Genomic DNA, 115,343 nt, shown 5'->3' on the forward strand with positions numbered 1-115,343 from the left:
CGGTTATCTGCATTAGGGGATGCTTGGCAGGGGAAAGCAAGAGATTCGTTCGACCAGGATTTCGAGGAAACGAAAGCGGCCTACGATCAATTCGAACTGGAACTGCTTGAAACAAGCCAAGAACTTAAAGCAGCCGCCGTCAAAATAGAAGAACGAAAAGCAGAGATTGCCAGAATGGAAGAAATGGAACGTAAAGCCAGAGAGGAAAGACATAAACTCAGGGGGTGAACAGTGTGTCAGGAAACATTGCAGTTGATCCGGATAAGCTCGAACAGCTGGCAAATGATGTTGTCACTGAATTAACCGATATGGAAAACAAATATAAGGACCTGCATGTGGAGCTGGGGCAGATGATTTTGCAATGCGATCCCCGCTACAGCAGCTGTTTTTCCGGAGTCGGCGATGCGTGGAGTTCAGGAAAAGCGCTTGTCACCAAGCTGAGTGACAATGACATTTTCATCAGGAAAACGGGCGATAAATTTGTTGAACAGGATGATATGTTACGAAAGCTTTATCATGCTTATGACAAATATGGGACAATGACAAGCTTAACCGCTCTTATGCTGACGCAGGGAAAATACTACGGGCTCGGGCTTACGAAATTCGAAAAACAGCCAAGCGGATTACATACCGCCCGTCATTCCAAGCTTCTCTTGGATATTTCCGGAGCCGTCGACAGGTCACGTTATCAAAAAGCCGCCAGAGTGCTTTTGAATCCTAAATATTTGTTTAAAAAGACAAACCGGCCATTTTCAGATTTGGTACATAAAAAGTTTACAAAGTACTTCCCTCAGGATACGGTGGATTTTTCAAACAGTGTCAGAAGCTACACAAGAGGATTTCTTAATGAAGCCGGCGTACGCTCGACTTTGAAGGATGTCGGAAAAACAGGCTTGAAGTTCGCCAAAGGAAATGCCATTACCGCCACACTGATCACCGGAGCGACTGAAACGTTCGGAGCAGGCTTGAAAATTGCTGAAAATTACGCGAAATACCAAGACAAACCGGACGTTCTCAAGCGTGAAAACGCCAAGGCTGTCGGGAATGCTGTGAATAACACCGTATTTATTGCCGGTGGAGCGACAGCAGGCGCTGTCATCGGCGGTGCGCTCGGAAGCTTTGCAGGACCTGTGGGTACTGTTCTTCTTGGGGCAGCCGGTGCATATGTTGGCGGAGTCGTCGGAGAACAAATCGCCAAATATACAGCCGGTTTCGCAGAAAAAGCAGCCTTAACGCTGAAGGAACCCATTCATGCTGTCGTTGATAAAGCCAAAAAAGGGCTGGAATCGGCCGGTAAAGTCGTCAAATCCGTGAATGACGGCATAGATGCTGCGAATGAAACGATACATAAAGGGATAGACAGCGCGAAAAAAGGCATGGAAAAAGCAAAGAAAACAGCGGATTCGCTTATACATGGCGCAACCCATTTCCTTAAAGGGAAATTTTCATTTGGATAGGAGAATAATCAATGAAGCAGTTTACAATCAGCATAGAAGAGCTTTTATTTTGTTTTTACAGTGAAGGTTTTTTTGAACAAGGCATGGCCTTGAAGCAAGCCTATTTTCCGGAGATAGAAGATGAACAGCTGGGCGCTTTATTTGAAGCTGCATGCCGTTCACTCTTAGCTAAGGATGCGGCGGAATATCGGAATCATCAATATCGGCTGAAGGACGAGTATTGTCCGTTTATCCATGTATTAAACGACGCTGACTATACAGTGAAGCTTTCTAAATTTGACGGACAAGGCGCCGAACTGAATGTTTCCTGCCATGTATCAAAGTTCGGTACCTACTCTCACGAACTCCTTTTTGACGAACAAGTGCATCGCATCACAAAAATGGAATCAAGTGAAGGACTAATTGATAAGACTGATGAGTTTTTACGTATAATAGATACAGAGGATAAAAGAGACTCGATTGTGTCATTGACATCAAATGAATTTGAAAAACTCTTGGAGGGCGCTTCGGACAACCCTTCATACCTAAAAGAATTCCTTGAAAAACATGACCACCAAGAGGACGTTACCCGATTTGTAAATGATCTGGCTTTACGAAAAGGGAAAATGGATACACTGATGCGCCTGGCGTATGACAAAGATAACGCTCCTGAAGTAGCTGACATGGCATTTGTTCTGCCCGGAACCCGTCATACTTGGCTTGTTACAGGCATCACCCAGAATGAATTTTCTGTCCTCCCTGCTCATAAGGATGTTGTAAATCAAATCATTTCAAAAAGTGAATAAGAATCTGAATGGACAAAAGGAGAAAAGCATTGAAAAACCAAGAAATTGTTGAAGTCAAAAGCAGAATGTTCCTAAGAATATGGGCTTTTGTCGGATCTGCCGGTATGGGATTAGCATGTTTGTGGCTCTTTTATATGGGTATTACCTTTCAAACGAAATATTACCTTTTAGCCATTCCTGCCGGCTTTCTGTTCACCTTGTTTTGTTTATATTTATTTATCATCTTCTTTCCGGCGTTCACCCCGCGGGGAAATACCATCTTCCGCATCAAAACAGGAAAAGATGGAGAGTTGTTCACTGACAAAGTGTCTGTGAAATTTATCGATATAAAGAAAATTGAGATGAGCCGGCATAAATCTAGCCTAAAAGGGCTTTTTCAGGAAGATGTAATGATTCGGACTGTTGACCGGAAAACTATTCGCATTCCCACTTGGAACATTGTTCCGAACCCTCTGTTTTTTGAAGCGGTTGAACGCTATATCCTCCCCCATCTGAATGAAGAGGCGAAAAGCAACTGGATCAGCCAGTTTACGGAGATTCAGAGAAACGCGTATTTGAAGGAATTTGAGGATCATCCGAAGCTTTAGGAGCAGTACATTGATTGAAGTAAAAAGCATGATGTTTCTAAGAGCTTGGCTGTTCCTCGCCACAGGGGGCGCCTTTATTGCGGGAGTGTGGCTGGTGTCTGAAGCACTCACATTTGAATCTAAGTATGCCCTGCTTTATTTGGGCGGAGGATTAATGGCGATTGTTTATGGATTAATCACATTTTTTATGGCTTTTCCGGCGTTCACAAGCCGGGGAAATATTATTTTCAGCGTAAAAACAGGTCCTGATGGCGAGATTTTCTCGCGAAATCGCAGTGCGCGTTTTTCAGAAATCAAACAGATTTATATGGGACGGCATCATAACAGTTTGAAAGGGATCTTTTTTGAGGATATCATCATCGAGAAAACAGATGGCAAGGCCGTTCGCATCCCTACCTGGAACATTATCGCGAACCCTCTGTTTTTTGAAGCGGTTGAACGCTATATCCTCCCCCATCTGAATGAAGAGGCGAAAAGCAACTGGATCAGCCAGTTTACGGAGATTCAGAGAAACGCTTATTTGAAGGAATTTGAGGATCATCCGAATCTTTAACAGCATTCCTCCTTTATAATGAAAGAGAAAAGCAAGTTGAGGAGTGCGCGTGATGCTGATGACCATTCTTTTATTTCTCGCGGCGGGGCTTGCCGAAATTGGCGGCGGGTATTTGGTTTGGCTGTGGCTGAGAGAGGCAAAGCCAGTCGGCTACGGGATCGCGGGAGCGCTGATCCTGATTGTCTACGGCATTCTTCCGACGTTTCAGTCCTTCCCTTCCTTCGGCCGTGTATACGCCGCTTATGGCGGGGTATTCATCGTGCTTGCGGTCCTGTGGGGATGGCTTGTCGACCGGAAAACACCTGATCTGTATGACTGGGTCGGCGCATTGATTTGTCTCCTCGGCGTCTGTGTCATTTTATTCGCGCCGCGCGGATAACAAAATGGCCTGCTTATAAAGCGGGCCATTTTTGATTAATCCTCTTTTAAGTTGGTCAGCTGCACTTCATGCTCCTCTTGCGGCTCATCGAGCGGATAAATTCTCGCTGTTCCGTCTTCTTCATTCACGTGCTGAATGTAAATAGGAACTCCGTTATATGTTACTTTCTTCATGTCGGGAGATTCTACAATTTCTTTCGCCCTTTGAATATTCATTCTAACACCCTCCTTCATACATAACGTTTCCATTTCTTGAAAGAAGTATGCTTTATGATTCAGCGGCCAAGTTGAATTTTTTCAGCCGTTTGTAGAAAGTGCTTCGGGGGATCCCGCTGATTTTGGCGGCTTGAGAGACGTTACCTTTTGCGGATTCAAGCGCTTTGATCATCATATCTTTTTGGATTTGCTCACGAAGGGTCAGCGCGCCGGCCGCATCCGGCTTTTTTTCTGCCGGGCTGATCGGCAGTCCGGCAGCTTCCAGTAAAGCGGTGAGCGGCTCATCCTTCAGCCGGCCGTCCGGAAATCTGATGGAAAGACGTTCAAACACATTAAACAGCTCGCGAATATTCCCCGGCCACCTCCATTGTTTCAGCACATCCAACAAAGCAAGGGGAAGTTCGCCAGGCCAATGATTTTTCTGTTTGTAGTACTGAAAGAGGTCCGGAATATCTTCGGGGCGGTCGCGTAAAGGAGGAAGATCGATTGGATAGACATGAAGGCGGTAAAACAAGTCCTCTCTGATTATCCCGCTTTCAGCAAGCTCGCGCAAATCACAATGTGTGGCGGCAATGACTCTAATATCAACCGGAATTTCTTTCGCTCCGCCGACCGGCGTAATCTTGCGTTCCTGAAGCACCCTTAAAAGCGCAACCTGCATTGAATGGGAGATTTCTCCGATCTCATCTAAAAATAAGGTCCCATGATTCGCTTTTTGAAAGGCGCCTTTGTAGCCGTTTCGTTTCGCTCCCGTAAAAGCGCCCTCCGCATAGCCGAAAAGCTCGCTTTCAATCAAGTCAGACGGGATCGCTCCGCAATTGACAGCAACAAACGGGCCGTGCCGCCGCTCGCTGTTCTCATGAAGCGCGCGTGCCGCGACTTCCTTCCCCGTACCCGTTTCGCCCGACAGACAGACCGTTGCATCCGCCGCAGCCGCTCGTTCAAGGTTCTTCAGCATTCCTTGCGATCGGCCGCTTTGCCCGATAACTCCATTGAAACGAAATGCCGGCTTTTTCTTTTGTTCCGAGAGATAAAAACACATGCCTCCATCTCCCATGGTGACTGCTTTTTCGATTGAAAAGCCCCGTTCTTTCAACTCATACAGGTGTCGGCCCTGCCAATCCGGTATTGAGGTTCGAATCGGCATGCTCGCGCTGATAATGTGCTGTTTGGTATTGCAGAGAACCATTGGCACACGGGATGCAGCCCTATCTCCAAAACGGCTGATCAGCTCCAGCTCTTTCTCGCGGCTTTTAGCTGCCAGTTCCCGTTCCGCGGCATAAGCGATCGCAGTGGCTATACCGAGCATGTGGGGATGCGCGCCTGCCGTTGGACACGATATGTCAATCACACCCGCAAGGCTGCCATCCTCATGGTGAATCGGAGCGGCTGAACAATTCCAGTGATGGGAAGCGATGGAGTAATGTTCTGATCCTTGTATCGCAACCGGCTCAATCACGTGGAGCGCCGTGCCAATCGCATTTGTTCCGACAGCCGTTTCCGTCCAGCACGCGCCCTTGACGAAGTTGATGCGTTTGGCTTCATAGAGCGCGCGGGGATGGCCGTCGAGTGACTGAACAACACCCTCTGAATCAATTAACAGCGCCATCATTTCCATTTCTTTTATGGCAGGCAGCAGTTTTTCGAGGTAAGGCTGTGCGGTCTTCAGGAAAAATGAATGCTTTTTTGACTGCTGATCCAGCTCCGTTTGCTGTAAAACCTTTGGGCCTTTTTCTAAATATGGGTTGACCTCAGCTTTTTTGCAGCGATGCCATGACTCGGCGATCCGTTTTCTTAACCGGGCTTCATCAAGTACACCGTCTTTCACAAAACGTTTCCAGGTTTGCAAATCGTTTGGGATCGAATTCATTTCCTTGATCGCTCCTCCCTTACACGCCGTTTTCATCTATTGTAGGGGAAAAATTAAGCGCTTTCAACAATAAAAAAGCAGGCGCCTTGTATCCCCCGCGCCTGCTTTTTTCCGTGTTATGCATGCACTGCAAGCCCAATTGTGCTTAACAGCGCCTCGTGTAATGTTTCCGACAGTGTCGGATGGGCGGCGATAAAATGCTCCGCCATATCAGTGGTCATCTCACCATTCATGATCGCAGCCGCCTGGCCGATGAGCTCGGTGACATCAGGACCAATCATCGAGACACCGACGATTTCGCCGAATTCAGGTTCCGCCACGATTTTGACCTTTCCTTCCGCTTGCTGTTTAATGAGCGCTTTGCCGTTTGCGGAAAAAGGAAATTCACCAATCTTCACATCCCCGTATTCGCTTCTTGCCTGTTGTTCTGTCATTCCGATACACGCGATTTCCGGTGATGTGTAAATGCAGCGGGGCACATGTTTCTCATTGATTTGGACATCCCTGCCGGAAGCATGAGAAGCAGCGATGATGCCCTCATGGAAAGCCGCATGCGCCAGCTGAATGCCTCCAATTGCGTCTCCGCACGCATAAATATGAGGCACGTTCGTCTGCATGTGCCCGTTCACCGGAATGCCTTTTGGAGAAAAATCTACTCCGGCCTGCTCCAGCTGCAATCCGTCAAGACGGGGTTTTCTGCCGATCGCCACCAGTACATAATCGGCCTTCGTTTTAAACTCTCGCTGCCCGCTTTTCCATATTGCCGTTTTGGCCGCTTGATCCACCCGCTCTAACCTGGATGCAGTGTGCACTTCAACACCGTCTTTTTCGAGCTTCTCCTGAAAGAGACGGGCAATATCTTCATCCTCAGCCGGGATCAGCTGGCCGGCTGTTTCAATGATGGTCACCTTCGATCCCAGTCTGGCAAACAGCCCGGCATACTCGCAGCCGATAACACCGCCGCCGACAATGACAAGTGAAGACGGAATCTCAGATAGAGAAAGCGCGTCCTTGCTGTCGATAATCCATTCGCCGTCAAACGGGGCGAATGGCAGCGCAATTGGCTCTGATCCCGATGCAATCAATACTTGGTCCGCCTCTCTGATTTCTTTTCCGTTCTCTCTTTCGATCAAGAGCTTTCTGTCAGAAAGAAAGGAGGCCGTCCCCTTCACAACCTGTATTTGATTTTTCTTCATCAAGTATTGAACGCCTTGGACAAGCTGACTGACAACCTGTTGTTTTCGGTTCTGCATTTTGCTCCAATCAACCGATATCGCACCGGGCGGAAGTTCGATTCCAAAGTGTCCGGCATGCTTGATTTTATCAAGAACGTTTGCGTTTTCTAATAAAGACTTTGTCGGGATGCAGCCTTCATTCAGGCAGGTTCCCCCAAGCGGGCCTTTGTCAATCAGCAGCACGGTTCTGCCCTGCTGTGCCGCGGAGACTGCAGCCGCATAGCCTGCAGGTCCGCCGCCGATAATGGCTAGTGTCATGTCGTTTTCACCTGCTTTTCCTATAAAATTAATACTGCCGGTTCTTCTAAATATGTTTTAATCGCCTTCAGAAATGCAGCCGCAGGAGCACCGTCACAGGCTCTGTGATCAAATGTCAGGCTAAGCGGCAGGATCGTGCTTCTCACAATCTCTTCCCCTTGATACACGGGCGTGTCATAGCTTGCTCCGATGCCGAGAATGCCTGTTTCCGGCGGATTTAATATCGGTGTGAAATGCTCGATTCCGAAAGCGCCAAGGTTTGTAATGGAGAAGGTTGAGCCTTGCAGTTCTTCGCTTCCCGCACGTCCCTCGCGCGCTTTTTTGGCATGTTCTGAGATGGATTGGGCCAGTTCGACCAGCGATTGCTTTTCAGCGTGGCGAATCACAGGCACAACTAATCCATTTTCCAAGGCCACAGCCATTCCGAGGTGCACATAAGGATGGGTGATGATGCGCTCATTTTGATAAAAACTGTTCAGCATAGGATGAGCTTGCAGGGCGAGAACGGCGGCTCTCGACACAAAATGAGTCATCGTCAGCTTTGTGCCGTACCTCTCTTCCGCTGTTGGAGAAAGCTGTTTTTGAAGGGCTGCCAGCTTGGTGATATCAGCCTTCATCGTAATCGTCAGCTGCGCGCTGTTTGCCAGGCTTTCCTGCATTCGGGCCGCGATGACTTTTCTCATCCCTGTCACCGGCGTTTCTTGCGCCTTCTGCTCAGAAACCGGCTCTGGCCGATCTTTTTTCTGTTCAGCAAGCGCCTTTGTTACGTCGTCTTTTACGATTCGCCCGCCTGGCCCTGTGCCTTTCAGCTGTTGCAGGTCTAATCCCGCTTTTTCCGCTATTTTTCTGGCGACTGGAGATATTTTGATTCGTTCTTTTTTCGCTACGGGTTTGTTTTCTTGTTTTTCGGGCTGGACGGCTAGCGGTTCGTTATCTTCTGCAACAGGTGCTTTCGCCTCTTCCGGCACCGATTCATTGGCGTCCCCGATGTAGCAGATCGCTGTGCCGGGCGGAACCTCTTCACCCTCTTTTACTTTGATATCGATCAGCGTTCCTTTTTCAGGCGCCTCAACATCCATTTCAATTTTCTCCGATTGAATGCTGGCAATGCTTTCTCCTTTTTCAACCGGATCGCCTACTTTTTTATTCCATATCGATACTTCCCCTTGTTTCATGGCCATTCCCAATTTTGGCATCACTACTTTTACCGCCATTTGTGTCCCCCCCATTAATTCATTGCCGGCTCGCCAAGCAATTCTAGCGTGACGCTGACAATTTGATCTGCTGTCGGCAAATATTGATCTTCAAGCACTGGTGAAAACGGCACCGGTGTATGCGGCGCTGTAATTCGTTTAATCGGCGCATCAAGCAAGTCAAAGCCCTTGTCGGCGACAATCGCAGCAATATCTGTGGCAATGCTGCAGCGCGGATTGGCTTCGTCAATGATGATCAGCCGGTTTGTTTTTTCCAACGATGTGAAAATCGCTTCCTCATCCAGAGGAGACAAACTGCGGGGATCAAGCACCTCGGCTTCGATGCCTTTCTCTGAAAGCTGTGCAGCCGCACTAAGCGCGGTATTGACCTGCTTGCCGACCGCAAACAGCGTGATATCGCCGCCTTCGCGTTTGATGTCCGCCTTTCCGAGCGGGATTGTATAATAATCTTCCGGCACCTCGCCCTTCATGTTGTAGGACGTTTTGTCTTCAAAAAAGAACACCGGATCATTGTCTTCGATTGCTGCAAGCAGCAGTCCTTTAGCGTCATACGGATTGGACGGAACAACCGTCTTCAGTCCCGGAATGCTGGTGAAAAGGCCATACAGCGCCTGTGAATGCTGGGCAGCGGCCCGGAACCCCGCTCCATATGTGGTGCGGACGGTAATCGGCACTTGCGCTTTTCCGCCGAACATATAGCGGAATTTCGCGCCTTGGTTGATCACCTGGTCAAAGCACGTGCCGATAAAATCGTTAAACATCAGCTCGGCAATCGGTCTCAGCCCTGTTGATGCCGCAGCCATGGCCGCACCCATGTAGCCCGCCTCAGAAATCGGTGTGTCCAGCACTCTTGTGCGCCCGAATTCCTGTACGAGCCCCTTTGTGACCCCTAATACACCGCCCCAAGCTTCATCATCCTGCAAATGATCGACCGCCGCTCCCCCGGCGACATCCTCGCCGATCAAAAGCACATTTTCGTCTCTTCTCATCGCAAGCTTCATTGCTTCATTGATCGCGTCTGACATGCTTATGACTCTCGCCATCTCACATTCCCCCTTTTTCATATGACACGTAGACGTCTGTCAGCAGTTCTGATTCTTTTGGATAAGGACTGTCTTCACTGAACGAGACGGCTTTTTCAATTGATTCATTGACACGCTCTTCAATGTCTGACAGTTTATTGGCATCAGTTTCTTTTAAAAGGTAGTTTTTAAAGCCTTGAATGGCATCCTTTTCTTCAAGATGCTCAGCTCTTTCATTCTTCGTTTTATACGTTTGGGCATCCCCTTCGAAATGGCCGTAATTTCTGTAGGTCATACATTCAATCAAAGACGGGCCTCCGCCGTTTCTTGCTCTTTCTATCGCTTCCTCGGCTGCCTGGTAAACTGCTAAAATATCTTTTCCGTCCACCGTGACCCCAGGCATATTATAGGCAGCCGCCCGATCAGCGATTGAATCGCAGGCCGACGCGTATTCAAATGGGGTGGCTTCGCCGTAGCCGTTGTTTTCATTGATAAACACGACAGGAAGGTTCCATACTGCCGCTAAGTTCAGCCCTTCATGGAAGGTGCCTTGGTTGTTTGCTCCGTCTCCAAAAAAGCAAACGCTTACATTTTTAGTCTGTTTATATTTAGCGGTGAGCGCTGATCCGCATGCGAGCGTAAATCCGCCCCCGACGATTCCATTTGCCCCTAACATGCCTTTATCGAGATCCGCAATGTGCATAGAACCGCCCTTGCCTTTGCACAGTCCGGTCGCTTTCCCGAAAATTTCCGCCATCATGCCGTCCAGATCACAGCCTTTAGCGATACAATGTCCATGTCCCCTGTGCGTGCTTGTAATGCTGTCGCCATTATCTAAATGAGCGCACACGCCTACCGCTACCGCTTCTTCACCGGCATACAAATGGACGAATCCGGGAAGCACTCCCTGTGCGAACAGTTCATGCACTTTGTCTTCAAAGCCCCTGATTTCCAGCATCTTTTGGTACATCCACAACGCTTTCTCCTCAGTTAATGACAAGCCTTCACGTTTTAACAATTCCATTTTGTGCGCCTCCTTCTATTTAGGGTTCACATTTATCAATGCAAGAAGTGTGCCAGTCTTTGATGCCCGTAAAATCAGTCTTTTCATTTTTACACTAGAGACAGTTTGAGACAGGTGTCTCATTTTGTCTCGATCTGATCCATTTGTCTCGTTTTATGGCATGCAAAAAAGACCGGGCATCACCCAGTCTTTGACAATGATCGACGTATTTATTTCCTCGGAAATCTTTTAACTCCCTAATTCCTCTGCATCGTTTGGCTGAATGGCTGTTTTCGGAAGAAAATCAATTGAATATTTGACATATCCGAAACCGCCGTCCCCGTCCTTCTGCATACAGTCTACCGTGCCGTTTGAGTATGTATATCCCTTTTCATTAAGTGTTTTTCTTACTGTTTCCGCCATCTTTGCGGCTTCTGTTTTTGATAACCCGCTCGCGTCTAACTGAATCGCCATGTTCATAGGCGCTTTTTCAGCCAGCTGTTTGTTCCATTTTGTATCTAATGTGAACTGGCCGTTTTCAATGATCAAAGCAGCGTCAGCTTTTATGATTTGCGGCACCTCTTTTTTCAGATCTGCTTTGATTTCCTTCGATGCTTCTTCATTTAAGTGTTTTGCTACTGATTCGGTATACGCTTCTTCAATTCCATCGCACGTGACTTTCGGATGGAGAAATCCCTTCGTGCACATTGGATAGCGATGAGATTGGATGTTTGCTTGGAACACATATTCAGTGGTTTTAGCGCTATATACCCCATTCGTGATGTTGATTTCTTTTTTAGGATAGGTCTGTTTCATATATGATGTGAGCTTTTGCTCTGCGGCATTTTTCGAAAAAGGATCACCGAATAAAACATGATAGATATACAAGCCACATCCAAATACAGCAATGGCAAGGAAGCCGAACACAATTCTTTTCATTTTCACACTCTTTTCCGAAAATATATTTTTACAGTTCATGCTTTTCTTCAACCGCTCTGTTCAGTGCCTGAAGCATGTAGCCAATGCCTTTGTACGGTGTTAGCGGCCAGCTGATGTGCTGGTGTTCACTGATGACGGCGTTAAGGACACTGCGATATTTTTTCCCGCCGAGCATGACGACCTCTTCTTTTTCGAAAAAGTCCTTTTCGCGAAATTGGCGGCTCAGCTCCTCCGCTGTCATGATCTCCGGATGACCGGTTCCAAAAGCCACATCGTAATTTTCGGGTACGATATCATCTGGGCGAAGGAATCCGTGCTTTGCAGACAAAGTGACCCACTCGTCAAAAAACGCTTTTGCATACCGCTCGCACGCCTGATGAAACGGGCTGAGATAAGCGTCTTCCGCCCTTGTTGGACCCGCGTCAGGCCGGACGTCCCATATTTTTTTCTTGCCGCAGGGGATGATGCATAGTCGTTTCATTTTTCTCTTCCCCCTATTTCTGTTTCATATAATAGTTGAAATAACAAGTGTCCCCTGTTTCATTTTTCATATCCCGGGCAGTTAGTTCCTCACATTATTGTGAAAGAGGCATTAGTTAAAATTCATTTTCCCAAACCAGATGTAAAATCTTCTTTGATCATTGAATACATATATAAATCTTCAAATTTACCACAAGCAAATTCATAGTGTCTCAGCAAGCCCTCTCTGCTAAAACCTTGTTTTTCCACTAGTTTTATCGATGAAATATTAGAAGGTTCAATAAGAGCTTCAATTCTTTCCAACTGCAAGTGGTTATATCCATATTTGACAACAGCCTCTAGTGCTTCACTGACGATTCCTTTTCGCCAGTAATCTTTGCTTAATTCATACCCAACTTCAGCTCGATAATGTTTTGCAAGTCTATTAAGAAATCCACAGCTTCCTATGACGATGCCAGAATCTTTAAGTGTAATGCCCCATCTGATACCTGTACCTTTTTCATATATGGATTTATACCACCTAATCTCTTCCCAAACATCACTAGTTGTTTCAAAGGGTTCTAACCCCATCGACTTAACAACATCTTGATCCGAAAGATATGTTAGCATATCTTTAGCATCTTCAACGTTTACTTCTCTTAACAATAATCTTTTTGTTTCAATTATAGGAAATTCTTTCACCATAAACTCCCCCTTCTTTGTATCCGCACCATCTCCTGTTATTACCACATTTTATCTGATCCTTTTCGATAAAAAAAGATAGCAAGGACAATTATCCCTGCTATCTTGATTCTTATCATACTTCAACAGCTTCTCGGCAGAATGTCTTCCCGCATATCAAATTTTTCGCAGGAAAAATCGGATTAAATACCGCTTCCACCAGTTTAACGTCCCACTTCGCTTTACCCTTGAATTGGGATCCTTATGCTATTGCTCCGCCCCATTAAGATACTTTCGCTCAAATTCATCGAGCAATGCACGCACTTCATCTGTTGAATTTGTGTTCATGCATTGGTTTCTTAATTCACTTGCCCCGCGGAATCCACGGAGATATATCTTGAAAAAGCGAGGAAGCGGTTTATATGCTCGAGCTTCTGTTTTTGAATATTCATCATGGAGATCCAGATGCAGTCTCAAAAGATCAATCAATTCCTTACTGCTATGCTCTTTCGGCTCTTTTTCAAAAGCAAAAGGATTTGTAAAAATACCGCGTCCGATCATTATCCCGTCAACGCCGTATTGTTCAGCAAGTTTCAAGCCAGTTTCACGGTTAGGTATGTCACCATTGATCGTCAAAAGTGTATCTGGTGCCACCTCGTCACGAAGTTTCTTAATTTCCGGAATCAGTTCCCAATGCGCATCTACTTTGCTCATTTCCGCTCTTGTACGCAGATGGATGGAAAGATTCGCAATGTCTTGTTTCAGTACGTGTGTCAGCCAGTCGCGCCATTCGTCCACATCCGTGTAACCAAGCCTTGTCTTCACACTCACAGGCAATCCTCCTGCTTTTGCTGCTCGTATTAATTCTGCCGCAACTTCAGGACGGCAAATAAGGCCGCTTCCCTTTCCATTCCCCGTCACATTAGGTACAGGACAGCCCATATTGATATCTAGACCCTTAAACCCTAATTCCGCCATGCCAATACTCATTTGCCGGAAGTTTTCAGGCTTATCTCCCCATATATGCGCCACCATTGGCTGTTCATCCTCAGTAAAGGTCAAACGGCCTCGCACACTATCCTTTCCATCTGGATGACAATAGCTCTCCGAGTTTGTAAACTCCGTAAAGAACACATCAGGTCTGCCTGCTTCACTCACAACATGGCGAAAAACAACATCAGTCACATCTTCCATTGGTGCCAGTACAAAAAATGGTCGTGGCAATTCACGCCAGAAATTATCTATCATCACACATTCAAATCCTTTCATTATGGATACCAGGCCAAACGTAATGAAGCAAAAATGTTCTTTTACACTTATAGCATGCTGAAGCGCTTCTTATCAAACGATAGTAAATTTTGAACATTTAAACGTTTACCCATAACACATAAATAGCGATAAAGTACACCGATCACAGGGTTAGGCACATGACTCGGGTTTCTGCCTCTATGGCTCTGACATTATTCTTATCAATAGCTGGGGGCTTATTACATATTGTTTCTTTGGCCCTAGTTACATAAAAGACAGCAGGGCAACGTTGGCGCATGAAAAAGACCCGGAAATCGGCAATATTCTTCTGCCGAAATCCAGATCTGATTAGGAATCGTTTCTTTTAATTAGACGATTTTAATACAAGCTTCGCCACGGCTTCAACATGAGCCGTCTGCGGAAACATATCCACAGGCTGAATATATTCTACACGATAGTCTTTTGACAGCGCCTGCAAATCCTTCGCAAGCGTGGATGGATTGCAGGAAACGTAGACAAATCGTTTCGGTTTGACTTTTTTGATCGTGTCCAGGAACGTGCTGTCACAGCCGGTTCTTGGCGGGTCGACGATGACGACGTCCGGGCGGAAGCCTTCTTTCGTCCATTTTGGGAGCCAGTGCTCGGCTGTTCCAGTTACGTATGTGGCATTTGCCATACCGTGTTTTTTGGCGTTTTTCTTGGCGTCATCAATCGATTCCTTGATGACGTCCATGCCGCGGACTTCCTTCGCTCCGTCCGCTACCCACATGCCGATGGTGCCGACGCCGCAATACGCGTCAACGACTTTTTCTTTTCCGGTCAGCTGCGCCGCTTTTTTCACTTCGCCGTACAGCTTGACGGTTTGCTCCGGATTGAGCTGGAAGAAAGCGCGGGCGCTCAGTTCAAATGACACATCGCCGAGCACCTCTTGGATCACTGTATGTCCGGCGAGCGGTTTTGTTTTCTCACCGAAAATGACAGAGGTTTTCGCTCCGTTTACATTTTGGATAATGGATTTGACCTCAGACAGGCGCTTTTGGATCGCTTTGACGATTTCTTCCTTGTGCGGAAGCGTTTCTTTTGCTGTCACAAGCACGACCTGCACCTCGCCTGTTTCAAAACCAACTCGCGTCACAATGGTGCGAACGTCGCCTTTTCGTTTCCGTTCATTATAAACAGACACATTGAAGTCCTCTAAAATGCGGCGGACGATGCCTGTTGTTTTGTTGGTTGCCGGATGCTGAACGATGCAATCTTTGATCGGCACGATGTCATGAGAATCGAGGCCGTATAAGCCGGCGATGATGCTCCCGCTTTGCGAGCGCCCGATCTGGAATTGGCTTTTGTTGCGGTAATTCCACGGGTTGTCCATGCCGATCGTTTCTTTGATTTCCATGTTTTCTACTTTAAACTTCGTATGGCGTTCAAGAGACTGAATGACGATGTCGCGTTTTTCCCGAAGCTGTTGGCTGTATGCAAGGTGCTGAAGCTGACAGCCGCCGCACTCTTCGTATACAGGGCAAGGCGGTGCCACGCGGTGCTCCGACGCCTTGCGGATCTTCTTCACGCGGCCCTCGGAAAACTTCGGCTGAACCTTTGTGGCCTGCACGACAACCTCTTCACCGGGAAGCGCGCCGGGCACGAAGACGACTTTTTTCTTAAAGTAGCCGACGCCTTCTCCGTTAATGCCAAGACGCTTAATCGTCAGGGGAAAGGTTTGTCCGACTTTCAGTTCAACGGGCGCCTGTTTTTTTTGTTGGTTCACATTGTTCTCTCCGTTTCTATATAGAGCTTTCTGCAAAATCGCAGAAAGTGAAATGTTTTTTTCACATCTTTCTAGTATAACACGCTTGCCTAGATTCCTTCATATTTTCCAAAAACTTTTCCAATTTTACTCAATCATCTAGCAAGACAGCCGATACAAGTTATGACTATTACATAAAAGAGGGATAAAATGAAGAAATTTCTAACCGCTGCCTGCGCATTAGGGTTACTATTCAGCGCAGCAGGATGCGGAAACGACAGCACCGCGACTTCTGCGAAAACAGAAAAAACAGCAGAAGACGAAAGCAAAAATCTGGATTTGCTAAAAAAAGACTTTAACAGTATTACCAAAGAAGATTGGGATAAAATCCATATTTCCAAAAAGGATTTAAACGGCGCATTTGAGAAAATGACAGAAGCCAATTCCGATGGAGAAAAAGTGGTTAAAAAAGTGGAAATCAAAAACAATACGGTTGTTGTCACCTTCAACAACTCAGACGGAAAATCGATGGAAAACGGTCTCTTGGCCATAGTCTTTGATCAGTTTCTTCGCGCATTGTATAAGCATTCGTCTTATTATGACAGCAGCGAACCAACCATTCGATTTGTCGATCTTGACAATCATCTGATTCAAGAAAGCGATAAGCCGCTGGATACCGACAATGAAACAGATGATTCAAGCCAAGACAGCGAGCATAAAATTCTTTCCAAGCCCGGTGAAACATCCACCGAGGACAATGGAGAAATCGTTACATTAGATAAAATAGCTGATATCGAGAAACAAACAACGATGAAGCCGTTAAAGATTACTGTCGATCAAGTCAAATTGCTGTCGCGTACCAATATCAGCCCTTTACAGCTGAAACTCTTTAAAAAAATGACAGACCAAAAAGTGTCTGAGCCGCTTCGATACATTCAAATCACTTATAAAGCCGAGAATACCGGAGACACACAAATGGATTGGAACGGCATTGAATCTGTTGAAACAGATGACGGACAAAAGCTGACCGTTGCAGATAATAATATCCTAAAAGGCAATGAACATCAGATTGCGCCGCATACAGAAAACGAAGGTGTGATAGGAGCGGTATACAGCGGAAAAGCGGAAGATCTTCACCAATTAAAAATCACGTTTTCCCCTGTTAACAGTGCCGACTCAGGCCAAAGCGTGACAGTGAAGCTTGATTAATCTCAGAGGCTGCCGAAAAGGCAGCCGTTTTTCATTCAATACTTCTCCACAAATACAAAGACGCATAACTTAAATAAGGCTCCCACTCCTTGCTCATCGCCTGCATGACATCCTTTGCCGGTTTGTCGTCCAGCTGAAAATGGCGTTTGAGCGCATTTTGGAGTCCAATATCGGCAAGCGGGAACAAATTTGGGCGCCCAAGCCCGAACATGAGAACGTTTTGCACGGTCCACGGGCCGATGCCTCTGATTTTGACCAGCTTCTTCATGATGTCTTCATCTGTCATCTCCGGCAGCTTCGACAAGTCGAGTGTGCCTTCAGCGATCATCCTTGACGTATCAATGGCGTATTCCGCTTTCCTCATGCTGAATTGCAGATCGCGCAGATCCTGATAATCGAGTTCCGCAATCGTTTCCGGCGTTGGATAGCACCACACGCCGTCCTTCTGTTCACCAAACGCATGAACAAACCGTTCGGTTAACGTATAAGCGAAGGAGAGGTTGAGCTGCTGGTGGATGATGCATTTCATGATGCAATTGTACACGCTATAGTCCAGTACAAGCGGCGTGCCTGCATGCGCTTCAAAAATGGCGGACAGACTCGTTTTTGAAAAATGATCGAGAACGTGCTGCAGATCATGTTCCCATTGAAAAATCCGCTTGATTTCCTTCATCATCTCTTCCTGATCCGTTTCCCCGCTGACGAGAAACTCAGGCTCATCAGCATGGCCCAACGCCTGTACCTTTACAATGCACACGTCTCCCCCTTGGTTTCTGATCGGCACGCGTATTTCCCGCGCTTCTTTATCTGCCGCATTGAGAGGGTCTAAAGACAGTCTGTCCAACACGCGGTCAAAATGGTACGGAGGCGTGACAGATACGTTTTCCTTCCACATGCAATCCACCCTTTTTCCGTTTTTTGTCCAGTATAACACGCCGCTGGAAATAGGCAGAACACCGTATACTTTTCTCATAAAGGCAGCATGATATAATGGCAGGTGGAGGGTTGTTTATGATCAACATTACCGCAATGACAACAGAGCATCAGCTGCTGAAAAATATACCGATCGAACGAGTGGAACAACCTGATATTGCGTGGTACTGGGTTGATTTATACGGCCCGGAGGATACGGAAACGGCATTATTGAGAGATTTTTTTCATTTTCATCCGCTTGCCATTGAAGATTGCTTCCAGCATATGCAGCGGCCGAAGCTTGACCATTATGACGGCTATCGTTTTTACGTGATTCATGCGCTGAATAAGGAGACGCTGGAGACTGAGGAAGTGGATATCTTTCAAGGCGAAAGATTTGTCGTCACCTTTCATTTACACGAAACGCCCGGGATCGCCAAAGTCCGGGAGCGTTTGTATGCTTCACCGGACCTATTCAAAAAAGGGCCTGGGCATATCTCTTATATGATCATGGATCAGCTTGTTGATGAATATTTTCCTCTCGTGTACAAAATTGAAGACCGGCTGAACGAAATTGAAGAAAGCCGGCCCCACAAAACATATGGAACACTGATGAATGAGGTGTTTGATCTGAGGACAGATCTATTGCATCTGAGACGGACGGTTATTCCGATGCGTGATTTGCTCTATCGGATTTTAACCCTTGATCATGTGAAAGAGCATCAGGAAACGAAAGCCTATTTCAGCGACATATACGATCATTTGTTAAAATTATCTGAAATTGTGGAATCCAACCGTGACATGACGTCCGACTTGCGCGACAGCTATGTGACACTGAATACAAACCGGATGAATGCGATTATGATGACACTGACGATCGTGTCGACCATTTTTATCCCGCTCACCTTTATTGCCGGTGTGTACGGGATGAACTTCGACTACATGCCCGAGCTTCATTGGGATTACGGATATTTCGCCGTACTCGGCCTGATGGCTGCGCTTGTGATCGGGATGCTGATATGGTTTGTACATAAAGGATGGTTCAACATATTTAAATGAGGACAGCGTAAAGCTGTTCTTTTTTATATTGGCAAGCCGCTTTTCATGCATATGATGTTCAATTTGTTTATAATGGAAAAAATGTTCAGGGAGTGATCAGTTTGAAAATTGCTGTTATCGGACTCGGCAATATGGGACAGCCCATTGCCCGAAACGTGCTTCAGGAAGGCTATGAATTGACTGTTTATAATCGGACTAAACAAAAGACGAAGGAATTTGTAACAGAAGGTGCACAGGCAGCTGACACGCCGCGACAGGCCGCAGAGTCCGCTGATATTGTCATAACGATGCTTTCAGATGACGATTCTGTCAGCGCCGTGACATTCGGAGAAGACGGGCTGATTGAAGGATTAGCCAAGAACGGCATCCACATTTCAATGAGCACAATCAGTGTCGAGTCCTCTGAAAAGCTCGCAGCGGCCCATGCGGAAAAAGGACAATCCTTCCTCGCCGCTCCAGTACTCGGAAGACCGGATGCGGCCGCCAAAGCCGCGCTCCGCATCATAACAGCCGGGCCGGCTGAAGCGAAGCAAACCGCCAAGCCTCTGCTTGACAGCCTGAGCCAGCAGGTATTTGACGTTGGCGAAGAAAGCAAGACGGCAAACGCGGCCAAAATCAGCATCAATTTCTTGCTCGTGTCTATGCTGGAGGCGTTATCTGAATCATTCTTAATGATGGAGAAGTACGGCTTAGAACAAAAACAATTTTTAGAAATCGCCAGCGCTCTCTTTGGCTCTCCTGTCTATCAAAATTACGGAACCATCATGGCTGAGCAGAAATTTGAGCCTGCCGGTTTCAAAATGTCTTTAGGACTGAAGGATACCAACCTGGCACTTGCCGCCGCTGAACAAGTGTCTGCACACCTCCCTCTTGCCGAGCTGGCCAAGAGCCATTTTGAAAGCGGGATTGAAAAAGGCTTCGGAGATCTGGATTGGGCCGCACTCATTCAATGTATGAAATAAGAAGAAAGCCTCTCCGTTTATGGAGAGGCTTTCAGATTGTAGACAAAGTCCTAAAACGGTTTTCGTTTTGGGACTTTGTCATCTTTTCAGCGTGATTGAAAACCCTTGAAGTCTAGGAAGGGCGAGCATTGGAGCGGAGGGAATGTTATCATTCGTGAGCACCAACGCGCAGGACTGACAACGAATGCGAGGGTTTGTCGACACGCTGAGCCTCTACGTTCATGGAGAGGCTTTCTCGTTACAAGGAAGGCAGCTTCATTTCTTTCTCAAACATCAAATCATCAATGCTTTTAAATGTGTAACCTTGTTTTTTCAGGTCTGTAATCGCATCATCCAGTGCTTCGGCATTGTCCTTCGATACGGTGTGAAGCAGGTAAATGGCTCCTGGGTGCGCCTGCTTGATCATATGATCGTAGGCATATTTCTTCCCCTTTTGGTTTTTGATTTTCCAATCAACAAAAGCGACCGACCAGAAAATGGTTTGATAGCCTAAGCGTTTCGTTTCTTTCAGCACGTATTCACTGAACACGCCGCGCGGCGGGCGCAGATACAGGTTGTCCTGCTTTCCCGTAATTTTATAGACCTCTTCGTTGACTGAATCGAGTTCGTCCTGAATCTGGTCCGCTGTTTTTTTCGTCAGATCCGGATGGTGAAAGGAATGGTTGCCGATAATATGCCCTTCATCTGACATGCGCTTAATCAGCTTAGGCTGGTCCTTCACGAAATGCCCGGTGACAAAAAAGGTTCCTGTTACGCGATGTTTTTTTAAGACATCAAGCACTTTTGGCGTATAGCCATTTTCATAGCCGTTATCAAACGTTAAGTAAATCGTTTTTTCCTTTGTATTGCCTAAATAAAACGCCTCATATTTTTCAATTAAACTGTTCAGTTGCTCCCCGGCATCAGGCGGCTGATGATTGACACTTCGTTTAAAGCCCCAGTTAATCGGGTCATTCGGCACCGCTCTCGCCTGTACTGCTCCCCCGGCAAGCAAGACGGCGGCACAGCATATTGAACACATCCACTTCATGGCCAGCGCTCCTTCTGCATTTTTTTATATTTTACAGAAAGGCGCTTCGTTTTATACTGACGCTTTATGTCAAAATAAAAAACCGCAGCGTGCGCGCGGTTTTATTCCCAGTCTTTTTTAAAGCGTTCGTATTTCGCTTCCAGATCATCAAGCATGCTGATGAGTCTGTCTATATCTTCAACGTCAGTTGCTTCAGGGTCTAATGAATCAACGACGTTCATAAACATGTCGAGTCTGTTCTTTAAATAATCAAGCTGCTGATCCTTATTATTTACGGCGTTTCCCATTCTGTTCCTCCATTCATTTTTTATTATGGTAGCTCATTTTTTGCCGTTTTTCAATCGCTGCGCTACTTGCGATCTTGACAAATCAGGTCTAAAATTAACTGTTGGCAGCATTAGTATGCCCCATTTATAAAGGAGTTAGATAGTCATGACACAAAACACGAAGCTGCATCCCATCACACCCGAGTTTGATCCTTGGGAAGCCTATATGGATGTTGAACAGTATGGAGACATGCAGCTGACAAACGTTGAATTCACAACAACGACACTGTGCAATATGAGATGCGAGCATTGCGCTGTAGGCTATACATTGCAGCCTAAAGACCCGAATGCTCTGCCAATAGACCTTCTGTTAAAACGGCTGGAGGAAATCCCGCGTCTGAGATCCATCAGCATTACAGGCGGAGAGCCGATGCTTTCATTAAAATCAGTAAAGGAATATGTCGTTCCGTTATTAAAATACGCCCATGAACGGAGCGTGCGGACGCAGATCAATTCCAACCTGACCCTTGATATTGATCGATACGAATGGATTATTCCGTATCTTGATGTCCTGCATATTTCGCATAACTGGGGTACAGTTGAAGATTTTGCAGAGATCGGCTTTGCCATGATGGACAGAAAACCGACTTTCGAACAGCGCGCGCGTTATTTTGAAAAAATGATCGAAAACAGCCGCACGCTCGTGGATGCCGGGGTGATGGTTTCTGCGGAAACGATGCTGAACAAACGGACACTTCCGCATATTGAGCATATTCACCGCCAAATCACAGAAGATATGAAATGTCAGCGTCACGAAGTCCATCCGATGTACCCGAGCGATTTCGCAAGCGCTCTTGAATCTCTCAGCCTGAAAGAGATGAGACAGTCCATTCACCGTTTGCTGGACATTCGTGATGAAAATACATGGATGCTGTTCGGGACACTCCCGTTTTATGCCTGCAGTTCGAACGAAGAGGATCAAAAGCTGCTTCACCGGCTTCGCGCCGCGAAAAACGTCACGGTGAGAAACGACCCTGACGGCCGTTCCCGCCTGAATGTGAACATTTTCGACGGAAACATTATCGTAACAGATTTCGGCGATACACCGCCGCTTGGCAATATCCAGACGGACAGCCTCCCTTCCGCCTATGAAAAATGGAGAGAGACAAAGCTTGCCAAAGAGCTGAATTGCCACTGCCCGAATGTCCGATGCCTCGGGCCGAATGTTCTCGTCAAAAACAGTTATTATCAGGATGCAGATTTCACAAAACGTCAAGCCAGGAGTTAGATGCGAATGGAAGAAAAACTTACAGAGATTTTCCAGAATAAAATCGTCGATATTCTTCTCGTTGCTGTCATTCTGTGGATCGGTGTTTTTATCATCAACCGGCTGGTCCAGCTATTTTTTAAACGGACGGACTTCATTGAAGAAAGAAAAGAAAAAACAATTGAAAGCCTTATCCGTTCTGTCACCCAGTACACAGCGACAATCGCTTTTATCTTTTATGTTATGTCTTTATTTGTTCATGATTTCGGCAAAATTTTAGCCGGGGCGGGTGTAGCCGGTATCGTCATCGGTTTTGGCGCCCAATCACTGATTAAAGATGTGCTGGCAGGTGTGTTTTTGATTTATGAACGCCAGCTGCACAAAGGCGATTATGTCACCGTTAACAATTTGTTTAACGGAACTGTTGAGGAAATCGGCCTTCGCTCGCTGCAAATCCGGGAATGGAGCGGGAAGCTGCTCACCATCAGCAACGGCGAAGTCAGGCAGATAGAGAACTATAATATTGATTTTATGCGGATTACCGAATCCTTTGTCATCAGCTTTAAGGAAGATCCGGACCGCGTGTACAGTGTATTAGAAGAGGCATGCGACACGCTGAATGAAGAGCTTCGGGATTCATTGAAGCTGAATGAATTCGGCAATCCGGCAGAACCCTTTCAAATACACGGGATCACCGCATTGAATCATATCAATCGCGGCGTCGAATTTACGGTAAAAGGCATGGTCAAAGATGACGATTATTTCAGCGCCAGCCTTGCAGCCAGAAGGATTCTCGTTCGCCAGCTGTACCAAAACAATGTGCAAATGCTTGAAGAAGCGGTCAGAATCGAGAGAACACAATAAACAAAAAAACTGATTCCGCCTGAATGGAATCAGTTTTTTATTTATCTTGGCTGCGAGGAAAGCTGAAAGCCAAATGTGACATGGTCTTGAACCGGAATCCAAGCACCGATACCCTGTGATGTGACATTTTTCACGACAAGTTTTCGTTTATTCCCTTTCAGCACTAAGTATACTTCTCCGTAAGTCACTTTTCCTTTTTCATTCACAGCCGGCGCATATGCGTTTAGATAACCAAGTTTCTTAGGAGCGACTTTATAAATTTGATCCCGCTTTGTACCCGCTCCGACGACCGTATCAAATGCCAGCGGAAGGTTCGTTTTCTTCATTGCTTTCAGCATCATCATGCTTTTAACATCTTCAGCATTTGGAACCTTAGCTGTCAGGCCGCCCTTCACTTTGTATTGCTGTTCCTGGGCATAGTGCATTTCAGCCGTTTCTTTTCCGCCGCGGTTATCCGCACGGTTTGTATTGATTTTTTTATATTCCCAATTTGCGACTGTTTCGTTTGATTCATAGCCGAGCGCCCATTTCCCGAGAAAGATTGTCGCCCGGTAGCCGACCGCAAGCGGTGTGCCGGATATGTTGGATTCATTCAGCATTTTGATGAGGTGCGGGTTTTCAATCTTCACATCAGAATGATCGAGCAATTCCTTTGCAAGCTTGCTCGGCTGAAGCATCGGCTGATCCTGTGAAGCATTCGGATACGTGTTTTCCTTCGAGATGCTTGCGACAGAGTCAGGAACCTTAAACTGCTTTTTCGCGTGGATGGGCTGAACGCCGAAAAAACTAAAGAATAACAGCACAATAAGTGTGGAATGAAATAACTTTTTCATCATATCACTCTTTCTATGGCATTTTCCCTTAGTCTTTTCAACCCGCTTTGTTGTTATCCATCATTTTTTCAAGTTAAAGAAGGAAAAAGCCGATCGCCATAATGACATAGGCGGCAAGCAGTGTCGCTCCTTCAAACCAGTTGGAATCGCCGTCATTCGAAATCGCGATCATCAAGAGAACCGATGATACCATCGCAACGAGCTCCGGCAATGTAAACACAAGCGGCATACTTACCGGGAAAAAGATGGAACAAATCACAAGAACCGGCGCAACAAACATAGCAATCTGCAGCGTCGAACCAACCGCGATTTCAACCGCAACGTCCATTTTATTTTTATAGGCCATGATAATGGCTGATGCGTGCTCCGCGGCATTACCGACTATTGCCACGATGATAACCCCGATAAACAGCTCGCTCCAGCCGAACTGCTCAGCTACCGAGTGGAACGTGTGCACCAGGTTTTCGGATATGTATGCCACAGCAATCGTTGCCGCAAACAAGACAATTGTGGCAATTTTGCCCGACCATTCCGGCTCTTCCTCTTCCACGTGCTGGGTGGAATTGTTCTTCGGCTGATAAACACCGCGGTGTGTGACAAGTTTAAAGTAAAGAGCCGCCACATATAACAGCATCAAAATGATGCTGATGCCTATGCTTAAATTGAGCTTGCCCACGTTACCCATACCAACGGAAAATACCTCCGGAATCACAAAAGCGACAATAATGGCAAAAATCAAAAGACCGGAGTTATGGCGCGCATCATGGATATTAAACTCCTGCCGCTTATATTTTAAACCGCCGACAAAAAACGATAGCCCCGCCACCAGCAGCAAATTCCCCAGCACTGAACCGGTTAAAGAGGCAAGCACGATTCCGGTCAGGCCCTCCTTTAGTGCAAATAAAGAGATGATTAACTCAACCGCGTTCCCAAAGGTGGCGTTCAACAAACCGCCGATCCGCGGGCCTGCGATGATGGACAATGATTCTGTCGCCCTTCCCATATAGCTTGCAAGCGCGATAATCGTTACGCAATACAAGGCAAAGAGAATGACAGAAGGCCAATGCATCAAACTGCCGATCACAGAAAGCGGAACACCCGCCGCCACTAAAATAAAAAAAATACGATTCATGGTGAATTGGCTCCTTTTATATGACTTGTTTTATTTTTATTCTTCACAAAAATCATCATGCTTACACGAGGTCGCATGTTCACATGTGATATAGGCTTTTTTCAGGTTGCCCGCTTTTGGAAAACATTGTACGATCAACATAGATTCCACGTAAGGAGAACAGACAAAATGTCACGATTTCATTTCTTTATCCTTGTCTTGCTCGTTTCCATTTCTGGGTTTTCGCAAGGCATGCTGCTGCCTGTTATCTCGATCATCTTTGAAACAAATGGTGAATCGGCCGCTATCAACGGCCTGCACGCGACGGGACTGTACATCGGCGTGCTTTTGGCTTCTCCGTTTATGGAAGCGCCGCTTAGAAAGCTCGGATTTAAGCCGCTGATCGTCATTGGCGGAAGCATTGTCATTTTAAGCTTATTTGGATTTATTTGGCTTCAGTCGGTTTGGATCTGGTTCCTGCTTCGCCTGTTTATCGGAATCGGCGACCACATGCTTCACTTTTCTACGCAAACGTGGGTGACTTCCATGTCATCAAAACAAAATCGTGGAAGAAACCTGTCTGTTTACGGGCTTTCCTTCGGCCTTGGCTTTGCCGCGGGTCCGTTCATGGTTCCGCTTGTCAAGCTGAACCCGGCGCTGCCTTTTATCGTGTCCGGCTGCTTCAGCCTGTTTGCGTGGCTTTTTGTTTTCTTTCTACAAAACGCATACCCGCAAACCAGTCCTCACGAAACCAAATCAGACAATAGTTTCAGACGGTTTTATCAAGCGATACTGTTTGGATGGGTTGCCTTTATGCCCACATTCGGTTATGGCTTTCTCGAGACGGCGCTAAACGGAAGCTTTCCGGTGTACGCGCTCCGGCTGGGGATCTCTGTGGACGCAGTGGCGCTGATCCTGCCCGCATTTGCGATCGGAAGCATTATTTTTCAGTTTCCACTCGGCATCCTCAGCGATACATACGGGCGGCGGAATGTCCTGCTTGTGATTTTGCTGACAGGGGCGCTTTGCTTTTTGATCGCCGGCGTATTCCCTTTGCCTTACGTGATCGGATGCTGCTTTTTTATGGCGGGAATGGCAGTCGGCTCAACCTTTACACTTGGCATCAGCTATATGACGGATCTTCTTCCGCCCCACCTGCTGCCGGCGGGGAACCTGCTTTGCGGCATTACATTCAGCCTCGGCAGCATCCTCGGCCCGATTGCCGGCGGCTGGTATATGCAGACATTTGATAGCGCAAACTTGTTTTATTTTATTACCCTCACGCTTAGCGGTGTCTGGCTTGCTCTTGTGCTGGGCAAACCGAAAAGCTGGTCGCCAGCCGAAACCTATTCTTCATCTTCTTAAACCAAAAAGCCTCCTGACATGGTGTCAGGAGGCTTTTATACTAATGATAGCCGTTTTGCCCGTTGGCGCTTCCGCTTGTTTTATGGCTCGGTTTGCTTTTCGAATTTTGTTTATTATGGCTTCCGCCTTTTTGCTTACTCATCACGTTGGCCCCCCTATATCTTTTTGAACCGAAGTTCATTTATAGGGTGCGCTAAAGATAGGGATTTTCATCAGGAAGCTTTTTACGTTTATGTAAAAGAGCGTTGATTTCTCCCCCTAAGATAATTAAAATGCCGCTCAAGTAAAACCAAATCATCAGGACGATGATTCCCCCGATACTCCCATACGTGGCGCTGAAGTTCGCAAACGTGCTGACGTAAAATGAAAACAGGGTGCTGACAACTATCCAGCCAAAGGCCGCAAACACCGCACCCGGCATGACAAACCGGAGGGACAGTTTTTTGTTCGGCGCGATGAAATACAGTGCGGAAAAAACGATCAGCAGCACAAGCGGACTGACACCCCAGCGCACTGCTGCCCAAACGGATAAAAACAGATCCGACGCGCCGACGAAGTCTGAAGCGAGCACCCCGATCTGCCGGCCGAATACCGGCAGAAGCAAGGCCACTAAAATCGTAAATACCATGGCAATCGTCAAAAAAATTGAGGTTAGACGAACGATGATAAAAGAGCGGTTTTCATCCACTTCATACGCGTGGTTTAGCGATCGGACGATGGCGTTCATTCCATTAGACGCAGACCACAAAGCCGCGATAATCCCGAATGACAGCAAACCGCCATTTCGGTTGTTTAAGGTTTGTTGTGTAATGGATTCAACGAGGGACATCGCACTGGCGGGCGCGTATTGTTTGACAACTCCCAGAACATCATCGGTAGAAATCGGAAGATACGCGGTGAGCGTCAGCATAAAAATCAAAAACGGAAACAATGACAAAAGAAAAAAATACGCCAGCTCCGCTGATTTGCTCGGCCCTTCATGAAGGGTGTATCTGCTGAAAAGCTCTTTCAAAAAATTCATGTCGCCTCACCTCGCATATTTGATCATTTTTTTGAAAAATGCTCTTTCGTTTCTTGCACAAGCTCCATCACTTGCGGCGTTGTTTTCTTCAGCTCTTTCACCTGCTGATTGACAAACCCGACTTCATTTGACAAGGATTGGGCCAGCTTTTTGGCCTCATCCATCTTTGTGCTGACCGTGTTTTTCAACAGCTCCGGATTGCTTTTGTACAGTGAAAGTTTATGCTTGCATGTCAGCCATCTCATGCCGCATGCCTGTCTTGTCGGCTTATGGAGCAGCGATAACGCCGCGCCTGCCGCAGCTCCAAGAAAAATACCTTTCAGCATTAAACGTTCGTTGTTCATGCAAATTCTCCTTTCACTCACAATTGTTTTTCTTTTTGAATGGATGCAAGCAGCTGCTCACAGCCCGACTTGATTAATTGGCAGACCTCTTCAAAATTTCCTGTGTAGTAAGGATCAGGAACATCGGCAAGATCTGAATCTTCAACATAGTCCAAGAGCCTTTTGATATGCGAGGTATTCTTAAAACCCGCCATGCTTCTGAGGCTCCCGATATTTTCTGCGTCCATCGCAATGATGTAATCAAAATCGGCCAGATCCTGTTCGCTGACTTGACGTGCAAGCATACCCTCAAAGTTGATTCCTTCTCTCTGCAAGATCTCCTGTGTTCCTTCATGCGGCGGATTGCCGATGTGCCAGCCGCCGATACCTGCTGAGTCTGTCTTGATTTTCCCCTCTAATCCTTTTTTGGCTGCCAGGTCCCGAAAAATCGCTTCTGCCATCGGAGACCGGCAAATATTTCCTAAACAAACAAATAACACGCTTATCATGTTGTGCAACCTCCCTATTCTTTGCCCATATTTCTCTAAAAAAAAACCTTCATGAATATCTTAGTAGGATGTTCATTTTCTTTTCAACTGATGACTCCACTTTTTTGAAATCAAAAGCTTGCTCTTAGAAGAGGGTTTTTTTCTGATTGAATTCTGTTAGAATAAAACATACCGAATATCGCATAAAGAAAGGATGGAACCATTTGTCCAGCCCAAATACAGAGACATTGACTCAAATGATTGAAGAGATTTCCCAAAAACTGAACATGCTGAACGTCGGCGTGATCAAAGCGGAGGATTTCAGTGATGAAAAGATAGAAGACCTCACGTACCTTCACAGCATGGTGATGAAAAAAGAATCATTCAGCCCTAGTGAAATGCAGGCGATAGCTCAAGAGCTCGCCTCGCTTCGTAAATAATTGAGACTGGCCGGAAACCCGGCGAGTCTTTTTTATCATTGGAGAACACAGCTGATCGGATGATTGCAGCACTGAGCGGTTATAAAGCAGGTTATAAGGGCTTGGGCCTGATCAAAGCGGGTGAAGAAGGCTTCACATGATGAACACACCCGGCATGCCGGCTGTTCGCTTTCCTCGGTAAAGAAATCCATATTAATGAAAATGTTCGAATAAGATTTGAAGGAGTACAAGCCATGAAAACGACATCTATCAAAACAGCCTCCGGAATGTATATCAACTACTTCTTTCTGGGAATGGTCAACATTATTCTCGCATCCAATATGTCCTCCTTAACAAAACAGTGGAATACCGACCCGACCGGCATTAGTTATGTCATTGCCGCTATCGGGTTCGGCAAGCTGCTGACCTACGGCATTTCCGGCGTGTTATCAGATAAAATCGGCAGAAAACCGCTTGTTGTCGCTTCCGCGGGGATCATGGCCGTCTTTTTAGTCGGTATTCCTTTATCACCGAGCTATGAACTGGCGTTTGTGTTCGCCTTATTAGCCGGAGTCGCAAATTCAGCGATGGATGCCGGAACATATCCGGCCCTGACCGAGCTCTTCCCGGCTGCGCCCGGCTCGGCAAATGTTCTGGTCAAAGCCTTTATGTCTCTGGGGGCCGCACTTTTGCCGCTTTTGATCACATTTTTAGCAGACCACCGCATGTCTTACGGATTTACTTTTTATCTCCCGGCTGCCGTCTATGTACTGAATATCGTTTATTTATCAACGCTTTCGTTTCCTAAGAAACAGAAGAAACCAAATAACAGCGGCCAACAGGAAGCTCCCGCTTTCTTGTCTGAACCCGTTTTTCGGAAAGAAGGCACCGCCCTGATTATGATCGGTTTTACATCAACAGCTTTATTTACGGTTTCTCAAATCTGGCTTCCGAGCTACGCGCAAAAAGCAGCCGGTTTAGCTGAATCAGCTTCCGTGCAATTGCTGAGCTATTATAGTGTTGGATCTCTGGCATCCGTTTTATTATTAGCCCTTTTGCTGAACAGATGGGTAAAGCCAGTGATGATTACGCTCTTGTATCCGGTTATTACTTTATGTACGCTTGCGGTCATGCTGACGGTTCATGTGCCGGTTGTGCTGGACATCACCGCCTTTTTCTTAGGCTTTTCAACCGCGGGTGTGTTTCAAATCACCATTACATTAATGACAGAGCTTTTCTGGAAGCGAAAAGGAACCGTTACCGGAATTGTAGCGACCGCTTCAAGCCTCGCGTCGATTTTGCTGCCGATTGCCACAGGGCTTATCGCAAAAGCGGGAGGCATCGCCCATATCTTTATGTTCGACTTCTGTATTGCGGTTATCGGAACAGCTGCAGCCGCCTTCTTGTATTACAGATACAAGAAACTGACGGGTGCTCAGGCCGATGTCAAACTGTAATCAACCGAAAACGGACGCCCCGCCAGGCGTCCGTTTTTCTTATTTCTCAAGCAATGCCAACGATTCACGATTAAATGCCGGAATATCATCCGGTGTGCGGCTAGTGACCAATTGCCCTTGGCAAACAACCACTTCCTTGTCCACAACGTCGGCACCCGCGTTTTCCATGTCAACACGAATGGACGTATAGCCTGTCGCTTTTCGGCCATCGAGCGCTTTCGCGTTGATTAAGAGCTGCGGACCGTGGCAAATGGCGAATACCGGTTTTTTGTCAGTCATAAACGCTTTTGTAAATTGGACGAAACGGTCATCAGCGCGAAGCTGGTCTGGTGAAAATCCTCCGGGAATTAAAAGCGCATCAAAGTCTGAAGGGTTTACATCATCAATGGACGCGTCTACTGTCACTTCCGCGTTCCCCTGCTTGCCTTTTACTGTTTTGCCTTTTTCATTTTCGATGACAGTCAGTTCATGTCCCGCTTCTTTAAAGGCTTTCGCAGGTTCAGTGTACTCGCTATCCTCAAAATAATCTGTCAAAACAACTGCTATTTTTTTCCCCATTTTTCATAACCTCCCGATTAATCTGTCTACATAAAACACTCTTCCCCAGCCACACTAAAATAAACATTTTCGCAGACCTGACAAACAATAAGCATAAATACCCGGCATTTGTCGTTTGACGATATTACATAATACTCATTTTTTTCCCTTTTACAATAATCATAAAGAAATACCTACAAATGATTACAAAATATTCTTACAATAGTAGTTGTAACACAAATTTCGTTGAAAGGTGGAGAACTGGTGAGAATACAGAAAAGACGAACATACGTCGGTAACATTCTCCGTATTCTTTTGCCCCCTATTATGATACTTAGCCTAATCCTTCCAACACCACCCATTCATGCAGAAGAAAGCGCGGCTCCTCAGGTGCATCTGAGTATTTTGGCCACGACTGATATTCATGCCAACATGATGGATTACGATTACTATAGCGACAAAGAAACGACGGATTTCGGGCTGGCAAGAACGGCACAGCTGATCCAAAAGCACCGCCAACAAAACCCCAATACCCTGCTTGTGGATAACGGGGACTTGATTCAAGGGAATCCGCTTGGAGAATACGCGGTGAAGTATGAAAAAGACGACATTATTTCCGGCGCGAAAACCCACCCGATTATCAGTGTCATGAATGCGCTGAAATATGACGCCGGCACACTGGGCAATCATGAATTCAACTACGGGCTCGACTTTCTCGACGGCACGATTAGAGGAGCCGATTTCCCGCTTGTAAATGCAAATGTCAAAACAACAAGCGGTGAAAACCGGTATACGCCGTATGTCATTACAGATAAAACCGTCACTGACGAAAACGGCCATGAGCAAAAAATAAAGGTCGGCTACATAGGCTTCGTTCCGCCGCAAATTATGACATGGGACAAAAAGCATCTCGAAGGTCAGGTGCAGGTGCAGGATATCGTAGAATCCGCCAATGAAACGATCCCGAAAATGAAGGCGGAAGGCGCTGATGTCATTATCGCCCTCGCCCACAGCGGCATTGAAAAGCAAGCCCAATCGCCAGGCGCGGAAAACGCTGTATTTGACCTAGCCACCAAAACAAAAGGCATTGACGCGATCATCTCTGGCCATCAGCATGGACTTTTCCCTTCCGCCGAGTATGCAGGCGCTGCCCAATTCGATGTTGAAAAAGGCACAATCAACGGCATTCCAGTCGTCATGCCAAGCAGCTGGGGCAAATACTTGGGCATGATTGACCTTAAACTCAAAAAGACGGACGGCTCATGGAAGGTAGCAGATTCGAAGGCCAGTGTTGAATCTATCGCAGGCACCGTCACATCCGGAAATGAAACCGTCACAAACACCATCAAGCAAACGCATCAAAACACACTGGAGTATGTTAGAAAACCAGTCGGCAACACAGAAGCCGATATTAACAGCTTCTTCGCTCAGGTCAAAGATGACCCTTCCATTCAGATCGTGACAGACGCGCAAAAATGGTATGCGGAAAAGGAAATGAAGGATACCGAGTACAAAGACCTCCCGATTTTGTCCGCTGGGGCGCCGTTTAAAGCAGGCGGCAGAAACGGAGCCAATTACTATACGAATATTCCAGCCGGAGATCTCGCCATTAAAAACGTCGGTGACTTGTATCTTTACGATAATACCGTTCAGATCGTCAAGCTGACTGGAAGCGAGGTCAAGGACTGGCTTGAGATGTCAGCAGGCCAATTCAATCAAATTGATCCGTCAAAAGGCGGCGATCAAGCCTTACTGAATGAGAATTTTCGCTCCTATAATTTTGACGTGATTGACGGCGTCACATATCAGGTCGATGTCACAAAACCGACGAAATACGATGAGAACGGAAAAGTGATCAACGCGGGCTCGTCCCGGATCATCAACCTTTCCTATGAAGGCAAGCCCATCAGCACAAACCAGGAATTTCTCGTCGTCACCAATAATTATCGTGCGTCCGGAGGCGGCGGTTTCCCTCACCTGACAAGCGATAAAATCGTCCACGGCTCCGCGGTTGAAAACAGGCAGGTGCTGATGGATTACATTATTGAACAGAAAACAGTCAATCCAAAAGCGGACAACAATTGGTCAATCGCGGCTGTTTCCGGCACGAATTTGACGTTTGAGTCCTCACTTTTGGCCAAGCCATTTGCGGATAAAGCAGACGATGTCGCTTATGTAGGCGAGTCTGCGAATGAAGGCTATGGTGTATACAAGCTGCAATTCGACGATGATTCAAATCCCGAGCCCCCTAAGGACGGACTGTGGGATCTGACTGTCATGCACACCAATGATACGCATGCCCACCTCGATGACGCGGCGAGACGAATGACGAAAATCAACGAAGTGCGAAACGAAACAGACCGCAACATTCTACTTGATGCGGGAGATGTGTTTTCCGGCGATCTGTATTTCACAAAATGGAACGGTTTAGCCGATTTGAAATTGATGAATATGATGGGCTATGACGCCATGACCTTTGGAAACCATGAATTTGATAAAGGCCCGACAGTGCTTTCTGATTTTCTCAGCGGAAACAGCGCAACAGTCGATCCGGCGAACCGCTATCACTTTGAAGCGCCTGAATTTCCGTTCGTCAGCGCAAACGTAGATGTGTCAAACGAACCTAAGCTGACTTCCTATGTCAAAAAGCCGCAAACCTTTACGGCAGGTGAAAAGAAAGAGCCCGGCATCCACCCTTACATTCTGTTAGATGTTGACGGTGAGAAAGTCGCTGTATTCGGACTGACAACGGAAGATACAGCCACTACGTCAAGCCCGGGCAAAAGCATCGTATTTCATGACGCGTTTGAAACAGCGCAAAACACTGTCAAAACGATTCAGGAAGAAGAAAAAGCAAATAAAATTATCGCTTTAACCCATATCGGGCATAACCGTGATCTTGAGCTGGCCAAAAAAGTAAAAGGCATTGACTTGATCATCGGCGGACACACCCACACCCTCGTAGACAAAATGGAAGTCGTGAACAATGAAGAGCCGACGATCGTGGCGCAGGCAAAAGAATACGGCGAATATTTGGGACGCGTCGATGTCGTGTTTGATGAAAACGGCGTTGTGCAAACAGACAAATCAAATCTGAGCGTGCTGCCAATTGATGAACATACAGAAGAAAACGCAGAGGCAAAAAAAGAGCTTGATCAGTTCAAACATGAATTAGAGGACATCAAAAAGGAAAAAGTCGGCTACACGGATGTAGCGCTTGACGGCCAGCGTGAGCATGTGCGCACGAAGGAAACGAACCTCGGAAACTTCATCGCGGACGGCATGCTGGCAAAAGCGAAAGAAGCAGCTGGCGCCAGAATAGCGATCACAAATGGCGGCGGCATCAGAGCCGGCATTGACAAAGGCGATATCACACTCGGCGAGGTGCTGAACGTCATGCCGTTCGGCAACACGCTTTACGTGGCCGACTTAACCGGAAAACAAATTAAAGAAGCCCTTGAACAAGGATTGAGCAATGTGGAAAACGGAGGCGGCGCCTTCCCTCAGGTGGCCGGAATCCAATATACGTTTACATTAAACAAGGAACCCGGACACCGAGTTCTTGAAGTCAAACTCGAATCACCTAACGGAGACATGGTTCATCTCGATTCCGATAAGACCTACCGCGTGGCAACGAATAACTTTGTCGGCGCCGGAGGAGACGGATACTCTGTCTTTACGAAAGCATCCCATGGTGAGGACCTTGGTTACGTAGATTATGAGATTTTCACTGAACAGCTGAAAAAACTAGGAAACAAGGTATCTCCTAAAATCGAAGGACGAATCAAAGAAGTATTCCTGCCGACAAAGCAGAAGGATGGCAGCTGGACACTCGATGAAGACAAATTTTCGATATATGCCAAAAATGCCAACACGCCGTTTGTCTATTATGAAACATCAGAAGGATCTCACGAGAAGCCTATCAATCTTAAAGTAAAAGAAGATCAGGTCAAACTTTTGAAAGAAAGAGAGTCAGATCCTTCATTGACGGTATTCAACTATTGGTACAGCATGAAGCTGCCAATGGCGAACCTCAAAACCGCAGACACTGCAATCGGCATCAAGTCAACGGGAGAATTGAATGTTTCACTTGCAGATGTATATGACTTTACAGTGAAACAAAAAGGAAAAGAAATAAAATCATTCAAGGAACCTGTTCAGCTTTCGCTTCGCATGTTTGATATTGAAGAAGCCCATAACCCTGCTATTTACCACGTTGACCGGAAAAAGAAAACTTTCACAAAGACTGAAAAGGGTTCAGTCGACGATGATATCGTGACAGGATATACAACCCATTTCAGCGAATACACGATCTTAAATTCCGGTGCGAACAACAAACCGCCGGCATTCCCGTCCGATCAGCCGACAAGCGGTGATAACGGCAGCAATGGCGGAGGTTCTGACAAACCAGGCGGAAAACAGCCGACTGACGGAAACGGAGGACATGATACACCTCCCGGCACTGACCCGACAAACGGATCAGGAGGAAACGGATCAGGTACGGACGGCCCGGCTGGCGGCCTGCTTCCGGACACAGCCACATCCATGTACTCGATCCTCTTGGCCGGATTTCTGATCAGCGCGCTCGGAACGGCATTGTACTTGCATCAGAGGAGAAAACAAAATAAAGCGAATCAAGCATAAAAAAGAGCTGCTCGTCATCGAGCAGCTTTCTTTATTACACCCACTTCACAACATCTTCAACAGCCGCTCTTGTTTTCGGGCGAGGGTCTCTCACGCGGTAGCCGAACGCCACCATCACAGAAATGTCGAAGCTTCCGTTTTCCAGAAGGCCTTCTTCTTCAAGAATACGGTGAATGTGATCATATTGGAAGCCTTCCACAGGGCAGGAATCAACACCGATTTGCGCAGCGGCAGTCATCATGTTGCCAAGCGCAATATAAGTTTGTTTTGAAGCCCAGTCAAACAATGTTCTGTCACTTTCAAGCAAATGCAGATCGTGTTTCTGGAACTCTTCCGTTTTGCTGAGATAGCCTTCGCAAACGTCCTGAGGCATTTGTTTCACTTCTTTTAAATGACGTTTGATGTAGTCCGCATCGTATTTGATATCCTTCGCTGTACGCGCAAGAATCAGAACGAAATGGCTTGCGGTTGGAAGCTGCTTTTGAGCGCCCCATGTGTATTCGCGAAGCTTCTCGCGAAATTCCGGATTTTGAACGACAACGAATTTCCAAGGCTCAAGGCCGAGTGAGCTCGGAGACAGTCTTCCTGTTTCTAAAATAAATTCAAAATCGCTGTCTGATACTTTTTTATTCGGGTCAAATTCCTTTGTCGCATGTCTGAAATGGTACGCATCCAGAATTTGTTTCTTTAGATCTGCCATGTAAAACACCTCTCCTTTTGGTTACTCTCAACTCTATTGTAGCCGTTATCGCAAAAAGTAAAAGTACGCACATTTTTGTTGGATAGTATCAATTTTGATACCAAACAAAAAAAGCGCGCTGCCGCAGGCAGGCGCCTTTCTCATTTTCCCCGCCGCGCAAAATCGACAAACCGGAATTTGTCCAGGCGGTGTCTGCTTTCCGTATATTGAAAGAGACTCGTATCCTCCAAAAAGACGTAGTTTCTCACCACGACCATATGGTCATAACCTCGTAAATCAAGCAGCTCCCTGTCCTCATCCGTACACGGCTCGGCTACAATTTCTTTTTGCGCATAACTGATCGAAAGACCGAGCTCTCCTTCTATATATTCATATATAGAGTTCTCACAAATTTCTTTCGTCAGGTGGGGCACATGCTTTCTGAAAAAGTAATCCTTGTCCAAAATCACATGTTCTCCGTCAATCTTTCTTGACCTGATGACTTCCCAGATGTCCTCATCCGAGTTAGCACGGAGCTGTTTTTGGATCAGCTCTGACGGAGGCCCGAGCCCGAATTTGTGTACAGTTGTTTTCGTTTCTTTGCCAAGTGTTTGCGCGAGCTCCTTGAAACTGACAAGGCCCGAGACAGGAAACTGCATTTTTTCACGGTTGAGAACGACGGAGCCCTTCCCTCTGATTTTCTGGATATAGCCGTTTTGCGCAAGCATGTGAAGCGCCTTTCGGACCGTTTCTCTCGATGTACCGTACTGTGCGGTCAACTCATGTTCAGACGGAAGAATCTCCTCCGCTTTCCACCGGCCGCCTTCAATTTGCTGTGCGATGTCTTTATAAATTGTAATAAATTTATTCGCCTTCATTATGGACCACCCAGCTTAGTTTAACACGGTTTCGTTAAACGATAAACAATGGACTCATACGGACGGAGCGTCATGTTCTGCAGCCCTTCCCTCACATCATCGTTGGTCAACAGCACCACTGCCTTCCACTCGCCAGGCGCTAAAGAGTCCGGCATTGTAAAGGCTGCCTCAATCCCGTAAAAGTTATTGATCACGAGCAGCTTTTCATTGTTGCCGTGTCTGAGATATGCAAAAATGTTCGGATCATCCTTTGCGATTAACTCATACGTCCCCTCTGTCACAATGTCATACGTTTTTCGAATCTGGATCAGTTTTTGATAATGATAGAACACTGAGTTCTGATCCTTCAGCGCCGCTTCGGCATTGATTTCATGATAGTTTCCGGCGACCGGTATCCATGGCGCGCCCGTTGTAAAACCGCCATTCTGCGTATCATCCCACTGGACAGGCGTTCTGGAGTTGTCTCGGGATTTCGCCTGTAAAATCGCTGTGATCTCTTGATCAGCCATCCCTTTTTCCTTAAAAGCGTGATACATGTTCAGTGATTCGACATCCCGATAGGAGCTGATGTCGGTAAACTTCGGATTCGTCATTCCCAGCTCCTCGCCCTGATAAATATAAGGCGTGCCCTGCATCATATGAATGGCGGCAGCGAGCATTTTCGCCGATTTCACCCTGTACGCGCCGTCATCTCCATATCTGGATACAACGCGCGGCTGATCGTGATTGCACCAGAACAGAGCGTTCCATCCCCCTCCAACGTGCATCCCCATCTGCCACTCGGATAAGATCTTCTTCAGCTTCAAAAAGTCAAACGGCGCCAAGGCCCATTTTTCACCGTTTGGATAGTCGACCTTGAGATGATGGAAGCTGAACGTCATATCAAGTTCTTTATTGGCGGGATTTGTATACCGGATACAATGGTCTACGGTCGTTGAAGACATCTCGCCGACCGTCATACTGTCGTAATGCGAAAACACCTTTTCGTTCATTTCATGCAGATATTCGTGCACCCGCGGCCCATCAGTGTAAAAGGAACGGCCATCGCCTCCGCCTTCCGCATTCGGAAAGCGCTGATCTTTAGAGATCAGGTTAATGACATCAAGCCTGAAGCCGTCTATTCCCTTTTCAAACCAAAAATGCATCATGTCATAGATATGCTTTCTAACCTCTTCATTTTCCCAATTCAAATCAGCCTGCGTCACATCAAACAGGTGCAAATAGTATTGGCCCGATGCTTCATCAAGCTCCCATGCGGAGCCGCCGAATTTCGATTCCCAGTTTGTCGGAACAGAACCGTTTTCCTGCGGGGTTTTCCATATATAAAAATCACGGTATGGGCTGTCTTTTGACGAAATCGCCTCTTGAAACCATTTGTGCTCTGTTGACGTATGATTGACGACAAGATCCATGACGACTTTCAGGCCTCTTTTATGCGCTTCGGACAGTAACCGCTCAAAATCGTCCATCGTCCCATATTCAGGATAAATCGAGTAATAATCACGAATATCGTACCCATTATCATGCTGCGGGGAATCATAAATCGGTGTCAGCCAAAGCACATCCACCTGAAGTGTTTTTAAGTAATCAAGCTTTTCAATAATGCCGTTCAGATCGCCGACACCGTTCCCCGTCGTATCGTTAAAGCTTTTCGGATAAATTTGATAGACCACAGCTTTTTTCCACCATGGTGTTTGTTCTGTTTTCATCTGTCTCCACCACCGTTTTATAAAATAAAAACGGGAAAAGGGAACGTTAAAACACGTCCCGCTCCCATTCGTTATTTATGTTTGAATCTTGCATACGCGTATGTTCCGGCAAACGGCACGATCAACACAATTGCCATCCCGATTGCAAACGCGCCCCAGTACGGGCTCATGATTGAGAAAATCCCCGGCACGCCGCCGACACCGACGGAGCTTGCCAGCACCCCTTGAGTAGAAATATACATTCCGGCAATCCCGGAGCTGACCATCGCAATGATAAACGGGAATCTGTATCGCAGATTCACCCCGAAGATGGCAGGTTCTGTAATGCCGAGATAAGCAGAAATCCCTGACGTGAGGGAAAGGCCTTTTTGTTTCTCATCCTTCACGATAAACATCATGGCCAGCGCTGCCGAACCTTGTGCGATATTCGAAAGCGCCAGCATCGGCCATAAAAATGTGCCGCCGAGCTTTGAGCCGATGAGCTGCAGGTCGACTGCAAGAAACGTGTGATGCATGCCGGTAATCACAAGCGCCGAGTAGAAACCGCCATATAACAAACCGCCCACTGCGGCAAAAGAGCCGAACACCGAGATAAGCCCTGAAGTCAGCACGTTTCCGATCGCAAATGTAACCGGGCCGATGATGATAAAAGAGGCAAAACCTGTTACGAGAAGCGTAATCGGCGCGACAACGAGCAGCTGTATGCCTTCAGGTGTCCTTTTTGTTAAAAACACCTCGATTTTCGCCAGCATATAAGAAGCAAGCAAAATCGGGAGCACCTGTCCCTGATATCCGACTTTCTGCACCTCAAGGCCGAACAAATTCCATACCGGAATCTTTCCGCTTTGTTCTGCAGCGCCATATCCCCACGCATTCAACAAATCAGGATGCACGAGCATCACGCCGAGCACAATGCCAAGCAGCGGGTTGCCGCCGAACCGTTTGACCGCTGACCAGCCGATTAACGCAGGCAGAAACGTAAAGGCCGTTCCCGCAATCAGGTTAATCATATTAGCAAGATCCGCCCACTGCGGATAGACCTGCACAATCGATTTTGTGCTGAAGAAAATGCCTTGCGCCGTTAAAATGTTATTGATCCCCATCAAGAGACCCGCCGTGACAATCGCAGGCAATATCGGAATAAAAATATCTGCAAGCGTTTTCACAGCACGCTGCAAAGGATTCATATTGTTTTCTGAAGCTTTCTTCACTTCGTCCTTTGTTGACTCGCCAATCCCCGTTTCCTTGACCAATTCTGCATATACTTTGTTGACCGTTCCTTGGCCGATCACGACTTGAAATTGCCCGTTTGTTGAAAACGATCCCTTTACAATGTCAATTTGATCAAGCACTTCTTGGTCAACTTTGCTTTCATCTATCAATGCAAAACGCAAACGTGTAACACAATGAGTTGCCGCTGCAATATTTTCGGCGCCGCCGACTGCTTCGACAATCTGCCGTGCCGATGTGTTCAGTTCCTCCATGCCAACCCCTCCGTATCCGTTTTTTATAACTTGTATATACAAATCATGATTACATTGTATTCCTGTATATACATGTAGTCAACAACTTTTTATAGCGCTTTCATCCCAGACTGAGAATATCTGAAGCAGACAAGGTTACCCTAAAAGTCACAAGCACTTGTTGAATAAGACATTGAAATAGCAGGATCAACCACTTGGGATAAACGCGAAAAAGCGCTTCAGTTCATCAAAGAACTTGAAGACAATCAGGACAGACCGATCTCTCCCGATTTAAGGAAAACCTCGATCATCTGACCTTATGAACAGAAGGCTGCTCAGACATCGTATTTAAGCAATTTGACTTCGAAAACGGGCTGTGCGGGTTTATTGTTTATATTGAAGTTGAACAAATACAGGACAACGCCTTCCGTCCTTTCTTGAGGCATCTGACAGATCAAATTGATGAACATGAGGAAGCGCTGCAAAACACTCTATCGATATCAAACGTAGCGGCAGAAACGAGTGTAAGCAAAGTGGCTGAATCCATCATTGAGGGAAACGCGGTTTTGTTTGCAGACGGGCATTCAAAATGCCTGATCCTTAAAATAAAAGGTGGGCAAAGAAGAAGCATTGAGGAACCGATCACAGAATCGATCATCAGAGGATTAAGAGAGGGGTACCGCTCTTGTGCGCTTTCGCGTCAAAACGCTTCAGCTAAAAATGATCTCTTTTAAAATCGGTACATTGCCTTGGCCTATATTGACGGGATTGCTGATCCAAAGGTCATTGACAAAGTGAAAAAAGAAGCAAAAACATCAAGATTGATGCCGTGTTAGAAAGCGGATATATTGAAGAGTTTATCGAAGACGACACGTACTCGCCTTTCCCCAGCTGCAATACACGGAAAGACCCGATACCGTCGCCGCCCAGCTTCTAGAAGGCCGATTTATCATTTTTCTGTTTTCTTTCTATTTCCTGTTAATCAACGCTCATGATATAGGTTTTTTCATCAATCTGATTCATATTTTATTTCTCCCGAACACCAATGGCCGTTCTTGGCGGCGTCATTATTTCTGCAGTGATCTGTATTGCCAGAGAAGGAAAAGAAACGTTGAACAGAATGGCGCGGCTCTTTTTAGTTCCATTCGGCACCTTGGCCTTGTTCCTTCCGTTTACACTTGCCGAACAAATTGAGCTGCAAAATGTAACACCGGTCTTTGAAGGACCGATCCAATACCTCCAATCAGTTTTGATGCCTTTGGGACGATGGAGGTATTGATCATCCTTCCGCTTCTCTTCTCAAGCTGGAGCATCCCGCTGAAACACACCATTATCGCGATACTGCTAGGAGCTTTATTGCTAGCGGTGATGTCCCAACCTGACATCTACTTTTTTTGATCCGGCCTATATGGTGATCAGGCATATCCGAATTACTGATTTTTTAGACCGTTCAGATCGCAGCCTTGCGGATCCCCGTCATTATGGTGAAAATCGCAGGTGGTATACGGGCTTTCCTTCTTACATTCAACAATTGAGGTAAAAGCTATGTACACACCGACCGGCATGTTTTCTCTAGTATGCAGCTTTTGGTTTTTCCAAAACACAAACCATCTGATCGACTTTAACAGAGTCAAACCGGTCATCAATGTGTTCATTTCCTTTTTGCTGCCTTTGCTCATTTATCTATTTGTCAAAACGAAATCGCTAGCCGGTGCGAGGGCAAAACACTAAGAGTTTTTGGTTTCTTTTGTCTGATAAACAGCATTCTGTTTGGTTTTTCCTCTGTCTTTCAGGTAGTACTGTTCAGATGTGAAAAACTCGGTATATAGTGCTTTTACCTTTCTGCTCAATAACAGCAGCGCAATCACATTCGGAACGACAATAAAAACTAATGCTAAGTCCAGAAATCCCCAGATGGCTTTTGCTCCGCCTGCGGCCCCTATGATAATAGCCGCTAAATATACGATTTTGATCACATGTCCTGCCAGCCGTCCGAACAGAAATTCAGCTTGCTTAACGCCGTAAAAAATAACAACCATAATGGTCGATATCACAAAGAAGACAAGGGCAATCGAGACGAAGTACCCTCCGCCGGAACCGAAATAGTGCTGAAACGCAGCCGTTGTCAGTGCTGCCGGGTCATTTGAGGCATTTCCTCCTGTCCAAACACCGGATGTAATGACGATAAAAGCCGTGGTAGTGCAGATGATCAAGGTGTCAATGACAATGCCGATCACAGACCAGAACCCTTGCCTCACAGGGTGATCAGTCATGGCCGCCGCATGTGCAATCGGCGCTGTTCCCATTCCGGCTTCATTAGAATACAGCCCGCGGGCAAAGCCCCAGCGAACGGTTTCAGCCAGCGCAGCACCTGCGAACCCTCCAACTGCTGAAGTTGAGGTAAACGCATTCGAAAAGATAAGAGAGAAAAACGCCGGCACCGCTGAAAGATTCGTGAGAAAAATCAAGAGACCGGCCCCAACATATGCCCCTGCCATAAGAGGCACGATGAACTCTGTTACTTTTCCAATCCGCTTTACCCCTCCTATCACCACTAATCCAATCAAAAACGCAATGCCGATTCCCGCATATATTTTATTGAAAGAAAACGTTTGGGCAAGAGAGACTGAAACCGAATTCCCCTGAACCATAATGCTCGGGATCAGCTCCACGATCAGCGCTACAGAGAAAAATACGCCGAGCCATTTCATGCGTAGCCCTTTTGTTATGTAATACATCGGTCCCCCGACAAATTCCCCCTGCTCATTTTTTTCTCTGTAATGAACAGCAAGCACACTTTCAGAAAACTTAATCGCCATGGCAAATAAGGCAATAAACCACATCCAAAAAACCGCTCCGGGACCGCCAAACATAATAGCGGCAGGCACACCTACAATATTCGCCGCACCGATTGTTGAGCTGAGGGCTGACGTCAATGCCTGAAGCGGTGTGACTGTGCCCTCTCCCTTCGGCTTCTTTCCTACGCTGCCGATCGTTTGCTTGAAAATGTATAAAGGATAGCGAAATTGAAAACATTTCAGCAAAATGGTGAAATACAATCCCGTACCCGTCAGCAAGATGATTAGCGGCGGCCCCCACAGCCAATCAGATATACGTTCTACCCATTCTAATAGTCGTTCCATCCCATCACCCTTTTTTCGTTTATGAGTCATTTCCCCCACGACGGATAAACATAAACATTTTAGACAGAGACCATTGGAACATAAAGAGGATGGCTTTTATCAATCACCATCCTTTTAGACAAGACAAATCAGCTGGAAGAAGGTCTGTTTCGTCCAAGCCGGTCATATACTTTATTCTTATAAAAAGCGGATGCTGGCTTTGAAAACATGCCTTTTTTGCCGACAAGCTTATCAAGCATCATCTGCTTTTCAGTTTTTTTTCTGATTAATTGTTCCCGTTCTTTTTCGTCAAGACACTTTGCGATTAAATGGTCGATGGTCATGAGTTCTTTTTTGAGCGCGCCCTCGTCCTCTGCCATCCCCGCATTTTTTAACATACGGTAGCTCATGCGGAGCGATTCCGGCAAGTGTGCCGCGTCATCCTTCGGCAGCGGTTTTCCCATTCCCGGCAGGTTTTCAAATTCTCCGTCTTTGATGGCGCGCTTTATTTTATCTTCAGACACAATATGGGAAAAATCCATCCTTTCACCTCTTTTCAGCCATTTCCTCTATTTTACCATACAGTAGCCATCGTTCCATTTTATTCCTTCGTTTCCACAAAGAAACCTTTTTTATATTAGGGCACTATGTAAAGAAAAACATTGATTCGACGGCGTTTTTCGCCACTTTTTCCACCAGACGATTTTCACTTTTCTAATCTGCTGATTCGTGTTATATTTGATACGTTCGTTTTTTCTATCGTTTCGCTCGAACTGTGATCGGAAAAAAGGAGTGTAACAATGAAAACATTTATAAAAGAAAGAGGACTGGCCTTCTTCTTAATCGCGGTCGTCCTATTATGGATCAAAACGTATGTCGGTTATGTCCTGAATTTCAACTTAGGAATAGACAACACGATACAAAAAATATTGCTTTTTGTGAATCCTCTCAGCTCAAGCTTGTTCTTTCTTGGCTTTGGACTTTTGTTCAAGAAAAAATTACAGCAGACAGCCATCATAGTGATTCATTTTTTAATGTCTTTTTTACTGTACGCAAACATTGTGTACTACAGATTTTTCAATGATTTTATTACAATTCCGGTCCTTATGCAGGCTAAAACAAACGGCGGCCAACTCGGCGACAGCGCATTTTCGCTGATGAGCCCGGCTGACGTCTTTTACTTTATCGATACGATCATTCTGATCATCTTGGCGATCAAAGTGAACAAGCCTGTAGAAACGTCGAGCAAAAAATCGTTCCGAATCGTTCTTGCGTCTTCGATTCTTGTTTTCCTCATCAACCTGGCAGTTGCGGAATCAGACCGCCCTGAATTGCTGACAAGATCATTCGACCGAAACTATCTGGTGAAATACTTAGGCACATACAATTTCACGATTTATGACGCTGTCCAGAATATCAAGTCCAACAGTCAGCGCGCGCTTGCCGATTCCAGCGACGTGACGGAAGTGGAAAACTACATGAAAGCCAATTACGACGTGCCGAATAACGTGTATTTCGGCAAAGCGGAAGGAAAAAACGTCATTTATGTTTCACTTGAATCTCTGCAGTCCTTTATCATCGACTATAAAATTGACGGCAAAGAAGTCACACCGTTCTTAAATAAACTGGCACATGATAACGAAACGTTCTACTTTGATAACTTTTTCCACCAAACGGGACAGGGTAAAACATCCGATGCGGAATTTATGATGGAAAACTCTCTGTACCCGCTGGCTCAAGGTTCCGTTTTCGTAAACAAAGCGCAAAACACGCTTCAATCCGTTCCGGCGATTCTGAAGTCTAAGGATTACACATCTGCTTCGTTCCACGGAAACACGCAGACGTTCTGGAACCGTAACGAAATGTACAAAGCGGAAGGCATTGATAAGTTCTTCGATTCTGCCTACTATGACATGAACGAAGAAAACACGAAAAACTACGGCATGAAAGACAAACCGTTCTTTAAAGAATCAATGCCGCTGTTAGAAAGCCTGCCGCAGCCATTCTATACGAAGTTTATTACCCTGTCTAACCACTTCCCATTCGGAATGGATGAGGGGGATACAGACTTCCCGGCTGGAGACTTTGGTGACTCTGTCGTCAACAACTACTTCCAGTCAGCCCATTACCTTGATCAGTCTATTGAACAATTTTTCAATGACCTGAAAAAAGACGGGCTATATGACCAATCGATTATCGTGATGTACGGAGACCATTACGGCATCTCTGAAAACCACAATAAAGCGATGGCCAAAGTGCTTGACAAAGATGAAATTACCGATTATGACAACGCCCAGCTTCAACGGGTTCCGCTCTTTATCCACGCTGCCGGCGTGAAGGGCGAGAGAGTTCATAAATATGCCGGAGACGTCGATGTGGCTCCTACCATTCTGCATTTGCTCGGAGTGGATACGAAAGACTATCTGATGTCCGGTTCTGATATTTTATCTAAAGAACACCGTGAAGTGATTCCGTTCCGTAACGGAGATTTTGTTTCACCGAAGTACACGAAAGTATCCGGAAAGTATTACGATACAAAAACCGGAAAAGAGCTTGAGGAATCTGAAGTCGACAAGTCAGAAGACTCCCTCGTCAAGAAAGAACTTGAAATGTCCGATAAAATCATAAACGGAGACCTGCTGCGTTTCTACGAGCCGAAAGGTTTTACGAAGGTGAATCCTTCTGATTATGATTACACAAAACGTGACGAAGATTCTTCCGAAACGTCAACGGAAGATGCAGATCAATAAGAAAAAGCGGAGAGGATGCCCTCTCCGCTTCATATTGTTGACAAAATCCTAAAACGGTTAAGTTTTAGGATTTTGTCATCTTTTCAGCGTGATTGAAAACCCTTGAATTCTAGGAAGGACGAGCATCGAAGCACAGCGAATGTCGGAATTCGTGAGCATCGACGCGCAGGACTGACAACGAATGCGAAGGTTTGTCGACACGCTGAAGCGGAGAGGATGCCCTCTCCGCTTTTTTATTTTACCGCAGCTCTCAATTCCTCCGCCGCAAATTCCACATTTGGGCCAATGATGACTTGAACCGATTGTCCGCCTGATTTGACAACCCCTTTTGCGCCTGCTTTCTTTAGCAGCGCTTCATCCACTAAAGCGGTATTCTTCACAGTCAGCCGCAGCCTTGTGGCGCAATGATCAATGGTTTGAAGGTTTTCTTTTCCGCCGAGCCCTTTGAGCATGATGTTTTCATTCACATCCTGAACGGTATTTTCATCCAGCACTTCATCCACATCATCATCTTCCCGTCCCGGCGTTTTTAAATTCAATGCCTTAATCAGCACATAAAACACAATAAAGTATACAGCCGCATAGCATATGCCTACCAGAAGCAGAAGCAGCGGCTTTTCTGCAATTCCGTAGCTGAGCACATAATCGATGGCTCCTGCTGAAAAAGAGAAGCCTGAGCGGATGCCGAGCAAGTTGACGATAAATAAAGACAGCCCGGTTAAGACCGCGTGAACAGCGTATAATAGCGGAGACAAAAACATAAACGCAAACTCAATCGGCTCCGTAATCCCTGTGATAAACGCAGTCAAGGCAAATCCGATCATCATTCCCGCCGTTGCTTTCCGTTTTGACGGCTTTGCAGTCACAACCATAGCCAGACACGCCGCCGGAAGACCGAACATCATGATTGGGAAGAAACCGGTCATATATGTGCCCGCAGTCGGATCTTTCGCGAAAAAGCGCGCCAGGTCTCCCGTCACTCCGTTATATTCTCCGAATTGGAACCAGAAAATATTGTTCAACACGTGGTGAAGACCAAGCGGTATTAACAGCCTGTTGAACAGGCCGAATATGCCAGCCCCGATGCCGCCGAGCCCCAGCATCCATTCTCCAAACGTATTAATCCCTGATTGAATCGGCGGCCAGACGGTTCCGAAGATGCCGGCTAAAATAATCGTAATAATGGCTGTTACAATCGGCACAAGCCGCCTGCCGCTGAAGAATCCCAGATATTCAGGCAGCTTTGTATCCTTGAAGCGGTTATAGGTGTAACCGGCAATTAAACCGGCAATGATTCCCCCAAACACCGCCATGTTGTTTGTTTTATCAATTGTCTTTGTCGCTGCGTCCAGCATCAGATATGAAATCGCGCCTGATAAACCCGCGGCCCCATTGCTGTCCTTTGAAATGCCGATGGCAATTCCGATCGCGAAAATGAGCGGCAGATGATCAAAAATCGCCGCCCCCGCTTGATAGACAAACGGGATATTCAATAAATCCTCTCTGCCAAGCGCAAGGATAATTCCAACCGCAGGAAGAACCGCAATCGGAAGCATAAATGACTTCCCGAGTTTTTGTAAAAATGAAAGCATACCCATCCCCCTCATACCCTTTTTTTTCAAATATACCATATAGGATATCTAGTGATCTATACCAATTTTCCCGGGGTGTTTCTTTTTTCCCAGGTCCGTGTGTTTCCTATTTTTAAGGCAGTTGTGGTAAGCTTAAAATAGATTATTTAAAAAGAAAGCGGGAATGACAGATGATTGTAACAAACGATCAAGAATTAGAAGGCCTGAAAAAAATCGGAAGAATCGTAGCGCTGGCGCGTGAAGAAATGAAACGGAAAGCAGAGCCCGGCATGAGCACAAAAGACCTTGACCTTATCGGAAAAGCGGTTCTTGATGAGCACGGTGCAGTTTCAGCTCCTGAGAAGGAATACGATTTTCCGGGTGTGACATGCATCAGCGTAAATGATGAAGTGGCTCACGGCATACCAAGCACTTCCAAAATTTTAAAAGCGGGAGATCTTGTGAACATTGACATCTCCGCTGAATTCGGCGGTTTTTATTCCGACACAGGCATCTCATTTGTGCTCGGCGAAGGAGAAGAACGCCTTCATAAGCTTTGCCAATGCGCGGAAGACGCTTTCCAAAAAGGGCTGCAGCAGGCAAAAGCAGGCAAGCGCCAAAACCAAATCGGAAGAGCCGTTTATCATGAAGCACGCTCTAAAGGCTTTACCGTCATCAAAACCCTGACCGGACACGGAATCGGCAGAAGCCTGCATGAAGCGCCGAACCACATCATGAATTATTATGATCCGTTTGATAACGCGCTTTTCAAAAACGGCACAGTTATCGCGCTTGAACCGTTTATTTCAACGAAAGCGGAAACGATTGTTGAAGCTGGAGACGGCTGGACGTTCAAGACGCCTGATCAAAGCATGGTTGCCCAAGTTGAACACACCATCGTTATCACAAAAGATGAACCGATTATCCTGACAAAACTGTAAAACACATCCCGGGCTGCCGGAAGGTTTAACCTCCTCCAATTGCAGGTAAATCATCACTATTCTGCAGGAGGAGGTATTGCAATGAACAGAGATCCAGAAAAAATCAAAATTGAAAATGAAATGAATGCGATGCATGGCGCAACAAAAGAAGACATTTTAAAAGACTTTGAGGAATTTAAAGGCTACCTGAGTAAACAAGTGAACCGAGGCAAAAAGCTGGGATTGGATGACGGCAAGCTTGTGAAAAGCGCCGCGATCCTGGGAGACTACCTCGCGAAGCATGAAGAGCCGCACAACAGTGAAGAAATGCTCCTGCAAGAGCTTTGGAGTGTTGCGGACGAAGACGAGAAAAAACATTTGGCACAGCTGCTGGTCAAATTGGTTGATAAGCAATAAAAAACAAGAGCCGGGCGCATATGCTGCCCGGCTTTCTTGATATTGTCACAGCCCGGCTCTTCCAGATATGCTACACTACTATTATGTCTGCGAAAGGAGCCTTTATCTGCATGTGGTTTATTATTTTCGGCATCATTTTTTTCATTGAAGGTATTATTATGACCGTTTATGGCGTGAAGAAAAAAAACGGGATGCTCACATATATCGGCATTGTTTTCAGCATTATGACATTGGGCGTTGTCATCATCAAACTGACCGGCCATTAAATCATACTCAGCCTTTTCTCCGCATATACATACAGAAGAAGATTCTTACAGCTAGTGCAAAAGGCTCAGTTTTTCCCGCACCTCTTTTCAGCATCTTTCCATAGATGTTACAATGCCAATCGCTTGGTAAAATCCTCTCCAGCGGGAGAGATAGGGAAAGGAGTTTTCTGACATGCATTACGGCAGTAAAGGCTGGTATGTGGCAGAATTAAAAAAGCAGGGGATCACGCACTATGAAGGAAGAAAGCTTCAAAGCTATAAAACCTATTTTCTTGCCAACCTGCTTGAAACAAAGAAAAATTGATCTTAAGAATAGTAAAGCCGCGCACGTTGTATGCGCGGCTTTTTTTCTATTCAGCCGGCTGCAGCCTGTCCCTTTTTTTCATAAAGGACGCTCTCCAGCTTTCCGACAGTGTGTCTTCACTTAAAATCCGTTCAATGGCGGCGAGGTTTTTCGCATCATGGTATTTGATACGGTTTGCGAATTGAACGGATATGTCTTTCTCGCCTCTGGACAGCAATTCAAGTTTGGCGCCGGGAGACACTCTGCCCGCTTCCAGCACGCGAAAATAAAATCCGGTATAGCCGGTTTCTTGAACCTTCATCACCATATCCTTTACGCCAAACTTTTTCGCCAGCTTTACACACGGCTGGCGCGGCTGGCTGACCTGGACAACAGCTTCATCAAGCTTGTACACATCCCCGATGCAAACGTTCTCCTCGGTCAGGCCCTTGACGGTCAGATTTTCACCAAACGCAGCGCTTGGCAGCGGTCTTGAGAGGAACTCTTCCCAAAACGGATAGTGCTCTGCCGGATAGACACAGACCGCCTTATCAGGTCCCCCATGATTGATGAGATCCGCCTGTCCGTCTCCATCAAAATTCTCCCGATACAGCATGACAGCGGAATCAGCCGGCTGCTTCATGATGCCGGTTTCGATTTTCTTTCCGTCATATTCAAGCGTCTGCGGCTTCCCGAGATTAAGAGAAAGAACTGAATAGTGCGGTGGTTTCATACGAACACATCCCCTTTACAGGTTGTAAAATGATTGATTATCATAAAAAGAAAAGGTGGTTTTTCCATGCTTCAATATCGAATCGTTGCAGACGGCCGGGTTCAAGGTGTGGGCTTTCGCTATTTTGTTCAAATGGAAGCTGACAAGCGAAAACTGGCAGGCTGGGTCAAAAACCGTGATGACGGCCGTGTCGAGATTTTGGCGGAAGGCCCGGAAAACACGTTACAATCGTTTCTTGAGGCTGTAAAAAAAGGCAGTCCTTTCTCAAAGGTTACCGACCTCTCAGTCACTGAATCCAGCAGCCTTGAAGGCCATCAACGATTTTCCATTGTTTATTCGTAAGGCTTATCCTGATAAAAGTAATTCGGCTTAACGATTGCGTTGTCATAGGAACGGTGGAAGATATGAGTGGCAGCGGATGAAATCGGCGGAATCAGCCACGTCCAGTCTCCCGTCAGCTCTCTGCCCGCTTCTTCCTCCTGTTCTTCAAACCGTTTAAACTGGCTTGCTGCCGTATGATGGTCAACGATGCTGACACCTTGCTTTTTATACGAGTGCAGCACAGCTTTATTCAATTCAACAAGCGCTTGATCCTTCCATAAATCCGTATTGTAATCAGAGGAAATGCCAATAACGGACGCCACTTTTTTGAGCTTGTTGTACCGCTTTTCATCTGCCAGGTTTCTTGCCCCGATCTCCGTGCCCATATACCAGCCGTTAAACGGCGCGGCATTATAATGAATCCCCCCGACCTCAAGCTTCATATCAGAAATAATTGGCACGCCGTACCATTTCAGATCCAGATCAGAAAACGCTTCGATGTCCGGATGTGTGATTGGAACCTCGATGACAAGTGAACGCGGCAGTTCATACCAGACCGGCTGTTCATCGCCTTTCATGCGAAAAATGAGCGGCAGCAAGTCAAAATCGGTTTGCTCTCCGCGCCAGCCAAGCTGCTCGCAGGCTGCGGTAAGGGAACGGGAAGCCGGGTCGCCGATTCTTTCTCCGCCTGACTCATAACCAGCATACCGTATCAGCTGATGATTCCAAATCTCGACTTGCTTTTCACCCTTCTCTTCCGGAGGAAAAATCGTAATGGTCGGCCTGATTTTCCCGTTATTTGTGGCGGTTTCAATGTGATGAAAAAGGGCGCCCCGCACATCCTCCTTCGTACGGACGTCACGCCTGTCGATGACATTCAGAGAATTCCAGAACAATCTGCCGATGCAGCGATTGCTGTTTCTCCAAGCCATTTTCGCTCCGTGAGCAAGCTCTTCCTTCGTATGTGTATAGCTCCCGGTCCGGTCAATTTCACTTTTTATGCTATCGAGACGGTCTTTCACTTCCTCTTCCTTTCCCAACTCCTGATAGCATGCTGCAATAAACGCTTTCGCTTCGTTCCAGAGTATTTCTTTTTCTTTCAACAAACTCTCTCCTTCAAATCGCATTCATGCTTCTCATTGTATCGTTTTTAAGCGGGAAGACAAATGGTTTCCCTGCATCTTCTTGGAAAAACAATAAAAACACCCGCGTGTGCGGGTGTCAAAGAGACGATAGGCGATTTGCCAATTCAGTTAAGTCGCTGCGAAAGTTTTTGCCGGTCATCGGTATGCCGTGCCCGGTCAGCAGCGCTTCCGGTTCAAGGCCGGCAAGCTTCTGAATGGATTCTGCTGCCGTCTCTGTATCAGGCGTAAAATAAGCCGGCGGCCCATGAAGCTCCTGTTTTTGAATCAAGACGTCCGCCATTTTCTCCTGTTCCACTGTAATGACAGCATCTCCTGCCACAAGCACGCGTCCATCCTCGCGGAATAACGAAATATGGCCGGGTGTGTGACCCGGGGTCGCGATCCACACCCACTCCTCAAGAAACGGAACAGAGCCGTCTTCCGGCAGTGCCTGTACTTGTGACGAAATATCGATAGAGTGCCGCGGAAACAGCGGCGAAAGCTTGGCAACCAGCCCGCTTTTGCTGTCAGGACGAGCCTGAGGATAATCCTCTTTACCTGTTACATAAGGCATTTCCCGAGAATGGACATAAACAGGAACATCCCAATGCTCAAGAAGCTCTTCGATTGCCCCGATATGATCAAAGTGCCCGTGTGTAAGGATAATCGCCTTGAGCTGAAAATCATCGCCAAATCGTTGTTTAGCTTCATTGACTATCATGTCGGCTGATTGAGGCATGCCGGCATCAATTAAAACAAATGAGTGAGGTTCAGAAGGCAGCTGAATAAAATAAACATTCGCAATTTGCACAGTTACGCCGTGCACTCCTTTTGCCGCTTCAAACCCCGTTCCGCTTCTGACTGAAGTCAGCGGCATATAAGGATCACTCATGAAGACACCTCCGGTATGTTGATGCCGTTAGTGTATGTCATTACGCCTGAATTATCATACGGAAATAGAGATGGTGCCTATCAATAGAGCAACAGCCGTCATGACGATGACTGCGAGAACCGCCCACTTCAATGCAAATTTTTGATGATCGTCAATAGAAACCCCGACAAGTCCGACAAGCAAATGAGTGGACGGGACAAGCGGGCTCAGCATATGAATGGGCTGGCCGATGATAGAAGCTCTGGCAATTTCCACTTTATCCACACCGTATGCGACAGCCGTTTCTGATAAAATCGGCAACACCCCGTAGAAATACGCGTCATTCGGCATCAGGAATGTGAAAATGCCGCTTGTTAAGGCCACAATCGCCGGGATCAGCCCGCCCATTTGTTCTGGAATCATAGACACGAGCGAAATCGCCATTTCATCAACCATTTTGGTGCCTGTCAAAATCCCCGTAAAAACCCCCGCAGCAAAAATCATCGAGCCAATCGCAAGCACGTTGGCGGAATGCGCCGAAATGCGCTGTCTCTGGTGCTCAAGGTTTGGATAATTCACAATCAGTGCGATGCAGAACGCAATGACAAACAGTACGGTTAAACTGACTTTCCCCGATACTAAACATCCTATCAAAGAAAGCGTTAACAATAAATTGAACCACCATAGCTTCGGCCGCTTCCACTCATCTTCAACCGCAGCTGCCGGTTCATTGGCATTGGCCGGCTGTTTCAGTTCAATGACGCCAAGGCGTTTTCGTTCTGCTTTTCCAAGCACATACGCAACCGCAACCATACAAAGCATCCCGCTTGCGATGACAGGAATCATCGGCCCTGTTAGCTCAGCCGGATCAACCCCCAGCGCACTCGCCGCCCGCGGCGTCGCGCCTCCCCACGGAATCGTGTTCATGATCCCCATGCCGACACCCGCGATGCCCGCCAGGATAATCGGCCGGATGCCGAGCAGCAGATAGAGAGGAAGCATCGCGCTTGTCGTAATCATATAAGTGGTCGAACCATCCCCGTCCAAGGCGACGAGCATCGTGAGAACCGCGGTCCCGACAACAATTTTTAACGGGTCGCCTTTGACCATGCTTAAGATTTTCCCAACCACAGGATCAAACAGTCCTGTATCAATCATAATTCCAAAATATAAAATCGCAAACATTATCATGACCGCAGTCGGCGCTACCTGCTGAATCCCAGAAATCATCATGTCCCCGACTTCAGTAAATCCAAATCCGGCGATGAGCGCAAACACAATCGGCGTCAAAACTAACGCTGTCAGTACAGAGAGCCGTTTTGTCATGATCAATGCCATAAACACGAGCATCATGAGAAAGCCTAAGATTGCTAACACATCCATTCCCCCTTAAATGAATCCGCTTACATTTCTTCTCCCTTACTCCCCTTTTTGTCTTGCCTTTTTGCCATCGTATGGGAAAACCAATCACAAGTAAATAATTTGGTTTTTTTGTATTTTTAAATTTTAAAAACCGTTATGTTCTTTTTGATCATTTCTGGGCACATAAAAAGATAGCGTGATTGATACCCTTTGAAGTCTAGGAAAGGCGAGCATTGGAGCAGACTTTCACAGGATGTGATGACGGTGGCGTTTATGCAGGACGCCCGAGCGATTAGCCGCCGTTCCTTTCATAACTGGTGAGCACCGACGCGCAGACTTGACAATGAATGCGAGGGTTTTTCGACACGAAAAAAATCCCGGACATGCCGGGATCTTAATTTCCTGTCATAATGCTTTGATAAAAAGCGGATTGCTGTTCAAGAAACCGTTTCGTTTCCCTGCTGTTCAAATAAAAGCTTTCCCAGTCCTGTTCGTTTATTTTCCGCTTCCACTCGGGCGAAGATGTGACCTTCTTTAGCGCTTGATCCCAGTAAGAAATCTCTTCCTCCGACATGTTTTTCGGGCCCAAAATCCCTCTCCAATGAGAAAACACAAATGGGATCCCCTGCTCCTTCCACGTCGGTACGTCTGGGAAACCGGAAAGTCTTTTATCAGACGTTACAGCAGCTAACGTGATATCTCCGTGCCGCTCATATGGTTTCGCTTCAGAAAGTGTCATTGAAGCCGCTTCTATCTCATGTCTGATCAGCGCCTGAATGAGCTGTTCACTGCTTTCATACTGCAAAAATTGAATATTAAAAGGGTCAATGCCGTACATATCTGCCGCTCTGACGAACGAAAGCTGATCATCATTTCCAAACCCCGGCGCAAAGCCGATTTTTACCTTACCGGGATTCATCTTAATCTTATTCAGCAAATCCTTGCCGTTTGCTATCGCCGATCCTTTTGGCAATGCAACCGTATGCCATTCCTTAGAGAGAATGGCAAGCAGAGTAAAATCGCCCGTTTTTAATTTGCTCTGCCCGAGAAGATCATTGCTCAGGATTAAACTGGACGTCATGCTGATGGTCTGTTTACTGCTTTTGTTGACATACTTCCAGCCTTTATCTCCCCCGCCGCCCGGTTTATAGACGATATGAACTTCACCCTTTACGATCTGCTTCTGCCGCAGAACGGATTGGATCGCCTGCGCTGTGACATCCCAGCCGCCAGAAGGCTCGGCGGGGACGACAATTTCAACCGGCCCGTCCGGCAGGCGCGGCGCAGCCGCCTGCCGGATGTCACCCTGCATAAAAAGCAATAGCGCAATCAATAGAATCATACATTTTTTCATATCTAATCCGCCGCCAAATAATATTTTCTCTCCGGCCTGCCGATAATCCCGTACTCAAGCTCGGCTCGTGCTTCTTCCTTTGACACAAGGTACTCTGCATAACGGCGGGCAGTCGTTCGTGACGCCCCCATTTTTTCCCCAAGCTCTTCCGCTGTCAATCCTTCTAACGCATTCCGAAGCGCTTCCTTAATTTTTCGCAGTGTAATCGAATTAATGCCTGTCGGCAACTCCTCTGCCGGCAAAGATGTCTTCACACCGTTCCCGAATATATGATCGATTAAAGATTGGCTGACCTCCGGCTGAGACAAAAGTAGCTTCCTTTTTTCTTTATACTGAAGCAGCACCTGTCTGAACTTGTCAGCCGTTACGGGTTTGATCAAATAGTGGGCTATCCCGGCCCGGAGTGCTTCTTGTAAATGCCGGGTTTCTGTTGCCGCTGTGATAATCATAATATCCACTTCGGGAAAACGCCTTCGTATCTCAGGTATCAATGTGGTCCCAAGCTCGTCCGGCATATAAATATCCAGCAGAAGCAAATCAGCCCTTTGTTTCTCCAAAAGCGCCATTGTTTCTTTAGCGTTTGCCGCCTTGCCGATAACCTTGAATCCATCAAGCTGTTCAATCAATCTCTCATGGATTTGCGCAACCCGAAAATCATCCTCCGCAATCGCGATGTGAATCAAATGGATTCCCCCTTTGTTTCTCCTTCGGTATAAATACAGTGAATACCGCACCGCCAGTTTTTTGATTCGCCAGTTCAATCCAGCCGCCCAGTTCATGCACTGAGTCTTTGACATTGGCCAGACCGTAGCCTCTCTTCATCCCCTTTGAAGAAAAGCCTCTTTGAAACACAGCTTCCATCTTATCGGGCGGCACACCGGGCCCTGTGTCCGATACTTCGATGACAATGTCATGCCCTATATCCGTGATGAAAAACAATACCTCCTTCACGCTTTGATCGACTACAGCTTCGAAAGCGTTATCAATTAGGTTCCCGATAATCGTAATGAGATGGGATAAGCCGATATGTGCAGGAAGAGGCGCGAGCGAGCTGTTATCATCGATAGCCAGCTTGACCTTTTTTTCCGAAGCTTTGCCCATTTTCCCCAGCAAAATCGCCTGTACCTGCTGTGAATCGATGTTCTGGAATAATATATCATGCTGTTCATTTTGTATCGTGTATTCTTCTTTAATCAGATCAACGGCTTCATCATACTCCCCAAGCTCAAGCAGCCCTAAGATCGCGTAAAGCTTATTTGAAAATTCATGGGTCTGAGCCCTAAGATCCTCTGAATATTTGCGGACCTCTGTCAGTTTGTCGATCAGTTTTTTCAGCTCTGTTTTCTCCCGGAAACTGACGACAATCCCATACGCCTGCCCGCCTTGAGTCATCACTTTCGTATTGATAATAAAGACTTGATCGTTGACACTTACCTCCTGGTTCGGCAGCATCTCTCCTTGCTCAAGCACATTCTTCAGCCCGGCGCCCGGCATGACATCATCAATAGGAAGATGGATCACAGGCTCGGGAAGCTTCAGCATCTCAGCAGCCGACACGTTCATCATCGTGACGACGCCTTCCCGATTGGTAGCAATAACCCCTTCTCGAATCGCGAAAAGCATTGCATTCCTCTCCCGATAAAGAGACGCGATCTCATGCGGCTCAAGGCCAAGCGTATCCTTCCTGATGCTTTTCGCCAGCGCGGCGGCACCGGCAAATCCAAGCAGCAGCACAAGCACAGCGATCACACTCAAATTTCTCAAATGTTTTTTGATGCTTTGCTCTGTCTCCGTTTGCAGAAAATCAACAGATACGCTGCCGATCACTTGGCTGTATCCCTTCTGTTCTTTCATAATCGGGGCGCTCCCTCTGATCACCCGCCGTTCATCCGCTTTTGTTTCAGAAACGTGTGAGCCGCCAAACAAAATTTCTCTGCTGCGCTCCAGCTTCTTTTGGCCGTTTTTGCCCGAGGCGCTCCGAATGCCTCCTTTTTCATCTAAAATATAAATAGCATAAGCGCCAGTCTGTTCTTTCATTTGTTCAATGACCTCTTGCGCCTCTGCCGCATGTCCGCCTTTTCTCTCAATAAGCTCTTTAGCCGGCGGCATATAGGAAATGGTTCTCGCCGTCTGAACCGCAAGCTGCTCAGCCTGTCTTCGTTCTTCCTGTGTATGCTGAACGGCTAACGTAATGGTCAGCACACCAATGACAAAAACCAGCAGAGCCGCAATCAGCCCCATTATTTTTGTTTGCAGAGAAAAATGGAACCGCTTTTTCACCACAGCACCAGCCGTCCTTTCTACCTAGATCATACCATTTTTCATAGCTAATTTTCTTATTTTTCAAAATCCATTATCTTGAAAAGGGCAAAATATTGGAGGAATGTAGATTCGTTGAATGGAGTGAATATAAAAAAGACAGACCGCGTCTGCCTTTTCTTTCTACCATATTCCTAGTACTTTCCACCATAATCCACCGATAACAAGCCATACGACAATATGGACGATTGACAGGATAAATCCGATGGACCACCATTTGCTTTGCGGAACATAGCCTGCTCCGAAGAAAACCGGAGCCGCTCCAGCGCCGTAGTGAGTCGTTGAACCGAACAGGTTGCTGAAGAACGCGAGGCTCAATGCTGCCAAAAGCGGCGGTGCGCCCGCTGCCACGATCACAGCCAAAAATGCTGAATACATCGCGCTGATGTGGGCTGTCGCGCTTGCAAAGAAATAGTGTGAATAGAAATACACAACAATTAAGATTAAGAATGCCACAATCCAAGAGAACCCTGATACAGATGATTTCATGGCATTACTGAACCAAGACACCATGCCTAACTCATTCAGGAAGTTGGCCAGCATGACAAGCGCCGCAAACCAAGTCAGCGTATCCCAAGCGCCCTGTTCTTTCTTAATGTCATCCCAAGTCAGAACCTGTGATAATAATAGAACAGCCAAACCGATCAATGCGGTTGTGGTTGCGTCGATGTTGAAGCTGCCGCCAAAAATCCACAGCACAAGCACTAAAAGAAATACGATAACCATGGAAAGCTCTGATTTTTTGAACGGTCCCATTTCTTTCAGTTTTTCTGTTGCGATTTTCGCAGCATCCGGTGTTTCTTTGATCTCCGGCGGATACAGTTTGTAAATCACAAGCGGTGTGATGATCAAGCTTACAAGCCCCGGTACAATCGCGGCAATTGCCCAGCTTGTCCATGTTAAGTCCACTCCTGCGACATCATGGGCCAGCTTGGCAATCAGCGGGTTCGCTGCCATCGCCGTTAAGAACATGGCAGATGTAATCAGGTTCCCCTGAAAACCGGTTTTTAATAAGAAGGCGCCGATTTTTCTCTCTGTTCCATTTGCCGGGCTTGATCCGAATGTTTCGGATAATGATCTGATAATAGGAAAGATAATGCCTCCTGCACGCGCCGTATTACTTGGAATGGCAGGTGAAAGTATTAAATCACTGAACAGCAGTGAATAAGAAAGCCCAAGGGTTTTTTTTCCGAATTTCTGAACGAATACATACGAAATCCTCGCACCGAGTCCGGTTTTGATAAATCCCCGGGAAATAAAGAATGCGATGACGATCAGCCAGATGGTCTTATTCCCGAATCCGCTTAATGTATCCTCAATTGATAGTGTTCCAGTTAGTGCAGTAACCGCCAATGCAAAAATGGAAATTGCACCCATTGGCAAGGGCTTGGAGATAAAGCCGATAATTGTCGCGACAAAGATCGCAAACAAATGCCAAGCTTTAGGTTCAAGTCCGGACGGAGCGGGAATAAACCAGATGATCAATCCCACAGCGACAGTAATAAGCAATGGTACAAGTTTTACTGCTGACTGTTTTCCTGCGTCTTTTTCTGAAGCCATAAATAGGTCTCCTCCTATATACTTGTTTTCTAATCCCCTTTCCCATTCTACTCCTTAACTAAATTAATAAATAATTTAATTAATTAAAAAAACACAAAGGTGAGCAGCCCTTTGTGTTTTTCATTTCTTAATTTACTTTACCCGCACCCGCTTGAGATATAACATTCGATTTCACATTCGCGGAATCATCGATTGTGCCGTGGAGAGATGGTTTCCAGCCGACAGAAGAGCTCAGCCCGTTTGCAGCTGATGCGCTGATCTGCGTGCCATTCAGCAATGTGCCTGAGTCATATAAAGCCGTTCCACCCTTAAATACGCTGATTGTTTTCTCAGCTGACAGTCCCGGTACGTCAATGACATTGTTTTGAGCATAGATTTTAGATGACTTTCCGATTCCCCATGCATAACTGAAAGCATAGCCGGAGGAGCTTTTGCTGCCTTCATAATAGTTGTTGTATACGTGCACTTGCCCGAAGCGGACTCTCGGTGCGCGCTGAACGATATTTTTGTAGCGGTTATGGTGAAGCGTAATTTTTAATTTGCCATCATCGGAGGTTTTGCTGTCGCTTGATCCAAAAATGGAGCTTTTATCGTGATCGTGATAATAGTTGTAAGACATCGTGATATAGTTGGCGCCGTTAGAAGCATCTGTTTGGCCGTCATGATGCTGATATTCTCTTCCATAATACTTTGGTGATGTACTGTCAGGACGGGATCCGTCATTAAATGTGCAATGGTCAATCCATATATGCGTGCCGCCGTTTATTGTGATGTTGTCATATTGTGAGTTCCAGTTTCCTGAGCTCCCGTCAGTCGGGTCCCATTGCGGAAAATAGTCATAAGCATCCTGGAATTCGATGTTGCGGATGATGACATTATCACTCTTGATTTGGAAGTTTCCGCCCACGATTTTGGCATTTGTCCCTGAACCGACAATCGTTGTATTCGCAGGAATGTCAATCATCACTCGTGCTTTTTGGTTTTTTTGAGAACGTTCTCTGGCTTCTTCCTGTGTGCCGGAAGGCTCTTTTTTGCCCCATGTGCTTGGATCATAAGCTTTTAAATATTTGTTGAAATCGTACTCTGGGTCAGCATAATCATCTGCGTCAAGCGGCTTCAGATTGTCATCGACATTCATGTCAATCGTACCCTTGATGTAAATGATTTTAGGCGTCGTATCCGTTTTCTTGCCTAATGCAGAGACAAGTTGGTTTCTGTTGCTGACGGTATACACGTTCGAGGACGATGCTTTTGATCCGCCTGTCGTGCCGGTCGAGTACGCGCCCCAGCCATCATTTGACCCTAACGTCTGATGGCCTAAATCCGCCGCGTTCGCGCCAGCTGGAGTCAACCCTAAGAATAGAGCCGTAGCTAACATCACTTTTTTCATTCTCTATGAACCCCCAATTTCTATTTTGTGAGATTATATCCCAATTTCTCACAAAGATTATGATAGCAAATTGAGGGGCATGCAGAACCGAAAATGTTCCGCTATCTTATTGCGGCATTCTGCAAACCATACACCGCAAAGACCGCAAAAAACCCAAAAGGTCAAAGTTTGCCTTTTGGGTTATATCCCTGCTTTAAGCCCAGGATTTCACTTTTTCATTATCTGTCACAAAAAGAAGCACTTTCCCTTCATCTAAACGTTTTTCGAATTGAGCGGCCTCATCTTCAGAAAAGCCGATTTCATGAATTTGATTGCGGAGCTCGTCACCTTTTTTATTAAACATGTTCCCTACCGCGTGCTTGAGACCCGTTTCTTTGGCTCCGATCGTGTTGGCATTCGTGTTGTCTGCAAGCCGTTCCGTTCTATCATCGTCGTGAGCTAAGACGTATACATCCTCTTTCGCAACACCCATTTGCTGTAATTCTTCCACATCCTTCATGAGCTGTTCGTCGTTTGTATACTCTTTTACAACTGGTTTCATCTCAACATTCCTCCTTCATGTTTTCTATATTTTTTTATACCCGATCGCATATTGATAAAACAGATTCCAGAACATTGAGGAGAAAAACAGGAAGAATGGTAGTAGCCATTTATTTTCCGCCCATGGTAAAGTGATAGGAACGACAGATATTTTCAGAAAAGTCAAAATCGAAGAGAAACCGCTGCACGGAGCAAACGATCATGAATGGCTGTCTTTATCCGTACAAGCAGGAGGTATGTCTAATGCAATACTTTTCACCAGAACAGCAATACAATGCATGGATTGTGAGTGATTTAGTCAAACAGATTTTCCATCAGCGGACCGGCTGTTCACCCGGAATTCACGAGCTGGCGGTCTTTGCTGAGGAAAAATATCAAATCGATATCGACTTTGTTTTCTCGATTATCATGAATATTGGCGACATTGAATTCGCGCTCTCAGAGGAAATAGAAAAGAAATTGTCCGGCTATCTCGGCGCTCTCCTTCCATATGTCAACGCTGACATGCTTGAAACCTCTAAAGCCAATGCCAATGCGTTTTTATCCCGCAGACACGGCAATGCTGTATACCATTTATTTGTGTCTGATGATGCTTTCATGAAAAAGCAGTAAGCCCGCATCTTTCTTTATTTAAAAAATATTGACATGATGAGCCATGTTATTATAGTGTTTACATGTGATAATGATTCTCATTACTAAATCTAAAAAAAGGAAGAATGACATGCGCACCTATTCTAACAAGTTGATTGCCATCATGAGTGTTTTATTAATCGCCTGCTTCATTATATCGGGCTGTTCATCCAGCCAGAATAACAGCGGAAGCAGCGAAAGCAAGTCTAAGGATTCCAGAGTGATCCAGCACGAAGAAGAAAAAACAACAGTAAGCGGCACACCTAAACGAGTGGTTGTCCTTGAGCTTTCATTCTTGGATGCTGTATACAATCTCGGCATTACGCCGACGGGCATCGCCGATGACAACAAAAAAGATATGATTAAAAAGCTTGTCGGCAGCTCAATTGATTATACATCTGTAGGTACACGCAGCGAACCGAATCTTGAGGTCATCAGTTCCTTGAAGCCTGATTTAATCATCGCTGATGCTGAGCGCCATAAAAACATTTATAAACAGCTGAAACAAATCGCCCCAACGATTGAATTAAAAAGCCGGGAAGCGACATATGACGAGACGATCGACAGCTTTACAACCATTGCTAAAGCATTAAATAAAGAAGATGAAGGAAAAGAAAAGCTTGCCGAGCACAAAAAAGTCATCAACCATCTAAAAGGGGAACTTCCGAAAGATGAAAACCGCAGCATCGTCCTCGGGGTTGCAAGAGCAGATTCATTCCAGCTTCATACGTCATCATCTTATGACGGAGAAATCTTTAAAATGCTCGGTTTTACACACGCTGTCAAATCGGATAACGCCTATCAAGAGGTCAGCCTCGAGCAACTAAGCAAAATCGACCCGGATATTTTGTTCATTTCAGCCAATGAAGGCAAGACCATTGTAGATGAATGGAAAACGAATCCGCTCTGGAAAAATCTCAAAGCGGTGAAAAACGGACAAGTCTATGATGCGGACCGTGACACTTGGACAAGATTCAGAGGCATCAAGTCTAGTGAAACAAGCGCCAAAGACGTGCTTAAAAAAGTGTATAATAAGTAGGACAATGAGAAGCGAGGGGAGATCCTTGCTTCTTCGTTTTTGCAACCAGACGCAGTAAGGAAGTGAGACTGTTGTATCATTCAGCCAAACGGCGTTCATCATCAAGACTGATGATGTTCCTCATCGCACTAATCATTTTGATATTCGGGCTTGGGCTGAATCTTTCAGTAGGAGCCTCAGATATCAGCATCATAGATTCATTGAAATACCTTTTTGTATGGGACGGTTCAAAGGAACAGCTCATCATCTCTACTCTTCGCCTTCCCCGCACATTAATCGGCGTTTTCGTCGGCGCCAGCCTGGCCGTAGCAGGGGCGCTGATGCAGGCCATGACCAGAAACCCTTTGGCTTCGCCTCAAATTTTCGGTGTGAATGCGGGTGCGTCTCTTTTTGTTGTTGCCGCTCTCGTCATTCTGCCGGCATCGCCCTATTCCTCCGTTGTATTCGCTTTTGCGGGTGCGGCCGCAGGAGGCGCGATTGTGTATACGATTGCCTCATCCGGCGGAATGACACCTGTCAAGCTGGCGCTGTCGGGAATGGCGGTGCATTTGTTCCTCTCCTCCATGACACAGGCCATCATTATTTTAAATGAGTCGGGAGAGGATGTTCTGTACTGGATGACAGGCGCGATAGACGGCAGCAATTGGCAGGACGTCATGACCATCGCTCCGTTTTCTGTCATCGGCATCGGGCTTGCCCTCATGTTTTCCGGTTCTATTTCTGTTCTCGGTCTCGGTGACGAAACGGCAAAAGGGCTTGGGCAAAATATGAACGGCATCCGGATTCTGATTAGTTTTGTCATTTTAATTCTTTCCGGCGCTTCCGTAGCCGTCGCCGGGCCGATCGGCTTTGTCGGACTGCTCGTTCCGCATATTGTCCGCAAGCTGATCGGAGAACATTATCAATATGTGCTTCCGTTTTCAGCGCTGTTCGGTGCTATTTTGCTGGTGTACGCAGATGTTCTGGCCAGATGGATTGCCTTTCCTTATGAATCACCGGTCGGCATTGTCACCGCGATTATCGGAACACCATTCTTCTTATATTTGGCAAGGAAAGGGCGAAATCTGAAATGAAGAAAACAACCAGAAAGCAAAAACGCCCCTTGCTGGCGATACTCATATTGGCTGTGCTTCTGATCGTTCTGTCTATCATCAGCATCGGCTTCGGTGCATTATACATTTCCCCGGATGCGGTGGTGACGAATTTGCTGGGCCTGGATCAATCCTTTGAATTCATCATCCAGCAATACCGCCTTCCACGGATACTATTAGCGATTTTGGCCGGTGCTGGACTGGCCGCGGCCGGAGCGATTTTGCAGGGCGTCATCCGAAATCCCCTTGCGTCTCCGGACGTTGTCGGCATTTCAAAAGGGTCCGGACTCGCGGCGATGACAGTGATTCTAATGTTTCCTGAATCGCCGGTGTACGTGCTTCCGTTCTCCGCATTTGCCGGAGCAGCCATTATTGCTGTACTATTGTTAATGATCGCCCGAAAAAAAGGCATTCAGCCCTCTTCATTGGCTTTATCAGGCATCGCATTAGGCGCGGTCTGCCATGCCGGGATGCAATATATGATGGTCAAGTTTCCGGGCGACGTCAATGCAGCGCTCATTTGGCTGACAGGCAGCCTCTGGGGAAGAAACTGGGAAGAAGTCAAGCTCCTTGCGCCATGGCTTCTTGTCCTTTTGCCGATTGTCTGCATCCTCATTCCGAAGCTGGATCTGATGTCACTCGGAGATGAGCTAGCACAGGGTCTCGGCGAAAACGCAAACAGGCTGAGATTCATCCTGATTTTCACCGCAGTTGCACTGGCGGGGAGCTGTGTAGCCGTCGTCGGATCAATCGGTTTTATCGGGCTGCTTGCGCCGCATATCGCCAGAAGGCTTGCCGGAGAAAAAGCTAAATATTTACTGCCTGCATCGGCATTGATTGGTGCTATTATCTTATTAATTGCAGATACGTTAGGGCGCAGCATCATGCCTCCGGTTGAAATACCTGCCGGAATATTAACAGCCGTGATCGGAGCGCCTTATTTCTTATATTTATTGAAATTCGAAGCGAGGAAACAGTAGGGAGAGGATACCATGGGAAAACTGGCTGCAGACCAGCTCACTCTTTCATATGACAGCACGGTGATTATTGACGGAGTCGACTTAAAGATAGAAGAAGGAAAAATCACTGCGCTCATCGGTGCCAATGGCTGCGGGAAATCAACAATCCTCAAATCGCTCGCCAGGCTGATGGCTCCAAAAAGCGGTACGGTCCTATTGGAAGGAAAAGATATACACCGCCAGCCGTCAAAAGAAGTCGCCAAAAAGCTGGCCATTCTTCCTCAATCGCCTCAGGCGCCTGAAGGATTGACAGTGGAGGAATTATGCTATTTTGGCAGACATCCTCATAAAAAGCTATTATCCAAGCATACCCAAGAGGATCACGATATGGTAGAGTGGGCGCTAGAAGCAACGGGAATGATTGAGCTGAAAGAACGGACACTGGATGCCCTCTCAGGCGGCCAAAGACAAAGAGCATGGATTTCCATGGCGCTTGCTCAAGGCACTGATTTACTTTTGCTTGATGAACCGACCACGTATTTAGACATTTCACACCAGATTGAAGTGCTTGAACTGCTGAAAAAGCTGAACCGCGATCACGGCCGCACCGTTGTGATGGTGCTCCATGATTTAAACCAGGCCGCTCAATATGCCGACTATCTGATCAGTGTGCTGGACGGAAAAATATACAATGCCGGTACACCGGAAGATGTGTTTACCCAGCCGTTTTTCCGTGAAGTCTTCGGCTTGGAATGCTGCATCATGAGAAGCCCGATCGACCAGAAGCCCATGTGCCTGCCGACGGGGCTGTGCCCGAAATTACGGGCGACATAAAAAGGAGAGGAAACCCCTCTCCTTTTTTGTATGCCAGCTTACCTTTTGTATTTCTCCTCCTCTCCATGTTACAGTGGTGTCAATGAAATGATAGGAGGATGAAAATGACAGCATCTCAGCAGCAAATTCAATTAGCAAAACGTCCGCAAGGTGTTCCCGTTCATGAAGACTTTCGCTTTGAAACCATTCCGGTCCCCGAGCCGAAACAAGGGGAAGTGCTTGTCAAAACGCTTTATGTATCCGTTGACCCTTATATGCGCGGCCGTATGCAGGATACGAAGTCATATGTCGAACCGTTCGGCTTGAATGAACCGCTCTCTGGCGGGGTGATCGCTGAAGTCGTGTCAGACGGTGAGCATCTGAAAAAAGGCGATATCGTCATCGGAAACCTCAACTGGCAGGAATTTTCCGCTGTGAGCGAGTCTGCCTTGCGAAAAATTGATACAAGCCTCGCTCCCGCTTCGGCCTATCTCGGCATTTTAGGAATGACCGGCTTGACGGCATATTTTGGACTGCTGGACATCGGGCGCCCGAAAGAAGGCGAAACCGTTGTTGTCTCCGGAGCTGCGGGAGCCGTCGGTTCAACGGTTGGACAAATTGCCAAAATCAAAGGCGCGCGAGTTGTCGGCATCGCGGGCTCTGATGAAAAAATCGCCTATTTAAAACAGGAGCTGCAGTTTGACGAAGCCATCAATTACAAAACAGCTGATGATATTCAAAAAGCACTTGAAAACGCTTGTCCTGACGGTGTCGACGTATACTTTGACAATGTCGGCGGGCCGATTTCAGATGCGGTCATGAACCTGCTCAATGAATTTGCCCGCATTCCGGTGTGCGGTGCCATTTCTTCCTATAATGCGGAAAGCGATGCGGATGACATGGGCCCCCGCGTCCAATCGAAGCTGATCAAAACGAAGTCGCTGATGCAAGGGTTTATCGTAGGCGACTACTCCGACCGTTTTCCTGAAGGAGCAAAACAGCTGGCCGAATGGCTGAAGGATGGAAAGCTTCATTACGAGGAAACCATCACAGAAGGCTTCGAAAACATTCCTGACGCGTTTCTCGGCTTGTTTAAAGGCGAAAATAAAGGAAAACAGCTGATCAAAGTCAGTGATCCGAGCTGATATGATAATGAAAACAAGGAGGGCTTTTCGCCCTCCTTTTGTTTTTGTATGAGGTCAGATACGAAGAATCAAAGTGAGAAAGCCATCTTCATCAGGTTCAGTGTCTTCCAACGTAAATCCCGCTGCTTGAAAGCAAGCCACACTAATTTGATTGTCTTCTTCAATGCACGCGGCCCATTCCCGCACTCTCGTCAAATCAGGATGATTACGCAGGTTTTGCAATATCTGTTTTCCATACCCTTGAAGCCGGTACAAAGGATTGACGATCAATCCAATATACGCCCGCTCCTCCACGAACTCCATAACGACCATTCCCGCCGGCAGCTGCCCGTCATATGCCATGATGACAGAATCGTTTTCATCTTCATTCACTCGTGCATACCACACATCTAATGGCAACATCCCATCCATTCTCCGCCTGGTATCCTCATTTCGGAACCAGTGTTCAATGATTTTCAGCTCAGGCTCCTTCACTATTTGAAATCTGTCTATTGAAGCCATCTCCCCACCCCCGCGCATAACCTTTTCTATTATTTTACAACAAAAAAGAAGGGCTTTTCGCCCTCCTTTTTATTTCGTTTTCAGTTTTCCGCCTGCATACACAGCTTCACTCAGCTCCACACCAAGCTTCTTCGCCATTTTCTTCAGCTTTGACTCTTCCAGTTTTGTGACGAGGCTCAGTACGTTCCCTTCTTTCCCAGCTCGGCCTGTTCGGCCTGATCTGTGAACGTAGCCATCTTCGTCAGGAATATCGGCATGAATCACGTACGGCAGGTTTTCAATGTCCAAGCCGCGTGCGGCAATGTCAGTCGCCAATAAGAGCGGGAATTCCCCGTCTTCGAATGCGGCAATGATTTTCGCACGCTCCATTTTTTTCGCTTCACTGTGCAGCACGCCGAGATCGACATGGTGATACTCCAGCTTTTCCGCATACACACTCAGGTTGCCGATATCTCTCACAAACACGAGTGCCTGCATGCCTTGAAGCCTTGACAGCTTTTGCAGCAGCTTCACTTTATCACGCTGGTCGCAAATCAGATATTGATGTTTCACTTTCCCAGCTTCCGCCTTGCTTCGCTGCACCTTCAACACCTCAGGCTCATGCGCCAATTCGCGGATCACGTCCTCTGTTTCCTGTTTGAGCGTGGCAGAGAAGCACAGAAGCTGGCGGTCTCTTAATGTCGTTTTCATGATTTGCTTGATCGTTTCGCGATGCTCCGGCAGGATAAGTTGATCCGTTTCATCAAGCACGATCGTTTTCACTTCATGCATCTTTAATTTCTTCGCTTTAATCAGTTCAAACACCCTGCCTGGCGTGCCGACAATGATATGCGGATGTTTCTTCAGCTTTTCGACCTGCTTCTTCACGTTCGCCCCGCCGATTAAGGAAGCCGCGCGCAGCTCCGAGCCCGCTTTCCAATCCTGAATCACCTGAAAGATCTGCATCACCAGCTCACGCGAAGGCGCTAAGATCACTGTCTGCGGATGCTTCTGATCTGGTTTGATCCGCTCCATGACCGGAAGCGCGTACGCCAGCGTCTTGCCTGTGCCTGTCGGCGATTCCGCGATGACATCCTTTCCGTCCATAATCAGCTGAGCCGCCTGTTCCTGAACAGGCGTCGGCTTTTGAAAGCCGGAAGCATTCCAATTCTCTTGTATAAATGATTGTGCATTATGTAAAAATGGCCAAGTTTGCGTCATTTTTGTTCTCCTCAATTCGTGAAATCTATTCCATAGTATCTCAAAAGCTCGCCCAGAACGCAATTTTTCTTTTTCTTTCCTATACCTTTCAACATTTCGATTCCTCCTTTATAATCATAAGGGTGAATAATACACGCCGATTGTGCGTGTTTGATAAACGATAGAGGTGTAAATATGAGTATTTTATCTGTAAAGGATTTAAGTCACGGCTTCGGTGACCGGGCCATTTTTAATAACGTCTCCTTCCGCCTGCTAAAAGGCGAGCACGTCGGGCTGATCGGCGCAAACGGTGAAGGAAAATCCACCTTCATGAATATTATTACCGGAAAGCTTGAACCTGATGAGGGAAAAGTCGAATGGTCAAAAAATGTCCGTGTCGGCTATCTGGATCAGCATACCGTGCTGGAAAAAGGAAAATCCATTCGTGATGTCCTAAAAGACGCGTTCCATTATTTATTTGCGATGGAAGAGGAAATGAACGAGATTTACAACAAAATGGGCGAAGCTGATCCCGATGAACTCGAAAAGCTGCTTGAAGAAGTCGGCGTGATTCAAGACGCGCTGACGAATAATGATTTTTATGTCATTGATTCTAAGGTGGAAGAAATCGCCCGGGGACTCGGTTTGAGCGATATCGGATTGGAGCGTGATGTCACCGATTTGAGCGGCGGACAGCGCACCAAGGTTCTTCTCGCCAAGCTTCTCCTTGAAAAACCGGAAATTCTGCTTCTCGATGAGCCGACCAACTATCTTGATGAGCAGCATATTGAGTGGCTGAAACGCTACCTGCAGGAATACGAGAACGCGTTTATCCTGATTTCCCATGACATTCCGTTCTTAAACAGCGTCATCAACCTGATTTATCATGTTGAAAATCAAGAGCTCACACGCTATGTCGGCGACTACCATCAGTTTATGGAAGTCTACGAGGTGAAGAAACAGCAGCTTGAAGCAGCCTACAAAAAGCAGCAGCAAGAAGTCGCGGAGCTGAAGGATTTCGTTGCCCGCAACAAAGCCCGTGTCAGCACAAGAAACATGGCGATGTCCCGCCAAAAGAAACTCGATAAGATGGATATGATCGAGCTTGCGGCAGAAAAGCCAAAACCGGAATTCCACTTCAAGTCGGCGAGAACGTCAGGCAAGCTGATATTTGAAACGAAGGATTTAGTCATTGGTTACGATTCCCCGCTGTCACGCCCGCTCAACCTCCGCATGGAGCGCGGGCAAAAAATCGCCCTTTACGGCGCAAACGGGATCGGAAAAACGACCTTGCTGAAAAGCCTGCTTGGCGAAATCCAGCCGCTTGAAGGCTCGGTTGAACGCGGCGAGCACCTTTTTACCGGCTATTTCGAGCAAGAGGTCAAGGAGTCAAACAACAATACGTGCATCGAAGAGGTATGGAGCGAATTCCCTTCTTACACGCAGTACGAAATCCGGGCCGCTCTGGCCAAATGCGGGCTGACGACAAAACATATCGAAAGCCGCGTATCCGTATTAAGCGGGGGCGAAAAAGCGAAAGTCAGATTGTGCAAGCTGATCAATTCAGAAACAAACCTGCTGGTGCTCGATGAACCGACAAACCACTTGGATGTCGACGCGAAGGAAGAGCTCAAGCGCGCGCTTAAAGAATACAAAGGCTCCATTCTGCTCATCTCCCACGAGCCAGAGTTTTATATGGATATCGCGACAGAAACGTGGAACTGCGAGTCTTGGACGACGAAAGTGCTTTAAATCGAAGAAAACCCGCCTGCTGAAGGGCGGGTTTTTCACTGCCATTTTTTCTGAACGATTCTCAGAAGCTCTCTGTCTTTTAAAATGAGCTGCAATGGCGATGTGAATTCATCAAGTGTCAGCTCTCTTTTCGCCGATAGCTTAAAGTCCTCCTCATCAGCCCATGCGGTGAACCACTCGACAGAAAAGCTGTTTTTCATGACGCTGTGTATGTATTGATACAATGCCTGTAAACACTTCTGATCATATTCGTCAGGCTTTGCCTTATCCATGGCAAACGTCCCCTCTACAGCATGGACCATCACATGATATGGCAATCGTAGATGAACGGATACATCCTCAGTTTCTTCAAGATAAATGCCCGCCGCGTCGATGCCTGACCTAAGCGGATGCCCTTTCCGCGAATGCCGTTCTTGCTGCCTGAAAAAACCGGTTTCTAAAGGCGTTTTAGCCGTTAAATAGTAAAATTTTGTCATAAAGGCTGTCCTTCCCCTGCACCATTTCGATTATGATGCCATTATAACGAATAACACATACTGACAGTAAAGGGGTATAACATGATCATCGAAAAAAAGAATTCAATGTAAATGGGCTTCAGTATACTATTCGATCAGCTCGTGTAGAAGAGGCACAAAAGCTGTCTGCCTTAAGGCTGAAGATTGATGGTGAAACGGAATACATGGATCGAGAGAAGGGCGAGGATTTTATAGATGAACTGGATTTTGAACAACGGATAAAGGAAGATACTGAGAAAAAGAGAAACTTATTTTTAGTGGCTGAAGTGCAGGAAAGGCTCGCGGGGTTTTCCAGATGTGAGGGAACTGATTTAAAACGATCCTCTCATAAAGCGGAGTTCGGTGTATGCGTGTTAAAAGAATTTTGGGGTTATGGCATTGGGAAGCATCTTTTACAGCAATCTCTCTCTTGGGCGGATACCAACGGAATGAAAAAAATCTCACTGAATGTCCTGGAAACAAACGAAAGAGCCATTTCACTATATAAGACCTACGGATTTGAAGCAGAAGGAATCTTAAAAAAGGAGAAATTGCTTTCTGACGGAAACTACTACAATACGGTTGTAATGGGAAGATTCCACGATTAAAAAAAGACACTGCCTCACGAGCAGTGTCTTTCGTTTTAATGTCCCGCCTTAACTCCGGCAAGATGTTTACGTCCCATGAGAAGGACAAGCATGCCGACAAAAACGACAACTCCGCCTACCGTATACGGTGTGCTTGCGGTGAAGTGTTCTGAGAGCATTCCCGCAATCCACGGAGCGAGCGCGCCGCCGATGAAGCGGACTGAGCTGTAGGCTGAAGACGCGATTGAACGTTCAACCGGCGCAGAACCCATCACAGCGGTTGTCATGATCGTATTCACCATACCGAGGACAGCACCGGCGACAACGATACATGTAATAATCAAAGTCTGATGGTCTGTCCAGATCCCCATGATCATGAGAATGACTGCAAAGGCGATAAAGAGAACGACAAGCGAACGCACTGTACCCAGCGCTTTATGCAAGATTGGCGCCGTAAAGACTGACGTAATGGCTAACAGCAGTCCCCATCCAAAAAAGACATATCCGAGACCGTGTTCATCTAAATCCAGCACGAACGGAGAATAAGCAAGCAAAATAAAAAATCCAAAGTTGTATAAGAACGCAGATGCCGCCATCGTCAGCAGGCCTTTATATTTGAGCGCCTTCATCGCATCAAACATACCGACTCGTTTCGCCGGTTTCGGCAATTTCGGCAGCATCAAAGAAATCGCGATTAACGCAATAAACATCAGGACAGATACGCCGAAGAACGGTGCGCGCCATGAGATGCTTCCGAGTTCTCCGCCTGCAAGCGGCCCGACCGAAATCCCGAGTCCGAGCGCCGCCTCGTACAAAATAATCGCTTGAGCGCTGCCCCCGACAGACACACCGACAATAACCGCAAGCGCTGTTGAAATAAACAATGCGTTTCCTAATCCCCAGCCGCCGCGATAGCCGACTAGCTGAGCAATTGAGCTTGAGCTGCCGCCAAGCCCCGCAAACACAATAATAAAAATAAGTCCGAGAATTAATGTCCATTTCGCGCCAATGCGGCTGGAAATGGCTCCTGAGAAAAACATCATAAATCCGGTGACAAGCAAATAACTTGTAAACAAGAGTGATACTTCACTAGGTGAAGCATGTAATTGTGCGGCAATTGCCGGAAGAATTGGATCGACCAGCCCGATTCCCATAAAGGAAATCACACAGGCAAACGCGACAGCCCATACCGCTTTCGGCTGACTGAGCAAGCCCGGCTTCTGATTCACTTGTGTTGTCTTATCCATTTGACTTGACCTCCATTTTTATTCCATTAAAAGAAACGCTACAAAATAGCGTTTGGAAAATTTTTCATTCGATTGATTGAATGGCACGTTCCGCTTTATTTTTCATGCCTTGCAGGCGTTCTTTAAAGCTTTGGAATGTACGGATTTTCTCATCAATCAAATCCAGCTGGTGATTCAGGCTTTCCTGAATTTCCTCCAGTTTTTCTTTCCGTTCCTTAGGATCCAGTGACAACAAATACCCCTCTTTGTTTAACTCTAATTGGCGGCTGGTTTCCATGAAATGCTGAAGCTCCTGAAGAGAAAACCCGAGCACCTCTTTTGTGCTGATGACTTTTTCAAGCTCCTCCATATCATCCTCTGAATATAGCCTTACGCCGCCGTCTGTCCGTTTCGGCGCGGGAATCAAGCCGATTTCTTCATAAAATCGGATGGTACGCTTAGTCAGCCCGCTTCTTTTGGCTACTTGATCAATCTTCATCCATTCCAAGGTAAATCCCCCTTCGCCGTTTCTGTTACCATTATACACCTTTTGAACCTTAACGTAAACGTAAAGTTTTGAAATACAATAAAAAAACGAGTGGCACAAAGCACTCGTTTTTCACCTTCCTATTTAAGCTAAACTTCCTGTCACTGACAGAGACTGCTTTTGAAGGCTTTCAGAAAGCAATTGATACGCAATGACTTTCTTCTTGTATTGTTTGATGACGTCGATATGGTCGTCATAGCTGTATACAAACAGTTTCACATCTTTTTTGCCTTTTTTCGTATCTATCACCAGCGGCGTGCCGCCGTTTTCCGGATATAAATAACGCTCTTCGTCACCTGGGTAAATATAATATTTCTCCAGGAAGACAGCTTCGTTGAATTGCGCAATCACTTTCTGTTTCTCTTCGCCCTCGAGACATTTTCCATCTAGAGAGAGAACAGCATTTTCGTCACTCAGCTTGGCGTGCACCGCGAATTTGCTGAGCAGCCATTCCATGACGCCTGTTGGCAGACAGGTTAATACGATTTTTACCAGACTCATGAGGATTAACATCACGATCGTCCATGTCATACTTCATCATCTCCGTTGGTTTTCCGTGTGCCGCTGACACACAATTCCATCCTATCATAAGCTGGCCGGTTCGTTTTTGTACATTATGTGAAAAAAGCGCGGCACCTGCGGGCCGCACTTTTTTCAGCTTTCCAGCTCTTCTATCATGAGGGACAATTCTGTCCACCGGTCCATGGCAGCCTCAAGCTCTTCCGCTGTTTTTGCCTGCTCGGCCATCAGCTCTTGGATTTTTCCAAAATCGCTGCCTGCTGCGGCGATGTCAGCTTCGAGCTGCTCATGCTTTTCTTCTAGCTGGGCAATTTTATCTTCGATGCCATCCCATTCAAGCTGATCTTTGTAAGAAAGCTTTTTTCGTTTTTTCTTCGGCTCGGCTTCAGCAGGTTTTGCTTCAGCAGCCGGTTTTTCAGCTGTTTTTTTCGTTTTTGACTCCTCCATATAATCGCTGTAGGAGCCTTGGAAGCGGGAAATGACGCCATTTCCTTCAAACACAATCAAACGATCGACGACACGGTCAAGGAAGTAGCGATCATGGGATACAGTGATGACGACACCGGGGAACTGGTCAATATAATCCTCCAGAACGCTTAATGTTTCAGTATCCAAATCGTTCGTCGGCTCATCGAGAAACAGGACATTCGGCTCCTGCATGAGAACCTGAAGCAAGTATAAACGGCGTTTTTCTCCGCCGGACAGCTTGCGGATATACGTCTGCTGCATCGAACGCGGAAAGAGGAAACGCTCGAGCATTTGTTCAGCTGTAATGATATCACCTTCCGCTGTTTTGACGACTTCCGCCGTTGCTTTTATATATTCAATGACCTTTATCTCGCCTTTCATTTCACTATGATCCTGCGTATAGTAGCCGATTCTGACCGTCTGTCCGATCGTAATATGGCCGCTGTCAGGAGTATGCCGGCCGGCAAGGGTGTTTAACAGCGTTGTTTTTCCGATGCCGTTCGGCCCGATAATCCCAATCCGTTCACCCGGTATGACCAGTTCATGAAAGCGATCGACAAGCTTGCGGCCGTCATAAGCGATCATCACGTTCTCCGCTTCAATGACCTGTTTGCCAAGACGATGGGAGCCAATCGCAAAGTCGAGTGAGCCCGATGACTGAGTGCCTTTCTGCTCCTTAAGCGCCTCCACTCGGTCAATTCTTGCCTTTTGTTTTGTGGAACGGGCTTTCGCTCCCCGTCTCAGCCAAGCCAGTTCGCGGCGCAGCAGGTTTTGGCGCTTCGTTTCCTTTTGCTCAGCCTGCGCTTCCCGTTCCGCGCGTTTTTCTAAAAACACTTCATAGTTGCCTTTGTACGTGTAGAGGCTGCCTCGTTCGAGCTCATAAATGCGGTTCGTGACACGATTTAAGAAATACCTGTCGTGCGTCACCAGCATGACAGAGCCGGGATATTGACTTAAATATCCTTCAAGCCACTCAATTGTTTCGTTATCCAAATGGTTCGTCGGCTCGTCTAAAATGAGCAGATCAGCGGGCTGAATTAAGTTTTTGGCAATGGCCACCCGTTTTTTCTGACCGCCTGAAAGCTCGTTGACCGGCTTTGTTACGTCGTTGACGCCCAGCTTAGACAATACGGTTTTCGCCAGGGTGTTCGCATCCCACGCGTTGTTCGCGTCCATTTTTGCCTGCGCCGCCAGCAGGTGCTTCTGGCGCTGTTCATTTTCCGGATCTTCGCCCAGTTCATACAGCGCTTTTTCATATTCACGCAAGGTTTTCATCACAGCCGATTCACCGGAATAGATATGCTCCAGCACAGTTTGTCCCGCAGGCAGCTCCGGATCTTGATGAAGAAATTCGACGTGCACGCTGCCGGATTTCGTGATGTCTCCCTCTTCGATAGATTCCAAGCCGGCGATCACTTTCAGCAGCGTTGATTTTCCTGTTCCGTTCGGTCCGATCAATCCGATTCTCTCATTCTCTTCAATATGAAAGGAGATACGGTCAAATAATGTTTTATCTCCGTATGTTTTATACAGATTTTCCGCTTTTAATATACTCATGATTCCTATCAATCCTCACGTAAGTTCATGTGTACATTTTAAATCAGCCGCTGGAATAAAACTAGTAAAACGTCAGACAAATTTCATGGAAATGCAGGATAGAAAAAGACCGGGGACGTTTGTCCCCGGTCTCTTATTCTTCCTCAAGCGCATTTTCTGCCATTTTTGCGAGATGCTGCGCGCTTCCTGAAATCTCCTGCATCGTGGCGGAAATTTGTTCAACGGCAGCGGCTTGTCCATCTGTATGCTGATTAATCGACTCAATGGATTCCTCCAGCCCTTTCAGCAGGCTGTGGATTTTTTTCGTGATCTGGTCAATCTGGCCGACATTTTCTTTCGAATGCGTTGCAAGCTTTCTGATTTCATCTGCGACGACAGAGAAGCCTTTTCCGTACTCGCCCGCTCTCGCCGCTTCGATCGCAGCGTTTAAGCCAAGCAGATTGCTTTGGTCAGAGATGCCTTTCACGGTTACTGAAATATCGGCGATTTCACCCGCGCTTTCGCTGACCTTTTTCGCCTGGGAGGAAATCCCCGTCATTTGAGATGAAAATCCGTTGATTGAATCAGAAATATCGGAAATCGCTGCGGCTGTTTGTTCAACAATGGCTGATAAGCTTTCCGCCACATCATGCAGCTTAGACGACTCCTCGAGGCTCGTTCCGAGGCCGACGCCCCCAATCACTCTTCCATTTTCGTCGTGGAGCGGGATGGCGCGTGCGATCAATGGAAATCCGAACAATTCTTTCGGAACCATGCTCGTCTTCTTCTGATTGCTGCGGATGGCGTCTGTGATAATATCCCCTTCCTGCAGCGGATCACCGGCTTTTACGTTTAGAGAAAAGGTTTTGGCCGGTATATTTACGAGCAGTTTTTCCGTATCGTAAATGCCGATAGTGATATCGTCCTGTATCAGGCTGTTTAAATATGGGGCTACTTTGACAAACGCGTCCAGAAGGTCTGCGGTTTCTTTTTCCGTTATGCTCAATTCCATTCACTCCTTTTCTTAATAAGGGAAGCTGCGTTTTTCGTGCTGGACCGAGATCCATTTCAGTGTCGTAAATTCTTCAAGGCTCCATTCTCCGTTCAAACGGCCGAGACCGGATTGCTTTTCACCGCCGAAGGCCACATTCGGTTCATCATTGATGGTCGTGTCATTGACATGAATCATGCCTGTTTCAACTCGCTTCGCAAAAGCCACGCCGCGCTCAAGATTTGATGTATGTACAGCACCGCTCAAGCCAAACGGGGTTTCGTTTGCGATATCCACCGCTTCATCTTCTGAAGCAAACTTCATAAAGGAGACGACAGGTCCGAACAGCTCTTCCTTGGCGATGCTCATGAACGGTTTCACGTCTTTTAAGATCGTCGGCTCCACGATCGTCCCGTTAAATCCGCCAAGCTTCACTGGAACAGCGCCTTCTTCAATCGCTTGCTCCACAGATTTCATTAGCCCGTCCGTCTGTCTGCTGTTGATTAATGGTCCGATAATCGTGTCAGGGTCCATCGGATCGCCGACTTTCAGCGATTCCACTTTTTCCTGATACAGCTCTAGGAACTTGTCATAAATAGAAGAATGAACAAGCACCCGGTTGGCTGACATGCAAATCTGTCCTTGGTGTGTAAATCGGCTGAACACCGCCGCATTGACCGCATATTCAATATCAGCATCCTCAAGCACGATGAAAGCGCTGTTGCCGCCGAGTTCAAGAAGCGGCTTTTTAAAATGCTTCATCGCAAGCTGGCCGATGTAGCTGCCGACTTTCGTAGAACCTGTAAATGAGATGATACGCGGCACGGGGTGTTCGACAAAGCTGTCTCCGATTTCTGCAATGTCGGTGACAACGACATTCAGCAGCCCCTCTGGAATTCCCGCGTTCTCAAAGATTTTTGCAATCAGTGTACCGCCACAAATCGGAGTTTCCTCATGCGGCTTTAACACGACGCCATTGCCGGCTCCGAGTGCGGGCGCCACTGATTTCATAGACAAAAAGAATGGGAAGTTAAATGGACTGATAACGCCGACAACACCTGCCGGCACGCGATATAATCTATTTTCCTTGCCGTCTATTGTTGACGGAAGAATTTTCCCTTCCATACGGACAGGGAACGTTGCCGCTTCTTTCATGATGTTTTTGACAAGCCCGATTTCAAAGGCCGCTTTAAGCCTTGTTCCTCCAAGCTCTTCCATAATTAAATAAATGATGGCTTCTTCGTTCTCTTCAATATATGTGACGGCTTTTTCTAAAATGGTTCTTTTCTCGAATGGATTCACCGCATCCCATTTTTTCTTCGCCAGCGCCGCTGCCCGATACGCTTCATCTACATCGTCAGCAGTCGCTTTTTTGAAGGCTGTGAATGTTTTTTGAGTATAAGGATTTTTGTTTTCCAATACATTTGGGCTGCTGCCTTCCTGCCATTTCCCGCCGATAAACTGTTTATTCAACTCTTCATATTGAAACATGGTCAGCATCTCCTTTTTAACCGCAAGTCAAAATATGGGCGAATCTATTGTTTCTATCGGTTCAGCCTGCATAAAATTGAATATCTAATTAGTAAAAATTACTATCCTGTGATACACCAACGCTTTTTCGCTTCTATCATTTAAAGTAGAAAAACATTTTATTGACTGCGCCAAATTTCGACAATATAATACAACAAGAATTGGCTATAATGATTAGAATATTTTGAATTTTCCAGGAGGAACTATTGATGAGTTCATTATTTAGAAAAAAAACGCTCGAAACATTGAGTGCGCAGAGCAAGTCAAAAAGCCTTGCTCGTACGTTAAGCGCATTTGATTTAACCTTGCTCGGTATCGGTTGTGTCATCGGTACAGGGATTTTTGTCATTACAGGAACAGTGGCCGCGACCGGCGCAGGTCCCGCCCTCATCATATCGTTTATTTTAGCGGGGCTCGCCTGCGCGCTCGCTGCCTTCTGCTATGCTGAATTTTCGTCTTCGATTCCGATTTCGGGAAGCGTGTACTCATACTCCTACGTGACACTCGGAGAGCTGCTTGCCTTTTTGATCGGATGGGATCTCATGCTTGAATATGTCATTGCGCTGTCGGCTGTTGCCACCGGCTGGTCTTCATACTTTCAATCACTGCTTGCCGGCTTCAACCTTCATATTCCGGCCGCATTGGCAGGGGCGCCGGGGAGCACGCCGGGCGCCGTGTTTAATCTTCCGGCCGCAGTGATCATTCTCATCATCACTGCGATTGTCAGCCGGGGCGTCAAAGAAAGCACACGGTTTAACAACGTCATCGTGCTGATGAAAATCGGGATCATTTTATTGTTCATTATTGTCGGCATCGGTTATGTCAAACCGGATAACTGGTCTCCTTTTATGCCGTTCGGGATGAAAGGCGTCATTGTCAGCGCGGCAACTGTATTCTTCGCGTATCTCGGATTTGACGCGGTTTCTAACGCTTCAGAGGAAGTGAAAAACCCGCAAAAAAACATGCCCGTCGGCATTATTTCAGCTCTTGCCGTCTGTACGGTTCTATACATCACGGTATCGCTTGTGCTGACAGGCATGATGCCTTATACCAAATTGGATGTCGGAGATCCGGTGTCCTTTGCGCTTAAATTCGTCGGCCAAGATGCTGTTGCAGGAATTATTTCTGTCGGTGCCATTATCGGGATTACGACGGTTATGCTCGCTTTGCTGTACGCTCAGGTCCGCTTGACATTTGCCATGAGCAGAGACGGCCTTCTGCCTGGATTGTTCGCAAAGGTTCATCCGTCGTTTAAAACCCCGTTCCGCAACACATGGCTGACAGGTATCGTTGCGGCGGGAATCGCCGGCTTTATCAACCTCGGAACGCTGGCTCATCTGGTGAACATGGGAACGCTGGCCGCGTTTACGGTCATTTCCATCGCTGTTATCGTATTAAGAAAAAAACATCCGGAAATTAAAGCGTCCTTCAGAGTGCCGTTCGTTCCGGTTGTGCCAATTATCAGCGCTGGCATCTGCCTATGGTTCATGTACAGCCTTCCCGGCGTCACATGGCTTTCATTTGCCATCTGGATCGCAGTTGGAACGCTGGTTTACTTCCTGTATTCGAGGAAACATAGTTTATTAAACAAATAATCTCTTTTCAGCCGGCTGTGCCTCACCAGCCGGCTTTTTCCTTTTTTTATGTGCTATACTTTGAAGGACATATGCAGAAAGGGAGACAAACCGATGAAACAATTCCGCACTTTATTATTTGATGTAGATGATACCATCCTTGATTTTAGAGCGGCAGAAGCATTAGCGCTGCGTTTGCTGTTTGAAGATCAGAACATTCCTTTAACAGATGAAATGAAGATGCAGTATAAAACAATCAATCAAGGTCTCTGGAGTGCCTTTGAAGAAGGAAAAATGACACGGGATGAAGTCGTGAACACCCGTTTTGCCGCTTTGTTCAAGGAATACAGTTATGAGGCGGACGGCGCCTTGCTTGAGCAAAAATACCGTAGCTTTCTTGAAGAAGGGCATCAGCTTGTTGACGGCGCCTTTGATCTCATCTCAAACCTGCAGTATCAGTTTGATTTGTATATCGTGACAAACGGCGTGTCTAAGACGCAGTACAAGCGTCTCCGTGATTCAGGATTATTTCCGTTTTTTAAAGATATTTTCGTATCTGAAGACACCAGCTACCAAAAGCCAATGAAGGAATATTTCGATTACGTGTTTGAACGGATTCCCTCATTTTCAGCAGAGCACGCATTAATTATCGGTGATTCGCTGACTGCCGATATCAAAGGCGGACAGCTCGCCGGGCTTGATACTTGCTGGATTAACCCTGACATGAAGCCGAATAAGTCAGAAACAGTGCCAACTTATGAGATTCGTAAGCTTGAAGAGCTGTATCACATTTTGAATATCAAAAATAACGTCAGCTGCTCATTAGGCTGATGTTTTTCTTTTTGGAGAGTCTTTTTACCTCTTGATAAATTCTTCACCTTATGAATAATATGGTGGTATGCTTTGGTTATATATGTAAGGAGGAGACTCAATTGGCTATCGCCGCCCCGTTAAAAGAAAAAACCGTTCAAAAACCAGGCACCACGGTGTATCCGATTTTGGTGATCATTGGAATCTGCCATATGCTCAACGATTCGCTGCAAGCCGTGATTCCGGCCATGTTTCCTATTTTGGAACGCTCCATGAGCCTGACGTTTACACAGCTCGGCATCATCGCTTTCACATTAAACATGGTGTCATCTGTGATGCAGCCTGTCGTCGGCTGGTATACCGATAAACGGCCGCTGCCTTACGCGCTGCCAATCGGCCTGACCGCCAGCATGCTCGGCATTTTTGGCCTTGCATTTGCCCCCTCATTCATAACGATCTTATGCTGTGTGTTTTTCATCGGATTAGGTTCGGCCATTTTCCATCCGGAAGGCTCCCGTGTGGCATACATGGCCGCCGGCACAAAACGCGGGCTCGCCCAGTCGATCTATCAGGTGGGCGGAAACTCAGGCCAGGCGATGGCGCCTCTCATCACCGCGCTGATCCTTGTGCCGCTCGGGCAATTCGGCGCCGTTTGGTTCACGCTTGTCGCCGCGCTTGCTGTTATGTTTCTGCTTTATATTGCGAAATGGTACGCCGCACGTCTCGGAAGCCTTACCCAGAAGTCCGGCAAACAAAAGAAAACGGCTGAAAACACGGCCATTACCAAGTCTGTTATTTCTGCTCTTATCATGATTATATTTTTAATTTTTGCGCGTTCTTGGTATATGAGTGCGATCGGCAACTTTTACACGTTTTACGCGATCGATACATATCACGTAAGCATCCAGCAGGCGCAGAGTTATATTTTTGTCTTTTTGCTGTTCGGCGCTGTCGGCACGTTTGTCGGCGGCCCGCTCGCAGATTGTTTCGGAAAACGCTTCGTGATCCTCTGTTCGCTGCTGTGCTCGGCGCCGCTGGCGATTTTTCTTCCATTTGCAGGACCTGTGCTCGCCTATGGCGTGCTCGCATTAATCGGCTTAGTGCTGATGTCGAGCTTTTCAGTAACGGTTGTCTACGCACAGGAGCTTGTTCCCGGAAAAATCGGTACAATGTCCGGTTTGACTGTCGGGCTCGCCTTCGGGATGGGCGCGATTGGCGCTGTAGCGTTGGGCGCTCTGATTGACGCCGCGGGACTGACCCCGACGATGATTGCCACCGCCTTTCTCCCTGTGCTCGGCATCCTAGCCTTCCTATTGCCGAGCGATCAGAAGCTGAGAGAATGGCATAAGTGAGCACCAACGCGCAGGACTGACAACGAATGCGAGGGTTTGTCGACACGCTGAAAAACCCCTGCCATGCGGCAGGGATTTTTTAATCGAGCTGTACAAAATGAGTATCCGGCACCGCGTGCTTTGGAATAAAACCGTCCGCAAAGTCCGGGAACGCCGCCTGTATTTCGTCAATCCATCTTTTCAGGTTTAACACATACGGCATATAAATCATTTCAATTGCCGCTTCGTCTTCAATCTGATAATACCAGCAAAGATTAAACTCTTTTTCCGTCACCAATGTGAACCCGGAGAAATGATAGAACACCAGCGGCGTTTCATCGACATACACGCGGCCGTCCTTTTGCCCGACCTTATAGTTTTCGATATTCCAAAGCGCTGTATTGGCCCCGATTGATTTGACAATATGCACATCCTTATACTGCGACGGCCACTTCTCCACATACCTTTGGTCACCGTATGTCTTTCGTTCCGTATTCATTTCTACTGTACAAAATGCAATGCAGTCCTGTCTCCACTGCCACACCGCTTCATATGCTTCTTTCGTATTCGCGGCACCGACAAAGCCTGTGTTAAAGCGGCCGGTCCGTTCATAGTAGGACAGGAACCGCGGCGAGTTCCGGTGATCAGTCAAATATAGAGAAGCCGCTGGGTTTTCGGCAAAAATACATGCTGGATCAGAAAAGAAAAACAGATCGGTATCCATATGGGCAAAGTATTCCGCATCATTCCATTTGCTCATAACATGGAACAAAAAAGCGGGTTTTAATGTCCAGCAATATTCATGAAACGTTCGATTGCTTTTCGCTTTCAGCAGCTCCGGGTCTTCCATTTCATGCAGCTGCACAAAGGTCACATGCTCCCATGGCACGTGCTGAAGCAACTCATACGCTTTTTGATCGACACACAGCACATACAAATGAAAATCATCGCAATGCTCATGGAGCGAATGAATCATCGGCATGAGCTTAAAGATATGCGTCCTTGACACTATTGTTGAAAAATGAAATGTACTCACCATACCACATCCAATTATCTAAGATCCACGTGCAGCAAATCGTTGACAAGCGCATACAGCGCGTTGGCGAAATCATTTACGCCAAGCTTTTTCTTCGCTTTTGGCAGAAGCTTACGGACAGTTTGTAAATCAAAGTTTTTCGCCGTCACCCTAGGGGCTTTCTTTTGCCAATCCGGGTCAATGTTGCGTTCTTTGACAACATGAAGCAGCTCAAGAAACAGATTCAGCAGCATGTCGTATTTGCGAGCTTCCAAAAGCTTTTGAATATCAGCCATGATGCCGTTCGTCATGTCAGGCGGGAACGGCCCGTTAAAAGCGAGATGAACGTCTAAGGAGCGGATGTTGTTGTATTTATCGCACATGTAGGCAATATTTGCCCGAATATCGTCTACCGACTTACAATTGCTCGGGTGCTCTTGATGAACACTGACAATATCGCGATGCAGCCTGAACGTCAGCCCGGCCTGATGAAGCCTGATTCCGAGGTCATAATCCTCAAATCCGTACCGCACAATGCCTTCATCAAATAAACCGAGGTCAGTCACATGCTTGCGTTTGACAGAGGAATTATTCGTGATAAAAAAGCGCCATGGCATATGGTAGCCTTTCAGGTCATCGCCGTACTCATCTAAAATCCGCTTGAGCACGTCAATAAAGTCGGTATCAAGGTCGAAGCTTTTGTCCAGAAAGCTTCCGTTTTTGATGTCCTCTTCCTTCAGCAGCTTTTGTTTGTCTTTCTTCGGCATTTCGTCTACGAGCTTTGCGAGCTGTTCCTTATGTTCATCTTCAAAGCGTTCATAATAAAAACTGTAGATCCGTTTCCAAAACAAACCGCACACCACAAGATTCTCTTCGTTCTCATGGGCTTTAATATGCTTTGCCACAAGGTCCTTTGCCGCAAGCATATCGCTGTCATGAAAAATCAGGATATCTCCTCTGGCGTTGCGAAGCGCTTGATTTCGTCCATACGCAATGCCCCTGTTTTCTTTAATCCGTGTAAAGATCAGCGGAAAATCTGCTTGAAATGTCTCAAGCATTGGGAGCGTCCCATCCTCAGAGCCATTGTCTGCTACAATGACTTCAAATTCTTCATCGCACTCCTGCTGGTTTAATGACAGAAGGCTGTTATAGAGACGCTCCTTTGAATTATATGCAGGAATAATAACGCTTGCTTTCACTTCATTTTCACTTCCTGTATTTAATCATTTATTTGTTATCATCTTTTGAAGCAAAACCGTCAAATTCAGGGTCTAACGTGTTGATGTGCTGAATGATATGCGGCAGTGTTTCTTGATACAGCTCATGCACAAACGGCAGGTCTGTGCGGGTTGTTTCATGAATCTGTTTGATTTCATTGATGCTGACGATTCGGTATCCGCTGAAATGGTAAAAAATCAGCGGGCTGCCATCCTCCAGCACGATCCTTCCATCCTCCCAGGAAAACGTATGCTGCCCGTAGTTCCAGTGGCCGACGTTGACACCGGGTGTCGTGATGTCACATACGTTCGAAAACAGCCCAGACATATAATCCAAATAGCCTTGATCACCGAATTTCCCTTCACCCGGGGCATTTTTACACTCCTCAAGACAGCGTTCCTTCCACCATTCCAAGCAGTCCGTGCCGTCATCATCACGCTTGAAGCTGATAAAGCCGGAGTTATATCTGCCTAAAAGGCGCTGCAGCATGACAATCTGCTCTTTTTCGAAGGAAGGGATGACGATATCACCCCGTGAAAGCAGCACCGAGCAGTCCGGCTGGTTTTCAAAAATCGGCGATGGATCGGCATAGAAAAAGAGATCCCCGTCAATATACGTCACACGCTCCAGCTCGGGGTTGCTGTTCAGCACAGCTTGCAGGAAGATCGGCTTCATCGTCCAGCAGTACTCGCTTTGATCTCTTGTTTCCTTGAGCTTCAGAAGCCGTTCATTTTCGAGCGCGGACACCGGCACAAGGTTCAGCTGCTTCATCTTCAGTTTCTGTAAGACACGGTGCGTATCTTCATCCATGCATAATGTAAATATAGGGCTGTTTGGATCAACTTGCTCCAACGACTTAAATAAGGCGACTGCCTGATATAATCTCCCTTTTGATAAAACGGTGCAATATGCGCTGGTCACAGTCATGTTCACCTCGTTTCATATTACTTTTTGAAGAATTCCGTATACCACTCAATCGTTTTTTCAAGTCCCTCATCAATGGTGTAGACCGGTGTCCAATGCAGCAGCTTTCTCGCTTTTTCCGCGGATAAATATTGATGTTTGATTTCATTGCTTCCCTGATTCAGCACCTTTGGCTTCAGGCTGCTGCCCATTTTCTTCAATATTTTTTCAACCAGTTCAAGTACGGTCAGCTGAATCTCATTGCTGAAGTTAAAGGCCTCTCCGGCAAGATTGTTTTCTTCCATTTTTTCTGCCAGAAGCAAATAAGCCTGAACGGCATCTTCGATATAAAAGTAGTCGCGGACAAACGTGCCATCGCTGCGGATTTCCGGCGCTTCCCCGTTCAGCACAAGCTGAATCGTTTGCGGAATGATGCGGTTGAAGTTCAAATCCCCGCCGCCGTACAGGTTTCCGCAGCGCGTGATGCAGACCGGAACCCCGTATGTGTGATAATACGTGTGGCTGATCAGATCTGCGCAGCTTTTCGAGACGTCGTACGGATGTTTGCCTTGCAGCGGCATATTTTCATCGTACGGAAGGTTCTCTTGGTCGCCGTAAGCTTTATCACTTGAAGCGACAATGACCCTCTTGATTAATGGGTGCTTCCGGCAGGCTTCAAGAACATTCCACGTACCGAGGATATTCGCTTCAAAGGTGGAAATCGGGTTGCGGTTTGCCACGCCGACAATCGCTTGTGCGGCGAGGTGAAAGACTGTGTCAATTTCATACTCGCCAAGCGTGCGTTCAATCACAGGCAAGTCTTCAAGAGAGCCCCGCACGATGTTCATTTTCTTGATATGTTCTCCCTGATAAAGATTGGATTCCGGCACATGATCTCTGACAAGCCCCGTCACGTTGGCGCCCTGTTCGATCAGTTCTTTCACCAAATAGCTTCCTAAAAGACCTGTACACCCCGTGACAAATACGTTTTTATTTTTCCAGAAACTCAAATCAGTTCACCATACCTTCCATACTTGTTGTCCTTGATCCCACATTTTGTTGACTTCTAAGAGATTTTTATACGTATCGATGGCCGTCCAAAATCCGTAATGGCGGTACACGGCAAGTTCTCCGTCTTTGGCAAGGTTCTTCAGCGGTTCATCTTCGAACATCATGTTCCCGTCCTTCGGCAAATATTCGAAAACCTTGGGACTGAGAACAAAGAATCCGCCATTGATGATTCCGTCACTCGATGTTTTCTCAGAAAATGTTTTCGCCATGCCGTCTTCAACCGTCAAGGTGCCGAACTGCGAGACTTTGTCAATACCGGTGACAGTCGCGGCAGCACCTTTTGCCTGATGATAGCTGATGAGATGGAAAAGATTGATATTGGCCAGCCCGTCCCCATAGGTGAGCAGAAACGTTTCATCGCCGATATAGTCTTTTGCCTGCAAAATTCTTCCGGCTGTCAGCGTGTCTTCCCCTGTCTCCAAAAACGTCATTTTCCACGTTTCAGGTTGCCCCAGCATCTGCACCTCTCCCGTAGAGCTGTCGAGAGTCAGGCTGTTGTGCTTCCATTCATAATCGAGAAAGTATTCTTTGATTTTTTCTCCTTTATAGCCCAAAAGCAGAATAAACTCGTTTACTCCGTAGTACTGATAGATTTTCATAATATGCCATAGAATCGGTTTGCCGCCTATCATGGCGAGCGGTTTAGGAATGTCGTTCGTGACTTCACTCATTCTCGTTCCTTTTCCGCCGCAGAGAATGACCGCTTTCATCTCTACCCCTCATCTCTATGAATATTGAGTTCGAAACCTGGTAATCTTTACAATCTACCAAGGCGTTTCCCCGATAATTTGTCCACTTCAATACCGGTTTCAAATTCTACTGTAATGATATGAGAGAAAGCCGGCCTTGGTGACCAAATGGAATCTATTTTTTCAAGTTGGTTATGTAACCAAAAAAAGAGCCTTGAGCGAAGGCAATGTGCCCGCTCAAGGCTCTTTCTCGTCTTATTTGATTTCTTTTTCCTTGCCGTAATGATAGTCAGACGGATCAACGGCTTTGAAATCACTCAGTTTGTGGAATCTCAGCAAGTCTTTGTACAGGACACTGTCTGAGAGACTCAGCTGCTGGCTCACTCTTGTTTTCAGATTCTTCGTTTCTTCATTCGCTTCCAGTTTTTCACCTGTCTTCGTATCGTAAATGATATTGTCGACTGATGTGTACTTCGGCGTCACGAAGTCGCCGTTTCTGAACGCCACTGTATCATCGTGGTCTTTAGACAATAAATCAGTGCCGAAGTTGATATATTTCTGCGAATCAATACCTTGCAAGTGCAGAAGTGTCGGCATAACGTCAATTTCGCCGCCATACGTATGGTTCACTCCGCCTTTTTTGCCAGGCACGCGGATCATCAGAGGCACGCGCTGGTTCTGCGCGTTTTGGTAATCTGTAATTTCTTTTCCGAGAATCTCTTTCATTGCGCGGTTATGGTTTTCAGAAATACCGTTGTGGTCACCGTAAAGCATAATGACTGAATTATCATAAAGGCCGGCTTCCTTCAGTTCCTTGAAGAATTGCTCAAGCGACTCGTCAAGGTAACGGGCTGTCTGGAAGTAATTATCAACTGTTTTATCACCCGTTGTCGCTTTCTTAATGGTCGCATCTTTTTCATCCAGGTTAAACGGATAATGGTGTGTCAACGTAATCAAATGCGCGTAAAACGGCTGTTTAAGAGATTCAAGTTTTGGAATCGATTCTGTAAAGAACGGCTTATCCTTGAGTCCCATATTCACGAGGTTTTCTTCAGACATGTCATAACTGCTTGCGTCGAAGAACTCGTCATACCCAATATGTTTATAAACCTGGTCACGGTTCCAGAATGATTTGTAGTCACCATGCATAACAGCGCTTGTGTAGCCTTCCTTCTGGTCTAAAATCGCCGGAAGCGACTGGTATGTGTTTTCGCCCTTCGTCACAAACGCGGAGCCTTCAGGAAGGCCGAAGATGGAGTTGTCCATTGTCAGCTCGGCATCGGATGTTTTTCCCTGGCCGGTTTGATGGAAAAAGTTATCAAAATACATCATATCTTCTGCGCCGTGTGCGAGTTTATTTAAGAAAGGCGTCACCTCTTCACCGTTCAGCTTATAATCAATCAGGAATGTCTGGAAGCTTTCCAGGTGAATCTTAATGATGTTTTTGCCTTTGGCAGAACCGAAGTACTCGGCATTCGGTTTCGCATAATGAGACGTCGTGTAATTCTCGACACTTGTTAAATCATCGCTGCTGGCGTAGGCTCTTTGTGATTCCGTTTGAGCCGTCTGCACACCGTCATAAATGGTGTAATTGTAAAGACCTAAATATTTCACGATATAATTGCGGTCAAACGTTCTTGTCAGCAGCTGCGGTCGGTCTTTTTCCGCATAGTGCAGGTTGATGAAAAACAGTGCGACCCCGGAAAGGATCACCAAAGACGCAAAGCGTTTTTTCATTTTGTATTCTTTTAATTCAGGTCTCCAGATCAATACCGCAATCAAAATCATAATATCTAAGAAATAGAAAATATCATGAGCGGCCATGATGCTGAAAATCCCGTCTCCCATGTTTCCGACGTTGCCGGACTGTTTAATGTTCGGGAACGTCAAGAAATCGTCAAAGAAACGATAGAATAAAATATTCGCGTATAACACAAATGTCATCACAAAATCGATTATCAGCATGATAATCGCTGATTTGCGCCCTTTCGCAAGCAAAGCCAGTCCTAAAAAGAAGACAGCGCTTGAGAACGGGTTAAATACCAGGAGGATCTCCTGGGTTGTGCCTTTTACCCCTAGGTTAAACTCTGCCTTGTAGGATAAATACGTTTTTGCCCAAAACAGTATAACAGCCAGCACAAAAAAGCTAAGTTTGTAAGAGAAAAGTTTCTTCATAGCAACCTCTACTTTCTTAAACACTTTAAGTCTTTATTCATATTTACCTGCTCTTTATCCTGTCTTCCAATTCCTTCTTTCCAAACAAAATCAAGGCATCACACAACAAATAAATACACCGCGGTAAGCCCGGAATATTTATGTTTTGCACCATACCATTTTTATTGCACCTATTTCAGACCAACCATTGGACGCACGAAGCCTTCGTTTCGTTTCACATTTTTTCTCGGAAATAAAAAAGACTTCTTTTTTCATGTGTGCCTTTTTTTAAAAAATAGATACCGACTATAAGAATAACATAAACTAGCAAAAACGAAAAATCGCCATTCAGACGGGCTGTGGTGATTGTATGCGCGATCACAATTTTTTTGCAAGGACAAAAAAAGACTGGATGTCTCCAGTCTCCATGATCTATATCCCTGACCAGACATCTTTAGCATACGCGCCCGTATCCTGCAGATGTTTCAGCCAGTTTTGCGATTCTTGTTCGCCGGTGCCATGAACAGCCTGATACGCTTTTTGCAGTGCGGCCTCCACATCCGGGGCCATTTTGCTGCCGTCGCCGCATACGTAGAGCCTGCCTCCGCGATCAAGAATTGAAATTAATGTTTCTGCATGATCAGCCATGAGATGCTGAACATACGTTTTCGGCATGCCTTCTTTTCTGGAAAAAGCTGTGTGGACAGTGGCGATTCCGTCTTTTTCAAACTGCTCAAGCTCATCCCGGTAAATAAAATCACGATCGTTCCTGCATCCGAAATAGAGATGAGCTTCGCCGAGCGTTTTTCCCTCTCGCTTTAAAGCTGCGCGCGCTTGGAGAAAGCCGCGGAATGGCGCTACCCCTGTGCCCGGACCGACCATAATGATCGGGGTTTCCGGGTCTTCCGGAAGCTGAAACCGGGATTCCGGTGTGCGGATAAACATCACGACATCATCACCCGTATGGCGCTCAGCTAAGTCATTTGAAGCCACGCCCCTGTACTCGACAAGACCGCTCCATGCAGGACCGCGCACAACACCGACTGTAATGGATGCTTGCTCCGGATTCACCCTTGGCGAGCTGGAAATCGAGTAATATCTTGGTTTTAATGGCCGTAAAAGCTCTAAAAATCGTTCAAACGGCATGTCGCACGCTTCATATTGTTCAAGCAGGTCTAGCATGGAAATCCGTTTTTTCAATATGTGTTCCTGGTAGACACCCTCTGCCGCCAGTTCTTCCAATTCGCGTTTATGAGGCGGACAGACAGTAAACGCCGCCAGCTCCCGGATTTGCGCCCTAGTGGCGGCTTCCTGCACCTCGACGCTGTAGCTAAGAAGGTCTTGCAGGCTGACAGGTCGGCCTAAAGGCAAATGCCCCGCACTGCGCCCGCTTGCCGACAGTGTCACTTGGTCGGTTCCCTTCAGACCGAAGCGGTGAAGAATCCGGCTGACATTGGTTTGGCTGTTCCTCGGCAATACGCCAAGATGATCCCCCTCACGATATTCAACCTCCGGAGGCAATGCGATTTCGATATGGCGAGTGCTGCGATCGCTGTCCGCGGACTGGAGTTCACGATTTTCGGCGATAGATGCGTGAACCGCTTCGTACGATCGGGTCAGCGGGGACTCTCCAAGCTCTCTGACAAACTGGAGGCTCAGCGTGCTTCGTTCCTTATCGGCGTTTTCATTAAGCTCCAGTCCGAATGCTTTGATGGCGTCCGCCCACATGCTTTTTTTCCAATCGTCAAGCTGCCCTTCAAAATCACCGCTTACATCACCTTCTCCGCGCGCAGAAAACCGAGTCGCGCCTTTCTCCGCAAGCTGCTCATCAATGAATCTCGGCACGTCCTGATACGTGCTCGCCCAGTTATGATCACCGCAGCCAAATACCGCGTAACGGACGCCCTCAAGCTCACCCGGTTTGATCTCTTGAAGCCACTGCACGAACTGCCCCGCATTGCTTGGCGGTTTTCCGTTATAGGAAGAGGTCACAATGACTACCGCTCCCTCTTTCGGCAGCTTTCCAATCTGGTCGTTCAGAGGCGCCACTTCAGTTCTTACGCCGTGAAGACTGGCTGTATCGGCAAGCTCCCGGGCGACGCCTTCCGCGGTGCCGGTATCAGAGCCATACAGAACGAGAAGCGGCCGGTTGTTGAGGCCGATGACCGATGCGCCCTTTGCTTCCGCTTTCTCTTTTTGCTCATCAGACGCCGCCTTGTCAGCTGCCGGGACGTCGGCATGAATGGCTTCCTGGTTCCGTGTTTGAACCCTGATACGAAAATCGCCCGGCTTGAGTGTCAAGGTTTGCTTGATATCAAGCTCATAATTCTCATGATCAATCAACGTGAAATATTTTAATATCATGCCCAGCACAAGTGTGGCTTCATGAAGGGCAAACTGCATACCGATACAGGCCCGCTGTCCATTTCCGAACGGTTTGTACGCATGATGGGGCACCTGGTCCTGCTGTTCGAACCGTTCTGGACGGAATTCCTCGGCATCCTCTCCCCAAGCGTCTCGATCTCGGTGAAGCTGCGGAATCAGCACAGAAATTCTGTCTTTCGTCGTAATCGGGTACTTTCCGCCAATGACTGTGTCTTCCTTTGGATAAAGGCTGAAAGCCGGGGCTGTCGGCCATAAACGCAGGGATTCATTTAAAATCATCCGGATGTATTTCAGCTCAAGCACTTGTTTGTAGGTCGGCGCTGCATCCGTCAGCACCCGGTCGACCTCTTCATACGCCTTTTTCAGTTTGTCGGGATGATTCAATAAAAAGTAGATCGCAAAGGATAGCAGGCCGCTCGTTGTTTCATGTCCGGCAATCAAAAACGTAATGATCTGAAAACGAATATTTTCATCGTCAAGCTTTTCTCCGGTCTCAGGATCTTCCACCTTCAGCATGCGGGCGAGCAAATCTTTTTCACCCTGATCCCCATCCGCCTTGCGCTCTGCAATAATGCTGTCGACTAACGAAAACATCGTTTGAATATCATGATGAAATTGTCGCTTTGTCCTCACCATAAGCTTATCTTGAAAATCAAGCCGCTGCATCTGGTGCATCGCTTCATCAAGCGCGCGCACCATGCTGTTGATAAACGGATGGGGCGTTTCTCTGTAATAGCTGTTAAAGCGATAGTTAAACCCGCACAGCCCAATCGTGTCCAGCGTCAGCCGCGTCATATCAGCGGGAACATCGACTGCTTCATTCGGATTGAGCCTGGCCCACTTTTGGATGAGCTGAACAGCGATATCGACCATTTTTTCATGATAATCCTTCATTGCCCGCTGGCTGAACGTCGGCATCAGAATGTTGTGCGCTTTTCTCCAGTTAGGCTCATGCGTCCAGCTTGTAAACAATCCGTCACCCGAAAACGCGCGAACCTTCTCCAAGGCGCCTTCAATGCTTTTGTCAAATCGCTCTTCATCACAAACCTCCTTCACCAACTCATGGCCGGACACCACAATAGTCGTGCCCGCAGGTGTATGGATTTGAAAAATTGGCCCCTGCTCTTCCGCCAGTTTGATCAGCGAAATCGTCGGTTTGTCTTTATCAATTAAAGGCAGATTGCCAAGCGGCCCAAACGTCTTCGGCTGAGGAATCGGGTTTGTTTCCTTCATCGAACCATTCCTTTCCGTATGAAATGCCTTCTATTGACTACATTTCCCTTTCATGGTGATGATTATTCCGTTCCTCAGATTGACGTATGAACATTGTTTTTTCTATACTTGAGAAGCTGTACAATACGCAAATAAGGTGAGTTCATTTATGGATTTTGAAATTCGATTTTTATCCTTTTATGTCATACAGGTGGAAGGCAAGGATGAGCAGGCGAACAAGCAGTTCAAGCACTTCCAAACCCTTGATACGGGTGAATTTGAAGAAAGCGAGCTGAAGGACTTTCTAGACGGAGAACTGAAAAAAATCGTCAAACGGAAAGCCGACCGCCATCCGCAGTCTGAGCAGGTGCCGACGAAAATCGGCCATTTTATCGTCGAACCCGGCCACGAGCTTGATTCCAACCCGAACTACAACATGTTCAACCGGGCGCGCCTGGCGGAAACAAAAGAAGACTTTAACGAGCTGAGCGAGCAGTTCGTCCGCACGTACCTCGACACGAGCGCGGTCCGCGGCGGCGTGTTCCTTGTGGCTTCGGCCGTTCCGAGAAAATACTTCGACGAGTCGTTTGTCTTTATTATGAAATGTGATTTCGAGCCGAAAGTCGCCCGCATTTCAGACGCGTCTTCTCTCATTAAAAAAGTCGAAATGGCGATTACGACAAAAAACATGAAAAGCATCCAATACCCGTACATGCCGGAGGAAGGAATGATCGAGGAAGGCGAGCTGAAAATCCACCAATCCTCGCACGCCCGCTATTTCGAGGACTTTCTCAAATTCGTCGAGTACGGCGAATCAATGCCGGAAATCATGAAACACCAGGTCATGAACATGGTGCAGGAGCACGTCTACGAGACATTTGAAGACAACAGCGAAGAGCTGAAGCAATTTGAACAAGACATCGAAATTTGGGAAGCAAGCGAAAAACGCGAAATCCAAGAGCGCCTCGACACCCATCAGGTCATCGAAGCCTCCGCCCAAATCATCGAGCACACCCCGGAAGCCCAGCTGAAAATGAAAGTCGGAGATACCGAGATTAAGGGATTGCTAGCTGATTTTGGCGAGTCGATTCATCTCGCAAAAGTGAACGGGCGCTATGTCGCGCTGATTGAAGCCGAAACGATTTCATTTGAGAAGGGCAGTTCCCCGGTGGAGTTTTATAAGCCTGAGGGGCTGCATGAGGTGATTGAGCGGATACGGAATAAAACAGAGCAAGAATAAAAAGTCCAGAATTCAACTCTGGACTTTTCCTATTTAATATCCTTCCCTCAACACCGCAGAGCACTCCCCAATCAGCTCTTCCGCGATCTTTTTGAAAAACTGAGCGTGTTTAAAGACTAAAAAACCCGTCCGACCGGACAGGCTACAGCGTCTTTTCTTTTGAAGCCGGATACGTATCCGGCTGTTTTTTCTTTATGACCGTAACAAATATGCCGCTGATGACGCATACAATGCCGATCAGATGCACTAGCTCAAACGGCTCCTTCAATATCACACCTGACAAAATGACAGCGGAGACTGGAAGAACGGATGTGAAAATGCCCGATACCCCCGCCGTCACCTTCGTCACTCCGCTATACCATAAGTAAAACGCCAAAACGGTGACAAAAAGCGCGTAATACAGCACATACGACCACTCCAAAACTGACGGAACGCTGAAATCAAATGAAGAGGCCTCAACCAAAGCAAACGGGAGAAAAAACAGGAAGCCGAAGAGCGATACGAAGGTTGAAATCGCCAATGCCGAAATATGCGGAGACAGCAGCTTGGCCATCAATGTAAACAACGCTTCGCCTATGACTGCAGCAATGATCAGCATGTTGCCAAATAAGGCGTGCGGCGTCCCGTCTTGGCTCCCTGTTCCAAACAGATTAATCGCCATCACGCCGCAAACCGCAAGCAAAATGCCGATCAACGTCTTTTTCTCTATTTTTTCTCTCAGCAGGAAAAAGGATAAAATACCGATTACCATCGGTGTTGTGCTTGTCAAAATGCCGCTTTCCGTTCCAGTCGTATATTGAACCCCATACAGCAGGCAAATACTGAACAAAAACACGCCTGTGAATGATTGCACCAGCAATACAAGCACATCTTTTTTCGTCAAAGCCGGGAACCCTTTTTCAATGCAAAACAGCAGCGTCAGCAATACAATAGCAGCCAGCAAAAAACGCAGTCCCGAGGATAGAAAGACCGGAATGCGCTCGACCATCAGCTTGCCGACGACGACAGAGCTGCCGACGATTGCCATGGCTGCTGCCAAGGAGACATAAGCGCCTAGTTGTTTTTTCATCATCACTTCACCTGCCTTTTTGAGGTATGGAAAAAGCGCCAATCAATGACAGGCGCTCTCTGATTAATCATCGCTGCTCAAAATGCCGAAGAAACGAAGCAGGTTGATGAACAAGTTGATAAAGTCAAGGTACAGCGATAATGCCATAACCGGAATTAAGTCTTCCGTAATATGGCGGTGTTTGATTTGGTTCAAATCATACAAAATGTAAAGGGAAAAGACGATGGTTCCGATCACGGAATACGCCATCATCGCCGCTGAGTTTAACGGACTGAAAATGTTGAAAATGCCGACCGCTACAAGTGCGAGCACGGCAACTAGCAGAAATGACGACAGGAAGGATAAATCCTTCTTCATTTTCGCGCCGATTGTGCCTAGAACAGCAAAAATGACAAATGTAGAACCAAAGGCTTCAAGCACGACATAGGCGCCGGCGATGGAAGCGTAGTGGCTGACGATCGGAAATAAGGTGATGCCGGAAACAAACGCGAATGTATATACAAACGCATACCCAACCGCTTTTTTTCTGCGCATCCAGAAGGCCAGAATAATCATTCCCACTTCAAGAATAGAAAGCGGCAGCATCAAAGCGGCAGGAACAAATTGGCCGATAAAAAGACCGACAGTCGCGATTAATAATGTGAAAACAAAGACTGTCAAAATACGCTGCATGATCGATTGCTTACTCTCGTGAACCGTAGCTTGCATGTCAAAAATCCTCCCAAAATATGATCTTAAAGGTCTATTATATAAAAATTGGATGAAATATGTATGTGTTTTAAGGAAAATTTAAAGAAACCAAACGCCTTTACGCCAAGACTCCCTTCTTTCCTTTTCAGCGACAAACGATGATTTTCTATTCAATACCTTTTGGCAAATCAAGAACTGTCACGGTGCCAAAACTGAGGTTGGTTGGGAAAGCCAAAAGGCATATGATCATCCGTTGGCGGACAATCATATGCCTGAACAACTTCCTATTTGTTTTCTTCTAATTGCTCCACAATACAGCGGACGCCCATGTTTTCTAATGCCTGCTTCAGCGTGCCATACGTTTCGTATTCACTGAAATCAAGCCCCAATTGAATCGATGTCTGGGCCACATCCGGGCGAATCCCTGAAAATACAGCTTTTACGCCTAGTAAGAAAAGTGTTTTTGACAGGTTGTACAGCTGCTGCGCCACCATGGTATCCACAATCGGAACACCCGAAAGATCAACGACAAGGCTTGTGATTTTTCTCTCGATACAGCTGACCGGCACTGTTTCTAAAATGACCTGTGCCCGTTTTGTATCAATGGAGCCGATAAGCGGCAATATCCCGATTCCATCTGCAATGGAAATCACCGGACAACCCAGCTCAGAAATCAGTTCCTGCTGAGACGTGAGCCTCAGCAGCATAAATTTTTGATACTGCTCAGAAAACTCAATAATCAGCTTATCAAACGACTGATTCACAATCCGGTTCCATCGGTCGGCATCCTGATTTGTGACGATATCCCGATTCTCTTTTATAAAAGAAACGACTGCGCCCCAGAATGAGATTCTGGAGTTTGAGATGGCTTCTACGACCTCATGCACCTGAACATCTTGCTCTACCCTGTTTTTCGCAACGGTTAGCGCCCATTTTGCCAGATTTTTTTGAAACTCAGTTTGATCCTCCAAAAACGCGCTTGCGATTGTGATATTGGTAAACGTATGCTGCTCGGTTAACTGCTTTTTCATTTCTTCACTTAAATTGTCGGCGGAATATAGCTCACCTTTCAGCTGACATCGTAAACTGAACCATTTCTCAGTAATATCCGCAGTGTTGTCTATGATATATTGATATAATAATTGATCGATATTCACGGTCTGTCTCCTTTTTCATAGTAGAAGCTCTTTTATTATAAAAGTATAAATCGGAATTGTGAATGGGACTAGAGAAAAATGATATGATTCTGCCTCCGGAGCGCATTCCAGTTTTATCCATAGGCGAATGCACCAATCTAAGTCCGCATGCATAAACTGCAGATGTACAGTTTACAATGAGAAAGGACGTTATCACATGTATTATACTGATCCTTATATGTTTGCCGGGCATTTTTATGAACCATGGCCTGTTTTTGAATATGATTACCGTTATCCAGATGGCTATCCATGGTCTGGCATTGGCGGCGGCGCTGTGCCAGGTATCGGCGGCGGCTCCGTTCCCGGCATCGGCGGCGGTGCTGTGCCAGGTATCGGCGGCGGCTCCGTTCCTGGCATCGGCGGCGGCGCGCCGCAGGGTCCCCCGCCTTCACAAAAACCGGCGAAACCGAAAAAGCCGCAGAGCGCTCAAGCAGGCACTTATTTAGTTGAGCCCGTTGCCATTCAGCCATGCCTCTTCCGATTTACCTATGTTTGGTTAACCAACGGCAGCTCATTCTGGTTCTACCCGATTATCCTTGGCAGAAGATCCGTCGGCGGCTTTTATTGGGATTCTTACCGGCGGCGCTGGATTTATTTCGCCTTAGACACAAATTTGATAGATGTTGTAAGCTGCTCGTATTAATCGAAAAATCAGCCGGTTTTGCCGGCTGATTTTTTATGTTACTTCGGCCAGGAATAGGTTATAGTATCATTATCTTTCAAATTGGAGGTTTCCCTATGATCAAACAAATTGGCACTGTTGCTGTATATGTTGAGGACCAGCAAAAAGCGAAGCAATTTTGGGCGGAGAAGGTTGGCTTTGATATTGCGGCGGACCACCCGATGGGACCTGACGTAAGCTGGCTGGAGGTTGCGCCAAAAGGAGCCCAGACTCGTTTAGTCATTTACCCGAAAGCCATGATGAAAGGCTCTGAACAAATGAAAGCTTCCATCGTGTTTGAATGTGAAGACATCTTTGGTACATACGAGAAAATGAAAGCAAACGGTATAGAATTTCTTGGTGAGCCCAATCAAATGGAGTGGGGCACCTTCGTTCAATTTAAGGACGAAGACGGCAATGTATTTTTATTAAAAGAATAACGATGACGGTAGCTTTATTCCGCCGTGCTCTTTCTTTGACATTGAGAATGAATTTCATTTACAATTATTCATATATGAGAATGATTGGAGAGAGACAGATGTTTGTTCAGTTGAGAAAAATGACGGTAAAAGAAGGCCATGCAGACAAAGTAATCGAACGTTTCAGTGCTGAAGGAATCATTGAAAAACAAGAAGGCATAATTGATGTAACAGTGCTTGAGAAAAACGTCCGCCGCGGTGATGAGGAAGTTGTTGTCATGATTCGCTGGGAATCTGAGGATTACTGGAAGCAATGGGAAAAAAGCGATGCGCATATCGCCGGCCATAAAGCGAACAAGGGCAAACCAAAGCCTGACTACCTGATCAGCACTGAAGTGAGCATGTATCATGTAAGAGCTGTTAAACAAGGGACTCATGAATAATGAAAAGAGCTTGCATGAGCTGCAAGCTCTTTTTTACGGTCATGACGAACTGCCTTCTCTATATGTGGTGACATATAGCTGCTGGTCGGCATGCCACTCCGCGTATAGGACGTCCTCAGCCTTTTCAACGCCTTGCTTTTGCAGCGATTGCTTCAGCCATTGTTCATCCACACCCGCTTCTGACAGGTTATCATACACAATCTCCCCATCAAGAATTAACGTAATCGGCAAAGACACTTCATTTATCGGAAGGTTCATATCTTTTCTGGTCGGTTTACCGAAATCGGCTTTCGGGAGTACACTGATCATTCCGTTTGTTTCCAGAATCGCATATTCCACTTCCTGAATCGAAAAACACCCTTGTTGCCTTAGAAGGCTTTGCAGCTGATTAATATCGAGCTTGTTTTTCTTCAGCATCTTGTATTTCACTTTTCCTTTATGAATCACAATATTCGGTTCGCCTTCCAGAAACTTTCTGGTTCCTTTTAGTTTTTGTGTAATCAATTCAATTAAAAAGATAAGAAAGCCCCATAGGAGTGAAGCAAAAATAATTTCTTTTATCTTGATTTCATGATCGTAGACGGCATTTCCGACCAGTTCTCCTAAAACTAAGGCAGAAATAAAGTCAAACGGGGTGAGTTGAGAGAATTGGGTTTTCCCAAGGAATTTCAAAATGACAAATAAAATGCCGAGACCGCAAACTAATTCAATTGCTACATTTACATAATCTCCCACAGTTGATAGCACCTACTTCTTAAGAGCTACTACCATTATGGACAACTGAACTTTTTCTAAACCGAAACTGCTGATTTCGATAAAAAAATCAGCCCGTTCGCCGGCTGACGTTTTTCACATCATTTGGTGCTTTGCCAGCATGTCATCAAAAAGCGGTTCTGCATCACTGCGGTCACTCGTGACAAGCGGATCATTGAGAAAGGCCTGGAAAGCGAGCGTGCGATTCTTTGTCAAACCGGCTTCCACCACTGCCTCCTGATTGGATACGTGCCTAGACGCCAGCATTTCCACACCTTTCGGCAGCGCTCCAGAGAAAATCGGCTGGACGCTGTTGCGGGTAATCAAGGCGTTCGTTTCGACAATCGCTTGTAAAGGAAGATTGGAAACTTGGCCTTGATTCGGCGCATTTACATTCGTGACAAGTTCACCCACTCCGATAAGAGCCGCTATGATGTTCACCCCTTCTTCTCCCGAGGCCTTCCCGGCAGCGCCCCGTTTTTGCACGATTAATCGTTCTGATTCTTTTCGTTTCTCCTCTCTGTCTTGTTTTCTGAATGATACAGGTGTGAGATGAAATTTCCATGACTCAGGCTGTTTGAGGTAAGGGCCGGGAAGAAATTCCGCCAGGTGCCTGTCTCCCGCAGCGGGGATGGCGCCATACGTTTCAAATAAATCAAACGCCACACGGTGTGCCGAACAAAAGACGCTGTCTTTCCAGCTTTCCCCCCCCAGCTCATATCCTGATTCCCCATAATGCGCGCTGAATTCATGGAATATAGGCAGCAGGTCCATATGGCGGTAAGAGGCTTCCGTCATCCACGTAAAATGATTAATGCCAAGTACGTTGACGCGGATATCTTCACGCCGCAGCACCTCTATTCCCAGCCTTTCCGTGACCATTTCCGCCAGCAGTTTTTGTGTGCCGAATACCTCGTGGCAGCAGCCAATCGCTTTGATGCCGGGAAACACTTTATACAGCACTCTTGTACAGACAGACATCGGGTTTGTATAATTAATGACCCATGATTCAGGTGCGTAGTCTCTTATCGCCCGGGCAATTTCCGCAAACATCGGAACAGCCCGCAAGCCTCTGATGATCCCGCCCGGCCCGACAGTATCACCGACAGACTGATAAATGCCGCAGCGCTCAGGCAAGTGGACTTCGATTTCCATATCATCCAATGAACCCGGCAAAATGGAAATCATGACGATATCCGCTCCCGATAACGCCTTTTTCAAAGTAGAAACCGCTTCGTACCTCCATCTGCCGTCTTCACTGTGATTGCCGATCACTTCATTTTTCTGAGCCGCTTCAAAATCAAGGTCATAAAGCGCCACCGTGCCTGACATCCGTTCTTCAATCGACAGATCACTCATCAAGCTTCGGGCCCAGCCTTGGGATCCCCCGCCGATATAGGCGATTTTAATCTGATCTAACGTACTGATATGAAACACTCCCTTCCTCAGCCTTTCACCGAACCGATCAGCATTCCCTTCGCAAAGTGTTTTTGTAAAAATGGATAGACCGCCAAAATCGGCAGCGTCGCAATGACAATGACCGCGAGTTTAATTCCCTGCTCCGGCGGAACGGTATTTTGCATCGTATCACCATTGGTCGCCGTTAAATCCGATAAAATCGTGACTTGGCGGAGCACCATTTGCAGCGGCCATTTTGCACTGTCATTGATATATAAGAGGGCGTGGAAGAAATCATTCCAAATCCCGACCGCATAAAACAGCGCAAAAGTCGCAATGACCGGCTTTGACAGCGGCAGGGCGATCCGCCAGAAAACGCCGATTTCTGAACAGCCGTCAATTTTTGCCGATTCCTCCAGCTCCCGCGGCAGCTGCTGAAAGAAGTTTTTAATAATAATAAGGTTGAACGGATTAATCGCCATCGGCAGAATCAATGCCCAATACGTATCCAAAAGGCCAAGTGATTTCACGACAAGGTACGTCGGGATCATGCCGCCGGAAAATAGCATAGAGAAGATGACCAGGTTCAACAGCAGATTCCGTCCCTTCACATGCCGCTTCGCCAGCGGATACGCCATCGTAAAGGTGAAAAACAGCTGCACAGCCGTCCCGACCACGGTGATGAAAATGGAGACGCCCATGCTTCGGATGAACGTCGGTGTCGAAAACACATACTTGTAAGCATCAAGTGTAAAGGTTTTCGGGAAAATAAAGAAGCTGCGCTGGGCGAGTTCCGCTTCTGTCGCAAAGGAACCGGCGATAATATACAAAAACGGCAAAATGGTAATCGCGCCGACTCCGCCGAGAAACAGAAAGTTGCAGACGTCAAACACCCGTCCGGCTTTTGTGTTGTGCATCGTGTGAATGTCAGCCATACCTCTCCCTCCTCTAAAACAATCCTTCCTGATCAAACTTTTTCGCAATGTAATTGGCGCCGAAAATCAAGATAATCCCGACAACCGATTTAAACAAACCGACAGCCGTGCTGTAGCTGTACGCGCCTTGGGTAATCCCCATCATGTACACATACGTGTCAAAAATGTCAGCCACGCTCCGGTTGAGCGAGTTCGTCATCAAATACACCTGTTCAAAACCGAGATTCAAAAAGCTGCCGATTCTTAAAATTAACAGAACGATAATGGTGCTTCTGATCGCCGGTAGCGTAATATGCCACATTCTTCTGAACCGGCCCGCTCCGTCCATAATGGCGGCTTCATACTGCTCCTGATCAACCGTCGCCAGCGCGGCCAGAAATAAAATCGTACCCCAGCCTGTCTCCTTCCAGATGCTTTGCATCACAATCATCGGCCGGAACCAGTCCGCATCCGATAAGAAGGAAATCTGCTCACCTGTCAGGCTCATGATCAATTTGTTGATCACACCTGTATCGACAGTAAAGAAAACAAAGGTGATGCTGACCACAATTGTCCATGACACAAAATGGGGCACGTAAATAAAAGTTTGGATGCACCTTTTATACACGGCCTTCCTCACCTCATTCAAAAGCAAGGCCAAAATGAGAGGCGCGGGAAAAGCAAACAAAAGGTCCAGGCTCGCCAGCATGAGGGTGTTGCGCAGCAGCCGGAAAAAATCCGGATTCATAAAAAAGTCTTTGAAATAATCAAAGCCGACCCATTCGCTTTTCCAGAAGCCGAGATAAGGCGAATAGTCTTTAAATGCGATCAGCACGCCCCACATCGGCAGGTATTTGAATATCAAAAAATAAAGCAGGCCGGGAATAAGCAGAAGATAAAGCCATTTGTCCCGTTTGAGCGCAGCCATCCAGCTGATGCCTTTTCCAGCAGTGAGAACAGGTGCGTCTCCCTTCTTCGGCACAGTTTCCATATCTGTTCTCCTTCCGTGATACCGGCGCGCCCGCCGAACGGCAGGCGCATCGGTTTATTTTGTCGATTGATACAATTTGTTCAAGTCCTTCATCAGTTCATTGCCGCCGCTTTTTTTCCAAAGCTCCACCGCATCCCCGAACCCTTTTTCATCAATTTCTCCGATGATAAATTGCGTTCTCGCGTCGAGAATGATGTTGTCAAGCTGGGCTCCTTTTTGGGTATAGACATCAGATACAAGCGACTCAGCCGGGTTAAAGACGGCTATTTTTTCTCCTTCGGTTATGATGTCCTTGCGATGCTGGAAGAGCTTTGTTTTCTGGTCTTCGATGTAATACTCGCTTTTCGGAATCGACATGCTGAACTGCGCCAAGCCTTCATGCTCATAAAGAAGGGATTTGTTGTTTTTTTCAAGCGAGGTGAATACGCCGTCCTTGAGCTCATAATTGCGGCCTTCCACTCCGTTGTTCGTGAGAATCTGCGCTTCCTTATCATTCATTTTATCCAGGAAGGACAGCACCTCTTTCAGCTCTTTTTCGGTTTTGACGCTTGATTTTGGTATCGTGATCATCCCTGAATAGCCGGATGTCGGGAAGGTGCGCTTGCCATTCGGCCCCTCAAGCGAGCCGACGATGTCAATCACATCCTTGTTCGACTCATCCGCCTCCTCCATCGCGCTTTGGATTTGAGACGCTCTGGAGCCGGTATCAACGATGACACCCGCTTTTCCTTTCACAACCGGATCATTCCACTTCGCTGAATCCATGACCGCAAAGTCCTTATTGATCAAGCCCTCATCATAAAGCTTTTTAAAAAACTTGAGCGCATCCATGTACTCCTTCGTTGTAAAATCAGGAGTGAGCTTTCCATTTTCAACGCCGTAGCGGTTCGGTGCGCCGAACCAGATTTGCAGAACATCCCACGGGCTTCCGTTGCCGAGCCCCATCCATTTCGGCACGACCATACCGTACGTATCATCCTTGCCGTTTCCGTCGGGATCTTTTTCCTTAAAGGCTTTCAGCACTTCATAGAAATCATCAATCGTTTCCGGCATATCCAGACCGACATTTTCAAGCCAGTCGGTTCTGATGATCATACACGCTCTGATCAGGTCCCTCGTTCTGTAGATTCCGTACACCTCGCCGTTCACAGAGCTGTTCTTCAAAATCTTTTCATCTGCCTGGCTTAAATTCTTGTAGTCTTTTAAATAAGGAGACAGCTCCCAAAATGCCCCTGCTTTGACAGACTTGATAAAGCCGGCTGACTTATCTTTAATCACAATCGCATGAGGCATCTCTCCGGAGGCCATGACGATGTTGAACTTGTCGTTGTAGGATGAATCAGGCACCCATGTGACCTTAATCTCTTTTCCTGTGTATTTTTCGAGCGCTTTTAATGAAGGGCTCTTTTCACTCGGGCTTTCCGGCGATAAAAGCGGCGCCATGATTTTGATCGTGTCTTTCGAGCCGCTTGCTGAATTGGATGTTTCCGAATTGCTGCATCCGGCGATCAGCATGGCAGCGAGCGGCAAGGCCAGCCATTTTTTTCGCATTCTATTTTTCATGATGCGTAAGTCCCCCTTTTTCTCATTTTGCAATTCCCCTTTGCCCCTCCTAATATAAAGCGCTTACATAAATTCTTGCAATCTTCATTTTTTGCACCAATTCTCCTATGAAATTCCGGCTGTTATCCTTTTTTGCCGGATGTCTCTTTTTTTGCCGGAAGGGCATCTCCGATTAATTCCAGCGCCGCAATGACGTTTAAACACCATTGAGAGACGGTGTTGGTTGTCACCCACGGGAGCTCTTCCAGCTGCGTCCATGTCTCAATGCGCTCTGGTTGGATCGGAAGCGGCGTATGGCTCAGCTTATTATCAAGCAAAAGATTCCACGCTTTGGCGGCGAGATTCTGATCCTGTTTGTTTCTCGCTGCATAGGCTGTCATGGCAGCGGCGAACATCGGCCAGTGAAAATGCCCGTCATGAAGCGCTCCTCCACTTTGTTTCCGTTTTTCTTCATCACTGAGTGTGTAAAATTCGCCGAATTCACTCAGCATTTCCTCCCATTCCCGGTCATCAAGAAGCTCAGCCAGCTCCATCCACACTTGCGGCGCGCCGAAGGCAATGATCATATGATATCCGCCCGCTATGCCGTCGCCCATAAGATGAAGCATCGAGGTCGCCGGATCATATTCGAATGTCGGGCCAGATAATAAGCGGAGCGGCAGCCGCTTCAGACAGCTGATGCCCGTTTGGATTTTCTTGAGATAATCTGGATTCTCGGTTCGCTCCCATTCCGCCAGCCAGTTCGAGCAAAACGCCGCCCAGTCAGGTCCCGTTCTGGCGTGGGTCGGATGCTTGCCTTTCTCGTAAAAAGCGCGCATCGGATCGGTTTTGACGAGGGCGTAATCGGCGTCCTTCACTTCTGTCAAAAGATCTCCCGTCCGCTCATCTCCCGTCAAATAATAATAAAATTTATAAAGACCGGCCATGCTGATCCTCGCTTCCTTGCAGCCGCATCCCCAATGCACAACGTTATGCCGTGAGCCAAGACCCGCGTATTCACCGAGATGAAAGCTGTCCGTTTCGCTCGTGTGGCGGGTCATGGCTTCTGCCATGCGATAGATATCCTCACGGCCTGAGCGGAAAAACGCCTGCCACAGCCATAAGGTCGGAACGAGCTCATTGTTTTGCCATGCGTATCCGCCCAGATCATAGCGCCACATATGCCGGATCGGATCATACGTATGCATGACATCGCCATAATGCCAAAACCCGTACCACCTGCGCTGCTCTACTTCCTTTTTGTAAAATTGAAAGGCAGCGTCGAGCTGTTCTTCCAGTTCTTTTTTGAGCGGATGGGAGGTGTCGATGACACTCCAAACCCCTAGCGCTTTTGACTCGTAATAGACGTCCGGCTCGCATACAAGCAGCGGCGGCGCTTGCCATTTGTCAGCGAGCGCATTGAGGGCATCCTCAGACGGCATGCGCGAAAAACACGACAGGCTGATTTCATTTGTGTTGGCAATGCCGGTCGGGTCAGAACGCATTTCATCAAAGCCTTCATAAGCGCTGGCCACATAGGTGTTTCCTGTATAATGCCGTAAATCCATCGCTTCTCCGTCCGGGGGCCAAAGCCAGACGGTCATTTTTGGATGGCCGCTGGCGAGACCTTTGATTTCCAGTGCTGACGGATATTTTTCAAAGAAATACCGCAGGCCGAGAGCCATGCCGCCATTTTCGCCGCCCGCATAGAAGAGCCCCTTCGCCCGGCTGCCATGCAGCATGCCGACCCACGCATAGTCTTTTCCGGTCCGTTTTGACAGGCTGTAATGATCGCTGGAATCCTGAACGATTTTGACATCATTCCAAACCGCGTTCTGTGTGCCGTGAGCAAACCATTCTTTATGCTCTTCACTTGGTGACAGCGTTTCGCCATTGATTTGCTTTTGATAAAGCGGATACCGTTCATTGAATTTACGTGTGCCAAACAGCTGGGCGGGTTCTTTATACATCCCTTTCTCTCCCGCAAAACGGAAATGGCGGTTGTACGGCTCCCCTTCCAAAAAAAGATCAAACACGATGCCGAGCCCTTTAATGAATTCTTGTTTGCCATTTCTGTCGATCAGCTGCGAGTGCACGATGCCGATCTCAGAAAGCCCGGCATAAAACGTCAATCTGACCACAAACGGCAGCCATTCCTCATTTGTTTTTTGAAGGATATGCACACCCTCTATTTTGATCACCGCTTTGACAGGGCCTTGCTTCTCAATCACCGCACGTTTGATGAGGCTGATAGACGCTTCCTGAAAAAGAACCGTTTCCGCCGCCGACTCCCGTCTCGTTTCTCTTATGGCAACGAGCCTCCCGCCTGCGGCGATCGGCTTTCCGTTGATCTGCAATGATTGAATGAGATCGGAGCCTGTTTTATGGATGGTACAGACGAGCGTTCCTGTATCCACTTGCATGTCATGCTCTGACTCATTGATGCTGAGGGTTTCTATTGGCTGCGGGGCTTCTTCTATTTGCACTGTAAAGCTTTGATGTTCCTGTCCGCCGAACACCGCCGCGTGCTTCGTCCACTTGATGCTCCCGTCCGGCCAATAGGCTGACGGTTCGCTTTGCACAAATTGGCTTTCCGCCTTTTCATTCACAAGCGCCAGAGGGTCACCTTTTTTCAATTCTCCTTTTTTCCATGGCACGCCCCACGTTACACCGCTTGTCACCTTCGGCTGCTTTGATAACCATTTGATCTTTTTCATCAGTTCTCTCCCTCCATAGAAAAAAGCTGATTCAATGCAAAGAATCAGCTGTGATTGTCAAACTGAATCACATGGTATTCATGCGGTCCGACCGCCAGCCTCCCCGCTTTCGCCGAACGGTTCGTCAACAGATCCGTTCCCGCTTCAGGCAGTGTCACGCTTCCGCCTTCTCCATCCATATTGACGATGATCCACACCATGCCGTGATCCCCTTTGCGCGGGGCAACGATCGTGCCGGGTGTCACATCCGACCGAACGGAGATGGCTGCTTCCGCTGCGTAATGCCTGACGAGCGCTTCCAGCATCGCATCCCCTTCTTGACCGGATGGAAGCGATCCAAGCATGACAATTTTCCCTTTGCCGAGTTTCCGTTCTGTCAGAAACGCATGGCCTGCTCCAGGTCCTGATTCAACCGTGCCAAGCGTGCTTCCGCTCTCTGTATCAAACACCGCACTCCACAGCCCGAGCGGCGCAGTGATGCCAAACGCTTTTCCTGTATTCACGTTCTCGTTCATTGGAAAGGTATATAGCGTTTTGATCCCGGCTGTTTTCTCAAGTTCTCCAAGCCCGCAATCCGTATGAATCGTATGCTCATTTGTGCGCCCGCCTGTCAGCGGCCCGGCGATCCAGATGCCTCCCGCTTCAGCGAATGCCAAAGCTTTGTTGATAAATTCGGAAGACAGATACGGCACAAATGGCGTAAACAGCAGGCGGTAGCCGTCCAGCGGAACGCCTTCCGGAATAAGGTCACGGTGAATCCCAGTATGGAGCATACGCTCATAAAAATGCGTCACAAGCGAACGGTGCTGGAGCCCCCGATGAGGCTCTGTTTTGATAAAAGCTTTTGCTCTGTCGGAGTATGTCATCGCCGCCTCGGCTTGAACAGGTTCTGTCGATAGAATAATTGATTCGATCTCCTTTCTTGCCCGCTCGACCGCCAGCACATTCTGGTAACCAACAGCCGGCTCACCCCAGGCACTGAGAACCGAACCGTGTGAAATCTCGCTTCCTGAACGCTGCTGGCGCCACAGCCAATAGCAAAAGCCATCGCTCCCTAAGGCGTAGGAAGATACGGCTTCGGCCTGTAAATACCCATCAGCATGCGGAAAAGCGGAGCTTTCAAGCGAAGCGGCATATGACGGACTCGTTTCCAAAATCCAAAACGGGCGCCCTTGTTTCAAATTCCTCCACAAATCACAGTTCAGTAAAAAGGCGGAGGCGTTTTCCTGCGAAGCGTACGTATCATAGGAGGCAAAATCGAGATTCTGAAAGATCCGCTCATTGTCCACACTGAACATGACAGAGCTGTTATGCGTGACCGGCGCATCCGAATAACAGCGGATGATTTTGGCCTGTTCATCCGCAAATGAAGCGATCATCTCCATCGAAAACAGCTGATACATTGTGCTTAGAGAGGCGTGATGCAGAAACGGGGCCGGCCCCGGCTGCGGAACCTGCTCAAACGCCTGGTACGTTTCGCTCCACACATCGGTTCCCCATGCCTCGTTTAACCGCTCAATCACGCCATAGCGGTTTCTGAGCCAGTCATGCCATAAGTGCAAGCACGTCTCACACATGCATGCAGCAACATGGCATTTAAACTCATTGTCTAGCTGCCAGCCGATCAGGCCCGGGAGCTGGCCAAGCTCCTTGGCGATGCTTGTGGTAATCATGGCGGCTTTTTTTCGGAAATACGGGTTGTTTGTACAAGCATGCTGACGGGAGCCATGCCCCATGGCCTCTCTTTTTTCATTTACATGCATGCGCTCCGGCCGGCCGTGAGACAGCCAAATCGGCGGTGTAGGCGTCGGCGTGCACATGATCGTTTCGATGCCGTTGTCATACAGCCGGGTGATGATCTCTTTGAAAAAACCGACGTCAATTTTCCCTTCTTCCGGCTCCATGACAGACCAGGCAAACTCGCCGATCCGCACAACATTCACGCCAACTTCACGCATCTTGTCAATATCCTGCTGAATCGTTTCCTCATCCCATAATTCCGGGTAATAGCAAGCGCCATGATACAGTTTTCTCCTCACATTCTTCACCCTTCTTTGATGATCGATTCTGTCAATGGCAGGCCGAGCTCCTTGATGCCTTTTGCCACGAGTTTGGCCATTTCATTTGCGCCTTTTTTTGTAAAGTGTGTGTAATCGTTTATTCCTTCCGATACCATAAAATAGGTGTACACCTTTTCCTCACCCTTCTCGGTAAAGAAAGCGAGGCTTTTCTCCATGAGATCAATGAGCTGGACATTCTCCTCAGCAGCCGTCTGTTTCATGGCAATGCAATAATCAGGAAAGTCGTTCAAAAACACGCCGTTTTCGTAATGAAAGCGGGCTACAGGGGTGATGAGCAGCGGCTGGGCGCCTTTTTCCCGCGCGCCTGCGATATACTGCTTTAAATATTGTTTATAGGTGGTATAAGGCTCGGTGTAGCGCTCCGGCTTATTTTTCGACGCGTCATTATGGCCCATCTGCACAAACAGCCAGTCACCCGGCTCAATCACATCCAGAATCGCCTGAAGCCTGCCTTCTTCCACAAATGTTTTCGAGCTTCTTCCCCCGATCGCTCTGTTGATCACCTGAATATGCTCCGGCAGATGCGAGCCGAGAAACTGTCCCCAGCCCCCTTGATTTGTGCTGTCTCCATACCTTTGAACCGTCGAATCACCGGCAAGATAAATATGATTTGCCATTCCTCATTCCCCCTCGTTTTTTTTGTTTTAATATGATTTCGATCATGGTCAGAAAACCGGTGCGTGCAACGCCTGAACCTGCCCGTACGCCATCCTTTCAAAGCGACCAGCTTTTGCTTTATATACGATACGTTCCTCCTATAGCCGCGTCTCCGTTTTGCTTCCCGCTGTGTACAGGGCGGGCTTCGGCGGTTTTTTCATTCCCGTTCCGAGATAAAAGCCCGTGTGCGGCGGCTGGTTGTAGGCGGTGTTCTGCCAGGCGATGCCGAGCCGGTAAACCGGGTCGTGCATGAGCGTGTACAAGCGGTGGCGGGTGAGATGTGTCGTTGTATAGATGCAAAGCGCGCTGCTGTCTTCTGTTCTCCATATCACTTCTTCCCGCCAATCGCCGAACAGGTTGGCCTGAAGAACAGGGTTTCCTTTTGTCCCGTTGTTGGACAGCACGCCTTCCGGCTGAAAAATCGTCTTCAGGCAGCGGTTTTCAGCATCCCATTTCTCAATCTTTGGCCTGCCGGCCGTTCCGTCCCAGTCATGATCGAGCAATTCCCTGACCAAGTCGCCGTCCCACCAGATGGCGAAATTGGCTGAGGCGAGGGCTTGATCGCTGATTTTCTCTCCTTTACTGGTGAAAAGGCCGTATGACATTCCGTCATTGCCCGGCGGGTCGATTCCCCAGACGAGCGAGCCTTTGTAGTTTGGGTCGATATGAGCCGCCATGCCCCTGCCGACATCAGTTCCGGCATGAACGCCCCACAAAATCTCACCGGTTCCGGCATCACGAAGCGACAGTCCGTACGGCTTGGAGGCATCCTCATGCACCTGAAACACTTCAAGCCCTTTTCGGGACGGATCCAGATCCCCTACATGCATCGCGTCTCCGTGTCCGAGCCCCGTTGTATACAAGCCTGTGCCGTCATGATCAACCGCCATGGCGCCGTAAATGATTTCATCCTTCCCGTCTCCGTCAACGTCCGCCACGCTCAAGCTGTGGTTCCCCTGCCCTGCGTACGCTTCATGGCCCGGCTGATTGGAGTCAAATATCCAGCGTTTTTTCAGCCTTCCGTTTCTGAAATCGTATGCCACGAGCACCGCTCTCGTATAGTAGCCGCGCGCCATCACGAGGCTCGGCCGCTCCCCGTCCAAATAAGCGATTCCGGCGAGAAAACGGTCCATCCGGTTGCCGTAGCCATCTCCCCAATCCTCCAGCTTGCCGCGGGGCGGTTCATATTCCACGGTCGTGATCGCTTCACCGGTTTCTCCTTTAAACACCGTCAAGTATTCCGGACCGGACAGGATTCTGCCCTGTTCGTTCCTAAAATCGGCCTGTTCATCGCCAATGACGTTTCCTTTCCCGTCTGTTGTGCCGTCGGCTGTTTTCATGGCGATTTCTGCTTTTCCGTCACCGTCCAGGTCATAGACCATAAACTGGGTATAATGCGCGCCCGCTCTAATGTTTCTGCCGAGGTCGATGCGCCACAAAAAGGTGCCGTCCAGTTTATAGGCATCTATGAGAACGTCCCCGGTATATCCGTCATGGGCGTTGTCTTTGGAATTGGACGGGTCCCACTTCAAGATGATTTCATATTCTCCATCCCCGTCCACATCCCCGACACTGGCATCATTGGCGCTGTAGGTATACGGCTTTCCGTCCGGCGTCACACCGCCTTCCGGTTTGTTAAGCGGAACCTCTAGGACATTTTCCATCCAGACTGGAGCTTCTTTGGAGCGCTTTTCTTCCCGTCCTTTATTGACGGCCGCCACCTGATAAACAGCGTCCGCCGTCCCGTTTTGATCAAGAAAATTCGTGCTGTCCGCGATCGGCTCGCGGGTGATCCGCTTTCCGTCCCGATAAAGGTGAAAAGCCGTCGTCTCATGATCGGTTCCGAGAAAACGCCAGCTGACAAACACGCCCTGCTCTGTCTTGACCGCAATTAAACCTCTGGTCAAGTATTCCATCTGCCTCTTTTTTGGTTTCATTTTAATGGGAACGGGCTGTGCGCAGCCCGTTCCTTCCCCCTTTCTGTTAAGGTGTATACATATTCGGTTTTGGCTGTTCCGCCATGCCGTCTCCTAAAAAGAAGCTTGTGTGCGGCGGCTGGTTATACGCGACATTTTGCCAGGCGATGCCAAGCCGGTACACAGGATCGTGCATCAGCGTGTACAGCCTGTGCTCAGTCGGAATGGTCGTCGTGTAAATGCGCAGCGCACTGCTGTCCTCCGTTCGCCACACAACTTCCTCACGCCAGTCACCGAGCAGATCAGCCTGCAGCGCCGGTGTTGCTTTTGTGCCATTGTTGGCGGCCGCCCCTGAAGCAGTCAAAATATTTTTCGATACGCCGTTTTGATAATCCCACTTATCGATTCGGTTACTGTCCAGCTGTTCCCGCAGCAAGTCGCCGTCCCACCAAATGCCGAAGTTGGTCGAGGACGGAACACTGCTTCCGATTTTGACCCCTTTCGCTGTGTAAAGAGAACCGTTCGCCCACACTTCCTGTCCCGGATAACGCGGGTCAATATCAGCAGCCATGCCCCGGCCTACATCCTTGCCGGCATAAACACCCCAAAGGATTTTCCCGGTTGCCGCATCACGGAAGGATAAGCCGTATTTTGCGTTTTTATCCTCATGCACCTGAAACACCTCAAGACCCGGCCGGCTCGGATCAAGATCCCCGGTATGGAGGGCATCCCCGTGGCCTAAGCCAGTCGAATACATGCCTTTGCCGTCATGATCAACAGCCATTGAGCCAAAAATGATCTCATCTTTTCCGTCTCCGTCAACATCCGCAATGCTCAGGCTGTGATTCCCCTGTCCGGCAAACGCTTCATTTCCCGACTTCGAAGAATCGAGCGTCCATAGCTTTGACAGCTTTCCGTCTCTGAAGTTATAGGCGACAAGCATGGTTTTGGCATAATACCCTCTAGTCATAATCAGACTCGGCCGCTGTCCGTCGAGGTAGGCAATCCCGGCTAGAAACCGGTCCACCCGGTTGCCGTAGCTGTCTCCCCAATCTGACACATTGCCGCGGGCCGGTTCAAAATTTGTTGTGACAAGCTCTTTCCCGGTTGCACCTTGAAACACAGTGAGATATTCAGAGCCTGAAAGCACACGCCCCTGTTCATTTCTGTAATCAGCATTGGCATTTCCAATTACTTTGCCCGTGCCGTCTTTTGTCCCGTCCGCCGTTTTCATCGCCACTTCCGCTTTTCCGTCACCATCAAGGTCATACACCATAAACTGGGTGTAGTGCGCTCCCGCTCTGATGTTTTTGCCGAGATTAATCCGCCATAGCTTCGTTCCATCCAGTTTATACGCGTCAATCAGCACGTCACCCGTATAGCCATCCTGTGAGTTGTCCTTTGAATTAGACGGGTCCCATTTCAGGATCAGCTCATATTGCCCGTCGCCATCCACATCGCCAACACTGGCGTCATTGGCGCTGTACGTGTAAGCTTCACCCTTTGGCGACGTGCCGCCAGCCGGTTTAACCAGCCGGACGGAATGATACGGCTGCGCCCATACGGAGGCTTTTTCAGAAGCCGCCTGTTCGGTTCCGTTTACGATAGCCCGAATCGTATACGTGGAGGCCGCCGATCCGTTTTGATCCACATAGTTCGTGCTTTTGACAGGTGCGGCATTCAGCTTTTGCCCGTCTCTGTACACATTGAACAAAACAGATGCATTTTCAGTGCCAAGAAACCGCCAGCTGACAAAAATGCCGCCGTCCGTCTTGACTGCCACAAGCCCCCGGTTCAGCCCTTCCATCTGCCGCGCTGCCCCTTCAGCTTTCACAGGACATACAGAGGCCCCCATCACCAACAAGACCAGCAACATCACAGCGGTAAACATGCGTTTCCTTCGTGTATTCATCAGACAGCTCCTTCTCATTCATTTGTAAGCGCTTACTCAAATTGGATTTTATGCGCTGTATGAGCTGCCTTCAATTTCACTTTTTTGCATCCGCCTTATTCAGACACTGCACTCTTTTGCGAAATGGTCACTTTTTTGTTACCCGGCTTGGCGGTGCTGGGCCTCCGTCTTTTGAAACCCCCTGAAAGCAAAAAACATCGACACAAGCCCAAATAAACAAGGGCCGTAAAAGGGGATCAGGCCCGGGAGCGTATACAGCAAATAAAGGACAAATCCGCACCCGATCAGCATACAGCCGGTCGTCAGCGGCCGCATGGCGCCATACAGCAGCGCTTGCGGAATATATTTACGAAGCGGGAGCTGGTAGTGCACGTAAAGGGGAAACACATACATTAAGGCAATGATATACAAAAACCCAGCAAGCAGCGTGCAGCTTGTTACGGCAAAGGACAGCCAATCCGTACTGGCAGAAAAATAATGATAATTCGCGGACAATATGAGCAAAAGAGCCGCAAACGCCAATCCGATCGCATTGACCTTGAGAAATTCTTTTTTGTAGATATCGAAAAATAACGGAAACACCGGGACATCCTTTTGCCCCATCAGCCATTTTCGTATGACCGCACACATCGCGGCTGTGCTCGGCGCCCAGCCGAAAAGAATCCCGCCCAAAAGCGTAAACAACAGCCATAACCCGTTGAGCCACGCGATTTTCACCACCGCTTCGCATCCTGCGTAAAGCGCATCCGTTACCGTTGTTTTCATCTTCTCACCGCTTGGTGCACGGCAAAATCTCGATAAGCCGCCTTCATGGGCGCCATCTGCCGGAGCCCGATTTTTCCTTTTGTTAACACAGGCCCATGTGCGCTGCCGTCGTCCGTCCACTCAAGAATGGGCAGATCATTGATTGAAAAGTGCACATAGCCTTTGTCTTTGATGAGCTTCATCTGATACGGAGAATCAGCGTCGTCTGGAGAAGGCAGCGGGTCAGCTCCCATCGCGGCGAGGTGGAAACCGCGGCTTTTTCTTAAATTGCAGGTGCGGAACGCTCTTTCTTCCGCGTATTTTCTGCGGAAATACGACAGGTGGAGCGCGTTGATGTCTCCTGAATGATATTCAGGGTACTTTCCCGTTCTTTTCTTGAGACTTGGATCAAACAAATCCTCGCCTCCAATCCCCGCAGCGGAAAAAAACAGCATACAAAGTCCAGGCTGCTCAATCGGCGAGAAATCCCACGTCACAATGATGCCGTCCGGAAAGGTTTCCGGGCACCAATAGACAAAGTGTGCTTCGTCCTGAACATGCGACAGGTGCAAGCGGCGATCGTCAAATGAAATCTGTCCGCCCCCCTCCATCCGCCAATCCTTCACATCGCTTGCTGACCGAAGCGGATTGCGGTACAGGCACGCGCCTTCCTTATACATATTCTTTTCCCTCCCGGCTCACGAGATGGTCCTTCAGCGGAAGGCCGAGTTCCTCAATGCCTTCTGCCACAAGCTTCGCAACCTCCATCGCCCCTTCTTCCGAAAAATGCGTATTGTCCGCAATGCCTTCCGGATAATTCGGATGTTCATTCGGCTGAAGCCAAACGAACAATCGCTTCGACTCCTCCGGTCCGTATGCTTCATACAGCACCTTTGTTTTCGCCAGCAGATCGATCACGGGCACAGCAAGCTCCTTTGCCAGTGCTTTCATCGCATCAGGATATTCGTCAAGCGTATGCTCGATCCGCCCGTTTTCATCAAAGCGGCGGCGCTGCACTGATGTGACGAACACAGGATGCGCTCCCTTTTCGCGTGCCGTATCTGCAAACAGGGTGAGAAACTGCTGAAACGTAGAGTACGGCTGCGTCCCCCGCGGTTTCTGGTCATTGTGGCCGAATTGAATAAACAAATAATCGCCTGGCATGATACGGTCAGCAATCGCCTGAAGCCTTCCTTCCTCCACAAAAGAATTGGTGCTCGCTCCTCCTTTGGCGTGATTGCGCACCTTCACATCTTTAGAAAACAATTGCCCGAATACCTGCCCCCACCCCGCCATAGGCGCTTCATGAGGCGGGCAGTCACTCACGGTGGAATCCCCCGCTAAAAACACTTGAATCGCTTTTTCCATCACATGCCCTCTCCTTTCACGGCGTTTCCTGATACATTTGCCTGAAGACACCCGGCGGCACGCCGACCTGTTTTTTAAAAATCCGGTTAAAGTAATTGTGTCGGTAGCCGACTTCTTCTGACACGTCAAGAATTTTCTTATTCGTATTCACCAGCAGCTCTTTCGCCTTTTCAATTCTGATTTGGGTCACATAATCAATAAAATTAATGCCGGTT

At 47.2% G+C, this 115,343-nt stretch carries 104 protein-coding genes and 5 pseudogenes (2 of these 109 only partly in view); 39 read left to right on the top strand and 70 right to left on the bottom strand.

The genetic code is table 11. From position 1 onward, the window contains the following. The 6 genes in view from JMN17_RS12865 to JMN17_RS12890 are tightly spaced (at most 49 nt apart) and all read left to right on the top strand, a layout consistent with a single transcriptional unit that may run on beyond the window. Positions 1-228: the 3' portion of a WXG100 family type VII secretion target gene (locus JMN17_RS12865; protein ID WP_087992581.1), read on the top strand. Its footprint begins 87 nt before the window's first position; only the last 228 of its 315 coding nucleotides appear in the window; its start codon lies beyond the left edge, outside the window; its stop codon occupies positions 226-228. A gap of 5 nt (positions 229-233) precedes the next feature. After that, positions 234-1,457: a hypothetical protein gene (locus JMN17_RS12870; RefSeq protein ID WP_202328278.1), complete on the top strand. Its 1,224-nt coding sequence runs from the start codon at positions 234-236 to the stop codon at positions 1,455-1,457. An 11-nt stretch (positions 1,458-1,468) separates the two neighbouring features. Continuing rightward, on the top strand, positions 1,469-2,242 hold the full coding sequence (locus tag JMN17_RS12875) for a hypothetical protein (RefSeq protein ID WP_087992579.1): 774 nt from the start codon (positions 1,469-1,471) through the stop codon (positions 2,240-2,242). Positions 2,243-2,271: 29 nt separating this feature from the next. Beyond that, on the top strand, positions 2,272-2,829 hold the full coding sequence (locus tag JMN17_RS12880) for a YfjD family protein (RefSeq protein WP_087992578.1): 558 nt from the start codon (positions 2,272-2,274) through the stop codon (positions 2,827-2,829). Positions 2,830-2,839: 10 nt separating this feature from the next. Then, positions 2,840-3,382, top strand: a complete 543-nt coding sequence (locus JMN17_RS12885) for a YfjD family protein (RefSeq protein WP_277986985.1) — start codon at positions 2,840-2,842, stop codon at positions 3,380-3,382. A 49-nt stretch (positions 3,383-3,431) separates the two neighbouring features. Beyond that, the gene (locus JMN17_RS12890) at positions 3,432-3,761 is read left to right on the top strand and encodes a YnfA family protein (RefSeq protein ID WP_087992577.1); all 330 of its coding nucleotides are present in this window, start codon (positions 3,432-3,434) and stop codon (positions 3,759-3,761) included. Positions 3,762-3,796: 35 nt separating this feature from the next. Here the strand turns inward: JMN17_RS12890 and JMN17_RS12895 are convergent, their stop codons facing one another. The 11 genes from JMN17_RS12895 to rlmD form a co-directional block, all read right to left on the bottom strand. Then, positions 3,797-3,976, bottom strand: coding sequence for a small acid-soluble spore protein H (locus JMN17_RS12895; protein ID WP_087992576.1), 180 nt, complete (start codon positions 3,974-3,976; stop codon positions 3,797-3,799). A gap of 52 nt (positions 3,977-4,028) precedes the next feature. Next, positions 4,029-5,846, bottom strand: coding sequence for a sigma-54-dependent Fis family transcriptional regulator (locus tag JMN17_RS12900; RefSeq protein ID WP_087992575.1), 1,818 nt, complete (start codon positions 5,844-5,846; stop codon positions 4,029-4,031). 116 nt (positions 5,847-5,962) lie between these two features. Beyond that, complete coding sequence (gene acoL, locus JMN17_RS12905) at positions 5,963-7,339, bottom strand: acetoin dehydrogenase complex dihydrolipoyl dehydrogenase (protein ID WP_202328279.1); 1,377 nt, start codon at positions 7,337-7,339, stop codon at positions 5,963-5,965. Between the two features lie 20 nt (positions 7,340-7,359). Further along, positions 7,360-8,553: a dihydrolipoamide acetyltransferase family protein gene (locus JMN17_RS12910; protein WP_202328280.1), complete on the bottom strand. Its 1,194-nt coding sequence runs from the start codon at positions 8,551-8,553 to the stop codon at positions 7,360-7,362. Between the two features lie 14 nt (positions 8,554-8,567). Next, the gene (acoB, locus tag JMN17_RS12915; RefSeq protein WP_087992572.1) at positions 8,568-9,596 is read right to left on the bottom strand and encodes an acetoin:2,6-dichlorophenolindophenol oxidoreductase subunit beta; all 1,029 of its coding nucleotides are present in this window, start codon (positions 9,594-9,596) and stop codon (positions 8,568-8,570) included. A 1-nt stretch (position 9,597) separates the two neighbouring features. Further along, positions 9,598-10,599 carry an acetoin:2,6-dichlorophenolindophenol oxidoreductase subunit alpha gene (gene acoA, locus JMN17_RS12920; RefSeq protein ID WP_087992571.1) on the bottom strand — a complete coding sequence of 334 codons (1,002 nt, stop codon included), beginning with the start codon at positions 10,597-10,599 and terminating at the stop codon, positions 9,598-9,600. Between the two features lie 228 nt (positions 10,600-10,827). Beyond that, entirely contained in the window at positions 10,828-11,517 is a 690-nt protein-coding gene (locus JMN17_RS12925) for a YfjL-like protein (protein WP_087992570.1), read from the bottom strand. Between the two features lie 28 nt (positions 11,518-11,545). Next, complete coding sequence (locus JMN17_RS12930) at positions 11,546-11,998, bottom strand: DUF6884 domain-containing protein (protein ID WP_087992569.1); 453 nt, start codon at positions 11,996-11,998, stop codon at positions 11,546-11,548. Between the two features lie 122 nt (positions 11,999-12,120). Next, positions 12,121-12,678 carry a GNAT family N-acetyltransferase gene (locus JMN17_RS12935; RefSeq protein WP_176365294.1) on the bottom strand — a complete coding sequence of 186 codons (558 nt, stop codon included), beginning with the start codon at positions 12,676-12,678 and terminating at the stop codon, positions 12,121-12,123. 246 nt (positions 12,679-12,924) lie between these two features. Then, the gene (locus JMN17_RS12940; RefSeq protein ID WP_202328405.1) at positions 12,925-13,905 is read right to left on the bottom strand and encodes a tRNA dihydrouridine synthase; all 981 of its coding nucleotides are present in this window, start codon (positions 13,903-13,905) and stop codon (positions 12,925-12,927) included. 364 nt (positions 13,906-14,269) lie between these two features. After that, positions 14,270-15,670 (bottom strand): 23S rRNA (uracil(1939)-C(5))-methyltransferase RlmD, encoded by a 1,401-nt coding sequence (gene rlmD, locus JMN17_RS12945; protein ID WP_202328281.1) that lies wholly within the window; start codon positions 15,668-15,670, stop codon positions 14,270-14,272. 189 nt (positions 15,671-15,859) lie between these two features. Here rlmD and JMN17_RS12950 point away from each other — a divergent pair, with 189 nt between their 5' ends. Beyond that, positions 15,860-16,858 (top strand): hypothetical protein, encoded by a 999-nt coding sequence (locus tag JMN17_RS12950; protein ID WP_202328282.1) that lies wholly within the window; start codon positions 15,860-15,862, stop codon positions 16,856-16,858. A 31-nt stretch (positions 16,859-16,889) separates the two neighbouring features. On the opposite strand, the gene JMN17_RS12955 is transcribed toward JMN17_RS12950, so the two are convergent. Next, the gene (locus tag JMN17_RS12955; RefSeq protein ID WP_202328283.1) at positions 16,890-17,753 is read right to left on the bottom strand and encodes a DNA-3-methyladenine glycosylase family protein; all 864 of its coding nucleotides are present in this window, start codon (positions 17,751-17,753) and stop codon (positions 16,890-16,892) included. 116 nt (positions 17,754-17,869) lie between these two features. Between JMN17_RS12955 and corA the strand changes: the two genes are divergently transcribed. Further along, positions 17,870-18,829, top strand: a complete 960-nt coding sequence (corA, locus tag JMN17_RS12960; RefSeq protein WP_087992565.1) for a magnesium/cobalt transporter CorA — start codon at positions 17,870-17,872, stop codon at positions 18,827-18,829. A gap of 101 nt (positions 18,830-18,930) precedes the next feature. Continuing rightward, positions 18,931-19,791, top strand: a complete 861-nt coding sequence (locus JMN17_RS12965) for an NAD(P)-dependent oxidoreductase (protein WP_202328284.1) — start codon at positions 18,931-18,933, stop codon at positions 19,789-19,791. Positions 19,792-20,029: 238 nt separating this feature from the next. Here the strand turns inward: JMN17_RS12965 and pdaA are convergent, their stop codons facing one another. After that, entirely contained in the window at positions 20,030-20,821 is a 792-nt protein-coding gene (pdaA, locus tag JMN17_RS12970; RefSeq protein ID WP_087992563.1) for a delta-lactam-biosynthetic de-N-acetylase, read from the bottom strand. Between the two features lie 101 nt (positions 20,822-20,922). Then, positions 20,923-21,108 (bottom strand): SE1561 family protein, encoded by a 186-nt coding sequence (locus JMN17_RS12975; RefSeq protein WP_087992562.1) that lies wholly within the window; start codon positions 21,106-21,108, stop codon positions 20,923-20,925. A 145-nt stretch (positions 21,109-21,253) separates the two neighbouring features. Between JMN17_RS12975 and yfkAB the strand changes: the two genes are divergently transcribed. Together yfkAB and mscC are read left to right on the top strand one after the other, a co-directional pair. Continuing rightward, positions 21,254-22,375: a radical SAM/CxCxxxxC motif protein YfkAB gene (yfkAB, locus tag JMN17_RS12980; protein ID WP_202328285.1), complete on the top strand. Its 1,122-nt coding sequence runs from the start codon at positions 21,254-21,256 to the stop codon at positions 22,373-22,375. Next, positions 22,376-23,218 (top strand): mechanosensitive ion channel protein MscC, encoded by an 843-nt coding sequence (mscC, locus tag JMN17_RS12985; RefSeq protein WP_087992560.1) that lies wholly within the window; start codon positions 22,376-22,378, stop codon positions 23,216-23,218. It begins immediately after the preceding gene. Between the two features lie 41 nt (positions 23,219-23,259). On the opposite strand, the gene JMN17_RS12990 is transcribed toward mscC, so the two are convergent. Beyond that, positions 23,260-24,054, bottom strand: coding sequence for a YfkD famly protein (locus JMN17_RS12990; RefSeq protein ID WP_202328286.1), 795 nt, complete (start codon positions 24,052-24,054; stop codon positions 23,260-23,262). Positions 24,055-24,124: 70 nt separating this feature from the next. Beyond that, on the bottom strand, positions 24,125-25,183 hold the full coding sequence (cax, locus tag JMN17_RS12995) for a calcium/proton exchanger (protein WP_087992558.1): 1,059 nt from the start codon (positions 25,181-25,183) through the stop codon (positions 24,125-24,127). A 168-nt stretch (positions 25,184-25,351) separates the two neighbouring features. Here cax and JMN17_RS13000 point away from each other — a divergent pair, with 168 nt between their 5' ends. After that, the gene (locus tag JMN17_RS13000) at positions 25,352-26,527 is read left to right on the top strand and encodes an MFS transporter (RefSeq protein ID WP_087992557.1); all 1,176 of its coding nucleotides are present in this window, start codon (positions 25,352-25,354) and stop codon (positions 26,525-26,527) included. 193 nt (positions 26,528-26,720) lie between these two features. Here JMN17_RS13000 and JMN17_RS13005 read toward each other — a convergent pair whose 3' ends face one another. Genes JMN17_RS13005 through yfkJ form a run of 3 tightly spaced genes read right to left on the bottom strand, consistent with a single transcriptional unit; the run spans position 26,721 to position 28,380 of the window. Continuing rightward, the gene (locus JMN17_RS13005; RefSeq protein ID WP_087992556.1) at positions 26,721-27,548 is read right to left on the bottom strand and encodes a YihY family inner membrane protein; all 828 of its coding nucleotides are present in this window, start codon (positions 27,546-27,548) and stop codon (positions 26,721-26,723) included. Positions 27,549-27,571: 23 nt separating this feature from the next. Continuing rightward, a complete protein-coding gene (locus JMN17_RS13010) occupies positions 27,572-27,892 on the bottom strand; it encodes a hypothetical protein (RefSeq protein ID WP_202328287.1) in 321 nt (106 codons plus the stop codon). A 17-nt stretch (positions 27,893-27,909) separates the two neighbouring features. Beyond that, entirely contained in the window at positions 27,910-28,380 is a 471-nt protein-coding gene (gene yfkJ / locus JMN17_RS13015; RefSeq protein WP_087992554.1) for a protein-tyrosine-phosphatase, read from the bottom strand. A gap of 203 nt (positions 28,381-28,583) precedes the next feature. On the opposite strand from yfkJ, the gene JMN17_RS13020 reads away from it, so the two are divergent. Both JMN17_RS13020 and JMN17_RS13025 read left to right on the top strand, forming a co-directional pair. Beyond that, on the top strand, positions 28,584-28,799 hold the full coding sequence (locus JMN17_RS13020) for a DUF1128 domain-containing protein (protein WP_010330293.1): 216 nt from the start codon (positions 28,584-28,586) through the stop codon (positions 28,797-28,799). A gap of 233 nt (positions 28,800-29,032) precedes the next feature. After that, positions 29,033-30,235 (top strand): MFS transporter, encoded by a 1,203-nt coding sequence (locus tag JMN17_RS13025; protein WP_148963610.1) that lies wholly within the window; start codon positions 29,033-29,035, stop codon positions 30,233-30,235. Positions 30,236-30,274: 39 nt separating this feature from the next. Here JMN17_RS13025 and yfkM read toward each other — a convergent pair whose 3' ends face one another. Further along, positions 30,275-30,793: a general stress protein 18 gene (yfkM, locus tag JMN17_RS13030; RefSeq protein ID WP_087992552.1), complete on the bottom strand. Its 519-nt coding sequence runs from the start codon at positions 30,791-30,793 to the stop codon at positions 30,275-30,277. 243 nt (positions 30,794-31,036) lie between these two features. On the opposite strand from yfkM, the gene JMN17_RS13035 reads away from it, so the two are divergent. Next, the gene (locus tag JMN17_RS13035) at positions 31,037-35,416 is read left to right on the top strand and encodes a multifunctional 2',3'-cyclic-nucleotide 2'-phosphodiesterase/3'-nucleotidase/5'-nucleotidase (protein WP_202328288.1); all 4,380 of its coding nucleotides are present in this window, start codon (positions 31,037-31,039) and stop codon (positions 35,414-35,416) included. 34 nt (positions 35,417-35,450) lie between these two features. On the opposite strand, the gene JMN17_RS13040 is transcribed toward JMN17_RS13035, so the two are convergent. From JMN17_RS13040 to treP, 4 genes are all read right to left on the bottom strand, one after another. After that, the gene (locus JMN17_RS13040; RefSeq protein WP_202328289.1) at positions 35,451-36,116 is read right to left on the bottom strand and encodes an NAD(P)H-dependent oxidoreductase; all 666 of its coding nucleotides are present in this window, start codon (positions 36,114-36,116) and stop codon (positions 35,451-35,453) included. Between the two features lie 140 nt (positions 36,117-36,256). Next, complete coding sequence (gene treR / locus JMN17_RS13045) at positions 36,257-36,973, bottom strand: trehalose operon repressor (protein WP_087992549.1); 717 nt, start codon at positions 36,971-36,973, stop codon at positions 36,257-36,259. Positions 36,974-36,993: 20 nt separating this feature from the next. Then, complete coding sequence (treC, locus tag JMN17_RS13050; RefSeq protein WP_087992548.1) at positions 36,994-38,682, bottom strand: alpha,alpha-phosphotrehalase; 1,689 nt, start codon at positions 38,680-38,682, stop codon at positions 36,994-36,996. Between the two features lie 71 nt (positions 38,683-38,753). After that, complete coding sequence (gene treP / locus JMN17_RS13055) at positions 38,754-40,166, bottom strand: PTS system trehalose-specific EIIBC component (protein WP_202328290.1); 1,413 nt, start codon at positions 40,164-40,166, stop codon at positions 38,754-38,756. A 365-nt stretch (positions 40,167-40,531) separates the two neighbouring features. Here treP and JMN17_RS22145 point away from each other — a divergent pair, with 365 nt between their 5' ends. The 3 genes and pseudogenes from JMN17_RS22145 to JMN17_RS13065 all read left to right on the top strand — a co-directional run. Then, the gene (locus JMN17_RS22145; protein ID WP_445291681.1) at positions 40,532-40,879 is read left to right on the top strand and encodes a spore germination protein; all 348 of its coding nucleotides are present in this window, start codon (positions 40,532-40,534) and stop codon (positions 40,877-40,879) included. 95 nt (positions 40,880-40,974) lie between these two features. Next, a pseudogene (locus JMN17_RS22150) lies at positions 40,975-41,045 on the top strand (hypothetical protein); the annotation flags it as partial. A 33-nt stretch (positions 41,046-41,078) separates the two neighbouring features. Then, a pseudogene (locus JMN17_RS13065) lies at positions 41,079-41,876 on the top strand (endospore germination permease); the annotation flags it as partial. Here the strand turns inward: JMN17_RS13065 and JMN17_RS13070 are convergent. Together JMN17_RS13070 and JMN17_RS13075 are read right to left on the bottom strand one after the other, a co-directional pair. Beyond that, positions 41,873-43,288 (bottom strand): alanine/glycine:cation symporter family protein, encoded by a 1,416-nt coding sequence (locus JMN17_RS13070; protein ID WP_202328291.1) that lies wholly within the window; start codon positions 43,286-43,288, stop codon positions 41,873-41,875. The pseudogene JMN17_RS13065 and the gene JMN17_RS13070 sit on opposite strands and share 4 nt — an antisense overlap. A 128-nt stretch (positions 43,289-43,416) precedes the next feature. Further along, the gene (locus JMN17_RS13075) at positions 43,417-43,809 is read right to left on the bottom strand and encodes a DnaJ family domain-containing protein (RefSeq protein WP_087992546.1); all 393 of its coding nucleotides are present in this window, start codon (positions 43,807-43,809) and stop codon (positions 43,417-43,419) included. 258 nt (positions 43,810-44,067) lie between these two features. On the opposite strand from JMN17_RS13075, the gene ltaS reads away from it, so the two are divergent. Beyond that, positions 44,068-46,017, top strand: a complete 1,950-nt coding sequence (ltaS, locus tag JMN17_RS13080) for a lipoteichoic acid synthase (RefSeq protein WP_087992545.1) — start codon at positions 44,068-44,070, stop codon at positions 46,015-46,017. Between the two features lie 233 nt (positions 46,018-46,250). Here ltaS and nagE read toward each other — a convergent pair whose 3' ends face one another. Next, positions 46,251-47,609 carry an N-acetylglucosamine-specific PTS transporter subunit IIBC gene (nagE, locus tag JMN17_RS13085; RefSeq protein WP_087992543.1) on the bottom strand — a complete coding sequence of 453 codons (1,359 nt, stop codon included), beginning with the start codon at positions 47,607-47,609 and terminating at the stop codon, positions 46,251-46,253. A 170-nt stretch (positions 47,610-47,779) separates the two neighbouring features. On the opposite strand from nagE, the gene map reads away from it, so the two are divergent. The 4 genes from map (at position 47,780) to JMN17_RS13105 (ending at position 49,495) form a co-directional block, all read left to right on the top strand. Then, positions 47,780-48,529, top strand: a complete 750-nt coding sequence (map, locus tag JMN17_RS13090; RefSeq protein WP_087992542.1) for a type I methionyl aminopeptidase — start codon at positions 47,780-47,782, stop codon at positions 48,527-48,529. Positions 48,530-48,610: 81 nt separating this feature from the next. Further along, the gene (locus JMN17_RS13095) at positions 48,611-48,925 is read left to right on the top strand and encodes a DUF3243 domain-containing protein (protein ID WP_148963600.1); all 315 of its coding nucleotides are present in this window, start codon (positions 48,611-48,613) and stop codon (positions 48,923-48,925) included. Positions 48,926-49,035: 110 nt separating this feature from the next. Next, positions 49,036-49,191, top strand: coding sequence for a hypothetical protein (locus JMN17_RS13100; protein ID WP_148963599.1), 156 nt, complete (start codon positions 49,036-49,038; stop codon positions 49,189-49,191). 172 nt (positions 49,192-49,363) lie between these two features. After that, the gene (locus JMN17_RS13105; protein ID WP_087992540.1) at positions 49,364-49,495 is read left to right on the top strand and encodes a YflJ family protein; all 132 of its coding nucleotides are present in this window, start codon (positions 49,364-49,366) and stop codon (positions 49,493-49,495) included. A 46-nt stretch (positions 49,496-49,541) separates the two neighbouring features. On the opposite strand, the gene JMN17_RS13110 is transcribed toward JMN17_RS13105, so the two are convergent. Further along, positions 49,542-50,207: an MOSC domain-containing protein gene (locus tag JMN17_RS13110; RefSeq protein WP_202328292.1), complete on the bottom strand. Its 666-nt coding sequence runs from the start codon at positions 50,205-50,207 to the stop codon at positions 49,542-49,544. A 66-nt stretch (positions 50,208-50,273) separates the two neighbouring features. Here JMN17_RS13110 and JMN17_RS13115 point away from each other — a divergent pair, with 66 nt between their 5' ends. Beyond that, positions 50,274-50,549 (top strand): acylphosphatase, encoded by a 276-nt coding sequence (locus tag JMN17_RS13115; RefSeq protein ID WP_087992538.1) that lies wholly within the window; start codon positions 50,274-50,276, stop codon positions 50,547-50,549. Here JMN17_RS13115 and nosA read toward each other — a convergent pair. From nosA to JMN17_RS13160, 9 genes are all read right to left on the bottom strand, one after another. Next, positions 50,540-51,631, bottom strand: a complete 1,092-nt coding sequence (gene nosA, locus JMN17_RS13120; RefSeq protein ID WP_202328293.1) for a nitric oxide synthase — start codon at positions 51,629-51,631, stop codon at positions 50,540-50,542. The genes JMN17_RS13115 and nosA overlap by 10 nt on opposite strands. 118 nt (positions 51,632-51,749) lie before the next feature. After that, positions 51,750-52,544: an MBL fold metallo-hydrolase gene (locus JMN17_RS13125; protein ID WP_202328294.1), complete on the bottom strand. Its 795-nt coding sequence runs from the start codon at positions 52,542-52,544 to the stop codon at positions 51,750-51,752. 54 nt (positions 52,545-52,598) lie between these two features. After that, positions 52,599-53,900 (bottom strand): citrate transporter CitM, encoded by a 1,302-nt coding sequence (gene citM, locus JMN17_RS13130; RefSeq protein WP_087992535.1) that lies wholly within the window; start codon positions 53,898-53,900, stop codon positions 52,599-52,601. A 379-nt stretch (positions 53,901-54,279) separates the two neighbouring features. After that, the gene (locus tag JMN17_RS13135) at positions 54,280-55,239 is read right to left on the bottom strand and encodes a tripartite tricarboxylate transporter substrate binding protein (protein WP_087992534.1); all 960 of its coding nucleotides are present in this window, start codon (positions 55,237-55,239) and stop codon (positions 54,280-54,282) included. A 2-nt stretch (positions 55,240-55,241) separates the two neighbouring features. Further along, positions 55,242-55,922: a response regulator gene (locus JMN17_RS13140; RefSeq protein ID WP_202328295.1), complete on the bottom strand. Its 681-nt coding sequence runs from the start codon at positions 55,920-55,922 to the stop codon at positions 55,242-55,244. Beyond that, positions 55,894-57,522, bottom strand: coding sequence for a sensor histidine kinase (locus JMN17_RS13145; RefSeq protein ID WP_202328296.1), 1,629 nt, complete (start codon positions 57,520-57,522; stop codon positions 55,894-55,896). Before JMN17_RS13145 ends, JMN17_RS13140 begins: the two co-directional genes overlap by 29 nt. Positions 57,523-57,681: 159 nt before the next feature. Continuing rightward, positions 57,682-59,118 carry an anion permease gene (locus JMN17_RS13150; RefSeq protein WP_202328297.1) on the bottom strand — a complete coding sequence of 479 codons (1,437 nt, stop codon included), beginning with the start codon at positions 59,116-59,118 and terminating at the stop codon, positions 57,682-57,684. A 127-nt stretch (positions 59,119-59,245) separates the two neighbouring features. Beyond that, positions 59,246-60,508, bottom strand: a complete 1,263-nt coding sequence (locus JMN17_RS13155; RefSeq protein WP_202328298.1) for a pectate lyase family protein — start codon at positions 60,506-60,508, stop codon at positions 59,246-59,248. Positions 60,509-60,701: 193 nt separating this feature from the next. Beyond that, complete coding sequence (locus tag JMN17_RS13160) at positions 60,702-61,049, bottom strand: general stress protein (protein ID WP_010330324.1); 348 nt, start codon at positions 61,047-61,049, stop codon at positions 60,702-60,704. 242 nt (positions 61,050-61,291) lie between these two features. Here JMN17_RS13160 and JMN17_RS13165 point away from each other — a divergent pair, with 242 nt between their 5' ends. From JMN17_RS13165 to JMN17_RS13190, 6 genes are all read left to right on the top strand, one after another. Continuing rightward, positions 61,292-61,660: a DUF3212 family protein gene (locus tag JMN17_RS13165; protein ID WP_202328299.1), complete on the top strand. Its 369-nt coding sequence runs from the start codon at positions 61,292-61,294 to the stop codon at positions 61,658-61,660. Between the two features lie 109 nt (positions 61,661-61,769). Then, positions 61,770-62,717, top strand: coding sequence for a Fe(3+)-citrate ABC transporter substrate-binding protein YfmC (gene yfmC / locus JMN17_RS13170; RefSeq protein WP_202328300.1), 948 nt, complete (start codon positions 61,770-61,772; stop codon positions 62,715-62,717). Positions 62,718-62,788: 71 nt separating this feature from the next. Beyond that, on the top strand, positions 62,789-63,790 hold the full coding sequence (gene fecD, locus JMN17_RS13175) for a Fe(3+) dicitrate ABC transporter permease FecD (RefSeq protein ID WP_087992527.1): 1,002 nt from the start codon (positions 62,789-62,791) through the stop codon (positions 63,788-63,790). After that, positions 63,787-64,788, top strand: coding sequence for a Fe(3+)-citrate ABC transporter permease YfmE (gene yfmE / locus JMN17_RS13180; RefSeq protein ID WP_202328301.1), 1,002 nt, complete (start codon positions 63,787-63,789; stop codon positions 64,786-64,788). Before fecD ends, yfmE begins: the two co-directional genes overlap by 4 nt. 12 nt (positions 64,789-64,800) lie before the next feature. Further along, on the top strand, positions 64,801-65,601 hold the full coding sequence (gene yfmF, locus JMN17_RS13185) for a Fe(3+)-citrate ABC transporter ATP-binding protein YfmF (protein WP_087992525.1): 801 nt from the start codon (positions 64,801-64,803) through the stop codon (positions 65,599-65,601). Between the two features lie 104 nt (positions 65,602-65,705). Next, positions 65,706-66,725, top strand: coding sequence for an NADP-dependent oxidoreductase (locus JMN17_RS13190; RefSeq protein WP_202328302.1), 1,020 nt, complete (start codon positions 65,706-65,708; stop codon positions 66,723-66,725). 54 nt (positions 66,726-66,779) lie between these two features. Here the strand turns inward: JMN17_RS13190 and JMN17_RS13195 are convergent, their stop codons facing one another. After that, positions 66,780-67,226 (bottom strand): GNAT family N-acetyltransferase, encoded by a 447-nt coding sequence (locus tag JMN17_RS13195; RefSeq protein WP_087992523.1) that lies wholly within the window; start codon positions 67,224-67,226, stop codon positions 66,780-66,782. 69 nt (positions 67,227-67,295) lie between these two features. Further along, positions 67,296-68,426: a DEAD/DEAH box helicase gene (locus tag JMN17_RS13200; protein ID WP_087992522.1), complete on the bottom strand. Its 1,131-nt coding sequence runs from the start codon at positions 68,424-68,426 to the stop codon at positions 67,296-67,298. 174 nt (positions 68,427-68,600) lie between these two features. Here JMN17_RS13200 and JMN17_RS13205 point away from each other — a divergent pair, with 174 nt between their 5' ends. Next, positions 68,601-70,157, top strand: a complete 1,557-nt coding sequence (locus JMN17_RS13205; protein WP_202328303.1) for an ABC-F family ATP-binding cassette domain-containing protein — start codon at positions 68,601-68,603, stop codon at positions 70,155-70,157. 118 nt (positions 70,158-70,275) lie between these two features. On the opposite strand, the pseudogene JMN17_RS13210 reads toward JMN17_RS13205, so the two are convergent. After that, positions 70,276-70,429: pseudogene (locus tag JMN17_RS13210) on the bottom strand (hypothetical protein). Positions 70,430-70,761: 332 nt separating this feature from the next. Between JMN17_RS13210 and JMN17_RS13215 the strand changes: the two are divergent. Beyond that, positions 70,762-71,259, top strand: coding sequence for a GNAT family N-acetyltransferase (locus JMN17_RS13215; RefSeq protein ID WP_087992520.1), 498 nt, complete (start codon positions 70,762-70,764; stop codon positions 71,257-71,259). Positions 71,260-71,294: 35 nt separating this feature from the next. Here the strand turns inward: JMN17_RS13215 and JMN17_RS13220 are convergent, their stop codons facing one another. From JMN17_RS13220 to yfmT, 6 genes and pseudogenes are all read right to left on the bottom strand, one after another. Next, entirely contained in the window at positions 71,295-72,485 is a 1,191-nt protein-coding gene (locus JMN17_RS13220) for an MFS transporter (RefSeq protein ID WP_087992519.1), read from the bottom strand. A 64-nt stretch (positions 72,486-72,549) separates the two neighbouring features. Then, positions 72,550-72,972: a MerR family transcriptional regulator gene (locus tag JMN17_RS13225; RefSeq protein ID WP_010330336.1), complete on the bottom strand. Its 423-nt coding sequence runs from the start codon at positions 72,970-72,972 to the stop codon at positions 72,550-72,552. Positions 72,973-73,095: 123 nt separating this feature from the next. Continuing rightward, positions 73,096-73,542: a YfmQ family protein gene (locus tag JMN17_RS13230; protein WP_087992518.1), complete on the bottom strand. Its 447-nt coding sequence runs from the start codon at positions 73,540-73,542 to the stop codon at positions 73,096-73,098. Positions 73,543-73,665: 123 nt separating this feature from the next. Further along, on the bottom strand, positions 73,666-75,555 hold the full coding sequence (locus JMN17_RS13235) for an ABC-F family ATP-binding cassette domain-containing protein (RefSeq protein ID WP_202328304.1): 1,890 nt from the start codon (positions 75,553-75,555) through the stop codon (positions 73,666-73,668). Positions 75,556-75,688: 133 nt separating this feature from the next. Then, positions 75,689-76,054: pseudogene (locus tag JMN17_RS22155) on the bottom strand (methyl-accepting chemotaxis protein); the annotation flags it as partial. Between the two features lie 504 nt (positions 76,055-76,558). Beyond that, on the bottom strand, positions 76,559-78,016 hold the full coding sequence (yfmT, locus tag JMN17_RS13245; protein ID WP_087992515.1) for a benzaldehyde dehydrogenase: 1,458 nt from the start codon (positions 78,014-78,016) through the stop codon (positions 76,559-76,561). A 248-nt stretch (positions 78,017-78,264) separates the two neighbouring features. Here yfmT and JMN17_RS13250 point away from each other — a divergent pair, with 248 nt between their 5' ends. The 3 genes from JMN17_RS13250 to JMN17_RS13260 all read left to right on the top strand — a co-directional run bounded on the left by JMN17_RS13250 (position 78,265) and on the right by JMN17_RS13260 (position 81,791). Beyond that, positions 78,265-79,650, top strand: coding sequence for an amino acid permease (locus tag JMN17_RS13250; RefSeq protein ID WP_087992514.1), 1,386 nt, complete (start codon positions 78,265-78,267; stop codon positions 79,648-79,650). Between the two features lie 93 nt (positions 79,651-79,743). Then, positions 79,744-80,460: a YjjG family noncanonical pyrimidine nucleotidase gene (locus JMN17_RS13255; RefSeq protein ID WP_202328305.1), complete on the top strand. Its 717-nt coding sequence runs from the start codon at positions 79,744-79,746 to the stop codon at positions 80,458-80,460. A gap of 101 nt (positions 80,461-80,561) precedes the next feature. Then, entirely contained in the window at positions 80,562-81,791 is a 1,230-nt protein-coding gene (locus JMN17_RS13260; protein ID WP_087992512.1) for an MFS transporter, read from the top strand. Between the two features lie 79 nt (positions 81,792-81,870). Here the strand turns inward: JMN17_RS13260 and JMN17_RS13265 are convergent, their stop codons facing one another. The 7 genes from JMN17_RS13265 to cypD all read right to left on the bottom strand — a co-directional run bounded on the left by JMN17_RS13265 (position 81,871) and on the right by cypD (position 92,438). Further along, entirely contained in the window at positions 81,871-82,806 is a 936-nt protein-coding gene (locus JMN17_RS13265; protein WP_087992511.1) for a putative nucleotide-diphospho-sugar transferase, read from the bottom strand. 14 nt (positions 82,807-82,820) lie between these two features. Continuing rightward, positions 82,821-83,984, bottom strand: coding sequence for a glycosyltransferase family 2 protein (locus tag JMN17_RS13270; RefSeq protein ID WP_087992510.1), 1,164 nt, complete (start codon positions 83,982-83,984; stop codon positions 82,821-82,823). 28 nt (positions 83,985-84,012) lie between these two features. Continuing rightward, a complete protein-coding gene (locus JMN17_RS13275; RefSeq protein WP_202328406.1) occupies positions 84,013-84,924 on the bottom strand; it encodes a putative nucleotide-diphospho-sugar transferase in 912 nt (303 codons plus the stop codon). 23 nt (positions 84,925-84,947) lie between these two features. Next, positions 84,948-85,916, bottom strand: coding sequence for a GDP-mannose 4,6-dehydratase (locus JMN17_RS13280; RefSeq protein WP_202328306.1), 969 nt, complete (start codon positions 85,914-85,916; stop codon positions 84,948-84,950). A gap of 6 nt (positions 85,917-85,922) precedes the next feature. Then, positions 85,923-86,687, bottom strand: coding sequence for a glucose-1-phosphate cytidylyltransferase (locus JMN17_RS13285; RefSeq protein ID WP_087992507.1), 765 nt, complete (start codon positions 86,685-86,687; stop codon positions 85,923-85,925). 234 nt (positions 86,688-86,921) lie between these two features. Continuing rightward, on the bottom strand, positions 86,922-88,841 hold the full coding sequence (gene ltaS1 / locus JMN17_RS13290) for a lipoteichoic acid synthase LtaS1 (protein ID WP_087992506.1): 1,920 nt from the start codon (positions 88,839-88,841) through the stop codon (positions 86,922-86,924). A gap of 411 nt (positions 88,842-89,252) precedes the next feature. Further along, positions 89,253-92,438, bottom strand: a complete 3,186-nt coding sequence (cypD, locus tag JMN17_RS13295; RefSeq protein ID WP_202328307.1) for a bifunctional P-450/NADPH--P450 reductase — start codon at positions 92,436-92,438, stop codon at positions 89,253-89,255. Between the two features lie 148 nt (positions 92,439-92,586). On the opposite strand from cypD, the gene JMN17_RS13300 reads away from it, so the two are divergent. After that, positions 92,587-93,657: a DUF3900 domain-containing protein gene (locus tag JMN17_RS13300; protein WP_087992504.1), complete on the top strand. Its 1,071-nt coding sequence runs from the start codon at positions 92,587-92,589 to the stop codon at positions 93,655-93,657. A 142-nt stretch (positions 93,658-93,799) separates the two neighbouring features. Here the strand turns inward: JMN17_RS13300 and JMN17_RS13305 are convergent. The 3 genes and pseudogenes from JMN17_RS13305 to JMN17_RS13315 form a co-directional block, all read right to left on the bottom strand. Further along, positions 93,800-94,790 (bottom strand): annotated as a pseudogene (locus tag JMN17_RS13305) (DMT family transporter). Then, on the bottom strand, positions 94,790-95,434 hold the full coding sequence (locus tag JMN17_RS13310) for a Bax inhibitor-1/YccA family protein (protein ID WP_087992502.1): 645 nt from the start codon (positions 95,432-95,434) through the stop codon (positions 94,790-94,792). Before JMN17_RS13310 ends, JMN17_RS13305 begins: the two are co-directional and overlap by 1 nt. A 266-nt stretch (positions 95,435-95,700) precedes the next feature. After that, positions 95,701-96,573, bottom strand: a complete 873-nt coding sequence (locus JMN17_RS13315) for an STAS domain-containing protein (protein ID WP_087992501.1) — start codon at positions 96,571-96,573, stop codon at positions 95,701-95,703. A gap of 196 nt (positions 96,574-96,769) precedes the next feature. Between JMN17_RS13315 and JMN17_RS13320 the strand changes: the two genes are divergently transcribed. From JMN17_RS13320 to hmoA, 3 genes are all read left to right on the top strand, one after another. Beyond that, a complete protein-coding gene (locus tag JMN17_RS13320) occupies positions 96,770-97,255 on the top strand; it encodes a hypothetical protein (RefSeq protein WP_087992500.1) in 486 nt (161 codons plus the stop codon). Positions 97,256-97,350: 95 nt separating this feature from the next. After that, positions 97,351-97,713 carry a VOC family protein gene (locus JMN17_RS13325; RefSeq protein ID WP_087992499.1) on the top strand — a complete coding sequence of 121 codons (363 nt, stop codon included), beginning with the start codon at positions 97,351-97,353 and terminating at the stop codon, positions 97,711-97,713. Positions 97,714-97,811: 98 nt separating this feature from the next. Next, the gene (gene hmoA, locus JMN17_RS13330; protein WP_141113415.1) at positions 97,812-98,135 is read left to right on the top strand and encodes a heme-degrading oxygenase HmoA; all 324 of its coding nucleotides are present in this window, start codon (positions 97,812-97,814) and stop codon (positions 98,133-98,135) included. 39 nt (positions 98,136-98,174) lie between these two features. Here hmoA and JMN17_RS13335 read toward each other — a convergent pair whose 3' ends face one another. From JMN17_RS13335 to JMN17_RS13400, 14 genes are all read right to left on the bottom strand, one after another. Then, positions 98,175-98,870: a DUF421 domain-containing protein gene (locus JMN17_RS13335; protein WP_202328308.1), complete on the bottom strand. Its 696-nt coding sequence runs from the start codon at positions 98,868-98,870 to the stop codon at positions 98,175-98,177. A 114-nt stretch (positions 98,871-98,984) separates the two neighbouring features. Then, positions 98,985-100,325 (bottom strand): alpha-galacturonidase LplD, encoded by a 1,341-nt coding sequence (lplD, locus tag JMN17_RS13340; protein WP_202328309.1) that lies wholly within the window; start codon positions 100,323-100,325, stop codon positions 98,985-98,987. 8 nt (positions 100,326-100,333) lie between these two features. Next, positions 100,334-101,221, bottom strand: a complete 888-nt coding sequence (locus tag JMN17_RS13345; RefSeq protein WP_202328310.1) for a carbohydrate ABC transporter permease — start codon at positions 101,219-101,221, stop codon at positions 100,334-100,336. Between the two features lie 13 nt (positions 101,222-101,234). After that, the gene (locus JMN17_RS13350; RefSeq protein WP_014479122.1) at positions 101,235-102,191 is read right to left on the bottom strand and encodes an ABC transporter permease; all 957 of its coding nucleotides are present in this window, start codon (positions 102,189-102,191) and stop codon (positions 101,235-101,237) included. Between the two features lie 54 nt (positions 102,192-102,245). Next, a complete protein-coding gene (locus JMN17_RS13355) occupies positions 102,246-103,754 on the bottom strand; it encodes an extracellular solute-binding protein (protein ID WP_202328311.1) in 1,509 nt (502 codons plus the stop codon). Positions 103,755-103,876: 122 nt separating this feature from the next. Then, on the bottom strand, positions 103,877-106,450 hold the full coding sequence (locus JMN17_RS13360) for an exo-rhamnogalacturonan lyase family protein (RefSeq protein ID WP_202328312.1): 2,574 nt from the start codon (positions 106,448-106,450) through the stop codon (positions 103,877-103,879). 44 nt (positions 106,451-106,494) lie between these two features. Continuing rightward, a complete protein-coding gene (locus JMN17_RS13365; protein ID WP_202328313.1) occupies positions 106,495-108,489 on the bottom strand; it encodes a beta-galactosidase in 1,995 nt (664 codons plus the stop codon). Between the two features lie 5 nt (positions 108,490-108,494). Beyond that, positions 108,495-109,148: a rhamnogalacturonan acetylesterase gene (locus JMN17_RS13370; protein WP_202328314.1), complete on the bottom strand. Its 654-nt coding sequence runs from the start codon at positions 109,146-109,148 to the stop codon at positions 108,495-108,497. Between the two features lie 138 nt (positions 109,149-109,286). Then, a complete protein-coding gene (gene rhgX, locus JMN17_RS13375; RefSeq protein WP_202328315.1) occupies positions 109,287-111,125 on the bottom strand; it encodes a rhamnogalacturonan exolyase in 1,839 nt (612 codons plus the stop codon). Positions 111,126-111,171: 46 nt separating this feature from the next. Beyond that, the gene (rhgW, locus tag JMN17_RS13380) at positions 111,172-113,016 is read right to left on the bottom strand and encodes a rhamnogalacturonan lyase (protein ID WP_445291680.1); all 1,845 of its coding nucleotides are present in this window, start codon (positions 113,014-113,016) and stop codon (positions 111,172-111,174) included. 138 nt (positions 113,017-113,154) lie between these two features. Next, positions 113,155-113,781: a YesL family protein gene (locus JMN17_RS13385; RefSeq protein ID WP_087992490.1), complete on the bottom strand. Its 627-nt coding sequence runs from the start codon at positions 113,779-113,781 to the stop codon at positions 113,155-113,157. Next, positions 113,778-114,440 (bottom strand): YesU family protein, encoded by a 663-nt coding sequence (locus JMN17_RS13390; RefSeq protein WP_087992489.1) that lies wholly within the window; start codon positions 114,438-114,440, stop codon positions 113,778-113,780. Before JMN17_RS13390 ends, JMN17_RS13385 begins: the two co-directional genes overlap by 4 nt. Then, positions 114,433-115,131 carry a rhamnogalacturonan acetylesterase gene (locus tag JMN17_RS13395; protein WP_087992488.1) on the bottom strand — a complete coding sequence of 233 codons (699 nt, stop codon included), beginning with the start codon at positions 115,129-115,131 and terminating at the stop codon, positions 114,433-114,435. The genes JMN17_RS13390 and JMN17_RS13395 overlap by 8 nt, the downstream gene beginning before the upstream one ends. A gap of 13 nt (positions 115,132-115,144) precedes the next feature. Further along, positions 115,145-115,343, bottom strand: partial view of a helix-turn-helix domain-containing protein gene (locus JMN17_RS13400; protein ID WP_202328317.1) — the end only. It continues 2,087 nt past the right edge of the window; 199 of the gene's 2,286 nt are visible here — the last part of the coding sequence; its start codon lies off the right edge, out of view — the gene reads right to left on this strand; the stop codon is at positions 115,145-115,147.

This window comes from Bacillus sp. RHFS10, from assembly GCF_016757475.1.
Lineage (GTDB): Bacteria > Bacillota > Bacilli > Bacillales > Bacillaceae > Bacillus > Bacillus subtilis_G.

Excerpts from the sequence above, each read along its gene's own strand:
- JMN17_RS12875 (WP_087992579.1), top strand. The coding sequence starts at position 1,469 with ATGAAGCAGTTTACAATCAGCATAGAAGAGCTTTTATTTTGTTTTTAC.
- JMN17_RS12895 (WP_087992576.1), bottom strand. The coding sequence starts at position 3,976 with ATGAATATTCAAAGGGCGAAAGAAATTGTAGAATCTCCCGACATGAAG.
- JMN17_RS12900 (WP_087992575.1), bottom strand. The coding sequence starts at position 5,846 with ATGAATTCGATCCCAAACGATTTGCAAACCTGGAAACGTTTTGTGAAA.
- acoL (WP_202328279.1), bottom strand. The coding sequence starts at position 7,339 with ATGACACTAGCCATTATCGGCGGCGGACCTGCAGGCTATGCGGCTGCA.
- JMN17_RS12910 (WP_202328280.1), bottom strand. The coding sequence starts at position 8,553 with ATGGCGGTAAAAGTAGTGATGCCAAAATTGGGAATGGCCATGAAACAA.
- acoB (WP_087992572.1), bottom strand. The coding sequence starts at position 9,596 with ATGGCGAGAGTCATAAGCATGTCAGACGCGATCAATGAAGCAATGAAG.
- acoA (WP_087992571.1), bottom strand. The coding sequence starts at position 10,599 with ATGGAATTGTTAAAACGTGAAGGCTTGTCATTAACTGAGGAGAAAGCG.
- JMN17_RS12925 (WP_087992570.1), bottom strand. The coding sequence starts at position 11,517 with ATGAAAAGAATTGTGTTCGGCTTCCTTGCCATTGCTGTATTTGGATGT.
- JMN17_RS12930 (WP_087992569.1), bottom strand. The coding sequence starts at position 11,998 with ATGAAACGACTATGCATCATCCCCTGCGGCAAGAAAAAAATATGGGAC.
- JMN17_RS12940 (WP_202328405.1), bottom strand. The coding sequence starts at position 13,905 with ATGATAGATAATTTCTGGCGTGAATTGCCACGACCATTTTTTGTACTG.
- JMN17_RS12950 (WP_202328282.1), top strand. The coding sequence starts at position 15,860 with ATGAAGAAATTTCTAACCGCTGCCTGCGCATTAGGGTTACTATTCAGC.
- JMN17_RS12955 (WP_202328283.1), bottom strand. The coding sequence starts at position 17,753 with ATGTGGAAGGAAAACGTATCTGTCACGCCTCCGTACCATTTTGACCGC.
- corA (WP_087992565.1), top strand. The coding sequence starts at position 17,870 with ATGATCAACATTACCGCAATGACAACAGAGCATCAGCTGCTGAAAAAT.
- pdaA (WP_087992563.1), bottom strand. The coding sequence starts at position 20,821 with ATGAAGTGGATGTGTTCAATATGCTGTGCCGCCGTCTTGCTTGCCGGG.
- JMN17_RS12975 (WP_087992562.1), bottom strand. The coding sequence starts at position 21,108 with ATGGGAAACGCCGTAAATAATAAGGATCAGCAGCTTGATTATTTAAAG.
- yfkAB (WP_202328285.1), top strand. The coding sequence starts at position 21,254 with ATGACACAAAACACGAAGCTGCATCCCATCACACCCGAGTTTGATCCT.
- mscC (WP_087992560.1), top strand. The coding sequence starts at position 22,376 with ATGCGAATGGAAGAAAAACTTACAGAGATTTTCCAGAATAAAATCGTC.
- JMN17_RS12990 (WP_202328286.1), bottom strand. The coding sequence starts at position 24,054 with ATGATGAAAAAGTTATTTCATTCCACACTTATTGTGCTGTTATTCTTT.
- cax (WP_087992558.1), bottom strand. The coding sequence starts at position 25,183 with ATGAATCGTATTTTTTTTATTTTAGTGGCGGCGGGTGTTCCGCTTTCT.
- JMN17_RS13000 (WP_087992557.1), top strand. The coding sequence starts at position 25,352 with ATGTCACGATTTCATTTCTTTATCCTTGTCTTGCTCGTTTCCATTTCT.
- JMN17_RS13005 (WP_087992556.1), bottom strand. The coding sequence starts at position 27,548 with ATGAATTTTTTGAAAGAGCTTTTCAGCAGATACACCCTTCATGAAGGG.
- JMN17_RS13010 (WP_202328287.1), bottom strand. The coding sequence starts at position 27,892 with ATGAACAACGAACGTTTAATGCTGAAAGGTATTTTTCTTGGAGCTGCG.
- yfkJ (WP_087992554.1), bottom strand. The coding sequence starts at position 28,380 with ATGATAAGCGTGTTATTTGTTTGTTTAGGAAATATTTGCCGGTCTCCG.
- JMN17_RS13025 (WP_148963610.1), top strand. The coding sequence starts at position 29,033 with ATGAAAACGACATCTATCAAAACAGCCTCCGGAATGTATATCAACTAC.
- yfkM (WP_087992552.1), bottom strand. The coding sequence starts at position 30,793 with ATGGGGAAAAAAATAGCAGTTGTTTTGACAGATTATTTTGAGGATAGC.
- JMN17_RS13040 (WP_202328289.1), bottom strand. The coding sequence starts at position 36,116 with ATGGCAGATCTAAAGAAACAAATTCTGGATGCGTACCATTTCAGACAT.
- treR (WP_087992549.1), bottom strand. The coding sequence starts at position 36,973 with ATGAAGGCGAATAAATTTATTACAATTTATAAAGACATCGCACAGCAA.
- treC (WP_087992548.1), bottom strand. The coding sequence starts at position 38,682 with ATGAAAACAGAACAAACACCATGGTGGAAAAAAGCTGTGGTCTATCAA.
- treP (WP_202328290.1), bottom strand. The coding sequence starts at position 40,166 with ATGGAGGAACTGAACACATCGGCACGGCAGATTGTCGAAGCAGTCGGC.
- JMN17_RS13070 (WP_202328291.1), bottom strand. The coding sequence starts at position 43,288 with ATGGAACGACTATTAGAATGGGTAGAACGTATATCTGATTGGCTGTGG.
- JMN17_RS13075 (WP_087992546.1), bottom strand. The coding sequence starts at position 43,809 with ATGGATTTTTCCCATATTGTGTCTGAAGATAAAATAAAGCGCGCCATC.
- ltaS (WP_087992545.1), top strand. The coding sequence starts at position 44,068 with ATGAAAACATTTATAAAAGAAAGAGGACTGGCCTTCTTCTTAATCGCG.
- nagE (WP_087992543.1), bottom strand. The coding sequence starts at position 47,609 with ATGCTTTCATTTTTACAAAAACTCGGGAAGTCATTTATGCTTCCGATT.
- map (WP_087992542.1), top strand. The coding sequence starts at position 47,780 with ATGATTGTAACAAACGATCAAGAATTAGAAGGCCTGAAAAAAATCGGA.
- JMN17_RS13095 (WP_148963600.1), top strand. The coding sequence starts at position 48,611 with ATGAACAGAGATCCAGAAAAAATCAAAATTGAAAATGAAATGAATGCG.
- JMN17_RS13100 (WP_148963599.1), top strand. The coding sequence starts at position 49,036 with ATGTGGTTTATTATTTTCGGCATCATTTTTTTCATTGAAGGTATTATT.
- JMN17_RS13105 (WP_087992540.1), top strand. The coding sequence starts at position 49,364 with ATGCATTACGGCAGTAAAGGCTGGTATGTGGCAGAATTAAAAAAGCAG.
- JMN17_RS13110 (WP_202328292.1), bottom strand. The coding sequence starts at position 50,207 with ATGAAACCACCGCACTATTCAGTTCTTTCTCTTAATCTCGGGAAGCCG.
- JMN17_RS13115 (WP_087992538.1), top strand. The coding sequence starts at position 50,274 with ATGCTTCAATATCGAATCGTTGCAGACGGCCGGGTTCAAGGTGTGGGC.
- JMN17_RS13125 (WP_202328294.1), bottom strand. The coding sequence starts at position 52,544 with ATGAGTGATCCTTATATGCCGCTGACTTCAGTCAGAAGCGGAACGGGG.
- JMN17_RS13135 (WP_087992534.1), bottom strand. The coding sequence starts at position 55,239 with ATGAAAAAATGTATGATTCTATTGATTGCGCTATTGCTTTTTATGCAG.
- JMN17_RS13150 (WP_202328297.1), bottom strand. The coding sequence starts at position 59,118 with ATGGCTTCAGAAAAAGACGCAGGAAAACAGTCAGCAGTAAAACTTGTA.
- JMN17_RS13155 (WP_202328298.1), bottom strand. The coding sequence starts at position 60,508 with ATGAAAAAAGTGATGTTAGCTACGGCTCTATTCTTAGGGTTGACTCCA.
- JMN17_RS13160 (WP_010330324.1), bottom strand. The coding sequence starts at position 61,049 with ATGAAACCAGTTGTAAAAGAGTATACAAACGACGAACAGCTCATGAAG.
- JMN17_RS13165 (WP_202328299.1), top strand. The coding sequence starts at position 61,292 with ATGCAATACTTTTCACCAGAACAGCAATACAATGCATGGATTGTGAGT.
- yfmC (WP_202328300.1), top strand. The coding sequence starts at position 61,770 with ATGCGCACCTATTCTAACAAGTTGATTGCCATCATGAGTGTTTTATTA.
- yfmE (WP_202328301.1), top strand. The coding sequence starts at position 63,787 with ATGAAGAAAACAACCAGAAAGCAAAAACGCCCCTTGCTGGCGATACTC.
- yfmF (WP_087992525.1), top strand. The coding sequence starts at position 64,801 with ATGGGAAAACTGGCTGCAGACCAGCTCACTCTTTCATATGACAGCACG.
- JMN17_RS13190 (WP_202328302.1), top strand. The coding sequence starts at position 65,706 with ATGACAGCATCTCAGCAGCAAATTCAATTAGCAAAACGTCCGCAAGGT.
- JMN17_RS13195 (WP_087992523.1), bottom strand. The coding sequence starts at position 67,226 with ATGGCTTCAATAGACAGATTTCAAATAGTGAAGGAGCCTGAGCTGAAA.
- JMN17_RS13200 (WP_087992522.1), bottom strand. The coding sequence starts at position 68,426 with ATGACGCAAACTTGGCCATTTTTACATAATGCACAATCATTTATACAA.
- JMN17_RS13205 (WP_202328303.1), top strand. The coding sequence starts at position 68,601 with ATGAGTATTTTATCTGTAAAGGATTTAAGTCACGGCTTCGGTGACCGG.
- JMN17_RS13220 (WP_087992519.1), bottom strand. The coding sequence starts at position 72,485 with ATGGATAAGACAACACAAGTGAATCAGAAGCCGGGCTTGCTCAGTCAG.
- JMN17_RS13230 (WP_087992518.1), bottom strand. The coding sequence starts at position 73,542 with ATGACATGGACGATCGTGATGTTAATCCTCATGAGTCTGGTAAAAATC.
- JMN17_RS13235 (WP_202328304.1), bottom strand. The coding sequence starts at position 75,555 with ATGAGTATATTAAAAGCGGAAAATCTGTATAAAACATACGGAGATAAA.
- yfmT (WP_087992515.1), bottom strand. The coding sequence starts at position 78,016 with ATGTTTCAATATGAAGAGTTGAATAAACAGTTTATCGGCGGGAAATGG.
- JMN17_RS13250 (WP_087992514.1), top strand. The coding sequence starts at position 78,265 with ATGAGTTCATTATTTAGAAAAAAAACGCTCGAAACATTGAGTGCGCAG.
- JMN17_RS13255 (WP_202328305.1), top strand. The coding sequence starts at position 79,744 with ATGAAACAATTCCGCACTTTATTATTTGATGTAGATGATACCATCCTT.
- JMN17_RS13285 (WP_087992507.1), bottom strand. The coding sequence starts at position 86,687 with ATGAAAGCGGTCATTCTCTGCGGCGGAAAAGGAACGAGAATGAGTGAA.
- ltaS1 (WP_087992506.1), bottom strand. The coding sequence starts at position 88,841 with ATGAAGAAACTTTTCTCTTACAAACTTAGCTTTTTTGTGCTGGCTGTT.
- cypD (WP_202328307.1), bottom strand. The coding sequence starts at position 92,438 with ATGAAGGAAACAAACCCGATTCCTCAGCCGAAGACGTTTGGGCCGCTT.
- JMN17_RS13300 (WP_087992504.1), top strand. The coding sequence starts at position 92,587 with ATGGATTTTGAAATTCGATTTTTATCCTTTTATGTCATACAGGTGGAA.
- JMN17_RS13310 (WP_087992502.1), bottom strand. The coding sequence starts at position 95,434 with ATGCAAGCTACGGTTCACGAGAGTAAGCAATCGATCATGCAGCGTATT.
- JMN17_RS13320 (WP_087992500.1), top strand. The coding sequence starts at position 96,770 with ATGTATTATACTGATCCTTATATGTTTGCCGGGCATTTTTATGAACCA.
- JMN17_RS13325 (WP_087992499.1), top strand. The coding sequence starts at position 97,351 with ATGATCAAACAAATTGGCACTGTTGCTGTATATGTTGAGGACCAGCAA.
- hmoA (WP_141113415.1), top strand. The coding sequence starts at position 97,812 with ATGTTTGTTCAGTTGAGAAAAATGACGGTAAAAGAAGGCCATGCAGAC.
- JMN17_RS13345 (WP_202328310.1), bottom strand. The coding sequence starts at position 101,221 with ATGGCTGACATTCACACGATGCACAACACAAAAGCCGGACGGGTGTTT.
- JMN17_RS13350 (WP_014479122.1), bottom strand. The coding sequence starts at position 102,191 with ATGGAAACTGTGCCGAAGAAGGGAGACGCACCTGTTCTCACTGCTGGA.
- JMN17_RS13355 (WP_202328311.1), bottom strand. The coding sequence starts at position 103,754 with ATGAAAAATAGAATGCGAAAAAAATGGCTGGCCTTGCCGCTCGCTGCC.
- JMN17_RS13360 (WP_202328312.1), bottom strand. The coding sequence starts at position 106,450 with ATGAAAAAGATCAAATGGTTATCAAAGCAGCCGAAGGTGACAAGCGGT.
- JMN17_RS13370 (WP_202328314.1), bottom strand. The coding sequence starts at position 109,148 with ATGGCAAATCATATTTATCTTGCCGGTGATTCGACGGTTCAAAGGTAT.
- rhgX (WP_202328315.1), bottom strand. The coding sequence starts at position 111,125 with ATGAAACCAAAAAAGAGGCAGATGGAATACTTGACCAGAGGTTTAATT.
- rhgW (WP_445291680.1), bottom strand. The coding sequence starts at position 113,016 with ATGAATACACGAAGGAAACGCATGTTTACCGCTGTGATGTTGCTGGTC.
- JMN17_RS13385 (WP_087992490.1), bottom strand. The coding sequence starts at position 113,781 with ATGAAAACAACGGTAACGGATGCGCTTTACGCAGGATGCGAAGCGGTG.
- JMN17_RS13390 (WP_087992489.1), bottom strand. The coding sequence starts at position 114,440 with ATGTATAAGGAAGGCGCGTGCCTGTACCGCAATCCGCTTCGGTCAGCA.